This is a genomic window from Streptomyces sp. NPDC053665, assembly GCF_055585285.1.
In genome coordinates, this window is the sequence record NZ_JBVJKK010000004.1 from 349,458 (window position 1) to 464,800 (window position 115,343).

General features: G+C 73.8%; 74 protein-coding genes and 1 pseudogene (2 of these 75 cut by a window edge). 48 read left to right on the forward strand and 27 right to left on the reverse strand.

Going from position 1 to position 115,343, the window contains the following annotated elements:
* On the reverse strand, positions 1-566 hold the 5' portion of the coding sequence (locus ACZ6ZN_RS18700) for a PP2C family protein-serine/threonine phosphatase (RefSeq protein ID WP_469647522.1). It extends 562 nt beyond the left edge of the window; the window shows 566 of its 1,128 coding nt (coding positions 1-566); the start codon lies at positions 564-566; its stop codon lies off the left edge, out of view.
* A gap of 174 nt (positions 567-740) precedes the next feature.
* Between ACZ6ZN_RS18700 and ACZ6ZN_RS18705 the strand changes: the two genes are divergently transcribed.
* Positions 741-3,413 (forward strand): SpoIIE family protein phosphatase, encoded by a 2,673-nt coding sequence (locus tag ACZ6ZN_RS18705; RefSeq protein ID WP_469647524.1) that lies wholly within the window; start codon positions 741-743, stop codon positions 3,411-3,413.
* On the opposite strand, the gene ACZ6ZN_RS18710 is transcribed toward ACZ6ZN_RS18705, so the two are convergent.
* From ACZ6ZN_RS18710 to ACZ6ZN_RS18730, 5 genes are all read right to left on the reverse strand, one after another.
* Complete coding sequence (locus ACZ6ZN_RS18710; RefSeq protein WP_469647527.1) at positions 3,410-4,279, reverse strand: STM4011 family radical SAM protein; 870 nt, start codon at positions 4,277-4,279, stop codon at positions 3,410-3,412. The two genes, ACZ6ZN_RS18705 and ACZ6ZN_RS18710, sit on opposite strands and share 4 nt — an antisense overlap.
* Positions 4,280-4,288: 9 nt before the next feature.
* Positions 4,289-5,626, reverse strand: coding sequence for an STM4012 family radical SAM protein (locus tag ACZ6ZN_RS18715; protein WP_469647530.1), 1,338 nt, complete (start codon positions 5,624-5,626; stop codon positions 4,289-4,291).
* Complete coding sequence (locus ACZ6ZN_RS18720; protein ID WP_469648036.1) at positions 5,623-6,438, reverse strand: STM4013/SEN3800 family hydrolase; 816 nt, start codon at positions 6,436-6,438, stop codon at positions 5,623-5,625. The genes ACZ6ZN_RS18715 and ACZ6ZN_RS18720 overlap by 4 nt, the downstream gene beginning before the upstream one ends.
* A gap of 64 nt (positions 6,439-6,502) precedes the next feature.
* Complete coding sequence (locus tag ACZ6ZN_RS18725; protein WP_469647533.1) at positions 6,503-7,675, reverse strand: STM4014 family protein; 1,173 nt, start codon at positions 7,673-7,675, stop codon at positions 6,503-6,505.
* Positions 7,672-8,631, reverse strand: a complete 960-nt coding sequence (locus ACZ6ZN_RS18730; protein ID WP_469647536.1) for an STM4015 family protein — start codon at positions 8,629-8,631, stop codon at positions 7,672-7,674. The genes ACZ6ZN_RS18725 and ACZ6ZN_RS18730 overlap by 4 nt, the downstream gene beginning before the upstream one ends.
* Before the next feature lie 169 nt (positions 8,632-8,800).
* Here ACZ6ZN_RS18730 and ACZ6ZN_RS18735 point away from each other — a divergent pair, with 169 nt between their 5' ends.
* The 9 genes from ACZ6ZN_RS18735 to ACZ6ZN_RS18775 all read left to right on the forward strand — a co-directional run bounded on the left by ACZ6ZN_RS18735 (position 8,801) and on the right by ACZ6ZN_RS18775 (position 54,820).
* Positions 8,801-9,127 (forward strand): hypothetical protein, encoded by a 327-nt coding sequence (locus ACZ6ZN_RS18735; RefSeq protein WP_398111663.1) that lies wholly within the window; start codon positions 8,801-8,803, stop codon positions 9,125-9,127.
* Between the two features lie 230 nt (positions 9,128-9,357).
* The gene (locus ACZ6ZN_RS18740; protein WP_469648038.1) at positions 9,358-10,332 is read left to right on the forward strand and encodes a DUF6745 domain-containing protein; all 975 of its coding nucleotides are present in this window, start codon (positions 9,358-9,360) and stop codon (positions 10,330-10,332) included.
* A 653-nt stretch (positions 10,333-10,985) separates the two neighbouring features.
* Positions 10,986-11,345 carry a DUF805 domain-containing protein gene (locus ACZ6ZN_RS18745; protein ID WP_398111662.1) on the forward strand — a complete coding sequence of 120 codons (360 nt, stop codon included), beginning with the start codon at positions 10,986-10,988 and terminating at the stop codon, positions 11,343-11,345.
* Between the two features lie 1,097 nt (positions 11,346-12,442).
* On the forward strand, positions 12,443-13,567 hold the full coding sequence (locus ACZ6ZN_RS18750; RefSeq protein ID WP_398111661.1) for a cytochrome P450: 1,125 nt from the start codon (positions 12,443-12,445) through the stop codon (positions 13,565-13,567).
* A 90-nt stretch (positions 13,568-13,657) separates the two neighbouring features.
* A complete protein-coding gene (locus tag ACZ6ZN_RS18755) occupies positions 13,658-15,013 on the forward strand; it encodes a serine hydrolase domain-containing protein (protein ID WP_469647539.1) in 1,356 nt (451 codons plus the stop codon).
* 351 nt (positions 15,014-15,364) lie between these two features.
* Positions 15,365-33,970, forward strand: a complete 18,606-nt coding sequence (locus ACZ6ZN_RS18760) for a non-ribosomal peptide synthetase (RefSeq protein ID WP_469647541.1) — start codon at positions 15,365-15,367, stop codon at positions 33,968-33,970.
* Between the two features lie 13 nt (positions 33,971-33,983).
* Complete coding sequence (locus tag ACZ6ZN_RS18765) at positions 33,984-53,903, forward strand: non-ribosomal peptide synthase/polyketide synthase (RefSeq protein ID WP_469647543.1); 19,920 nt, start codon at positions 33,984-33,986, stop codon at positions 53,901-53,903.
* Positions 53,904-54,010: 107 nt separating this feature from the next.
* Positions 54,011-54,214, forward strand: coding sequence for an MbtH family protein (locus ACZ6ZN_RS18770; protein ID WP_086171982.1), 204 nt, complete (start codon positions 54,011-54,013; stop codon positions 54,212-54,214).
* 93 nt (positions 54,215-54,307) lie between these two features.
* Complete coding sequence (locus ACZ6ZN_RS18775; protein WP_398111657.1) at positions 54,308-54,820, forward strand: GNAT family N-acetyltransferase; 513 nt, start codon at positions 54,308-54,310, stop codon at positions 54,818-54,820.
* Positions 54,821-54,890: 70 nt separating this feature from the next.
* Here the strand turns inward: ACZ6ZN_RS18775 and ACZ6ZN_RS18780 are convergent, their stop codons facing one another.
* A complete protein-coding gene (locus tag ACZ6ZN_RS18780) occupies positions 54,891-55,544 on the reverse strand; it encodes a hypothetical protein (RefSeq protein WP_469648041.1) in 654 nt (217 codons plus the stop codon).
* A 579-nt stretch (positions 55,545-56,123) separates the two neighbouring features.
* Between ACZ6ZN_RS18780 and ACZ6ZN_RS18785 the strand changes: the two genes are divergently transcribed.
* From ACZ6ZN_RS18785 to ACZ6ZN_RS18845, 13 genes are all read left to right on the forward strand, one after another.
* Positions 56,124-56,852 (forward strand): TauD/TfdA family dioxygenase, encoded by a 729-nt coding sequence (locus ACZ6ZN_RS18785; protein WP_469647545.1) that lies wholly within the window; start codon positions 56,124-56,126, stop codon positions 56,850-56,852.
* Positions 56,853-56,931: 79 nt separating this feature from the next.
* Positions 56,932-57,969 carry an AurF N-oxygenase family protein gene (locus ACZ6ZN_RS18790; protein ID WP_451880158.1) on the forward strand — a complete coding sequence of 346 codons (1,038 nt, stop codon included), beginning with the start codon at positions 56,932-56,934 and terminating at the stop codon, positions 57,967-57,969.
* A 19-nt stretch (positions 57,970-57,988) separates the two neighbouring features.
* The gene (locus ACZ6ZN_RS18795; RefSeq protein ID WP_469647549.1) at positions 57,989-59,272 is read left to right on the forward strand and encodes a KamA family radical SAM protein; all 1,284 of its coding nucleotides are present in this window, start codon (positions 57,989-57,991) and stop codon (positions 59,270-59,272) included.
* Complete coding sequence (locus ACZ6ZN_RS18800) at positions 59,269-60,741, forward strand: dipeptide epimerase (protein WP_469647551.1); 1,473 nt, start codon at positions 59,269-59,271, stop codon at positions 60,739-60,741. The genes ACZ6ZN_RS18795 and ACZ6ZN_RS18800 overlap by 4 nt, the downstream gene beginning before the upstream one ends.
* The gene (locus ACZ6ZN_RS18805) at positions 60,738-61,883 is read left to right on the forward strand and encodes an Ldh family oxidoreductase (RefSeq protein ID WP_469647553.1); all 1,146 of its coding nucleotides are present in this window, start codon (positions 60,738-60,740) and stop codon (positions 61,881-61,883) included. Before ACZ6ZN_RS18800 ends, ACZ6ZN_RS18805 begins: the two co-directional genes overlap by 4 nt.
* A complete protein-coding gene (locus ACZ6ZN_RS18810) occupies positions 61,862-63,124 on the forward strand; it encodes an acetyl-CoA carboxylase biotin carboxylase subunit family protein (protein WP_398111649.1) in 1,263 nt (420 codons plus the stop codon). Before ACZ6ZN_RS18805 ends, ACZ6ZN_RS18810 begins: the two co-directional genes overlap by 22 nt.
* Positions 63,121-64,332 carry a GNAT family N-acetyltransferase gene (locus tag ACZ6ZN_RS18815; RefSeq protein ID WP_469647555.1) on the forward strand — a complete coding sequence of 404 codons (1,212 nt, stop codon included), beginning with the start codon at positions 63,121-63,123 and terminating at the stop codon, positions 64,330-64,332. Before ACZ6ZN_RS18810 ends, ACZ6ZN_RS18815 begins: the two co-directional genes overlap by 4 nt.
* Before the next feature lie 4 nt (positions 64,333-64,336).
* Positions 64,337-65,257, forward strand: coding sequence for a branched-chain amino acid transaminase (locus ACZ6ZN_RS18820; RefSeq protein ID WP_451880152.1), 921 nt, complete (start codon positions 64,337-64,339; stop codon positions 65,255-65,257).
* Complete coding sequence (locus ACZ6ZN_RS18825) at positions 65,254-66,117, forward strand: hypothetical protein (protein ID WP_469647557.1); 864 nt, start codon at positions 65,254-65,256, stop codon at positions 66,115-66,117. Before ACZ6ZN_RS18820 ends, ACZ6ZN_RS18825 begins: the two co-directional genes overlap by 4 nt.
* Before the next feature lie 16 nt (positions 66,118-66,133).
* A complete protein-coding gene (locus ACZ6ZN_RS18830; protein ID WP_469647559.1) occupies positions 66,134-67,495 on the forward strand; it encodes an MFS transporter in 1,362 nt (453 codons plus the stop codon).
* Positions 67,492-68,769 carry an ATP-grasp domain-containing protein gene (locus tag ACZ6ZN_RS18835; RefSeq protein ID WP_469647561.1) on the forward strand — a complete coding sequence of 426 codons (1,278 nt, stop codon included), beginning with the start codon at positions 67,492-67,494 and terminating at the stop codon, positions 68,767-68,769. Before ACZ6ZN_RS18830 ends, ACZ6ZN_RS18835 begins: the two co-directional genes overlap by 4 nt.
* Before the next feature lies 1 nt (position 68,770).
* Positions 68,771-69,841: an alpha-hydroxy acid oxidase gene (locus ACZ6ZN_RS18840; protein ID WP_469647564.1), complete on the forward strand. Its 1,071-nt coding sequence runs from the start codon at positions 68,771-68,773 to the stop codon at positions 69,839-69,841.
* Positions 69,842-70,097: 256 nt separating this feature from the next.
* Complete coding sequence (locus ACZ6ZN_RS18845; protein WP_469647567.1) at positions 70,098-70,952, forward strand: CAP domain-containing protein; 855 nt, start codon at positions 70,098-70,100, stop codon at positions 70,950-70,952.
* Between the two features lie 7 nt (positions 70,953-70,959).
* Here ACZ6ZN_RS18845 and ACZ6ZN_RS18850 read toward each other — a convergent pair whose 3' ends face one another.
* Together ACZ6ZN_RS18850 and ACZ6ZN_RS18855 are read right to left on the reverse strand one after the other, a co-directional pair.
* Complete coding sequence (locus ACZ6ZN_RS18850) at positions 70,960-72,288, reverse strand: sensor histidine kinase (RefSeq protein WP_451879890.1); 1,329 nt, start codon at positions 72,286-72,288, stop codon at positions 70,960-70,962.
* Positions 72,285-72,974, reverse strand: a complete 690-nt coding sequence (locus tag ACZ6ZN_RS18855; RefSeq protein WP_451879891.1) for a response regulator transcription factor — start codon at positions 72,972-72,974, stop codon at positions 72,285-72,287. The genes ACZ6ZN_RS18850 and ACZ6ZN_RS18855 overlap by 4 nt, the downstream gene beginning before the upstream one ends.
* Positions 72,975-73,010: 36 nt before the next feature.
* Here ACZ6ZN_RS18855 and ACZ6ZN_RS18860 point away from each other — a divergent pair, with 36 nt between their 5' ends.
* Complete coding sequence (locus ACZ6ZN_RS18860) at positions 73,011-73,586, forward strand: hypothetical protein (protein WP_469647571.1); 576 nt, start codon at positions 73,011-73,013, stop codon at positions 73,584-73,586.
* A gap of 107 nt (positions 73,587-73,693) precedes the next feature.
* On the opposite strand, the gene ACZ6ZN_RS18865 is transcribed toward ACZ6ZN_RS18860, so the two are convergent.
* Entirely contained in the window at positions 73,694-74,290 is a 597-nt protein-coding gene (locus tag ACZ6ZN_RS18865) for a TetR/AcrR family transcriptional regulator (RefSeq protein ID WP_451879894.1), read from the reverse strand.
* A 170-nt stretch (positions 74,291-74,460) separates the two neighbouring features.
* Here ACZ6ZN_RS18865 and ACZ6ZN_RS18870 point away from each other — a divergent pair, with 170 nt between their 5' ends.
* On the forward strand, positions 74,461-75,939 hold the full coding sequence (locus tag ACZ6ZN_RS18870) for an FAD-dependent monooxygenase (protein WP_469647574.1): 1,479 nt from the start codon (positions 74,461-74,463) through the stop codon (positions 75,937-75,939).
* 52 nt (positions 75,940-75,991) lie between these two features.
* Here the strand turns inward: ACZ6ZN_RS18870 and ACZ6ZN_RS18875 are convergent, their stop codons facing one another.
* Positions 75,992-77,197 carry a cysteine desulfurase-like protein gene (locus ACZ6ZN_RS18875; RefSeq protein WP_469647577.1) on the reverse strand — a complete coding sequence of 402 codons (1,206 nt, stop codon included), beginning with the start codon at positions 77,195-77,197 and terminating at the stop codon, positions 75,992-75,994.
* Between the two features lie 194 nt (positions 77,198-77,391).
* Here ACZ6ZN_RS18875 and ACZ6ZN_RS18880 point away from each other — a divergent pair, with 194 nt between their 5' ends.
* On the forward strand, positions 77,392-77,970 hold the full coding sequence (locus ACZ6ZN_RS18880; RefSeq protein ID WP_469647579.1) for a hypothetical protein: 579 nt from the start codon (positions 77,392-77,394) through the stop codon (positions 77,968-77,970).
* A 92-nt stretch (positions 77,971-78,062) separates the two neighbouring features.
* Here ACZ6ZN_RS18880 and ACZ6ZN_RS18885 read toward each other — a convergent pair whose 3' ends face one another.
* The 3 genes from ACZ6ZN_RS18885 to ACZ6ZN_RS18895 all read right to left on the reverse strand — a co-directional run bounded on the left by ACZ6ZN_RS18885 (position 78,063) and on the right by ACZ6ZN_RS18895 (position 80,875).
* Entirely contained in the window at positions 78,063-78,428 is a 366-nt protein-coding gene (locus tag ACZ6ZN_RS18885) for an STAS domain-containing protein (RefSeq protein ID WP_469647581.1), read from the reverse strand.
* Between the two features lie 111 nt (positions 78,429-78,539).
* Entirely contained in the window at positions 78,540-79,814 is a 1,275-nt protein-coding gene (locus ACZ6ZN_RS18890) for a DUF418 domain-containing protein (RefSeq protein WP_469647583.1), read from the reverse strand.
* Positions 79,811-80,875, reverse strand: coding sequence for an alpha/beta hydrolase family protein (locus ACZ6ZN_RS18895; protein ID WP_469647585.1), 1,065 nt, complete (start codon positions 80,873-80,875; stop codon positions 79,811-79,813). Before ACZ6ZN_RS18895 ends, ACZ6ZN_RS18890 begins: the two co-directional genes overlap by 4 nt.
* A 106-nt stretch (positions 80,876-80,981) precedes the next feature.
* Here ACZ6ZN_RS18895 and ACZ6ZN_RS18900 point away from each other — a divergent pair, with 106 nt between their 5' ends.
* The 3 genes from ACZ6ZN_RS18900 to ACZ6ZN_RS18910 all read left to right on the forward strand — a co-directional run bounded on the left by ACZ6ZN_RS18900 (position 80,982) and on the right by ACZ6ZN_RS18910 (position 84,047).
* The gene (locus tag ACZ6ZN_RS18900; RefSeq protein WP_469647587.1) at positions 80,982-81,659 is read left to right on the forward strand and encodes a GNAT family N-acetyltransferase; all 678 of its coding nucleotides are present in this window, start codon (positions 80,982-80,984) and stop codon (positions 81,657-81,659) included.
* Positions 81,656-82,585: a PaaX family transcriptional regulator C-terminal domain-containing protein gene (locus ACZ6ZN_RS18905; protein ID WP_469647589.1), complete on the forward strand. Its 930-nt coding sequence runs from the start codon at positions 81,656-81,658 to the stop codon at positions 82,583-82,585. Before ACZ6ZN_RS18900 ends, ACZ6ZN_RS18905 begins: the two co-directional genes overlap by 4 nt.
* A 259-nt stretch (positions 82,586-82,844) precedes the next feature.
* Positions 82,845-84,047, forward strand: a complete 1,203-nt coding sequence (locus ACZ6ZN_RS18910) for a heparin lyase I family protein (RefSeq protein ID WP_469647592.1) — start codon at positions 82,845-82,847, stop codon at positions 84,045-84,047.
* A 196-nt stretch (positions 84,048-84,243) separates the two neighbouring features.
* Here the strand turns inward: ACZ6ZN_RS18910 and ACZ6ZN_RS18915 are convergent, their stop codons facing one another.
* Positions 84,244-84,786, reverse strand: a complete 543-nt coding sequence (locus tag ACZ6ZN_RS18915; protein WP_469647594.1) for a TetR/AcrR family transcriptional regulator — start codon at positions 84,784-84,786, stop codon at positions 84,244-84,246.
* Positions 84,787-84,862: 76 nt separating this feature from the next.
* On the opposite strand from ACZ6ZN_RS18915, the gene ACZ6ZN_RS18920 reads away from it, so the two are divergent.
* The 3 genes from ACZ6ZN_RS18920 to ACZ6ZN_RS18930 are packed head-to-tail and all read left to right on the forward strand — an operon-like array spanning position 84,863 to position 87,661.
* Entirely contained in the window at positions 84,863-85,912 is a 1,050-nt protein-coding gene (locus ACZ6ZN_RS18920; RefSeq protein WP_469647596.1) for an aldo/keto reductase, read from the forward strand.
* Positions 85,909-86,628, forward strand: a complete 720-nt coding sequence (locus tag ACZ6ZN_RS18925; protein WP_469647598.1) for a DUF998 domain-containing protein — start codon at positions 85,909-85,911, stop codon at positions 86,626-86,628. Before ACZ6ZN_RS18920 ends, ACZ6ZN_RS18925 begins: the two co-directional genes overlap by 4 nt.
* 10 nt (positions 86,629-86,638) lie before the next feature.
* Positions 86,639-87,661, forward strand: a complete 1,023-nt coding sequence (locus tag ACZ6ZN_RS18930; protein WP_469647601.1) for an SDR family oxidoreductase — start codon at positions 86,639-86,641, stop codon at positions 87,659-87,661.
* 6 nt (positions 87,662-87,667) lie between these two features.
* Here the strand turns inward: ACZ6ZN_RS18930 and ACZ6ZN_RS18935 are convergent, their stop codons facing one another.
* Complete coding sequence (locus ACZ6ZN_RS18935; RefSeq protein ID WP_469647604.1) at positions 87,668-88,822, reverse strand: alkane 1-monooxygenase; 1,155 nt, start codon at positions 88,820-88,822, stop codon at positions 87,668-87,670.
* Positions 88,823-89,016: 194 nt separating this feature from the next.
* On the opposite strand from ACZ6ZN_RS18935, the gene ACZ6ZN_RS18940 reads away from it, so the two are divergent.
* From ACZ6ZN_RS18940 to ACZ6ZN_RS18955, 4 genes are all read left to right on the forward strand, one after another.
* Positions 89,017-89,649, forward strand: coding sequence for a TetR/AcrR family transcriptional regulator (locus ACZ6ZN_RS18940; protein ID WP_469647607.1), 633 nt, complete (start codon positions 89,017-89,019; stop codon positions 89,647-89,649).
* 31 nt (positions 89,650-89,680) lie between these two features.
* The gene (locus ACZ6ZN_RS18945) at positions 89,681-90,880 is read left to right on the forward strand and encodes a serpin family protein (RefSeq protein ID WP_469647609.1); all 1,200 of its coding nucleotides are present in this window, start codon (positions 89,681-89,683) and stop codon (positions 90,878-90,880) included.
* A 101-nt stretch (positions 90,881-90,981) separates the two neighbouring features.
* On the forward strand, positions 90,982-91,896 hold the full coding sequence (locus tag ACZ6ZN_RS18950; RefSeq protein WP_469647612.1) for an NADP-dependent oxidoreductase: 915 nt from the start codon (positions 90,982-90,984) through the stop codon (positions 91,894-91,896).
* 36 nt (positions 91,897-91,932) lie between these two features.
* Positions 91,933-92,412: a MarR family winged helix-turn-helix transcriptional regulator gene (locus tag ACZ6ZN_RS18955; protein ID WP_469647615.1), complete on the forward strand. Its 480-nt coding sequence runs from the start codon at positions 91,933-91,935 to the stop codon at positions 92,410-92,412.
* A gap of 73 nt (positions 92,413-92,485) precedes the next feature.
* On the opposite strand, the gene ACZ6ZN_RS18960 is transcribed toward ACZ6ZN_RS18955, so the two are convergent.
* Positions 92,486-93,565, reverse strand: coding sequence for an ABC-2 transporter permease (locus tag ACZ6ZN_RS18960; RefSeq protein WP_469648042.1), 1,080 nt, complete (start codon positions 93,563-93,565; stop codon positions 92,486-92,488).
* A gap of 323 nt (positions 93,566-93,888) precedes the next feature.
* On the opposite strand from ACZ6ZN_RS18960, the pseudogene ACZ6ZN_RS18965 reads away from it, so the two are divergent.
* Both ACZ6ZN_RS18965 and ACZ6ZN_RS18970 read left to right on the forward strand, forming a co-directional pair.
* Positions 93,889-94,748: pseudogene (locus ACZ6ZN_RS18965) on the forward strand (IS5 family transposase).
* A 71-nt stretch (positions 94,749-94,819) separates the two neighbouring features.
* The gene (locus ACZ6ZN_RS18970; RefSeq protein WP_469647617.1) at positions 94,820-95,077 is read left to right on the forward strand and encodes a DUF6221 family protein; all 258 of its coding nucleotides are present in this window, start codon (positions 94,820-94,822) and stop codon (positions 95,075-95,077) included.
* Positions 95,078-95,097: 20 nt separating this feature from the next.
* Here the strand turns inward: ACZ6ZN_RS18970 and ACZ6ZN_RS18975 are convergent, their stop codons facing one another.
* Positions 95,098-96,864: a 3-hydroxyacyl-CoA dehydrogenase family protein gene (locus ACZ6ZN_RS18975; protein WP_469647619.1), complete on the reverse strand. Its 1,767-nt coding sequence runs from the start codon at positions 96,862-96,864 to the stop codon at positions 95,098-95,100.
* Positions 96,861-98,216, reverse strand: coding sequence for a crotonyl-CoA carboxylase/reductase (ccrA, locus tag ACZ6ZN_RS18980; protein WP_469647622.1), 1,356 nt, complete (start codon positions 98,214-98,216; stop codon positions 96,861-96,863). The genes ACZ6ZN_RS18975 and ccrA overlap by 4 nt, the downstream gene beginning before the upstream one ends.
* 213 nt (positions 98,217-98,429) lie before the next feature.
* On the opposite strand from ccrA, the gene ACZ6ZN_RS18985 reads away from it, so the two are divergent.
* From ACZ6ZN_RS18985 to ACZ6ZN_RS18995, 3 genes are all read left to right on the forward strand, one after another.
* On the forward strand, positions 98,430-99,200 hold the full coding sequence (locus ACZ6ZN_RS18985; RefSeq protein WP_469647624.1) for a thioesterase II family protein: 771 nt from the start codon (positions 98,430-98,432) through the stop codon (positions 99,198-99,200).
* Positions 99,197-100,234 (forward strand): 3-oxoacyl-ACP synthase III family protein, encoded by a 1,038-nt coding sequence (locus ACZ6ZN_RS18990; RefSeq protein ID WP_469647627.1) that lies wholly within the window; start codon positions 99,197-99,199, stop codon positions 100,232-100,234. Before ACZ6ZN_RS18985 ends, ACZ6ZN_RS18990 begins: the two co-directional genes overlap by 4 nt.
* Positions 100,235-100,315: 81 nt before the next feature.
* Entirely contained in the window at positions 100,316-101,134 is an 819-nt protein-coding gene (locus tag ACZ6ZN_RS18995) for an SAM-dependent methyltransferase (RefSeq protein ID WP_451879917.1), read from the forward strand.
* Between the two features lie 70 nt (positions 101,135-101,204).
* Here ACZ6ZN_RS18995 and ACZ6ZN_RS19000 read toward each other — a convergent pair whose 3' ends face one another.
* From ACZ6ZN_RS19000 to ACZ6ZN_RS19025, 6 genes are all read right to left on the reverse strand, one after another.
* Entirely contained in the window at positions 101,205-101,852 is a 648-nt protein-coding gene (locus ACZ6ZN_RS19000; RefSeq protein ID WP_469647630.1) for a hypothetical protein, read from the reverse strand.
* Between the two features lie 137 nt (positions 101,853-101,989).
* Positions 101,990-103,642, reverse strand: a complete 1,653-nt coding sequence (locus ACZ6ZN_RS19005; protein ID WP_469647632.1) for a multicopper oxidase family protein — start codon at positions 103,640-103,642, stop codon at positions 101,990-101,992.
* A gap of 99 nt (positions 103,643-103,741) precedes the next feature.
* Positions 103,742-104,575, reverse strand: a complete 834-nt coding sequence (locus tag ACZ6ZN_RS19010; RefSeq protein WP_469647635.1) for a hypothetical protein — start codon at positions 104,573-104,575, stop codon at positions 103,742-103,744.
* A 134-nt stretch (positions 104,576-104,709) separates the two neighbouring features.
* Complete coding sequence (locus tag ACZ6ZN_RS19015) at positions 104,710-105,030, reverse strand: hypothetical protein (RefSeq protein ID WP_398111610.1); 321 nt, start codon at positions 105,028-105,030, stop codon at positions 104,710-104,712.
* Positions 105,031-105,092: 62 nt separating this feature from the next.
* Entirely contained in the window at positions 105,093-105,425 is a 333-nt protein-coding gene (locus ACZ6ZN_RS19020) for a hypothetical protein (protein WP_469647638.1), read from the reverse strand.
* Positions 105,426-105,531: 106 nt separating this feature from the next.
* Positions 105,532-106,329, reverse strand: a complete 798-nt coding sequence (locus tag ACZ6ZN_RS19025) for a DUF427 domain-containing protein (protein ID WP_469647641.1) — start codon at positions 106,327-106,329, stop codon at positions 105,532-105,534.
* A gap of 309 nt (positions 106,330-106,638) precedes the next feature.
* On the opposite strand from ACZ6ZN_RS19025, the gene ACZ6ZN_RS19030 reads away from it, so the two are divergent.
* A complete protein-coding gene (locus ACZ6ZN_RS19030) occupies positions 106,639-107,628 on the forward strand; it encodes an aldo/keto reductase (protein WP_451879981.1) in 990 nt (329 codons plus the stop codon).
* Positions 107,629-107,709: 81 nt separating this feature from the next.
* Here ACZ6ZN_RS19030 and ACZ6ZN_RS19035 read toward each other — a convergent pair whose 3' ends face one another.
* A complete protein-coding gene (locus ACZ6ZN_RS19035) occupies positions 107,710-108,315 on the reverse strand; it encodes a dihydrofolate reductase family protein (RefSeq protein ID WP_469647643.1) in 606 nt (201 codons plus the stop codon).
* A 111-nt stretch (positions 108,316-108,426) separates the two neighbouring features.
* The gene (locus tag ACZ6ZN_RS19040; RefSeq protein ID WP_469647646.1) at positions 108,427-109,713 is read right to left on the reverse strand and encodes an MFS transporter; all 1,287 of its coding nucleotides are present in this window, start codon (positions 109,711-109,713) and stop codon (positions 108,427-108,429) included.
* Between the two features lie 421 nt (positions 109,714-110,134).
* Here ACZ6ZN_RS19040 and ACZ6ZN_RS19045 point away from each other — a divergent pair, with 421 nt between their 5' ends.
* From ACZ6ZN_RS19045 to ACZ6ZN_RS19070, 6 genes are all read left to right on the forward strand, one after another.
* Complete coding sequence (locus ACZ6ZN_RS19045; protein ID WP_451879986.1) at positions 110,135-111,157, forward strand: FecCD family ABC transporter permease; 1,023 nt, start codon at positions 110,135-110,137, stop codon at positions 111,155-111,157.
* A 1-nt stretch (position 111,158) separates the two neighbouring features.
* Positions 111,159-111,932, forward strand: coding sequence for an ABC transporter ATP-binding protein (locus ACZ6ZN_RS19050; protein ID WP_469647649.1), 774 nt, complete (start codon positions 111,159-111,161; stop codon positions 111,930-111,932).
* Positions 111,933-111,947: 15 nt separating this feature from the next.
* Complete coding sequence (locus ACZ6ZN_RS19055) at positions 111,948-112,958, forward strand: ABC transporter substrate-binding protein (RefSeq protein ID WP_469647650.1); 1,011 nt, start codon at positions 111,948-111,950, stop codon at positions 112,956-112,958.
* Between the two features lie 110 nt (positions 112,959-113,068).
* Positions 113,069-113,815, forward strand: coding sequence for a class I SAM-dependent methyltransferase (locus ACZ6ZN_RS19060; RefSeq protein WP_469647653.1), 747 nt, complete (start codon positions 113,069-113,071; stop codon positions 113,813-113,815).
* Positions 113,812-114,621: a Rossmann-like domain-containing protein gene (locus tag ACZ6ZN_RS19065; protein ID WP_469647654.1), complete on the forward strand. Its 810-nt coding sequence runs from the start codon at positions 113,812-113,814 to the stop codon at positions 114,619-114,621. The genes ACZ6ZN_RS19060 and ACZ6ZN_RS19065 overlap by 4 nt, the downstream gene beginning before the upstream one ends.
* Positions 114,618-115,343: the 5' portion of a GHMP family kinase ATP-binding protein gene (locus ACZ6ZN_RS19070; RefSeq protein ID WP_469647656.1), read on the forward strand. It continues 279 nt past the right edge of the window; 726 of the gene's 1,005 nt are visible here — the first part of the coding sequence; the start codon lies at positions 114,618-114,620; its stop codon lies off the right edge, out of view. The genes ACZ6ZN_RS19065 and ACZ6ZN_RS19070 overlap by 4 nt, the downstream gene beginning before the upstream one ends.

The following is a 115,343-nucleotide window of genomic DNA, read 5'->3' on the forward strand; positions in this document are numbered from 1 at the left end:
GCGGCCGCTCCGACCGCGGACAGCCCCTTGCCCCGCACGTCGCCTATGAGGAGGCGCACTCCGTGCGGAGTGCCGATCGCCTCGTAGAAGTCGCCGCCGATCCGGGCCTGCTCCTGGGCCGCCAGGTACAGCGACTCGATCTCGATGTCCTCGATGCGGCGCGGCAGTGGGCGCAGCAGCACCTTCTGGGCCGCGTCGGCGACGAGCCGCACCTGGAACAGCGTCTCCTCCCGTTGCAGCCGGATGTGGCTGCCGTACGCGGCTGCCAGGGTGACCGCGACGATGGCGGCCGACGTGTACGGCGTCCCCAGGTCCGTGTGGAACAAGCTCAGAACGATCATGAGGACCAGGCACACCGCTCCCAGGAGGACCGTGGGGAGCACGGGCCACATCGCGGCCGCGAGGGCGGGCGCGGTGGGCAGGAGGCGGCTGAACGCGATCTCCCTGGGCGTGGAGAACGCCATGCCGGCGATGAGAAGCGTCAGGACCACGGGCGACAGCCGGGCGGCTTCCCATCGGCCGCTGTAGGCCGGGCGACGGCGCCACGGCCGTCCAGACATGATCACATAGGTATCTTATCCGGCATATCGGGCACGGGCTTCGGGTGTGGTTCGGCGGCGAACTGGCTGGTGGGCGCTGGGTGAGGTCGAGCGGTGGACGACCTCACCGGCACGCGCCACCCGCCGGCCGGGGGTCCGGCGCGCCTGGCCGGTCGGGATCACCAGTGCTAGAAAGGTCACATGGCGAGTCTTTTCGCCCGTTTGCGACGCCTATCGGTGAAGCGCCACATCGCGAAGAGTGTGCGGACAGTAGCCGGGCAGGTGCTCGTTTTCCAGGTCGCCCTCGTGGTGCTGCTCGTGGGCTGTGGAGTCTTCGCCCTGATCCTGCAGTCGGAGCGGGACGCCGGCGCCGAGGCCAGGCGTCGCTCCACGGCGGTGGCGCAGACCTTCGCGCACGCGCCGGGTGTCGTGGCGGCCCTCCAGGCCCCGGATCCGACGAGGATCCTGCAACCGCTCACCGAGGCGGCACGCCGCGCCGCCGATGTCGACTTCATCGTGGTGATGGACACGGCGGGCCTGCGCTACACGCATCCCCTGCCGGACCGGATCGGAAAACGATTCGTGGGGGAGATCGGACCGTCGCTGGAGGGCCGGCTCTACGTCGAGAGCGTCGACGGGCCGCTCGGCCGCGAGGTGCAGGCCACGACTCCCGTGAAGAAGGCCGACGGCACGGTGGTGGGTCTCGTCTCGGCCGGAATGAAGGTCAAGAACGTCGAGAGCCAGTTGTACCGGCAACTGCCGATCATCCTGGGCGCCGGGGCCGCGGCGCTCGTGCTGTCGGCCGGCGTGACGGCCCTGGTGGGCAGACGGCTGCGACGGCAGACGCACAGCCTCGCGCCGAGCGAGATGGCCCTGATGTACGAGCACCACGACACCGTGCTCCACTCGGTTCGCGAGGGCGTGCTGATCGTGGCCGCCGACGGGCGGCTGATGCTGGCGAACGACGAGGCCAGACGACTGCTGGAGCTGCCCCCGGACATCGAGGGACAGCCCGTCTCGAGCCTGACGCGCCTCGACCCCGGCCTGCGGGCGCTGCTCGCCTCCGGGCGTGAGGCGACCGACGAGGTCCACCTCGCGGGTGAGCGGCTCATCGCGGTCAACCAGCGGCCCACGGGGCGCGAGGGAGGTCGAGCCGGGCAGACGGTCGTGACGCTGCGCGACTCCACCGAGCTCCAGGCGGTGACGGGCCGGGCGGAGGTGGCCCGGGAGCGGCTCAGGCTGCTGTACGACGCCGGGCTGCGCATCGGCACCACCCTGGACGTGCTGCGCACCGCCGACGAACTGGCGCGGGTCCTCATCCCCCGCTTCGCCGACTTCGTCACCGTGGACCTGGCCGACGCCGTCCTGCACGGCGAGGAGCCGGCCCGTACGGGGACGGAGATGAGACGTGCCGCCGTGTCCGGCATCGCGGACGACCATCCGCTCACCGAGCAGGGCCGGCTCTTCGACTACCAGCCCGCCACCCCGCAGGCACGCGGCTACGGCAGCGGCCGCTCCCAGCTGGTGAGCGACCTGGCGACGGCCACGGGCTGGCGCGTGCAGGACCCGGAGCGGGCCCGGGCGATCATCGACTACGGCATCCACTCCCTGATCACCGCCCCCATCCAGGCCCGGGGCGTCGTGCTCGGCATGGCCAGTTTCTGGCGCTCGCGGCAGCACGAGCAGTTCAACGAGGAGGACGTGTCGCTGGCGGAGGAACTGGTGGCGCGTGCCGCCGTCAGCATCGACAACGCCCGCCGCTACACGCGTGAGCACGCCCTGGCCGTCACCCTCCAGCGCAGCCTCCTGCCGCGGGCCATGCCCGAGCAGAGCGCGCTGGACATCGCCTACCGCTACATCCCTGCCCAGTCGGGAGTGGGCGGGGACTGGTTCGACGTGATTCCCATGCCGGGCAGCCGGGTGGCGCTGGCCGTCGGCGACGTGGTCGGGCACGGCCTCCACGCGGCCGCCACCATGGGACGGCTGCGGACCGCGGTGCACAATTTCTCCGCTCTCGACCTGCCGCCCGACGAACTGCTGAACCACCTGGACGACCTGGTCGGGAGCATCGACCAGCGGGAGACGACGGAGAGCGCCGCGGGTGTCGTGGGCGCCACCTGCCTGTACGGCATCTACGACCCGGTGACGCGCACGTGCGTCATGGCGCGGGCCGGACATCTGGCGCCCGCCCTGGTCCGGCCCGACGGGACGGTCGACTTCCCCGACGTGCCCACCGGCCCGCCGCTGGGGCTGGGGGGCCTGCCGTTCCTGACCGCCGAGGTCTGCCTCGCCGAGGGAACCCAGCTCGTGCTGTACACCGACGGCCTCATCGAGGACCGCAGTCGCGACCTGGACGTGGGGCTGGAACTGCTGCGGGACGCCCTCGCCGGTCATCCCGGCCGGTCGCCCGAGCAGACCTGCCAGGACGTGCTGGACTCCGTACTCCCCGAACGCCCCAAGGACGACGTCGCCCTGCTCGTCGCCCGCACGCGGCAACTGCACCCCGACCGGATCGCCGACTGGGACGTGCCGGCGGACCCCGCCGCCGTCGCGGGCATGCGTGACGCCGTGTCGCGACGACTCGACGACTGGGGCCTGTCGGACCTCTGCTTCAGCATGGAACTCATCCTGAGCGAGCTGATCACCAACGCCATCCGCTACGGCTCCGAGCCGATCCACGTACGGCTGATCCGCGACCGCGCGCTGATCTGCGAGGTGGCGGACGGCAGCAGCACCTCACCGCATCTGCGCTACGCCGCGACGACGGACGAGGGCGGCCGGGGCCTGTTCCTCGTGTCGCAGTTGGCCGAGCGCTGGGGCACCCGGTACACGCCGCAGGGCAAGGTCATCTGGGCCGAGCAGGCCCTGCCCTAGATCCGGTGCCCGCGGACCGGCCGGGTGGCGGCCGGGACGCGCTCCAGCACCCCGCCGGCGAAGACGTCGTACAGCGGCAGGGTCTCCAGGTGGACGTAGCCGATGTGACAGTCGCAGACGCTCAAGGGGCAGGGGCGCGGGCCCAGCGCGGCCCGGTAGGAGCCGTCGTAGAGGTTGCCGAGTTCGGTGCGGACGAAGTGGCAGCGGCGCACCGTCCCGTCCCCGTCGACGGAGATCACGGACTCGCCCGTGCGGCAGGGCAGTCCGGCGCTGGCGTGCGGGGTGCGGCTGTACGGGAACAACGGGTCCAGCGCGGTCCAGTCCTCGGCCTCGGCGGCCTGGTAGGTGTGTCCCTCGGCCGCGTTGATCCACAGGTACACGTGTTCCGGCAGGTCGGTGCGCAACCGGCGGGCGTCCGCGAGGTGTTCGGGCAGGCCGACCACCCCGACGCTGTAGCGCACGCTGCGCCGGGCGAGGTCGCGGCACTTGGTGAGGAAGCGGTCGTAGGGGGTCTGGCCCGGGTGGTAGGTGCACCACAGGGCGAGGGTGCCGAGGTCGGCGGTGTCCAGCCAGTCGGTGCGGCAGCTGAGGTTGGTCTGGATGGCGACGCGGCGGATGTGCGGCAGGTGGGACAGCTCCGCGAGTGTGCTCCGGTACCAGGAGCGCACGAGGCCCTCGCCCCAGGGGGTGAACAGCAGCGAGAGGCGGTCGCCGGTCTGCGCGGCGGCCCACGCGGCGAAGCGGTCCAGGGCGTCCCGGTCCGCGCGGAGCCGGGCCGGGGAGTCGCGCCGCTTCGCGAAGGGGCAGTAGGGGCAGTCGTAGTCGCAGGAGGCGAGCGGCCCGCGGTAGAGGACGGTCAGATCCATGACCGGGTGTCACTTCCTCTCGTAGGCGGCCATGGCGGCGCGCACCGCCGGGGAGAACAGCCGCGGGCCGATGGCGTCCGAGTGCGCGAGCCCTTCGGGTGTCAACCGCAGACGGGTGGACGGGAGGTCGGCCAGCCAGCCCAGTGCGGCGAGGGAGTCGAGTTCGGCCCCGAAGTCGTCGGCGGGTGCGGAGCCGAAGCGGGCGCGGTAGTCGGCGGTGTCCAGGCCGTCGGCCTGGAGGAGCGACTGCAGCAGATGACGGCGGCGGGCCTCGTGGGCGTCGATCCGGTGACCGACCGCAGCCCGGGAGAAGTCGGTGGTGGCGACGTAGTCGTCGATGATCCCGCGGATCTCGTGCATGCCGACGGCGTAGTCGAACGAGTAGTGCAGGGCGGAGGTGTAGGAGCGGGCTCCGCAGCCGAGACCGATCATGCCGTCGGTCTGGCAGGCGTAGTCGTCGGCGCCCTGCGGTGGGGCGTCGGCCCGGCGGAACATCCGCATCGACTGCTGCACATAGCCCTGGGACAGCAGATGGTCGCGGCCCGCGCGGTACAGCCGCAGCCGCTGCTCGTCCCAGGCCGGGTCGGCGGCGGAGTCCGGGCGGTGGCGGTCCAGGCCGGTGAGGGGGCGGACGTAGAGCGGGTACAGGTAGAGCTCCTCCGGCCGCCAGGCGAGCGCGGCGTCCAGTGAGCGCAGCCAGGTCCGCTCGGTCTGGCCGTCGATGCCGTAGATGAGGTCGATGTTGAGGACCGGCAGGGCGGCGTCGCGGATGCGGCCGAGGGCCGCGTCGACGTCGCCGCGGCGCTGCGGACGGACGGCTGCCCGCGCCTCGGAGTCGACGAAGCTCTGCACGCCCAGACTCAGCCGGGTGGCGCCGCGTTCGGCCAGGACGGCCAGGCGGTCGGCGGTGGCCGTGGCGGGTGAGGCCTCCACCGACAGCGGCACCGCGCGCAGATCGGCACCCATGCGGTGTTCGGCGATGTCGCAGAGCCGCTCGAGTTCCCGCGCGGTGAGGAAGGTGGGGGTGCCGCCGCCGAAGGCGGCCGTGGCGAACCGGATGCCCTCGCTGTCGCCGAGTGCGTCGCGCACGGCCGTCGCCTGCCGCTCCAGGGCGTCCAGGTACGCACCGGTCAGGCCGTCGGGTGCGCCGATGCGGGTGAAGAGGTTGCAGAACCCGCAGCGCACCTCGCAGAACGGGATGTGCAGATACAGCGAGAGGGCGCTCTTGTCCTCCGCCGCCCACAGCGACCTCAGCGCCGGCCGGTCCGGCAGCGGCCGGTAGGCGGTCTTGTGGGGGTAGGCGTAGACGTAGTGCTGGTAGGGGCCGGTCGGCAGGGCGGTGGTCATCGGGCGGCCTCGGCGGGGTCCAGGAAGAAGTGGGCGTACGGCACGGTCCACACGCACTCGTGGCCCAGGCGGTGCCCGGTGTAGCCGTCGTCGCCGTAGGCGGTGCCGTGGTCGGAGCACACGATCGCGAAACAGCGGCGACGGGAGCTCGCGGCGGTGAACAACCGCCCGATGTGCCGGTCGACGTACTCCAGGGCGGCGGCGTGCGAGGCGCGGGTGTCACCGGCCGCGCGGGTGGCGCCCGGCAGGTGGAACCAGTTCGGCTGGTGCAGGGCGGAGACGTTGACGAAGAGGAACAGCCGCCGGTCCGCCGGGAGTCGGGCGACGATCTGCTCGGCTCGCTCGACCTGGTTCTCGAAGGAGTGGGGCGAGGTGACGCCGAACTCCGGTTCCCAGTGGGACTCCTGGAACAGGCCCGGCAGGACCGAGCCGAGCGGGCCCTGCTTGTTGAAGAAGCCCACGCCGCCGATGCACGCCGTGTGATAGCCGGCTTCCGCCAACCCGGTGACGAGGTCGGGTGTGTCGTAGACGAAGGTGCCGTCGGCGGTGGTCTCGCTGCCGGCGAAGCTCGCCGCGAACAGCCGGCGATGAGGCCCTGGGGAGGCCGGGGTGGGCAGGAAGCCGGCGAAGATGGCCTGGTGCGAGGCGTAGGTGAAACTGCCCGGCGCGTGCCGCATCTCCCAGCGGCCGCCGGGCAGATGACGCGCGAGGTGGGGTATGCGGCCCGCGGCCGCCAGCTCCTCGGCCACGTCGTGACGCAGGGTGTCGAGGGTGACGAGGAGGATGTCGTGCTCGCCGACGATGTCGTTCATGTCGGGCTCGGTCATGCGGTGTTCCTGTTCTGTACGGGTGCGGCGGCCGGCGGGGCCGGGTGGATCACGCCGCCGGGGCGGGCGCGCGCGGGGCGCCGGACCGCCGGTGAGGCCACCGGGCGGCGGGCAGGGCCGAGCCGCGCAGGACCGCCGCGACCTGCGCGCCGTAGGTGTCCAGGCCCTCCGCGCCGCTGCCGGGCAGGCCGGTGACGCCGGGCAGCAGATCACCGAAGGCGTTGACCTCGCCGACGAACATCCGGCGCCAGCCGACGGCCGGCAGCAGGTCCACGCCGACGCACAGGGTGCGGGAGAAGCACGCGGCCGCCCGCTCGCACACCTCCAGCACGTCGGTCCAGCGGGCGCCCGCCGCCGCCACGGCAGCGCGGGCGGCGTCCAGGTCGCCGCGGCGGCCGCCCAGGTGGAGGTTGGTCAGGGGGGAGCGGCTGGTGCGCACCACGACGTGCGTGGCCCGGCCGGCCACCACGACGACCCGGAAGTCGGTCGCGCGGCCCTGCTGGGACGCCTTGGGCACCCACCGTTCGAGATGCAGACCGTCCGGCGCGAGGGCGTCGACGACGGCGGCGACCTCCCGTTCGCTCTCGTAGCGGCGCAGCTTCAGGGAGTTGTGCAGACGGCCGTCCGCCGTCATCTCGACGGAGGTGGTCGCCCTGATCCGGCCGCCGCCCGCCTCCACGGCGAGGACTCCGGACGCCGACGACCCGTGGGCCGGCTTGACGAACAGCCGGGGCATCCGGTGCGTGCGCATCAGCGTCCGTACGTCGTCCCAGCCGCGCACCGGAGCGCCGTCCGTCCCCGAGGTCGGCGAGAGGGGAACGGGTACGCCGGCGGCGTCCAGAACGGCATGGCAGCGGCGCTTGTCGAACAGCACGGACAGCTCGTCCGGGTCGTCCAGCCGGACACCGCCGCGCAGGCCGCGCAGCGCGGCGGTGAAGCCGGCGTACCAGCGCGCCGAGCCCTCCACCCGGGTGGGCTCCAGATCACCCCGCAGCAGGCGGTCCACCTCGGGATGCTCGCCGGGGGAGTCGACGCGGACGATCTCCTCGGGCGTGAAGTCCGCCGCGCCCTGCCGCAGGACGTCCGCCCAGGGCACCACACGCGGGCCGGGCAGACCCGCCGCGCGCACCGCGTCGGCGAAGAGCGTCACCCGGCGGTTGCCGGGATTGCCGACCACCGCGAAGCGCACGCCCGCCGCGGCCACCACGCCGTCCGTGCTCACTCGCCGACGGAGACGTAGCGCCAGACCGTGCCGTCGTCCTCGGTCTCCTCCTCCGCGTCGCCGCGGTCGAGGTCGACCTCCACACCGGCCGGTTCCAGCACCTGGCGCACCCGCTCCTCGAAGGCCTTGCCCAGATAGTGGTGGTGCAGGTCGAGCTTCTTCAGATGGGTCAGCGGCTGCCCGCCCAGCAGCGCCTGCGCGCCCTCGTCGGTCAGCACCCCCATGGACAGGTCCAGCACCTCCAGGCGGGCGACGACCGGCGCGGAGGCCACGGCGGCCGCCACCGCGTCCTGCATCTCGCTGTTGCGCAGGGCCAGGTGGCGCAGGCGCGGCAGACGGGCGCCGGACAGGAGGGGCGCCAGGTCGGCGGCCTCGCTGTCACCGCCGTAGTCGGGCGTGCCCAGCCACAGGTCGAGGTGCTCCAGCGCGGGCAGGTCGCTGGCGCCGATGCCCCGCACGACCGCGGCGGGCAGCCCACCGGTCTCCACGACGAGGCGGCGCAGCGAGGAGTGCTGCACGGCCGGGAAAACCAGGCCGGAGCCGCCGCGCACGCCGAACTCCTCCAGGGCGGGGAAGCCGGCCAGCAGCGGCGAGACGTCGGTCTGGTTGATCCAGGAGATCTCGCACTCCTCCATCACCATGTCGCCCAGGAACAGCGCGCGCAGCGCGGGCAGCCGGTCCCGGGCGGCGAGGAGGGCCTCGATGACGTCGGAGGGGTCGGACTCGTAGGCCTCCTCCCAGGCGCCGACGATCAGGGCGCGCACCCGGGTGGTGTCGACGGCCTCGCAGAAGCGGGTGAAGGCCGCCGTCCAGCTCTCCTCCGTGTCGTACACGTCCGCGGAGACCCGCCAGGCGACGGAGTCCGGCTCGGGCAGGCGGCCGGCCGGGGCATCGGGGCCGGGGAAGGCGTGCGCGGGCAGCCGGTACAGCTCGTGCAGGTGGTCACCGATGGTCATGCGGCTGCTCCTGGGAGAAGGGGTGTGCGATGCGTGATGCCGCAGTTCTACCAACCGCCACCGACAGCGACCGACGGTGGGGCGGCTTACCGGGGCGTTGTCAGTGGCGGCGCCTACGGTCGTGGTCATGAGGCCGGTGCGCGGTGCACCCGGCGGTGAGGGGCGAGGTATGTACCGGCAGGGAGACGTGCTGATCGTGCCCGTGGCGCGGGAAGCGGTACCGGAGCACGTGACGCACGCGCCGAGGGAGCGACGGGACGGGCGCGGCCGGCTGGTGCTGGCTCTCGGGGAGGTGACCGGCCACGCCCACGCGGTGGTGGGGCCGGGGGAGTTGGTGCGCGAGCCCGGGCCTTACGGTCCGCTGCTGCTGCACCTGCCGCAGGGGGGCCGGGTCGTGCACGAGGAGCACGCGGCGATCGCCCTGCCCAAGGGCTGGTACCGGGTGGTCAGACAGCGGGAGTACGTGCCGGGGTCCGTCCGGATCGTCGCCGACTGACCATTGTGACGTACGAGTTGGGGGAGAGACACATGCCGACGACGGAGACGGGCGGCCGCACGGGCGTCCACGGGACGAGCGAACCGGCCGGCCGGACAGGACCGCACGACCGGAAGGGACCGGACGACCGGACAGGACCGGACGACCGGACAGGACCGGACGACCGGACCGGTGACGCCAGGCGGCCGGACACCGGGGCGGACGGGCTGGACGCATGGCGCGCCCGGGCCATGGCCACCGCCCGCGCCGACCGCCCCGCCGCCGAGGCCGCGGTCCGGCGCGCCTACCGGCTGGCGGGCCTGGCCGAACCGGAGGCGGTGGTGTGGGTGGACTCCCCACGCGCGGCCGTGACGGTGATCCGGCAGCTCACCGACCGGGGACCCAGCGTGCGCGAGGCGCTCCGCGACAGGCCGTGGGCAGGGGAAAGGCTGCGGCTGCGGGCCGAGTTGGGGGCCGCGGGCTGGTCCGCCCACTGGGCGGCGACCGGCGGACGGCTGTGGGAGTCCACCCAGGCGTTGGTGGACCGGATCCGGGCCGGTGTGCTGGAGGACCTGGTCGGACGGGACACGGGCCCGGAGGCCGCCCAGGTGCGGTTGTTCCTCCTGGACGCGGTGCTGGGGCAGCACGACGCGCCGTGGCTGGCCGCCTTCCCCACCCAGGACGGTCCGTTGGGCGCACTGGCCGAGGTCTGCCGCAGCGCGGGCTGGTGGTGGCCGTTCACCCGGGTCGCGGTGATGTCGGAACGCCCGGTGGCGCTGCACCGGGACGAGGCCGGCCGCCTCGACCGCGGGGACGGCCCCGCACTGGCCTACCGGGACGGGTTCGCCCTGCACGCCTGGCGCGGCATGCCGGTGCCCGCCGCGTTCCTCACGGAGCTGCCCTCGCTGACACCGAGCCGCATCCGGGACGAGGAGAACGCCGAACTGCGGCGCGTGATGCTGGAGTACTACGGTTACGACCGCTACCTCGCGGACTCCGGTGCGCGTCCCGTGCACCGCGACGAGACGGGCACGCTGTGGCGGATCGACCTGCCCGCCGATGAGCCGGTGGTGATGGTGGTGGTGCTCAACTCGACGCCGGAACCGGACGGGACCCGGCGCACCTACTGGCTTCGCGTCCCGCCGTCGACCAGAACGGCGAGGGAGGGCGTCGCCTGGACGTTCGGCCTGGGAGCGGAGGTCTACGCGCCCTTGCAGGAGACCTGAGGCCTTCACCGGGCCGGGAACGGAACGGGAACACGGCCGGGCCGGGCCGGGTCGGGCCGGGACCAGTGTGGGAGCACCGCCATCGAGAAGAGGTAGCCGCCGGAGCCGCCGTGATCACTCGGCCTCCCCTGAGCGAACGGCCTCGGCTCCACCATGAGTACGAGCTTCTGCGCGACCGCGTCCTGGGGAGACCCGGCCGAAACGGCGGCGAGGACCTCGGCGCCCGAGGCGGGTGGACCCGCCGAGCTGCCGTGTGCGAGCGGCCGGTCCTGACGGCGGGACAGCCGAGGGCTGGTGCGCGGGAGGCTCAGGAGGCGCGGGGGGCAACGTTCGGAGATCGTTTCGGCTTCGGAACCGTGTAGAAGAGGCAACGGATCGCACACAGATCGCATACGTTTCGGACGCCGTGAGATGTCGGGGAGGGCTCTGTGAGCCGATGTTGAGCGACTCGCCTTCCGTGACACCGGTGATCTTGGTGGGATGTGTCCGGAAACGCTGGCATAGCGGCCGCGCCGGCACACCTCGTGGACCGCGGGCGCCTCACTCCACTCCCGGCCGTAACAGCTTTGACGGAGCCCCGTCACCTCCGTACGGTCTGCGTCTGGCCGGATCCGAGCGGTGCGGCTTTCGCCAACGATCCCTGGGGGGACGCAATGAACTGGTTCATCGAAGTCGTGAAGAAGTACGCGGTATTCAGCGGGCGGGCGCGCCGCAAGGAGTACTGGATGTACGTGCTCTTCTACGCCATCCTCGCGATCGTGGCCTCGATCATCGACGCGGTGGTCTTCGGGTCGCAGATCCTCAGCCTCGTGCTGGCGCTCGGCCTCCTGCTGCCGAGCCTGGGCGTCACCGTCCGCCGGCTGCACGACACCAACCGCAGCGGCTGGTGGATCCTGATCGGCCTCGTCCCGCTCGTCGGCGGCATCGTCATGCTGGTCTTCCTCTGCATCGAGGGCGAGGCCGGCAGCAACCAGTACGGCCACAATCCCAAGTTCGCCGGTTCCCCCGCCTGACCCGTCCAGGCAACACGCAGAGGCCGCCCGTACTCACGGGCGGCCTCTGCTCGTTGACAGCCGCCGGCCCCCAGGCGATGCCGGTGCCCCCGAGTCGAACCGGCGCGGGCGCGCACGAGACGGGGAGGGCGCCGACCACGAGACGGGAGGGGGTCGCGCACGAGTGGTTTCGCGCCACCGCGGTCCTGCACGCGGCGCCGGAGCGCCCCGCGGCAGAGGCGGTCATCCCGGCCCGCTCGTGGGCCAGTCGTCCGGACAGCCGTCAACACCTGATTCGGCCGAATCGGTGGAGGGGTGGCCGTGTGGCCGGAACGGCCGGGGTGCTCGCAGGTGGTCCCAGGGTGTCCCGACTCGGCCCAACTTTTTCTCCACACCCCTGGTTTGAGGGTGAAGCGCCGGGATACACGCCCTCATTGGTGGGTGCTGAACGGCCATCTCCCCTTCGATTTCGGGGGGTTGCCATCCAGTGACCCAACGTGAAAACTGTGAGCGCACTCGGCCCGGGAGGATCGTGTCGAAGCGCGTTCTTGGCACGTGAATGAAGGGTCGGAGGAGTCCCGTGCAGGGCCACTGCGCGGGGGAAGTCACTGGGGGGACGTGGTGGTGTCTGCAAGGTGCCCTGGGCGCGTGTTGCCAGGCTGCGCACGTACGGGCCTGTCCGCTGCTCGGCGGGCGTCCGGCCCGCTCGGAACCGCCGCCCCGCCGCCCCTGTTCCGCCCTCAGGTCCGCTGACGCCCCGGCTCGACCTTCCCTGAGTGGCGGATCGCCGGCCGCCTCCAGCCGGTCGACCCGACCGACCCGACCGGCCGGGTCGCATCCGCCGAGCCGGTCGAATCGACTGATCAGGCCCGCCCGGCCGAGCCGCGCGCCGGCCGCCTGACGTCGAGCGAACATTCGCCCGCGTGCCACATCGATGGCCCGCGCCGGCACGGCCACCGCTGCCCGCGGCCGGCCACGGCGCGACGACGGTTGCCCACCGCACGGGCCCGTGCGTCCCCATCCAAGGAGAAACGGTGACAAGCACACAACTGACCGGTGCCGAATCGCCACTTGACGAGTTACCCGAGCGATGGCGGTCCTTACGCGACGCCGGCCCCGTGACGTACGACGAGGAGCGGCGGCAGTGGCACGTCGTGGACCACCAGGGCGTCTCGTCGATCCTGTCCGACCCGGCGACGTACTCCTCCGACATGACGCCGATCGCCCCCACCCAGGAGGACTTCGCGGCCTTCACGCAGGGCAACTTCGTGGGCATGGACCCACCGGAGCACCGCAAGCTGCGCACCCTGGTGAGCCAGGCCTTCACCCCGCGCGTGGTCCACGGACTCGCACCGCGCATCGAGGCCATCTGCGCGCGGCTGTTCGACGGAGTCGCCGACCGCGATCGTTTCGATGTCGTCGACACCCTCGCCTACCCCCTGCCGATCATCGTGATCGCCGAACTCCTCGGTATCCCCGCCGAGGACCACAGGCTGTTCCAGGAGTGGGCCGCCACCCTCTTCGGAGGCGACCAGCTCGGCGACAGCCTCGACATGGCCGATCTGGAACGGGCGCTGGAGGCCATCGCCCCGACCGTGCGCGAGATGAACGGCTACGTCCTGGACCACATCCGGCACCGCCGTGCGCATCCCGGGGACGACCTGACCAGCAGACTCCTCGGCGCCGAGGTCGACGGAACGCGGCTGGAGGACCAGGAGATCGTCGGGTTCGTCGCTCTGCTGCTGGTGGCGGGCCACATCACCACCACCGCTCTGCTCGGCAACGCCCTGGTCGCCTTCGACCGGCACCCCGGCACACTCACCGCTCTGCGCAAGGAGCCGGACCGGGTGCCGGACGCCGTGGAGGAAGTCCTGCGCTGGCTGCCGCCCTTCCCCGAGCTGGGCCGGCGCACCACCCGTCCGGTGACGCTCGGCGGCCACGAGATCCCGGCCGACACCTTGCTGATGGTGCACCTGGGGGCCGCCAACCGTGACCCCTCCCGCTTCACCGCGCCGGACGTCTTCGACCCGGCCCGTGACCCCAATCCCCATCTGACCTTCGGTCACGGCATTCACTTCTGTTTCGGCGCCCCGCTGGCCCGCCTGGAAGCCCGTATCGCGCTCCAGATGATGATGGAACGTTTCTCCTCCATCACGGTGCCCTCGTACGACGACGTGGCGTACCAGAACCCGGCCGTCATCGTCGGCGTGCGCCATCTGCCGATCGCCGTCACCAGGCCGTAGCGCCCGTCGACGCGCACGCCCGTACCGCTCACCCCACGGGCCGGACGCGTTCCCCTCCCCGCACCCGCTCACACCAGGAGTCGTCTCCCCATGCCATATCCGACCGCCGCCCCGGCCGCAGCCAGGCCATCGTCCCCCGTGCACCAGGAGTTGCGCGGCCACCTCGACGCCCTCGCACGCATCCACCGCGTGCCCGGCGCCCAGCTGGCCGTCCACACCGGCACCCACCTCCTCAGCGTGTCCACCGGCACGGCCGACGCCGTGGCCAACACGCCGTTCACCGCCGAGACGGCCGTCCCCCTCGGTTCCGTCACCAAGGCGGCCACGGCCGCCGCCGTCCTGCTCCTCGCGGACGACGGGGACCTGGACCTCGACGAGACCGTCGGCGAACTGCTGCCCGACTTATCAGGCGCGATAGCCGACGTGACGGTACGTCAGCTGCTGAGTCACACCTCCGGTCTGCCCACCGGTCCCGACTCGGACAGCGCCGTCGGCGCCACCGCCTCCCGGTACCTCTCGGCGGTCTGCACCGCGAGGAGCACCCTGTTCCCGCCGGGCACCGCCTTCTCCTACTCCAACGCCGGCTACGTCGCCGCCGGCCGCATCCTGTCCGACGTGACGGGCATGACGTGGCAGGAGGCCGTGGCGGCGCTCGTCCTGGAACCCCTCGGCATCGTCCCCGCGTTCCTCGGCGACTCCGCCCCCGCCCGGCCGATCGCCAGCGGTCACGCCCTCAACACGGCCACGGGCCTGGTACGTCCGGCCCACCAGAACCTCGCCCCGGTGGAGGCCCCGGCCGGTGCCCTGCTGGCGAGCGCCGAGGACCTGGTCGCCCTGGGCAGAGGCGTGATCGGCAGGGACGCCGCCCTCCCGGCCGGCGTCGCCGAGCTGATGCGGCGGCCCGAGCCGGCCGCCGACCCCGGCGCGCTGGCCGACGCCTGGGGCCTCGGCCTCGCCCTCTTCACGCAGGACGGCCGGGTGTGGTGCGGCCATGACGGCAACGCCCAGGGCACCTCCTGCCACCTGCGGGCCGACCCCGACAGCGGTGTCGTCGTCGCCTTCACGGGCAACGCCGGCGCCGCCACCGCCCTGTGGCGTGACATCGCCGCGGAACTCGCCCGGCTGACCGGCATCCGCGTGCCCACCGCCCGGGCCGCCGACACACCCCGCGGACCCGCCGTGGCGCTCCCGGAGTGCGCCGGGACGTACCGCAACGGGGGCACGGAGTACACGGTCAAGCTCGACGGGGACGGCAAGCCGACCCTCTCCGTCGACGGCGACTGCCCCATCCCGCTGGTGTGCTACCCGGACCTGTCCTGCGACCTGGTGGACCCGGCCACCGACCGGATCGAACCGGGCGGCCGATTCCACCGGGACCCCGCCACCGGGGTGATCGACCGGCTGCAGATCTCCGGACGCACCGCGCGCCGCACCGGCACGGACTGACAGCGCCGCACCGGCACGGACCGACCGCGCCGCACCGGCGTGGACCGACACCGCCGCACCGGCACCGTCCGGCCGCGCGCCGCACCGGCATCCTCCGCCTGCGCGCCGCCGCCCGGCGCCGGGCGACCCCGCGTCCCGCCGGCACCGCCCGGCCGCGTGCCGGACCGGACCGCACCGCACCGTTCGACGGCCGGACCGCACGGTCCGGCGGCGCGCGGTACCGGCACGGCCGACCACGCCCCGCACCCGCTCCGTACGCAAGGACCCCGCTCCGCTCCGGCGCGCCCCCGGGCCGCCCGCGAGCGGCGTGGTGTGCCCGCGCGCCGCCCCCGCCCGAAGGACTGCACCCCGATGACGGACCTGCACGCCCAGCGCCCCGCCACACCCGTCCCCCCGGGGGCCGGCACCCCGCCGCCCGCCCCGGTCGGCGACGCCACCCGGCACGTCCCGCTCGGTGAGCTCTTCACCGCGTGGGTGACGCGCGACCCGGACGCGCCCGCGGTCACCGACGGACGGCGCACCTGGTCGTACGGAGAACTCGCCCGGCGAGCCGGCCGGCTCGCCGCGCACCTGGCCGCAGGCGGCGCCGGACCGGAGCGGACGGTGGCGCTGGTCCTGCCGCGCTCGATCGAACTGATCGCCGCCGAGCTGGCGGTCACCCTCACCGGCGCGGCGTTCCTCCCGGTCGACCCCGGCTACCCGGCCGAACGACGGGCGCTGATGCTCGCCGACGCCGCGCCCGCCGTCGTCCTGGACGACCCGGCCCGGGTCCGCGCACTGCTGGACGGCGAGGGCGGGCGGACGGACCCGCCCCCGAGCCGGGTGCACCCCGACCACGCCGCGTACGTCATCTTCACCTCCGGCTCCACCGGCACACCCAAGGGCGTCACCGTCACCCACCGGGGCATCGCCGGGTTCGCCGCCGCGGCCGCCGAGCGCTACGCCGTCGGCCCGGGCGACCGCGTGCTGCAGTTCTCCTCGCCGAGCTTCGACGCCTCCGTACTGGAGCTGTTCATCTCCGTCCTGTCGGGGGCCGCGCTGGTCGTACCGCCGCACGGACCGTGGCTCGGCGACGAACTCGCCGCCGTCCTGGACGAGCACCGCATCACCCACGCCCTCATACCGCCGGCGGCCCTCGCCACCCTGCCCGACCCGGCGGACCTCGGCGGCCTGCCCTCCCTGCGCACCCTGATCGTCGGCGCCGAGGCGTGCCCGGCCGCACTCGTCGACCGGTGGGCCCCCGGCCGCCGCATGATCAACTCGTACGGGCCGACCGAGGCCACCATCGTCGCCACCTGGACCGGACCGCTGGCCGCCGGCACCGGGACACCCACCATCGGCGGCCCGCTGCCCGGCACCGAGGCACACGTCCTGGACGCGGCGCTGCACCCGGTACCGCCCGGCACCGAGGGCGAGCTGTACGTGGGCGGCGAGGGCCTGGCCCGCGGCTACCTCGGCCGGCCCGGGCTCACCGCCACGCGGTTCGTCGCTCACCCCTCCGGGCCGCCCGGCGCCCGCCTCTACCGCACCGGCGACCGGGTGCGCCGACGCGCCGACGGCGAGCTGGAGTTCCTCGGCCGCGCCGACCGGCAGGTCAAGGTGCGCGGCTTCCGCATCGAGCCCGGCGAGATCGAGGCCGCCCTGCTCCGCGACCCGCACGTCCGTGAGGCCGTCGTCGTGGTCCGCGACGAGGAACCCGCACGCGGCCGCCTCATCGGCTACGTCACTCCCGCCGACCCCGCTCACCGGCCCGAGCCGGCCCGGCTGCGCACCGCCCTCACCGCCGCCCTGCCCGCCCACATGGTGCCCTCGGCCGTCGTGGTGCTGGACGCGCTGCCGCTGACCCCGCAGCACAAGATCGACCTGAGGGCCCTGCCCGCCCCCGGCGGGGTGGCCGCCGAGCAGCACGTCGCACCCCGCACCGACACCGAGCGGACCCTGGCCGCGATCTGGGCCGACGTCCTCGGTGTCGACACCGTCGGCGTCACCGACGACTTCTTCGACCTGGGCGGCGACTCGATCCTCGCGGCCCGCACCCTGACCCGGGTCCGGGAGGCGTTCGGCACCCGGCTCTCCCTGCGCGACGTGTTCACCGCGCGGACCGTCGCCGCGCTCGCCCCGCTGACCGGCGAGCCGTCCACCGCGCCGCAGGAGCAGATCCCCGCCGTCGAGCGTTCGGGGCCCGTCCCGCTCTCCAGCGCCCAGCGCCGCCTGTGGTTCCTCGACGACCTCGCCGACGGCGGCACCGAGTACAACACCGGCGTCGCGCTGCGCCTGCACGGCCCCCTCGACACGGCCGCCCTGCAACGCGCCCTCCACCGGCTCGCCGCCCGCCACGAGTCCCTGCGCACCACCTTCGCCACCGTCGACGGGCAGGGCGTCCAACTCGTCGCCCCCGAGCCGGACCTGCCGCTGCGCACCGCCGACGCGGGCCAGGTGCCCGCCGACCGGCGCGACCAGGCCGTCGAACGCCTGCTCACCGAGGAACTGCGCCGCCCCCACGACCTGACGACCGGGCCCCTGACGCGGGCACTGCTCGTCCGCCGGGCGGCCGAGGACCACGTGCTGCTGCTGGCCCAGCACCACATCGTCACCGACGGCTGGTCGGTCGGGGTCCTGACCCGGGACCTGGCGGCGCTCTACCGCGCCGAGGCCGCGGGCGAACCCGACGGTCTGCCCCGGCAGGAGGTGCAGTACCCGGACTTCGCGCTGTGGGAGCGCGAGCGGCACAGCGCCGACGCCCACGCCGACGACCTCGCCTACTGGAAACGCCACCTCGCCGGACTCCAGCAACTCGACCTGCCCACCGACCGGCCGCGCCCCGCGGTGCGCACCACCGTTGGGGCGGCACACCGCCAGGACGTTCCGCGGTCCCTGGTGGACCGGCTGCGGCTGCTCGCGGCGGGCCGCGACACCACCGTCTTCACGGTGTTCGCCGCGGCGGCCGCCGTGCTGTTCGCCCGCTACTCCGGGCAGCGGGACGTGGCGTTCGGCACCGTCACCAACGGGCGGGACCGCCGCGAACTGGAGGACGTGACGGGCTTCTTCGCCAACACCGTCGTGCTGCGTGGCGAGGTCGACGACGCCGCCACGGTGGACCGGTTCGTGCAGACCATGCGCGCGACCGTGCTGGACGCGTTCGCCCACGACGGTGTGCCCTTCGACCGGGTGGTCGAGGAACTGGCCCCGCCGCGGGACCCCAGCCGCACCCCGCTGGTGCAGGCGCTGGTGGTGCAGCAGGCGGCCCCCGCCCGGCCGCCGGTCGCCGCCGGCGTACGGATCGACGACCATCCGCTGCCCCGCCCGGCAGCACGCTTCGACCTCGTGCTGGAGTTCGCGCCCCGCGCCGACGGCGGGCACGAGCTGACCGTCGAGTACAACACCGACCTCTTCGACGAGGCGACCGTGGCCCGGATGGGCCGGCAACTGCGGCACCTGCTCGAAGGCATGGCGGACGGCCCGCACCGGACGCTCGCCGAACTCCCGCTGCTGTCCGACGACGAGCGGCGCGTGCTCCTGGACTCCTGGAACCCGCCCGCCACGGCAGCGGACCGGGCCGACGGCGCCACCCTCCCCGCCCTGTTCGAGCAGCAGGTGGCCCGGACCCCCGACCGGACCGCGGTGACCTGCGGCACGACCCGGCTGGACTACGCCGGGCTGAACCGGCGTGCCAACCGTCTCGCCCGGCTGCTGGCGGCGCGGGGCGCGGGACCGGAGTCCCTGGTGGCGCTGTGCCTGCCGCGCACCGCCGACCTGCTGCCGGCGCTGTGGGCCGTCCTCAAGTCGGGCGCCGGCTACCTGCCCGTCGACCCCGCCTATCCGGCCGAGCGCATCCGCTTCATGCTGGCCGACGCGGCCCCCGCGCTCGTCCTGGCCACCCAGGAGACGGCGCACGCGCTCCCCGCGGACTGCGTGCCGCTGCTGCTGGAGGAGGTCGCACCCCTCGGCGCCGACGCCCCGGACCCGACCGGCGACCCCGCCGCAGCCGACCTGACCGACGCCGACCGGACGGCGCCGCTGCTCCCGTCCCACCCCGCGTACGTCATCTACACCTCCGGCTCCACCGGCCGGCCCAAGGGCGTGGTCGTCACCCACGGCAGCGTGGCCGCACTGGCCGCCTGGGCCGGGGACACGTTCGGGGCGCGCGGCTTCGCCCACGTCATCGCCTCCACCTCCCTCAACTTCGACGTGTCCGTCTTCGAGCTGCTGTGCCCCCTGCTGGCCGGCGGCGGTGTCGAGGTGATCGCCGACCTCACCGCGCTGGCCGACCTCACCGACGGCTCCCGGCCGCGCCGGGCCGGACTCCTCAGCGGCGTGCCCTCCGCGCTGTCCCGGGTGTTCGGCGGCGACGGCGCCCTGGAGGCGGACACCGTCGTCCTGGCCGGGGAGGCCCTGCCCGCCCGGACCGTCCGCGACATCAAGGACGCGATGCCCGCGGCGGAGGTGGCGAACATCTACGGCCCCACCGAGGCCACCGTCTACGCCACGGCCTGGTTCGCCGGCGGCACCGTCCCCGAGCAGGCCCCGCCCATCGGCCGTCCCATCGCCCGCACCCGCGCCTATGTGCTGGACCGTCTGCTGCGCCCCCAGCCGCCGGGCGTCACCGGTGAGCTCCACCTGGGCGGCGGCGGACTCGCACGCGGCTACCTGCACCGGCCCGGCCTGACCGCCGCCCGCTTCGTCGCCGACCCGTTCGGCGCCCCCGGGGACCGCATGTACCGCACGGGCGACCTGGTGCGCTGGAGCGCCGACGGCCGGCTGGAGTACCTCGGCCGCGTCGACCAGCAGGTCAAGGTGCGCGGCTTCCGCATCGAACTCGGCGAGATCGAGGAGGCCCTGCGCCGCTGCGCGGGTGTCACCGAGGCCGCTGCCACCGTCCGCGAGGGCGACGGTCACCGCCGCCTGGCCGGATACGTCGTCCCCGCCGCCGGTGCCACCGTGGAACCCGAGGCCGTACGCCGTGAACTGGGGCGCACCCTGCCCGACTACATGGTCCCCTCGGCCGTCGTGGTGCTGCCCGCCCTGCCGCTCAACCCCAACGGCAAACTGGACCGGAGCAGGCTCCCCGACCCGGCTCCCGCCGAACCTGCCGCCCGTCACGTCGCGCCCCGGACCCCCACCGAACGGACCCTGGCCGCCATCTGGGCCGGCGTCCTGCACGTGGAGCGCGTCGGAGCGGACGACAACTTCTTCGCGCTGGGCGGCGACTCCATCCTCAGCATCCAGGTCGTCGCCCAGGCTCGCCAAGCGGGCCTGACGATCAGCTCGCGCGACGTCTACCAGCACCAGACGCTCGCCGCCCTGGCCCGCCGCGCCGACGAGACGGGCAGCCGGCGCAGGCCCGCCCCGGCCGCCCCCGTCGAGGCCACCGGCACCGCGCCCCTGACCCCCATCCAGCACTGGCTGTTCGACAGCGCCGCCGAGCGGGCCGGGCACTTCGCCCAGACGCTGTCGCTGGACCTGCCCGCCGACGTCGACGAGGGCGCCCTCCAGGCCGCCCTGGACGACGTGGTCGCCCACCACGACGCGCTGCGGTCCCGGTTCCTCGCCGACGAGACGGGCGTACGGTGGCTGATCGACCGGCCGGCCGCGCGCTGCCGCCTGATCCGCCACACCGGCCCGGACACCGACACCCCGCACCTCGGCCCGTACGACCTGGACCACGGCCCGCTGCTGCGCGCCGTCCTGCACGACCGGGGCGACGGACGGCCGCCCGTCCTGCACCTGTCCGTGCACCACCTCGTCGTGGACGGCGTCTCCTGGCGCCTGCTCCTCGAAGACCTCGAACGCGCCTACCGCGCCCGCCGCGAGGGCCGGGACGGCGCGGCCGCGCTGCCCCGCAAGTCCTCCCCGCTGCGCCAGTGGGCCGAACGCCTCGCCGCGCACACCGCCGCCGGGGGCTTCGCCGCGGAGACGGCCTACTGGACCCGGGAGACCGAAGGCGCCCCGGCAGCCCTGCCCGCGGACCTGGAAGGCACCAACACCTACGCCTCCCAGCGCTCGGTGACGGTCCGGATCGGCCCCGAGGACACCGACCTGCTGCTGCGGACCCTGCCCGAGACCTACCGCACCCGGGCCAACGACGTCCTGCTCGCCGCGCTCGGCCGGGTGCTGTGCGGCTGGAGCGGCCACGAGCGGGTCCTGGTCGACGTCGAAGGGCACGGCCGCGAGGACCTGTTCGCCGACGTCGACACCAGCCGCACCGTCGGCTGGTTCACCACCCGCCACCCCGTCGCCCTGGCCGTCCCGCCCGAGGACGACTGGGACGGCGTGCTCAAGCAGGTCAAGGAACACCTGCGCGCCGTGCCCCGGCACGGCATCGGCCACGGCGCCCTGACCCTGCCCGGCCGCGACGACGCACCGCTCCCGGCGACCAACGCGCAGATCAGCTTCAACTACCTCGGCCGGTTCGGCCTGTCCGGGACCTCCGAGGGGGGCCTGTTCCGCGGGCTGGCCCGCCCGCTGGAGCTGGACGCCGATCCCGCCTCGACGCGCCCGCACCCCCTGGAGGTGGTGGGCCGGCTCGACGGCGACAGCCTGGAGTTCACCTGGTTCTACTCCGACCGGCTGCACCGCCCGGAGACCGTCGCGGACCTCGCGGAACGCTACGCCGACGCACTGGCCGGCCTCGCCCGGCACGCGGCCCGGCCCGGCGCCGCCGGACGCACCCCCTCGGACTTCCCGCTGGCCCGGCTCGACCAGCCCCACGTCGACCGGATCGCGGGGGAGGACCCGTCGGGCCTGGAGGACGTCCACCCGCTCACGCCCACCCAGGCCGGCATGCTCTTCCACCGGCTCTCCCAGGCCGACCGCGGCGTGTACTTCCAGCAGTTGACCTTCGTCCTCGACGGCGTGCCCGACCCGGCGGTGCTGGCCGACGCCTGGCAGCGGGTCACCGACCGCACCCCGGTGCTGCGCGCACGGGTGGTGTGGGAGGACGTGCCCGAGCCGCTGCTCGCGGTGCAGCGCCGGGCCGCCGTACCGGTGGAGTCCGCCGACTGGCGCGGCCTGACCTCCACCGAGCAGGACGAGCAGTTGCGCGACCTCCTCGACCGCGACCGCGCCCGGGGCGTCGATCTGACCCGCGCCCCGCTCCAGCGCCTGGTCCTGGCCAGGGTCTCCGACACCGCGGTGCGCGTCGTGTGGTCCTTCGACCACCTCATCCTGGACGGTTGGAGCCTGTTCCAGGTGCTGTCCGACGTGTTCGCCTGCCACGCGGGCCTGTCCGGCACCGCACCGTCGACGCTGCCCGAGCGCCGCCCGTTCCGCGACTACGTCGCCTGGCTGCGTGAGCACACCGACGGCACCGAGGGCGAACGGCACTGGCGGGCCCGCCTGGGCGGCCTGACCGAGACCACCGCGCTGCCCTTCGACCGCGAGCCCCGCGAGAACCACCGCGCCGAGTCCACGGCGGCGGTGCGCGTCACCCTGCCCGAGCCCGTCACCAAGTCCCTGCTCGACGTGGCGAGGACGGCGGGCCTGACGGTCAACACCCTCGTCCAGGGCGCCTGGGCGGTGCTGATGAGCCGTCAGGCGGGCCGCGACGAGGTGGTGTTCGGCTCCACCGTCTCCGGGCGGCCACCCGAGCTGCCCGGATCCGACGCCATCACCGGCCTGTTCATCGCCACTCTGCCCACCCGGGTGCGCGTGCCGCGCGACGAGCCGCTGCTCACCTGGCTGGCCCGGCTCCAGCAGGAGCAGAGCGAGGACCGGCGCCACGACCACGTGCCGCTGCACCGGATGACGGCGTACACCGACCTGCCCGAGCGGGCCGCCCTCTTCGACAGCATCGTCGTGTTCGAGAACTACCCGGTCGACGACGACCTCGCCGCCGCACACGGCCTCCGGCTGAGCGGCCTGGAGGGCATCGAGACCACCAACTACCCGCTCAGCCTGGTCGCCTACCCCGGCGCGGAGCTCGCCCTGCGCCTCGGCTACGACCCGGACCTGTTCGACGCCGCCACCGTCGAGCGGATGGCCGAGTACCTCACCGTCCTGCTGGAGGGCTTCGCCACCACCCCGCGGTCCACCCCCGCCCGGCTGTCCCTGCTGACGGCCGCCCGCCGCGAGCAGGTGCTGCACACCTGGAACGACACGGCCACCGACGCGCCCGTCACCACCACCGCGGACCTGTTCGCCGCCCAGGTGGAACGCACCCCGGACGCCGTGGCCCTGCTGGCCGGCGACGAGCGGCTGACCTACCGCGACCTCGACGCCCGGGCGCGTGCCCTGGCCGGCCGGCTGGCCGCGCTCGGGGTGCGCCCCGAGGTCGCCGTCGGCGTGCTCATGGACCGCTCGGCCGCCCTCGTCGTCGCCCAGCTCGCCCTGGCCCGCCTCGGCGGCGTGTACGTCCCGCTCGACGGCCGGGCCCCCACCGACCGGCTGCGCACCATGCTCACCGAGGCCGGCGCCGAGCTGCTCCTCACGGACGCCGAGTGGCACACGACGGCCGCGGACCTCCTCCCCGAAGGACACGTCCTGCGCCCGGACCTGGACACCGACGGGCCCACCGCGGACCTCGCCACCGTGCCGCGCGTGCACCCGGACCACGTCCAGTACCTCATGTTCACCTCCGGCTCCACCGGCAACCCCAAGGGCGTGGCCGTACGGCAGCGGGACGTCGCCGCGCTCGCCCTCGACCGTGCCTTCGCGAGCCACGACCGCGTCCTCGTGCACTCCCCGCACGCCTTCGACGCGTCCACCTACGAGCTGTGGGTGCCGCTGCTGCGCGGCGGCACGGCCGTCCTCGCCCCGCCCGGGGAGCTGGACGCCGCCGCCGTACGCCACGCCATCACCGAACAGGGCGTCAGCTGCGTGTTCCTGACGATCGGTCTGTTCCGCCTGTTCGCCCAGGAGGACCCCGCCTGCCTGCGTGGCGCCCGCGAGGTGTGGACCGGCGGCGAGGCCGTGCCCGGCGCCGCCGTGCGACGCGTGCTGGACGCCTGCCCCGACCTCACCGTCGTCGACGTCTACGGCCCCACCGAGACCACCACCTTCGCCACCCGCCGGCCCTTCCGCGCCGGTGACACCCTGCCCGCGGCGCTGCCCATCGGCCGCCCCCTGGACGACACCCGCGCCTACGTCCTGGACGGCGCCATCCAACCGCAACCACCGGGTGTGCCGGGTGAGTTGTACCTCGCGGGCGCCGGACTGGCCCGCGGCTACATCGGCCGCCCCGGCGCCACCGCCGCCCGCTACCTGCCCGACCCCTTCGGACCGCCCGGCGGCCGGATGTACCGCACCGGCGACATCGTGCGCTGGAGCGCCGACGGCGACCTGCACTTCGTGGGCCGCGCCGACGACCAGATCAAGATCCGCGGCTTCCGCGTCGAGCCCGCCGAGATCGAGGCCCGGCTCACCGCCCACCCCGCGATCGCCGAGGCGGTGGTGTCGGTGTCCCGGCACGAGGGACGCAAGCGCCTGGTCGCCCACCTGGTGCCGGCCCCCGGCGCCGCCGTGCCGCAGACGGCCGAGCTGCGCGCCCACGTGGCCGCCGAGCTGCCCGACTACATGGTCCCGGCCGCGTTCGTCCCGCTCGCCGAACTGCCCCTGACCACCAACGGCAAGGTCGACCGGCGCCGGCTGCCCGCCCCCGAGTGGTCGGCGGCCGCCGACACCGCCTACCGCGCACCGCGCACCGAGGCCGAGCAGGTGCTCGCCGGCATCTGGGCCGAGCTGCTGGGTGTCGAACGCGTCGGCCTCGACGACCACTTCTTCATGCTGGGCGGCGACTCGATCGTCAGCATCCAGGTCGTCTCCCGGGCCCGCACCGCCGGGCTCGCGCTGACCCCGAGGGACCTGTTCCGCCACCCCACGCTCGCCGACCTGGCCGCCGCCTCGACCGGCGCCGCCGCGACCGTCGCGGGCACCGGCACGGTCACGGGCGAGGTGCCCCTCACCCCGATCCAGCACTGGTTCCTCGGCGCCGAACCGCCGCGTCCGGAGTACTTCAACCAGTCGGTGGTCGTCGAGACCGGCGAGAACGTCGACCCCGCCGCCCTGCACACCGCCCTCGCCGCGCTGTGGACCCACCACGACGCCCTGCGCGCCCGCTTCACCCGCACCGCCGACGGCACCTGGCACCAGGAGTACGCCCCCGCGGACGCCGACGTACCGGAGCTGCTGCGCACGCACGACCTGAGCGGCCAGGAGACCGACGCCGCCGCAACCGCCGAGGCCCGCCTCACCCACGAGGCGCACACCGGCTTCCGCCTGGACACCGGGCCGCTGCTCGCCGCCCGCCTCTTCACCGGCGGCGGCCGGCCCCCGCGCCTGCTGCTGACGGCCCACCACCTGATCGTCGACGGCGTCTCCTGGCGCGTCCTGCTGGAGGACCTGGAGACCGCCTACCGGCAGGCCAGGAGCGGCGAGCCGGTCCGGCTGCCGCAGCGCACCACGTCCGTGCTGGAATGGGTGCGGCGCCTCACCGCCCGCACCGGCGACGCGGACCTCGCCGCGCAGCGCGCCCACTGGGCCGAGGTCTCCCGGCACTGTGCGACACCTCTGCCGGTCGACCTCGACGGCGGCAACACCGCCGCCGACCTGCGCGCCGTGACCGTACGCCTGGACCGGCGGCGCACCGAGGACCTCCTGCGCAAGGTCCCCGGCGTGTACCGCACCCGCGTCGACGACGTCCTGCTGACCGCCCTCGGCCGCGTCCTGGCCGACTGGACCGGCCGGAGCACCGTCGCCGTGGGGCTGGAGGGGCACGGCCGCGAGGACCAGCACTTCGACGACCTCGACCTGTCCCGCACCGTCGGCTGGTTCACCAGCCTCTTCCCGGTCGCCCTCGACCTGCCCGACGGCGACTGGGGCGCTGCGCTGAAGTCCGTGAAGGAACAGCTGCGGGCCGTGCCCGACCGCGGGATCGGCTACGGCGCCCTGCGCCACCTCGCGGGCGACGGACACCTCGTCGGGGCACCGCTGCCCGGCATCAGCTTCAACTACCTCGGCCGGTTCGACTGGTCCACCGCCGACGCCGAGCTGGTCCGGGCCGTGCCCGGCGGCCTGGACGGCGCGGAGGACCCCGGGGCGCCCCGTCCGCACCTGCTGGACGTGGTGGCCCGCGTCGAGGACGACGAGCTGGAGATCAGCTGGCACTACAGCGGCGGCCGCCACCGTGAGGAGACCGTCGCCTCCCTCGCCGAGGGCATGCTGCGGTCCCTGGAGGAGATCGTCGCGCACTGCGCCGCCCCGCAGGCCGGTGGCCGCACGCCCTCGGACTTCCCGCTGGCCCGGCTCGACCAGGCCGCCGTGGACCGGGTCGTGGGCGACGGCCGCGGCGTCGAGGACGTGTACCCGCTGACCCCGATGCAGGCGGGCATGCTGTTCCACAGCCTGATGGACCCGCAGGGCCGCACCTACGTCAACCAGGTGCAGGTCGTCCTGCACGGCGTCACCGACCCGCACGCCCTCGCCGCGGCCTGGCAGGAGACGGCGGACGCCAACGCGATCCTGCGCACCCGCCTGGTGTGGCAGGAGACGGCCGAACCCCTCCAGGTGGTGGAGAAGCGGGCCGCCGTGCCCGTCACCCACCACGACTGGACCGGCTGGGGCGCCGAGCGCCGCGCACGCGAGACGGACGCGCTGCTCGCCGCGGACCGCGAGGCGGGCATCGACCTCGGCGCGGCCCCGCTGATGCGGCTCGCCCTGATCCGGCTGGCATCGGACCGGGTGCGCATGGTGTGGACGTTCCACCATGTGCTGCTCGACGGGTGGAGCGCGGCCCAGGTGTTCGACGAGGTGTGCGAGCGGTACGCGGCCCGGACCGGTGGCCGCCGCCCGCAGGTGCCCGACCGGGCCCCCTTCGCCCGCTACCTGGAGTGGCTGGCCGGCCAGGACACCGCCCGCGCGGAGCGGCACTGGCGCGACACCCTCGCCGGATTCGCCGTGCCCACCGAGCTGCCCCGAGACCGGCGGGGCGCCGACACCCACGGCGCGTCCTCGTCGGGCACCGTGCGGGTCGCCCTCGGCAAGGAGGTGTCGGCCCGGCTCAGGGACACCGCCCAGCGGGCCGGCCTGACCGTCAACACCGTGCTCCAGGGCGCCTGGGGCCTGCTGTTGCACCACTACGGCGGCGGCGACGACGTCGTCTTCGGCACGACCGTGTCCGGCCGCCCGGCCGAACTGCCCGGCGTCACCTCGATGGTGGGCCTGTTCATCAACACCCTGCCCACCCGGCTGCGCGTCGACCGGCGCCGCCCGGTGCTGGACTGGCTGCGCGACCTGCAGGCCGCCCAGTCCGAGTCGCGCCGCCACGACTTCGTGTCCCTCGCCCAGCTCCAGTCTTGGAGCGAAGTACCCGGCGGCACCGGCCTGTTCGACAGCATCGTCGTCTTCGAGAACTACCCGTTCGACGCGGGCGCCCTGGCCCGGCACGGACTCGCCGTCGAGCAGGAACGCGACGTCGAGCCGACCAGCTACGCGCTCAGCGTGGTCGTCGCCCCCGGCGACGACGTCACCGTGAGCCTCGACTACGACCCGGCCGCCTTCGACGCGGCCACCGTCGAGGGGATCGGCGCGAGCCTGCGCACGCTCCTGACCCAGTTCGCCGCCGACCCCGACCGCAGCCTGGCCGACCTGGCCCCGCTCGAACCGGCCGACGGGCGCCGCCTGCTGGACCGTCTCGCCGGGCCGGGGGCGCGGCTGCCGCGGCGCACCCTCCCGGACGCGTTCGCGGCCCAGGTGGCCCGCACCCCCGACGCGCCCGCCGTCCTGCACGGCGCCGAGGAGTTGACGTACCGTCAACTCGACGAGCGCGCCAACCGGCTCGCGCGCCTGCTGATCGAGGCCGGCGCCGGACCGGAGCGGTTCGTCGCCCTGGCCCTGCCCCGCACCGGCGACCTGATCGTGGCGCTCCTCGCGGTCCTCAAGAGCGGCGCCGCCTACCTGCCCGTCGACCCCGGCTACCCGGCGGAGCGCATCGCGTTCCTCTTCGAGGACGTCCGCCCCGACGCGGTGATCACCTGCGCGGAGACCTCGTCGCGGCTGCCGGAGGGCCCGTACACGCGGATCGCCCTGGACGATCCGGACGCGGCCGCCCGGCTGGCCGCCGCGTCCGCCGCGCCCGTCGGCGACGGCGAGCGGCGCGGCCGGCTCCTGCCCGACCACCCGGCCTATGTCATCCACACCTCCGGCTCCACCGGCCGGCCCAAGGGCGTCGTCGTCCCGCACGCGTCCGTGGTGGCGCTGACCGACTGGGCCGCCGCCGAGTTCACCGGCCGCGGGCTCGCCCACGTCGTGGCGTCCACCTCGCTCAACTTCGACGTGTCGGTGTTCGAGATCTTCTCGCCGCTGCTGGCGGGCGGCCGGGTGGAGGTCGTCCGCGACCTGCTGGCCCTCGCCGAACGCTCCGAGCCGTGGCGGGCGGGGCTGCTCAGCGCCGTGCCGTCCGCCCTCGGCCGGCTGCTGGCCGAGGACACCGTGCACGTCGGCGCCGACACCGTCGTCCTGGCCGGCGAGGCGCTGCCCGCCCGCGCCGTCCAGCAGGTGCGGGCGGCGGTGCCCGGCTGCCGGGTGATGAACATCTACGGCCCCACCGAGGCCACCGTCTACGCCACCGCCTTCACCTGCGACCCGGTCGACCCCGACCGCGTCCCGCCCATCGGCCGCCCCGTCGGCGGCGCCCGCGCCTACGTCCTCGACGCCCGCATGCGGCCCGTGCCCGTCGGGGCGCCCGGCGAGCTGTACCTCGCCGGGACCGGCGTGGCCCGCGGCTACCTCAACCGGCCCGGCCTGACCGCCGGCCGCTTCCTCGCCGACCCCTTCGGCCCGCCCGGCAGCCGCATGTACCGCACCGGGGACCTGGTCCGCTGGAGTGCCGACGGCGATCTGCTGTACCTGGGCCGCACCGACGACCAGGTGAAGGTGCGCGGCTTCCGCATCGAACTCGGCGAGGTCGAGGCCGCGTTGGCCCGGCACCCGCAGGTCGCCGCGGCCGCCGCCCGCGTCGTCGAGCACGACGGCCACAAGCGCCTCGTCGGCTACGCCGTGCCCCGCGACGCCGACCTGCCCGCCCCGGCCGAGCTGCGGGAGTTCCTCGCCCGCACCCTGCCCGACCACCTGGTCCCGGCCACCGTGGTGCCCCTGGAACGGCTGCCGCTGGGCGCCACCGGCAAGCTGGACCGGCGCGCCCTGCCGGAGCCGGTGTGGTCCGCGGCCGTCACCGCGCAGGACACCCGGCCGCCGAGCACCGCCACCGAGAAGACCCTCGCAGCGATCTGGGCACAGGTGCTCGGCGTACCCGACGTGGGCGCCACGGACAACTACTTCGCGCTCGGCGGGGACTCCATCCTGGGCATCCAGATCGTCTCCGCGGCCCGCCGGGCGGGCTTGAGCCTGACACCCCGTCACCTCTTCGCGCACCAGACGGTGGCCGAACTGGCCGCCGCGGTCGACACCGCACCGGCCGACCCCGCCACCGCCCCGGCCGACCAGGGCCCGGTCGTCGGCGACGTCCCCCTCACCCCCGTGCAGCACTGGCTGTTCGACGTCCTCACCGGCGACCCGGCGCACTTCACCCAGGCCGTCTCCTTCGAGGTGGCGCCCGACACCGACGAGGCGCTGCTGCGCGGCGCCCTCGCCGCCGTCCTGGAGCAGCACGACGCGCTGCGCATGCGCTACGAGCCCTCGGGCGACGGCCGGTGGCGGCAGGTGGGCACCCCGCCCGGCGCCGCACCGCACCTGGAGGTGCACCGCGGCCCGGAGGAACCGGCCGACGTGGCCGCCCGGTTGTGCTCCGCGTTCGACCTGGCGGGCGGACCGCTGCTGAAGGCCGCCCTGTGCCACCGGGACGGGGACCGGCCGCCCGTGCTGCTGCTGGCCGCCCACCACCTGGTCGTCGACGCGGTGTCCTGGCGGGTGATCCTCGAAGACCTGGAGGCCGCCCACCGGGCGCTGCGCGCCGGGGGCACCCCCGACCTGGGTGCGAAGACGACCTCCTTCCGCGACTGGGCCCGGCGCCTGGCCGCGCACACCGCCGATGGCGGCTTCGACGACGAGGTCGCCCACTGGAGCGCCCTGCACCCCACCGGCCTGCCGGCCGACCTCCCCGGCGGCAACACCGCCGCCGACGAGGAGACCGTCACCGTCGGCCTCGGCGCCGAGGAGACCCGGCGCCTGCTGACGGAGGTCCCCGAGGCCTATCGCACCCGCGTCAACGACGTCCTGCTGTGCGCGCTGGGCCGGGTCCTCGCCCGCTGGACCGAGCAGGACCGGGTGGTGGTCGCCCTGGAGGGCCACGGCCGCGAGGACCTCTTCGATGGCGTCGACCTCTCCCGCACCGTCGGCTGGTTCACCACCATGTACCCCGTCGGCCTCGACGTGCCCCGCGGCGCCGACCTCGGCACCGCGCTCAAGACCGTCAAGGAGAACCTGCGGGCCGTACCGCGCGGGGGAGTGGGCTACGGCGCGCTGCGGCACCTGCACCCCGCCGGACCGCAGCTCCCCGCCCTGCCGCAGGTGGGCTTCAACTACCTCGGCCAGCAGGACCGGAGCGTGAGCGGCGACGGCCTGCTGCGGGAGCCCCACGAGGGCCTGACCGGCGGCATGGACCGCTCGGCGGAGCGGCCGCACCTCCTCGACGTGCTCGGCCGGGTCACCGACCGGTGCCTGGAGTTCACCTGGTCGTACTCCCGCGCGGTGCACCAGCGCGAAACCGTCGCCCGGCTCGCCGAGGAGACGGCGGAGGAGCTGCGGCGGATCGTCGCGCACTGCGCCGGGCCCGGCGCGGGCGGCCGCACCCCGTCCGACTTCCCGCTGGCCGCCCTGGACCAGGCCGCCGTGGACCGGCTCGTCGGCGACGGCCGGGACGTGACGGACGTCTACCCGCTCACCCCCACCCAGACCGGCATGGTCGTGCACGGCATGGACGAGCCCGGCGAGGGCCTCTACGTCGAGCAGATCACCTTCGTCGCCGACGGGGTGCGCGACCCCGCGCTGCTCGCGGACGCCTGGCAGCACGTCGTGGACGCCACGCCCGTCCTGCGCACCGCCGTCGCCCTGACCGGGGTCCCGGTGCCGCTGCAGACCGTGCACCGCCACGTGCCGCTGCCCGTCGCCCGGCTCGACTGGAGCGGCCTCGGCCCGGCGGAGCAGGAAAGCGCCCTGCGGCACCTGCTCGACGAGGACCGGGCCCGCGGCATCGACCTGGGCCGTCCCCCGCTGCTGCGCGTCACCCTGATCCGGCTCGGCCCGGACGAGGTGCGCGTGGTGTGGACCTTCCACCACGTCCTGCTGGACGGCTGGAGCGTCTTCCACGTGCTGTCGGACGTCCTGGAGGCGCACGCCGCGCTCGCCGCCGGGAACCGGCCCCGCCTCCCGGGACGGCGGCCCTTCGCGGACTACGCCGCCTGGCTGGCCGGCCGGGACGGCGCCGCCGCCGAGGACCACTGGAAGGCCGCCCTCGCCGGGTACGCGGCGCCCACCCCGCTGCCGTACGACCGCAGGCCCGCCCCGGGCGCCGCCGCCCGGTCGGGCACCTGGCTGTCGCAGCGGCTCGACGCGGCCGGCACCGCCCGGCTGACCGACTTCGCCCGCCGCCACCGGCTCACCCTCAACACCCTGGTCCAGGGCGCCTGGGCGCTGCTGCTGGCGCGCTCCGGCGGCGGGCGGGACGTGTGCTTCGGCACCACGGTCTCCGGGCGGCCCGCCGACCTGCCGGGCGCGGACACCATCACCGGCCTGTTCATCACCACCCTGCCCGCGCGGGTCACCGTGGACGAGTCCACGCCGTGCCCCGCCTGGCTGCGGGAGGTGCAGGCCGCCCGCGCCGAGGACCGACGCTTCGACCACGTGCCGCTGACCGACCTCCACCAGTGGAGCGAACTGCCCGCCGGCACAGCACTGTTCGACAGCCTGCTGGTGTTCGAGAACTACCCGGTCGGCGACGCCACCGCCGGCGCGCACGGCGTGCACGTGCACGGACTGGACGCCCGCGAGGCGACCAACTACCCCCTCACCGTGGTGATCTCGCCCGGCGACGAGCTGACCGTGGAACTCGGCTACGACCCGCGGTACTTCGACGAGGCCACCGCCGACGCCCTGGCCGCCCGGCTCATGCACACCCTGACCGCGCTGGCCGCCTCCGGGGACGAGGCGCCGCTGGGGGCGGTCGACGTGCTGCCGCCCGCCGAACGCCACCGGCTGCTGCACGGGCCCGCCCGCCCGCAGCAGGCGCCGCCGCCCCCGGCGACGCTGCCCGCGCTGATCGAGGCCGCCGTCGACCGGTGGCCCGGCGAACCCGCCCTGGACGCCGGGGAGTCCACGCTCACCTTCGCGCAGGCGGAGGCCCGCGCCAACCGGCTGGCGCACCGGCTGATCGCCCGCGGGGCGGGTCCCGGCGACATCGTCGCGCTGGTCCTGCCGCGCTCGGCGGACATGGTCCTCGCCCAGCTCGCCGTGGCCAAGGCGGGCGCCGCGTTCCTCCCGGTGGACCCCGGCTACCCGGCCGAGCGCGTGGAGTTGATGCTGCGCGACGCGCGGCCCGCCGTCACCCTGACCGCCGAGGAGGTCGCCGGCCTGCTCGCGGCGCCGCCCGAGGGCACGCCGGACCACCGGCCCGCCGACCGCGACCGCGTCCGCCCGCTGCACCTCGACGACCCGGCATACGTCATCTACACCTCCGGCTCCACCGGCACCCCCAAGGGCGTCGTCGTCACCCACCGGGGGCTGGCCGCGTTCGCCGCCGCCGAGGCCGCGCACTACCAGATCGGCGCCGGGGACCGCGTCCTGGCCTTCGCCACGCCCAGCTTCGACGCCTCCGTGCTGGAGCTGTGCATGTCCCTGCCGCACGGCGCGGCCCTCGTCGTACCGCAGCAGGGCCCGCTGCTCGGCGGCGAACTGGCCGGAGTGCTGCGGGACGGGCGCATCACGCACACCCTGCTGCCGCCCGCCGCGCTCGCCACCCTCCCGCCGGACACCCCCGGCACCCTGCCCGACCTGCACACCCTGATCGTCGGCGCGGACGCCTGCCGGGCCGAACTGGTCGCCCGCTGGGCACCGCACCACCGCATGGTCAACTCCTACGGGCCCACCGAGGCCACCGTCGTCGCCACCTGGTCCGACGCGCTGGCACCGGACGGCGAGGCGCCCCCCATCGGCCGCGCGCTGCCCGCCACCACCGCCTACGTCCTCGACGCCCGGCTGCGCCCGGTCCCGGACGGCGTGCCCGGTGAACTGTGGCTCGCGGGACCGGTCCTGGCCCGCGGCTACCTGCACCGCCCCGGTCTGACGGCGACCCGCTTCACCGCTGACCCGTTCGGACCGCCCGGCACCCGCATGTACCGCACCGGCGACCTGGTCCGCCGCGACGCCCGTGGCGAACTGCACTACCTGGGCCGCACCGACCACCAGCTCAAGTTGCGCGGCCACCGCATCGAGGCGGGCGAGGTGGAGGCGACCCTGGTGCGCCACCCGGCGGTCCTGGACGCGGTGGTGAGCGTGCGGGAGGACGAGCCCGGGCTGCCGCGCCTGGTGGCCCACGTGCTCGTCGCCCCCGGCGCCGAACCGCCCGCCGGCGCCGAACTGCGGGCCCTCGCCGCGCGCACCCTGCCCGGGCCCATGGTGCCCTCGGCGTTCGTGGCGATGGACCGCTTCCCGCTGACGGAGAACGGCAAGACCGACCGGGCCGCGCTGCCCGCCCCCGCCCCGGAGACCCGGGAGGCGGACGCCGGCCACGTGGTGCCCCGCACGCCCACCGAGGAGGCCGTCGCCGCCCTGTGGGAGGAGGCCCTGGAGACCACCGTGGGCGCCGAGGACGACTTCTTCGACCTCGGCGGCGACTCCCTGCGGGCCCTGCTCATCGCCTCCCGCGCCAACGACACCTTCGGCGTGACCCTCACGCCCCGCGACGTCCTGGTCCACCGCACCGTGGCCGCCCTGGCGGACCTGGTGGAGGAACAGGTGCTGAGCGAACTCGAAGACGCCGCACGCGGCGACAGCGACCACGATGAACGGTGAGGACCGGACGACCATGACGTCTTCGAAGCGAAACCGCGCCGAGGCCCTGCCGCAGGACCTCCAGGAAGCACTCCGCCGCCGGCTGGCCGGACGGACCGCCCCGGGCACCCCCGGCGCCGCCCGGCAGGCCATCCCGCGCGCCGACCGCACCCGCCCGCTGCCGCTGTCCTTCGCCCAGCAGCGCCTGTGGTTCCTGGACCGGCTGCGCCCCGGCGACCCGCGCTACAACAGCGCCGTGGCGCTGCGCCTGACCGGCGCCCTCGACCGCACCGCCCTGGCCGCCGCGCTGGAGCACGTGGTGGCGCGGCACGAGGCGCTGCGCACCACGTTCGAGGAGCACGACGGCACCCCCGCGCAGACCGTGCACCCCGCCGGGCCGCTCCCGCTGCCCGTGCACGACCTCTCCGAAGAGGCCGGCGCCGGCCTGGAGGCGGCCCTGCTCGCCGAGTACGAGCGGCCCTTCGACCTGGAGGCCGGGCCGCTGCTGCGCGCCCTGCTCCTGCGGGAGGCACCCGGCGCGCACGTCCTGTTGCTGACGGCCCATCACATCGTCATCGACGGTTGGTCCATGGGCGTCGTGCTCGACGAGCTGATCACCGCCTACGACGCCCTCGCCCGGGGCGCGAGCCCGGCCCTGGCGCCGGTCGCCACGCAGTATCCGGACTTCGCCGTCTGGCAGCGCGAGCAGCTGTCCGGCGCCCGGCTGGAACGGCACCTGGCGTACTGGAAGGAGCACCTGTCCGGGGCGGTCGCGCCCGAACTGCCGCTGGACCGGCCCCGCCGCGGCGAGGAGTCCGGCGCGGGCGCCGTGCACACCTTCACCGTCCCCGCCGCCACCACCGCCCGGCTCAGGCAGCTCGCGGCCGACCGGCACACCACCCTGTTCACCGCCCTGGTCGCCGCCTGCCAGACCCTGCTGGCCCGCTGGTCCGGGCAGGACGACATCACCGTCGGCTCGCTCACCCCGGGGCGCGGCCGCACCGACCTGGAACGGGCCGTCGGGTTCTTCGTCAACACCGTCGCGCTGCGCACCCGCGTCGAGACCGGCGGCACCTTCCGGGAGCTGCTCACCGCCGCCGCGGACACCGTCAACGACGCCTTCGCGCACGGCGACACGCCGTTCGAGCGGCTGGTCGAGGCCGTCGGGGCGACCCGAGAGGCGGGCCGCAACCCCCTGTTCGACGTGATGGTCCTCCTGCACCCGGAACCGCCCACCGCGCCCGACCCGCACGGCCTGGCCGCCTCCCCGGTCGCCCTGCCCCGGCGGGCCGCCACCTTCGACCTGAGCGTGGAGTTCGTGCCCGACGGCGACGGGCTGACCGGCCTGCTGGAGTACCGCACCGACCTCTTCGACGCCGCTACGGCCGCCCGCATGGCGGACCAGCTGCTGCGCACGCTCGACGGCGCCGCCGCCGACCCCGACCGTCCGCTCGGCGCCCTGCCCCTGCTCTCGCCCGAGCAGGAACGGCAGATGACCCACGACTGGAACGCCACCGCGCTCACGGTCCCCGAGGAGACCCTGCCCGAGCTGTTCGCCCGGCAGGCGGCGCGCACCCCGGACGCCCTCGCTCTCGTCGCCGGTGACGTACGCCTCGACCACGCGACGCTCGACGCGCGCGCCGACCGCCTGGCCCGTCACCTCGTGTCGCGGGGAGCAGGTCCGGAGCGCCTGGTCGCCCTCCGGCTGCCGCGCACCGCCGACATGATCGTGGCGATCCTCGCCGTCTGGAAGGCCGGCGCCGGCTACCTGCCGCTGGACCCGGCGCTGCCCGAGGACCGGGTGCGGTTCCTCCTCGACGACGCGCGCCCCGCACTCGTCCTCGACGAGACCGCGCTCCGGGAGGCGTACGACGCGCAAGACGCCATCGCCGACGCCCCGTTGCCGCCCCCGCACCCCGACACCACCGCCTACGTCATCTACACCTCCGGCTCCACCGGCCGCCCCAAGGGCGTGACCGTGACACACCGGTCCGCGGCGAACCTCCTCGCGGGGCACCGCGAAGGCTTCGTCGCCGAGGCGGGCGGCGGACCCCTGCGGGTGGCGCTCACGGCCTCGTTCTCCTTCGACACCTCCCTGGAGGGCATGCTGCTGATGGCCGACGGCCATCCGCTGCACCTGGTCGACGAGACGACCCGGCTGGACGCCACCGCCCTGGTCGAGTACGTCGTCGAGCACCGCATCGACTTCCTCGACCTCACCCCCACCTACCTGCGCCAGCTGCTTCCCGCCGGGCTGCTCACCGACCCGCGCCACCACCCGCGCGTCCTCATGCTCGGCGGCGAGGCCGTCGGCCCCGCCCTGTGGCGGGAGCTGGCGGCGCGGCGGGACGTGGCCGCGTACAACTTCTACGGCCCCACCGAGTGCACCGTCGACGCGCTGGCCTGCCGGATCACCGGCGACGGCCGGCCGACCGTGGGCCGGCCGCTGCCCAACGTGCGCGCCTACGTCCTCGACGAGCGGCTGCGGCCCGTCCCGCCCGGCGTCGGCGGCGAGCTGTACCTGGCCGGTGTGCAACTGGCCCGCGGCTACAGCGGCCGGCCCGGACTGACCGCCGCGCGCTTCCTGCCCGACCCGTTCGGCCCGCCCGGCACCCGCATGTACCGCACCGGCGACCTGGCCCGCTGGGGCGCCGACGGGCGCCTGGACTACCTGGGGCGCGCCGACGACCAGGTCAAGGTGCGCGGCCACCGCATCGAACCCGGCGAGGTCGAGGCGGCCCTGACCGACCTGCCCGGGATCGCCGCCGCCGCGGTCGTCGCCGTCACCGACCCGCACGGCCACGTCCGGCTCGCCGCCTATCTCGTCCCCGCGGACCCCGAGGCCCGGCCCGTCCCGGGCGAGGTGCGGACGGCCCTGAGGCGGACGCTGCCCGACCACATGGTGCCGTCCTCCTTCACCGTGCTCGACGCCCTGCCGATGACCGTCAGCGGCAAGGTCGACCGGCGCGCCCTGCCCGCACCCGACTTCGAAGGGGCCGAGCAGGAGCGGGAGTTCGTCGCCCCGCGCACCCCCGAGGAGGAGACCCTCGCGCGCATCTGGACCGAGGTGCTGGGTGCGCGCCGGGTCGGCGTCACGGACAACTTCTTCGAGCTGGGCGGCGACTCCATCCTCAGCATCCAGGCGGTCTCCCGCGCCCGCGCGGCCGGGCTGCACCTGACCTCACGGGACGTCTTCCGCCACCAGACCGTCGCCGACCTCGCCGCCGCCGCGTCGGTGCGCACCGCGCAGGTGCCCGCGCCCCGGCGCCCCGCCGAGGAGGGCCCGGCGCCGCTCACCCCGGTCCAGGAGTGGTTCTTCGCCACCCACGGTTCGCTCAAGCACTTCAGCATGTCGATGCTGCTGGACCTGCCGCACGACCTCGACACCCCGGCGCTGGAGCGCGCCCTGGAGGCACTCGCCGCCCACCACCCGGCGCTGCGCACCCGGTTCGCCCGCTCGGGCGGCACCTGGCGGCAACACCCCGGCGAGGGCCCGGCCACCGGTCTGCTCACCCACCACGACCTCTCCGGCGCCGCCGACCCGGCGGCGGAGCGCGAACGGGCCGCCACGGCCGCCCGCGCCGCCCTCGACCCGGAGACCGGCGCCCTGCTCCGCGCCGCCCTGTTCACCCGCTCCGGCGAGCGGCCGCAACTCTTCGTCACCGCACACCACTTGGCCGTGGACAGCGTCTCCTGGCGGATCCTGCTCGCCGACCTCGCCGCCGCCTACCGGCAGGCCGCCGGGGGAGAGGCGATCAGGCTGGAGCCCGTCGCCACACCCTTCACCGACTGGGCCGCGCACCTCGCGCGCCGGGTCCGCGACGGCGACCTCGACGCCGACCTGCCGCACTGGACGGCCGAGGCCGCCGAGCCCCGCACCCCGCTGCCCTTGGACCGCCCCGGCACCCCGCTGGCCGGCTCGGTCCGCACCCTCGACGCCCGCGTGGACCGCGCCACCACCGAGGCGCTGCTGCGCCGGGTGCCCGCCGTCTACCGCACCCAGGTCAACGACGTGCTGCTCGGCGCGCTGAGCCGGGTCCTCGCCGACTGGACGGGCGCCGAGCGGGTGACCGTCCTGCTGGAAGGCCACGGCCGCGAGGACGACACGCTGGACCTGGCCCGCACGGTGGGCTGGTTCACCGCCCAGTACCCCGTCACCCTCGCGCCCGCGGGACCGTCCACGGCGCCCGACTGGGGCGCCACCCTCAAGGCGGTCAAGGAGCGGCTGCGGTCCGTGCCCCGGCACGGCCTGACGTACGAGGCCCTGGCCCGCCTCGGCTCGCCCGACCCCGCCGCCGGCGCCCTGAAGGACGTGCCGCTGCCGCAGATCAGCTTCAACTACCACGGCCAGTGGGAGGCCGCCGACGGCGGCGACTTCGCCCCGGCGGGCGAGACACCCGGCCGCGACATCGCCCCGGACACACCCCTGGACCACCTGCTGGACGTGTCCGCCGTGGTCACCGACGGCGAACTCCGCCTCACCTGGCACTACAGCGACCAGGTGCACGACGAGGCCACCGTCCGCGCCCTCGCCGACGGCATGACCGACGCGCTCACCGCGATCAGCGAGCACTGCGCCCTGCCCGGCGCCGGCGGCCGCACCCCGTCCGACTTCCCGCTGGCCCGCCTCGACCAGGACCGCCTGGACCGCCTCGTCGGCGACGGCCGCGACGTCGAGGATCTGCTGCCGCTCACCCCTCTCCAGGAGGGCATGCTCTTCCACCGGCTGGTCGGCGGCCCCGACGACGTCTACGTCGACCAGGCCGGGCTGGTCCTGGACGGCGTCGCCGACCCGCACGCCTTCGCCGTCGCCTGGCAGCGCGTCACCGACCGCACCCCGGCCCTGCGCACCCGCGTCGTCTGGGAGGACGTCCCCGTACCTCTCCAGGTCGTGCACCGCGACGTCCGGATGCCGGTCACCCACCTCGACTGGCGCGATCTGGACGAGGAGGAACGCGCCGAGCGCCTGGCCGAGCTGCGCGCCGACGACCTGGCGCGGGGCATCGACCTCGCCGCGGCGCCGCTGATGCGGCTGACCCTGGTCCGGCTGCCCGACGCCCGGATGCACCTGCTGTGGACCTCCCACCACCTGATCCTGGACGGCTGGAGCCTCGCCCAGGTGCTGACCGAGGTGTGCGAGGAGTACGCCGCGCTCACCGCGGGCGCCGAGGCCCGGCCGCCGCTGCGCCGCCCCTTCGGCGACTACGTGCGCTGGCTCGCCGACCAGGACCCCGACACGGCCCGCGCCCACTGGCAGAACGTCCTCGCCGGGTTCGCCGAACCCACCCCGCTGCCCGCCGACCGCCCCCTGCGCGAGGCCCACCAGGCCCGCTCCGCCGCCCTGCACACGGCCGGCCTGGACGCGCAGGCGTCGGCCCGCCTCGCGCGCACCGCCCGCGAAGCGGGACTCACCCTCAACACGGTCGTCCAGGGCGCCTGGGCGCTGCTGCTGTCCCGCTACGCCGCCCAGGACGACGTGCTGTTCGGCACGACCGTCTCCGGACGGCCCGACGACCTGCCCGGCGTCGAGTCGATGGTCGGCATGTTCATCAACACCGTGCCCACCCGCGTCCGCGTCGACCCCGCCCGCCCCGCCGGGGCCTGGCTGCGCGAACTCCAGGACGTGCAGGCCGAGTCGAGACGGTTCGCGGCCGCCTCGCTCGCCGAGCTGACGCAGCTGAGCGACGTGCCGTCCGGCAGCCCGCTCTTCCACAGCATGGTCGCCTTCGAGAACTACCCCTTCGACGAGGCCCGCACGGCCGGGATCCGCCTGGCCGAGGTGACCTCCCGCGACGCCACCAACTACCCCCTCGTCCTGCGCGCCTACCACGGCGAACGCCTCGGCTTCGACCTCGCCTACGACCCGGACCTGTTCGACGCGGCCACCGTCCGCGCCCTCGCCGGCCGGCTCTGCCTACTCTTGACCGGGCTCGCCGACGGCACCGACAAGCCGCTGCGCACCCTGACCTGGACGACGGCCGAGGAACGCCACCGGATCCTCACCGACTGGAACGGCACCGCCTCCGGCCGCCCCGCCGAGACCCTGGTGGACCTGTTCGAGGCACAGGCCGCCCGCACCCCCTGCGCCGTCGCCGTCACGTGCGGGGCCGAGCACCTGGACTACGCGACCCTCGACGCCCGCGCCGGCCGCCTCGCCCACCGGCTCGCCGAACTCGGCGCCGGCCCCGAGCGGTTCGTCGCCCTCGCCCTGCCCCGCTCCACCGACCAGGTCGTCGCGGTCCTGGCCGTGCTGAAGACCGGCGCCGCCTACCTGCCGATCGATCCGAACTCGCCCGCCGAACGCATAGCCCACCTCCTCACCGACGCGTCTCCCGTCACCCTGGTGACCACCACCGGCACCGCAGCCCGCGTCGACGGCACCGGTGTGCCCGTCGTCCTCCTCGACGCCCCGGACGAGGAAGCCGACCTGGCCCGGCGCCCGGCCACCGGACCCGAGCCGGCCCGCCGCCCCCTGCCGGAGAGTCCCGCCTACGCCATCTACACCTCCGGCTCCACCGGCCGCCCCAAGGGCGTCGTGATCCCGCACGCCAACGTGGTGCGGCTGTTCACCCGCACCCACCCGTGGTTCGACTTCGGCCCGGACGACGTGTGGACGCTGTTCCACTCCTACGCGTTCGACTTCTCCGTGTGGGAGCTGTGGGGCCCGCTGCTGCACGGCGGCCGGCTCGTCGTGGTGCCCGACGAGACCGCCCGCTCCCCGGAGGACTTCCTGCGGCTGCTCGCCGACGAAGGGGTCACCGTCCTCAACCAGACGCCGTCCGCGTTCTACCCACTGGTGCGCGCCGACGCCGAACACCCCGACACCGGTGCCCGCCTCGCCCTGCGCACGGTGGTCTTCGGAGGCGAGGCCCTCGACGTCGGCCGGCTCACCGACTGGTGGGCCCGCCACCCGGCCGACACGCCGCGCCTGGTCAACATGTACGGCATCACCGAGACCACCGTGCACGTCACCCACGCCCCGCTGGACCCCGCCACCGCCGCGCACGGCCCCGCCAGCCCCATCGGCGTCGCGATACCCGACCTGCGGGTCTACGTGCTCGACGCGGACCTGGCCCCCCTGCCGCCGGGCGCGACCGGCGAGTTGTACGTCGCGGGGGAGGGCCTGGCCCGCGGCTACCTGGGCCGCCCCGGCCTGACCGCCACCCGGTTCCTCGCCGACCCGTTCGGCCCGGCAGGCAGCCGCATGTACCGCACCGGCGACCGCGCGAAGTGGCGGCCCGACGGCACCCTGGAGTACCTGGGCCGCGCGGACGCCCAGGTGAAGATCCGCGGCTACCGCATCGAGCCCGGCGAGATCGAGGCCGCCCTGCACGCCCACCCCGGTGTCGCCGACACCGCCGTCGGCGTGTTCGAGGACGCCTCCGGCACCCGCCGTCTGGTGGCGCACGTCGTCGGCACCGGTGGCGCGACACCCCCGGCGGCCGAGCTGCGCGCCCACCTGGAACGGCTGCTGCCCGCCCACATGGTGCCCGCCGCCTACGTCCCGATGGACGCCCTCCCGCTCACCGTCAACGGCAAGCTCGACCGGCGCGCCCTGCCCGCCCCGACGGCGGACGGCTACGCCGCCGGTACCGACCGGACCGCACCGCGCACCCCGGCCGAACGGGCCGTCGCCGCCGCCTGGTCCGATGTCCTCGGCGTCGAGGAGGTGCACGCCGGGGACGACTTCTTCGCGCTCGGCGGCGACTCCATCCTCGCCGTCCGCGTCACCGCCCGGCTGCGCGCCGCGTTCGGCCCCGACGTGTCCCCACGCGTGCTGTTCACCCACAGCACCGTGTCCGCGCTCGCCGCCGAACTGGGCGAGCCGGTGGGTGACGCCTCCGCCGCATCCGCCGACGCGATCCCGGCGACCGCACCGCAGACCCCGGCGCCGCTGTCGTACGCCCAGCAACGCCTGTGGTTCCTCGACCGGTTCGAGCCCGGCGGCACCGAGTACACGACGCTGTCCGTGCTGCGCCTGCGCGGCCCGCTCGACGAACGAGCCCTGCGCACCGCCCTGGACGGCCTCGTCGCCCGCCACGAGTCCCTGCGCACCACCTTCTCGGAGCAGGACGGACAGCCCCGGCAGGTGGTGCACCCGCCGCACCCGGCCGCCCTGACCGTGGACGACCTCGGCGCAGCCCCCGATCCGCAGACCGCGCTGGAGGCAGTGCTGGAGCATGAGGCCGCCACACCGTTCGACCTGGCGGCCGGGCCGCTGCTGCGCGCCCGCCTGGCCCGCATCGCGGACGACGAGCACGTCCTGGCCCTCGCCGTCCACCACATCGTCACCGACGGCTGGTCCCTCGGCGTCCTCGGCCGGGACCTCGGCGAGCTGTACGCGGCCGCCCACGAGGGCCGCGACCCCGAACTCCCCGGCCTGCCCGTGCGCTACGCCGACCACGCCACCTGGCAGCGCGCCCGCACCGACCAGGTCGAGCGGCAACTCGCCCACTGGCGCGAGCGGCTGGCCGGCGTGCCGCCGCTGGAGCTGCCGACCGACCGGCCGCGTCCCGCCGTCCGCAGCCGCGACGGCGCGCTCGTGACCTTCACGCTGCCCGCCGAGCTGACCGACCGGCTGCGCGAGCGGGGCCGGGAGGCCGACGCCACCCTCTACATGACCCTCCTCGCCGGCTGCACGGTCCTGCTGTCCCGCTGGGCCGACCAGGACGACTTCGCCCTCGGCACCGTCACCGCGGGCCGCGAGCGCCCCGAACTGCACGACGTCGTCGGCATGTTCGTCAACACCCTGGTGCTGCGCAACGAGGTCCGGCCCGGCACGTCGTTCCGCGCGCTGCTGGAGCAGGTGCGCGGCACCGTCCTGGACGCCTTCGCCCACCAGGACGTGCCCTTCGAACGACTGGTGGACGCCCTCCAGCCCGAACGCGACACCAGCCGCACCCCCCTGTTCCAAGTCATGGTCGCCCTGCACAACCTGGGCGCCGAGGCACCCGAACTGCCCGGCCTGGACGCCGAGCCGCTCCTGCCGCCGGTCCGGCACGCCACCTTCGACCTTGCCTTCGACTTCGTCGAGGGCGACGACGGCGTCACCGGGCACCTGGAGTACGACACCGGCCTGTTCGACGAGGACACCGTCCGCGGCCTGGCCGCCCGCCTGCGCCTGCTGCTGGAGGCGGCGGTGCGGGAACCGGACCGCGACGTACGGGCGCTGGAGCTGATGACCGCCGACGAACGGCGGCAGGTGCTCCACGACGGGCAGGGCGCCCACCTCGCCGTCCCGGACACCACCTTCCCCGCTTTGTTCGAGGCCCAGGCGGCCCGCACCCCGCACGCCACCGCGCTGGTCGCCCGCGACGCCACCCTCGACTTCGCCGCCCTCAACGACCGCGCGAACCGGCTCGCCCACCACCTGCTGGCCCTGGGCGCCGGACCCGAGCGGGTCGTCGCCGTCCGGCTGCCGCGCACCTCCGAGCTGGTGGTCGCGGTCCTCGCCGTCGCCAAGTCCGGCGGCACCCTGCTCCACCTCGACCCCGATCTGCCCGCCGAACGCGCCGCCGGGATCCTCCAGGACGCCGACCCGCGCGTCGTGCTCACCGCCGACACGCTGCGCGCCACCCCGTGGGACCGGCTGCCCGCCCACGACCCCACCGACCGCGACCGCCCGGCCCCCCTGCTCCCGCAGCACGCCGCGTACATGATCTACACCTCCGGCTCCACCGGCCGCCCCAAGGGCGTCGTCGTGGAACACCGCCACCTGGTCAACCTCTGCCACGACCACCGCGAGGGGCTCGTCGCCCCGCACACCGCGGACGGGCGGCGGCTGCGCGCCGCGCTCAGCGCCTCGTTCTCCTTCGACACCTCCTGGGAGGGCCCGCTGCTGCTCGCCCTCGGCCAGGAGGTGCACCTCATCGACGAGGACGTGCGCCTGGACCCCGAGGCGTTCTGCGCGCAGATCGCCGACCGGAACCTGGACCTGGTCAACGTCACCCCGTCCTTCCTGCGCGAACTCCTCGCAGCGGGCCTGCTGGCCCCCGGCCGCCATCACCCCCGCGTCCTGCTCGTCGGCGGCGAGGCGACCGGCCCCGAGACCTGGCGCGAGCTGTGCGCCGCCGCCGAACTCGGCGTCACCGCCTACAACATGTACGGCCCCACCGAGTGCACCGTCGACGCCACCTACGGCCGCGTCACCGACCGCCCCGACCGGCCGGTCATCGGACGGCCCGGCGCCAACCTGCGCGCCTACGTCCTCGATGGCGCCCTGCGCCCGGTGCCGCCCGGCACTCCCGGCGAGCTGTACCTCGCCGGCGCCCAGGTCGCCCGCGGCTACCTGAACCGCCCCGGCCTGACCGCCGCGCGGTTCCTCGCCGACCCGTTCGGCGCGCCGGGGGAGCGGATGTACCGCACCGGCGACCGCGCTCGCCGCGACGCCCGGGGACTGCTGGAGTTCCTGGGCCGCGCCGACGAACAGATCAAGATCCGCGGCTTCCGCATCGAACCCGGCGAGATCGAGGCCGCACTGCTCGCCCACCCGGGCGTCGCCGACGCCGTCGTCACGGCACGCGAGCACGCGGGCCGCCTGATGCTCGTGGCCTACCTCGTGCCCACCGGGGACACCGCCCCGGACGCCGACGAACTGCGCCTCGCCCTCCGCCGCACCCTGCCGGACCACATGGTCCCAGCGGCGTTCGTGCCGCTGACCCGGATCCCGCGCACCACCAGCGGCAAGACCGACCGGCGTGCCCTGCCCGCCCCGCCCGCGCAGCCCGACACCACCGCCGGCTACGTGGCGCCCCGCCCCGGCACCGAACAGACGCTGGCCACGATCTGGGCCGATGTCCTGCGCGTCGAACGGGTCGGCGCGCGCGACAACTTCTTCGCGCTCGGCGGCGACTCGATCCTCAGCATCCAGATCGTCTCCCGGGCCCGCCAGGCCGGTCTCGCGCTGACCACCAAGGACGTCTTCCGCCATCAGACCGTCGCCGAACTCGCCCTGCGCGTCACCGAGTTCGCGCCCGTCACCACCGACACCACCGCCCCCGCCGAGGCCCCGCTCACCCCCATCCAGCACTGGTACCTCGACGGCCGCGCCCCCGGCGACCCGCTGCGCTTCACCATGTCCCAGCGCCTCGAACTCGCCCCCGGCACCGACCTGTCCGCCCTGCGCACCGCCGTGGACGCCGTCGTGGGCCACCACCCCGCGCTGCGCACCCGCTTCCGCCGCACCGAGGACGGCTGGCGCCAGGAGGTCCTGCCCGGCGTCCCGGACGGCACCGTCACCCTGCACGACGTGACCGGCCTCGACGGCCCCGCCCTGGAGACCGAGGCGGCCCGCCTCGCGGACGAGGCCCGCGCCGCCCTCGACCCCACCGAGGGCCGGACGGCGCGCGTTCTCCTCCTCGACCGAGGTCCGCACGCCGCAGCCCAACTCCTATTCATCGTGCACCACTTGGCCGTCGACGGCGTCTCCTGGCGGATCCTCCTGGCCGACCTGGAGGCCGCCCACCGGCAGGCCGCCGCCGGACAGCCCGTCGAGCTGCCGCCGGCCACCACCGCCTACGGCCACTGGGCGGCGCGGCTGGAGGCCCACACCCGCTCCGGCGCCCTGGACGGCGACCTCGCCCACTGGCGGCGCACCGCCGAGGCCCCCGCCGACCTGCCCGCGGGCCGTCCCGGACCCAACACCCACGGCACCGCCGCCACGGTCACCGTGGAACTGGAGCCGGAGACCACCGACGCCCTGCTGCGCCAGGTCCCCGAGGTCTACCGCACCCAGGTCAACGACGTCCTGCTCAGCGCCCTCGGCCGCACCCTGGCCCGCTGGTGCGGACGCGACCGCGTGCTGGTCGGCGTGGAGGGCCACGGCCGCGAGGACCTCTTCGACGACCTGGACCTGTCCCGGACGGTCGGCTGGTTCACCGCCGAGTTCCCGCTCGCGCTGACCGTCGCCGCCGACGCCGGCTGGCACGACACCCTCCGCTCGGTCAAGGAGCAGCTGCGCGCCGTGCCCCTGCACGGCCTGAGCCACGGCGCCCTGCGCCACCTGCTGCCCGACAGCCCGCTGGTCGGCGCCCCGGCACCCCGGATCGGCTTCAACTACCACGGCCAGTGGGACGCCGACGCGGGCGGCAGCGGCCTGTACGCCGCCGCCCTGCCCCCGGCCGGCTCCGACACCGACCCCGACGCCCCCCGGCCCTACCTGCTGGACATCACCGGCGTGGTGCAGGACGGCCGGCTCGAACTCGGCTGGACCTACCCGCCGGCCGTCTACGACGAGGCCACCGTCCGCACCCTCGCCGAGGAGATGTGCGCGGCGCTGCGCGAGATAGCGGCCCACTGCGCCCGCCCCGACGCGGGCGGCCGCACCCCGTCCGACTTCCCGCTGGCCGGGCTCGGCCAACCGGAGCTGGACCGCCTCGTGGGCGACGGCCGGCACGTGGCCGACGTCCTGCCGCTCACCCCGTTGCAGGCCGGCATGCTCTTCCACGGCCTGGTGGACACGGCGGGCGCCTACTCCGACCGCGTGGCCGTCCGCCTGTCCGGCGTGAGTGACCCGCGGCGCTTCGCCGCCGCCTGGCAGCAGGTCGCCGACCGCACCGAGGCCCTGCGCACCAGCGTCCACTGGCAGGGCCTGCCGCACCCCGTGCAGGTCGTCCACCGGCAGGTCGAGCTGCCCGTCACCCACCTGGACTGGCGACACCTCACGTCCGAGGAGCGCGCGACGGCCACCGAGGACCTGCTGGCCGCCGACCGCGCCACCGGCATGGACCTGACCACCGCACCCCTCACCCGCATCACCCTGGCCGCGCTGCCCGGCGACGAGGTCCTGCTGCTGTGGTCCTCCCACCACCTGATCCTGGACGGCTGGAGCACCGGCCAGCTGCTCACCGAGGTGTGCGAGCGCTACGCCGCCCTCACCGGCGGCCGGGCGGCCCCCGCACCGGTCAGGCGCCCGTTCGCCGACTTCCTGCGCTGGCTGCACGACCAGGACGAGGCCGCCGCCGAGACCCACTGGACCGACACCCTCGCCGGCTTCACCGTCCGCACCCCGCTGCCCTACGACCGCACGCCGGCCGAGGAGCACCGCGCCCGCGCCGCCGCCCTCACCAGCCGGCGACTGGACGAGAGCCTGTCGGCGCGGCTGCGGCAGAGCGCCGCCCGGGCCGGACTCACGGTGAACACCGTCATCGAGGGCGCCTGGGCGCTGCTCCTGGCCCGCCACAGCGGACGCGACGACGTCGTGTTCGGCACCACCGTTTCCGGGCGCCCGGCCGAACTGCCCGGCGTGGAGTCGATGATCGGCATGTTCATCAACACCGTGCCCACCCGCGTCCGAGTCACGGGCAGGGGAGCGGCGTCCTGGCTGCGCGCGGTGCAGGAGCACCAGAGCGACACCCGCCGCTTCGACCACCTCGCCCTGCCCCGCATCCAGGCGCTGAGCGAGATCCCGGCCGGCGAGGCGCTGTTCGACAGCATGGTGGTGTTCGAGAACTACCCCGTCGACGAGTCCGCCACCGCCCGCACGGGCGTCCAGGTCGAGGAGGTGCGCGCCGAGGACGCGCCCACCTTCCCGCTGTGCCTGCGCGCCCACCTCGGCGACCGCCTCGGCCTCGACCTCGCCTACGACGACGGCCTGTTCGACACGGACACCGCCGAACGCCTCGCGGACCGCCTCACGGTCGTCCTGCGCGCCCTCGCCGACGCCCTGAAGACCGATACGGATGTGACCGGCCTGGAGGCGCTGACCGAGGACGACCGCGCCCTGCTGGACCGGTGGAACACCACCGCCCGCCGGGCCGAACCCAGCAGCCCCGTCGCCCTGTTCGCCGAGCAGGCCCGCCGCACCCCCGAAGCGCCCGCCCTGCGCGACGGCGACACACACCTGACGTACCGTCAACTCGACGAGTGGTCCGACGCGGTGGCTTCCCGGCTGCTCGCCGGTGGACTGCGCGCCGAGGACCGGGTGGCCCTGCTGATGGACCGCGGCGCCGAACTCGTCGTCGCCCAGCTCGCCGTCCTCAAGGCCGGCGGCGCCTACGTGCCCGTGGACGCCCGCGCCCCCGAGGACCGGCGCCGCACGCTGATCGAACGCGCGGGCGCGACCGTCCGGTTGTCCGCAGACGACGTCACCGCCGCCCGCACCCCCGTGCCGGACGCGCCCCCCGCCGTACCCGCGGACCCCGACCGGCTCGCCTACGTGATGTTCACCTCCGGATCGACGGGCGAGCCGAAGGCGGTCGCCGTACGCCATCGCGACGTGGCCGCCCTGGCCACCGACGGCCGCTTCACCGGCGGCGTGTGCGACCGGGTGCTGCTGCACTCCCCGGTGGCCTTCGACGCCGCCACCTTCGAGGTGTGGGCGCCGCTGCTCACCGGCGGGTGCGTCGTCGTCGCTCCCACGCGGCCGCTGGACGCCGCGCTGCTGCGGCAGCTGGTCCGCGACACCGGCCTGAGCGCGCTGTGGCTGACCGCCGGCCTGTTCCGGCTCCTCGCGCAGGACGCCCCGGACTGCTTCACCGGACTGCGCCAGGTCTGGACCGGCGGCGACGTCGTACCGGCCGCCGCCGTACGCCGCGTCCTGGCCGCCTGCCCGGACCTGACCGTCGTCGACGGCTACGGCCCCACCGAGACGACGACGTTCGCCACGTCGTTCGCCCTCACCGACGCGGCCGCCGTCCCGGACACCGTGCCCATCGGCCACCCGCTCGACGACATGCGCGTCCACGTCCTCGACGGCCGGCTGCGGCCCGTGCCTCCCGGCTGCGCCGGTGAGCTGTACCTCGCCGGCGAGGGTGTGGCTCGCGGTTACCTGGGCCGCCCCGGGGACACCGCGGCCCGCTTCCTCGCCGACCCGGCCGGCCCGGCCGGCAGCCGCATGTACCGCACCGGCGACCTGGTCCGCCGCCGCCCCGACGGCACCGTGGAGTTCCTCGGCCGCGCCGACGACCAGGTGAAGATCCGCGGCTTCCGCGTCGAGCCGGGTGAGGTCGAGGCGGTCCTCGCGGGCCACCCCGGCGTCACCGACGTGACGGTGCTGGCCCGCGAGGACCGGCCCGGCAGCCGCCGCCTGGTGGCCTACGTGGTCGGCACCGAAGACATCTCCGCCCTGCGGGAGTTCGCCCGGAGCTCCCTGCCGGACTACCTCGTGCCGTCGGCGTTCGTCGTCCTGCCCGCGCTGCCGCTCAGCCGCAACGGCAAGGTCGACCGGGCGGCCCTGCCCGTGCCGGAACCCGTGAGCGGCGCGTCGCAAGGCGAGCGGGCCGAGCCGCGCACCGACGCGGAGCGCCGCACGGTGGAGATCTTCGCCGACGTCCTGTCCGTGCCGCGCCCCGGCGTGCGGGACGACTTCTTCCAGCTGGGCGGTGACTCCATCCTCAGCATCCGGCTGGCCGTCCGCCTGGCCGAGGCGTTCGGCACCGAACTGTCCCCGCGCGCGGTGTTCACCCACCCGACCCCCGAGGCCCTCGCCGCCCTGCTCACCGAGGAACGCCCCGCCGACTCCGCCCCCGTCGCGATCCGCCCGGTCACCCGGGACACGCCCGCCCCGATGTCGTACGCCCAGCAACGCCTCTGGTTCCTGGAGGAGTTCGCGCCGGGATCCGGCGAGTACGTCACCGCGCTGGCCCTGCGGCTGCGCGGCCGGCTCGACGTGCCCGCCCTCACCGCGGCCCTGCGCGCCCTGATCGAGCGGCACGAGGCGCTGCGCACCACCTTCGACGCGGTCGACGGCCACGGTGTACAGATCGTCCACCCGGCCGGGGACGTGCCGCTGACCCTGCACGACCTCTCGCAGCTCACGGGCGGCGAACGCGACGCCCTGCTCGCGGAGCTGCTGGACGCCGAACGCGCCCGCACCTTCGACCTGCGGCGCGGCCCGCTCCTGCACACGGGCCTGATCAGGCTCGCGGACGACGAGCACGTCCTGACGCTGACCCTGCACCACATCGTCACCGACGGCTGGTCCACCGGCGTGCTCACGGGCGACCTCGCCCACTTCTACCGCACCGAACTGGGCGCGCAGACAGGCGCGTTGCCGCCGCTGCCGGTGCAGTACGCCGACTACGCGCACTGGCAGCGCGGACGCGGCACGGACGATCACCTCACGTACTGGAAGGAGCACCTGGCCGGGCTGGAGACGCTGGACCTGCCCACCGACCGGCCCCGTCCGGCCGTGCGCACCCATCACGGCGCCTCCGTACGGCTCTCCCTGCCCCGCGAGACGACCCGCCGCCTCGCCCGGGTGGGCCGCGACCGGCAGGCGACCCTGTTCACCACCCTCGTCGCCGCCGCCCAGGCCTACCTGGCCCGGCTGACCGGCGGTGAGGACATCACCGTCGGCACGGTCACCTCCGGCCGCGACCGCGCCGAGGTCCAGCACCTCGTCGGGTTCTTCGTGAACACGCTCGTGCTGCGCTCGCGCGTCAGGCCCGACCGCCCGTTCCTCGAGTTCCTCGACGAGGTCCGCGGCACCGTCCTGGACGCCTTCGCCCACCAGGAGGCGCAGTTCGAGCAGGTCGTGGACGAGGTCCAGCCGGTCCGCGACACCAGTCGCACCCCGCTGTTCCAGGTCATGGTCGTCCTCCAGAACGCCCCGGCCGCCGCCCTCGACCTGCCCGGCCTGGAGGTCACCGACGTCGACAGCGAGCTGCGGCACGCCGCGTTCGACCTCACCCTGGAGTTCGCCGAGACCGGCACCGGCGAACTGCACGGCGTCCTCACCTACAACACCGACCTGTTCGACACGGCCACCGTCGAACGCATGGCCGACCAGCTCGGCACCCTGCTGACCGCCGTCGCCGAGAACCCCGACCGGCCCCTGGGCGCCCTGCCCCTCGCCACCGACGAGACCCTCAAGGCCGTGCTCGACCAGGGCCGCGCCACCGCCCGGCCGATCCCGGCGGCGACCCTGCCCGAGCTGTTCGAACGACAGGCCGCCCACACCCCCGACGCCGTCGCCCTGGCCGACGCCGACGGCCGGGAGCTGACGTACGCGCACGTCGAACGCGCCGCCAACCGGCTGGCCCATCACCTCATCGCCCGGGGCGTGGGACCCGAGCGGATCGTGGCGCTGGCCCTGCCCCGCAGCGCGGAGACGGTCGTGGCGCAGCTCGCCGTCACCAAGGCCGGCGGCGCCTTCCTGCCCGTCGACCCCGACTACCCGCAGCAGCGCCGGGAGTTCATGCTCCGCGACGCCGGCGCCTGGCTCGTCCTGGACGACCCGGCCGCCGTGCGGGACGCCGACGGCCCGGACACCGCGCCCACGGACGCCGACCGCACCTCCCCGCTGACCGTCGACCACCCGGCCTACGTGATCTACACGTCCGGCTCCACCGGCACCCCCAAGGGCGTCACGGTGACGCACCGCGGCCTCGCCGCCTTCGCCGCGGGGGCCGCCGAGCGCTACGACGCGGGCCCCGGCGACCGGGTCCTGCAGTTCGCCTCACCCAGCTTCGACGCCTCGGTGCTGGAGCTGTGCGTGTCCCTGCTCAGCGGAGCCACCCTGCTCACCGGGGAGGAGGGCCCTCTCGTCGGCGAACGCCTCGCCGAGACCCTCGCGGGGCGGCGCGTCAGCCACACCCTCATCCCGCCGGCCGCCCTCGCGACGGTCGACCCGCAGGCCGCCGACACCATGCCGCACCTGCGCACCCTCATCGTCGGCGCCGAGGCCTGCCCCGCCCACCTCGTCGAACGGTGGGCCCCCGGCCGGCGGATGATCAACTCGTACGGTCCGACCGAGGCCACCGTCGTCGCCACCTGGACCGGCCCGCTCACCCCGGGCGCGGGCGCCCCGCCCATCGGGCGCCCGGCCGCCGCCACCCGCGTCCACGTCCTCGACGCCGCCCTGCGCCCCGTCCCGCCCGGCGTCACCGGCGACCTCTACGTGTCCGGACCCGGCCTGGCCCGCGGCTACCTCCACCGGCCCGGCCTGACCGCGTCCCGCTTCGTCGCCGACCCGTTCGGCGCCTCCGGCGAGCGCATGTACCGCACGGGTGACCGCGCCCGCTGGGACGCGAACGGCGACCTGCGCTTCGCCGGACGCGCCGACGCCCAGCTCAAACTGCGCGGCTTCCGCATCGAACCCGGCGAGATCGAGAGCGCGCTGCGCGGCAGCCCGCTGGTGCGCGACGCGGTGGTCACCGTCCGCGCCGGCGGCAGCGACCCGGACGGCCGCTCCGGCGCCCGGCTGGTCGCCTACCTCGTCCCCGCCGACGGCAGCCCGGACACCCTGCCGGTGCCCGAGCTGCGCGACCACCTCGCCGGACTGCTCCCGGCGCACATGATCCCCTCGGCGTTCGTGCCGCTGGAACGGCTGCCGCTCACCCCGAACGGCAAGACCGACCGCAACGCGCTCCCCGAACCCGGGCCCGCGCACACCGCCACCGGCCCGCACACGCCGCCGCGCACCGACACCGAACGCCGCATCGCCCGCATCTGGGCCGACGTCCTCGGCGTGGCCGACGTCGGGGCGCACGACAACTTCTTCCACCTCGGCGGCGACTCCATCCTCAGCATGCAGGTCGTCTCCCGGCTGCGGCGCGACGGGCTGCACCTGACGACCCGTGACCTCTTCACCCACCAGACCCTCGCCGAACTGGCCGGCGTGGTCACCGCCGCGCCCCTGCACGCCGGGGACGAAGCGGTGAGCGGGGAGGTGCCGCTCACCCCCATCCAGGACTGGTTCCTGAGCAGCCCGCGCGCCAGCCACGCCCACTTCAACCAGTCCCTGCTGGTGGAACTCGCCCCCGGCGTGGACGCCACCGCGCTGGAGACGGCACTGAACGCCCTGCTCGACCACCACGACGCCCTGCGCATGCGCTTCACCGCCGGCCAGGACGGCTGGCGCCAGTTCAACCCGCCGCCGGCCGACACCGACCGCGGCGGGCTCCTGATCCGTCACGACCTCGGCGGACGCACCTCCGCCGACGCCGACGCGGCGATGGAGAAGGCCGCCGACGCCCTGCACACCGGATTCGACCTCGCGCGCGGCCCACTGCTCCGTGCGGCCCTGTTCACCGGCGCCGCCGACCGGCCGGACCTCCTGCTCCTGGTCGGTCACCACCTGGTCGTGGACGCCGTGTCCTGGCGCATCCTGCGCGACGACCTGGAGGCCGCCTACCGGCAGGCCGTCCAGGGCGAAGCGGTCACACTGGGCGAACGCACCACGTCCTTCCGCGACTGGTCCCGCGGTCTCGCCGCACACGTCGCCTCCGGAGCCCTCGATCACGAACTGCCCTACTGGGAACGCGCGGTGGACACCGAGCCGCTCCCGTCCGAAACGCCGGAGGGACCCGGCACCGGCGCCGTCGACACCCTCACCGTCGAACTGGACGAGGCGGACACCGAGGCGCTGCTGCGCGCCGCGCCGACCGCCTACCGCACCCGTGTCAACGACGTGCTCCTCGCCGCCCTCGCCCTCGCCCTGGCCCGCTGGACCGGCCGCGAGGAGGTCCGCCTCGACATGGAGGGACACGGCCGCGAGGACGTCCTCGACGACGTCGACCTGACCCGCACGGTCGGCTGGTTCACCACCGTCCACCCGGTCGCCCTCCAGGTCCCCGACCCCGCCGACCCGGGTCCCGACCGCGACTGGCGCACCCTGGTGAAGTCGGTACGCCGCCAGCTGCGCGCCGTACCCGGCAACGGCCTCGGCTTCGGCGCGCTGCGCACCTTCGGCCCGCCCGAGGTGCGCGAGCGCCTGGGACGCGCCGGACAGGGGCAGGTCGTCTTCAACTACCTCGGACAGTGGGACTCCCGCCCGGAGAACCCCGGGGACGGCCTGGTCCGCGCCGAGCACGGCTCGTTCGGACGGCACCACGACCCACGCGACAGCGGCTCCCACCCGCTGGAGATCGTCGGCGCCGTCCAGCGCGGCCGGCTGTCCTTCACCTGGCACCACCGGCCCGCCCTGCACGCCACCGACACCGTGCGCCGGGTCGCCGAGGACTTCGCCCGGGCGCTGCGCCACATCGCCCACCACGCCCGCGAGCGCCGGTGACCCCCCGCCCCGTGGGCCGTGCCCCACCGCCGGCACCCCCGGACCGACCCGCCCCCGACCGCACCACCACCCACCCGTACCGGACCCAGAGAGCGAGACCGACAGACATGGACGAGAACACCCGCTACCAGGTGCTGCGCAACGACGAGGACCAGTACTCGCTGTGGCCCGTCGACATCGAGGTGCCCGCCGGCTGGCAGCCCGTCGGCAAGGAGGGCACCGAGGCCGAGTGCTCCGCCTACGTCGACGAGGTCTGGACCGACATGCGCCCGCGCAGTCTGCGGGAGCGCATGGAGAACGCCGAAGCCTGACGCACCAGCGCGGGACCGGGCCGGGGCGCGCCCTGCGGCGACACGCCCCGGCCCGGCCCCGCCCGCCCGGCCCGCAACTCCCGAGGAGCCCTCATGACGCCGGTCCTGCACACCGAACGACTCACCTTCCGCCCCTACCGACCCGAGGACGAGGACCACTTCGTGGAGCTGCTGCGCGACGAGGAGGTCTGCCGCTGGATGGGCCAGGACCGCGTGCCCGAGGCGGACATCCGCACGCTGTTCCGCGCCATCCTCACCGACGTCTACCCCAAGCGGATGTTCGACGTGTGGGGGATCTGGGAGTCGGAGACGTTCATCGGGCACGCGGAGGTGAAGAAGACGGGCAACGTCGACGGACACGAACTGATCGCCGCCCTGGCGCCCCCCTACTGGGGCCGGGGCCTGGGCACCGAGGTGGTCCGCGGACTGCTGCGTCACGCCGCCGACAACCTCGGCCTGAAGGAGGCCTACGGCATGGTCGGCGCCGACAACGCGGCCAGTCTCGCGATGTGCCGGCGCCTGGGCTTCCGGCATGTGCGCGACGTGACCGGCGACGACGGGAAGGTGACCCGGATGGTGGTGATCCCGACGACGGAACGGGACTGACCGGCGGCCCCGAGGGACCGCCGACCCCGGTGCCCCGCCGAGGCCGGCCGGGGTCCCCCGAGGTATCCGTTCAGGGTGTGAAGACCTGCTCCAGCCGGTCGATGGCCCCGTCCTCGCCGAGGTGGTACCGGAACACCAAGCCGCTGTCGGGGTGCGCCTCCAGCCAGTCGAGGAACTCCTGCACGCCGATGGGCTGGTTCTCGGTGCTCGCGACGATGGGGTCGGTGACGGTGACGTAGGCGGCCTGGTCCATGGGCAGGTAGGTCTCCTTGCCGACCGTCTCGAAGGGTGCGCCGTCCGAGTCCGGTGTGCCGCAACCCCAGTTGCCGTGCCGGAAGATCAGGCTCAGGGACCCGCCCTCCGGTGTGTAGCGGTACACGGCGATCTCGTCCGGCGAGATCGGCATCTTGTGGTCGCAGCCGTCGTCCTCACCCCCGGCACCGGAGGACGCCTTCGCGCCGGGGGTCGCGGGTGTACCCGCAGGCGCCGGGGGAGTGGTGGACTTGCCGCCCGCGGCGGGCGAGGCCTTCCCGGCGGCCTGCGAGGGCGAGGCCCCGGCGGTGGCCTGCTTGCTCCCCGCCGGCGAGGCCGTGGCGGCCGGCGTCGCCTTGCCGCCCGACGCGGGCACGTCGGGAGAGCAGCCGGTGAGCGTCACGACGCCGGCCACGCAGGCGGCCAGGGTGAGCGTCCGGAGCGCGATCGGTCTGGAGCGGCCTGCGGTCATCACGATGTGTCCCCCGATGCGGTGGCGGCGACTACTGCGTAGCCGCGTCAGCTTGAGGACTCATATTCAGCCACCCCCACCTCGTTCGACGCCGCCCGGCGGCATCTGTTGCGAATCGGTGACCGAATCCGGATGGTCGGCTCACCGTCCGCGACGGCGACGACCGGCCACGGCTCCGGTCTCTTTGCAGACGCTCATGTGCGGACCGGTGGGGCGCCGGGCGACCCGGGGCACCGCGGCCCGGCTCTGCGACGACGCGCTCGGGGCGGCGCGGGAGCCGCCCGGGGCGTTGCGGGACGGATGCCGATATTCGCCGTGCGGTGCACGCCAACCGGACGCAATGCCCCGGTCGGGAGATATCAACTCGGGTCCGCATACGCCTGTTTGACTCCCATTCACCTGCGGGAACGCCCAGCGACGAGAAACGTGGCACGTACATTTGGTTCCGTGAGTCATCTCACAATGTGGCCCGTTGCGGCTCCACCCACCGCTCACGGATGATCACTCCGGGTACGCCGACCGATGGGTCTCGACCGGTCGTCGGCCGACCCGTTTCGATCAAGGATGGGGGAGTCCTACATGTCTACGGCCCTTGATGTGCACACCCGGGAACTTGCAGAGCAGGGGTATACGCTGCTCGAGGGGATCGGCACGGACGAGGAGGCGGCTGCCGCCGTCGGCGCCTTCGGTGACCTGATTCCGCAGTACGACGGCTCGCTGCGCTACCAGGTGAAGGCCGCTCCGGGTTTCGAGGAGCGCCGCTACTCGAAGAGCGTCAACACGATCCTGGTGCACACCGAAGCACCGGGCTGGAACCCGCCGCCCACCTACCTGGCCCTGCACTGCCGGGTCCAGGCCACCTGCGGCAGCGGTCACACCGAACTCGCCGACATGCGGCAGTTCGTCGCCTCGCTGCCCGACCGCGACCGGGCCGCCCTGTACGAGCGCCACGTCGAGTGGGTCGGGCACAACACCGGAGGAGTCGGCACCGAAGGAGTCCGCCGCCCCGTCGTCGACGTCACCGACAGTGGCCAGGAGATCCTCCGCTTCAGCTACAACCTGCTGACCACCGGCCAGTACGACCCGCCGGTCGACGCCTCCGTCGACGCGGAGCGACTGCCGCTCGGCAGCTTCGGCATCCACCTCGCGGAACAGGCCGAAGCCTTCTTCCGGGAGCACCGCGTGTCGGTGCTCATCCCCGAGAACCACGTCCTGGTGTGGGACAACCAGCGCATGGTGCACGCCCGTTCGGCCTACACGGACAAGCGGCGCCACCTCACCCGCTACTGGATCGCCGCCCAGCGCTGACACCGCGCACCCGTCACCAGTCACCCCGTCACCGGTGGCACACGCACCGGGACAGCAACCGATCACGTGAGGCCCACGCATGACTGACGACCGGATCGCGCCGGTTCAGGACGAGCAGTTCCCCACCGGGCTGCCGGAAGAGCTCCGGGGACTGCCCGAGGGCGTACCCCGCCACGACCCCGACGACCAGATCGAGAGCGCCGTCATCCGCCGCCTGGTCGGGAACTGGCACCGGCGTGCCACCGTCAAGCGCGACGAGCCGAACCTCGACGACCTGTTCGAGCTCGACCGCCCCGACTACCCCGAGCGGATCCTGCCGTTCCACGACCACCCCACCTACCGGGCCCTCGACCCCGAGAAGCGGACCCAGCTGCTGAGCTGGGCCTGGATCGCCTACAACCGGCACACCATCATGGCCGAGCAGAAGGTGGCCAACCCCGCCTTCGCGCTGGTCATGGAGGGTGAGTACCCCGAGCTCCAGGACGAGGCGCTCAACATCTCGCTGGCCCAGGCGATGGTCGACGAGCAGTACCACACGCTGATGCACCTCAACGCCAGCGCCGTCACCCGGCGCAAGCGCGGCTGGGCGATGCCCGACCACCACCTGCCGATCTCCCACACGGCACGCGAGCACCAGCGGCTGCGCGACACCGCGGACGAGCGCTGGCAGCAGTCCCTGACCACCCTCGCGTTCGCGACGGTGTCGGAGATCTCCATCAACGCCTACCTGGACCTGCTCGCCGACGACCCGGACATCCAGCCGATCAACAGCAGCACCGCCAAGCTGCACAACCGCGACGAGTACTGCCACGCCTCGATCTCCGCCGTGCTCGCCGAGGTCGTCCACGACCGGCTCGACGAGAAGAAGCAGCGCTACTTCCGCGACATGCTCTTCGAGGGGCTGGAGGCCTTCGTGGCCACCGACTACACCACCTGGCACCGCATCATGGACCTGGTCGGCGTCGAGGGCGGTCACGAGATGCTGCACGACTGCCGGGCCGAGCAGAGCCGCAGCCGGCTGGTCCGCGACTACACGGGACTGCACACCCTGATCGAGCGGATGGGTGTCCAGGAACTCGTCGAGTTCGACTGGTCCAAGTCCTACGTGGCGCGCTGAGCGGAATCGAGACGAACCCGTGAAGCACTATGCGAACGAACGCCTCGCCCGACTCGCGCGCGACCGCGGCATGCCGGACGACTACGTCCGGGACCTGCGCGTGGTCTCCAGCGTCCTGCCCTTCAAGGTCAACGAGTACGTGGCCGACGAGCTGATCGACTGGTCGGCGGCGCCCAACGACCCGATCTTCCGCCTCACCTTCCCGCACCGGGACATGCTGCCCCCGGAGGTCTTCGACCGCATGGCGGCGCTGTCGGACGCGGGGGCCCCGCGCGCGGAACTGCGCGCAGCCGCCGTCGCCGCACAGCTGGAACTGAACCCGCACCCGGGCGGCCAGCTCGAGTCGAACGTGCCGACCCTCGACGGGCGCCGGCTCGACGGCCTCCAGCACAAGTACGCCGAAACGGTGCTGGTCTTCCCCTCACAGGGGCAGACCTGCCACTCGTACTGCGGCTACTGCTTCCGCTGGGCCCAGTTCGTCAGCCAGGAGGAACTGCGCCAGGCCCTGCGCGACCCGGCGGACCTGACGGGCTACCTGGCCCGCCACCCGGAGGTCACCGACGTCCTGTTCACCGGCGGCGACCCCATGATCATGCGGACCGAGGTGGTGCGCCGCTGGGTCGAGCCGCTGCTGGCGTCCGTCCCCACGGTGCGCACCCTGCGGTTCGGCACCAAAGCCCTGTCGTACTGGCCGGCCCGCTTCACCGAGGGCCCGGACGCGGACGACCTGCTGCGGCTGTTCGAGGAAAGCGTCGCCCGCGGCCGGCACGTCGCCGTCATGGCGCACTTCTCGCACCCGAGGGAGCTGGAGACCGACCAGGTGCGCGACGCGATCGCCCGCATCCGCGCCACCGGCGCCGAGGTGCGCGCCCAGGCCCCGCTCGTCGCGCACGTCAACGACGACCCCGACGCCTGGGCGCGGATGTGGCAACTGCAGGTCGAACTGGGCGTCGTCCCCTACTACATGTTCGTGGAGCGGGACACCGGGGCGAGCAGCTACTTCGGCATCCCCCTCGTCCGCGCCCTCGACATCTACCGCGAGGCCGTGCAGCGGGTGTCCGGCCTGGCCCGGACCGCCCGCGGACCGGTGATGTCCGCGGCGCCGGGCAAGGTGATGCTCCACGGCACGACGGAGGTGGCCGGGGAGAAGGCGTTCGTCCTCAGCTTCCTGCAGGCACGCCGACCCGACTGGGTGGGGCGGCCGTTCTTCGCCGCGTACGACGAGCACGCGCAGTGGTACGACGAGCTGAAGCCCGTGTCCTTCGGCACCACCCTGCCGACGTACGAGGGCGAACACGGATGAGGCTCCAGGTCCACGAGATCCGCCTCACCGACCACGACGTGTGGCGCAGCGCGCGCGAGGCGATCCCGGTGCAGCCCGGCCTGCTCGTCGAGCTGACGGCAGGCGGGCGCTCGGGGTTCGGCGAGGCCTCGGCCTTCATGACCGACCGCTACGACTCCTCCCTCGACGCCTTGCACGCGGCGCTGCGCCGCGTCGCGCCGACCCTGCGGGAACTGCCGGCCGACGACCCGGAGGGCGCGTTCGCTGCCCTGGCGCCGCAGCTGGCCGGGTCGCCGTTCGCGCTGGCCGCGCTGGACGTGGCCGCGCACGACCTGGCGGCCCGGCTGGCGGGCGTACCGCTGTGGCAGCGGCTGGGCGCGCGGAGTCCGGCCGCCCTGCACTCCAGTTACAGCATCGGCCTGGACGAGCCCGCGGTGATGGTGCGCAAGTTGCTGGAGCGGCCGGGCTGGCCCGCCTACAAGGTCAAGCTGGCCGCTCCCGGCGACCTGCACATCCTTCAGGCGCTGCGCGAGCACACCGACGCGCCGTTCTTCGTCGACGGCAACTGCGGATGGGAACCCGCCGCGACACGGGCCGCCCTGGGCGCCATGGCGGACCTCGGCGTGACGTTGCTGGAGCAGCCCTTCCCCCGGGACATGTGGGCGGAGGCCGGAGCGCTCAAGGACGTCTCCCCGATCCCCGTGTACGCGGACGAGTCCATCACAGGACCGCAGGACCTCGAAGCCTGCGCCGAGGCGTTCCACGGCGTGAACCTGAAACTCATGAAGGCCGGCGGCATCACGCCCGCCCTGCGGATGCTGCGCGCCGCGCGGGAGGCCGGGCTCGGCACGATGCTCGGCTGTATGCCGGAGTCCAGCGCCGGCGTGTCGGCCACAGCCCAACTGGGTCCCTTCGTCGACCACTTGGACGCCGACAGCATCGCGCTCCTCGCGGTCGACACGGGCACCGGCGTCGTCCTCGACGACACGGGCGGCATCACGCTGCCCGAGGCACCCGGTACGGGGTTCGAACCCGACTTCAAGGGGCCGGCGTTCACCGTGCGCCCGACCACTGCCGGAGAAGCCGGCTGGGACGGCGAGGAGCTGTCCGTCCACCGGGACGGCACGGCCCTGGCCTCCGTGCGGATCCGGCGCCGGCCCCTGCCCGGACAGGCACCCTCGGACGCCTTCCGCCGGCTCGACGGGCTCGACGGCCCCGCCGCCGACGGGGCCGGCCCGGAGGAACTGACCGCGCTGATCCGCGTCGCGATCACCCGCGCGGTCGCCGAGGGCGCGGGCACGGTCTGGCTGCGCACCGGCCACACCGGTGTCCGGCGGGCCTGCCGCACGGCCGGGTTCCGTCCCCTCGGCGGCACCCTCGGCGGCACCCCGGGCCCGGACGGTCACGGCGACGTCCCCGGCGACGACACCCCCGCGGGCGACGGTGACCCGTCGTCCCTCCTGGTCTGGAAGGCGAACCGATCCGCATGACCGATGTGCACGACGTGCAGGACACGACGTCCCCGGCCGGCGCAGCCGACACCTCCGGCGCAGCCGACCCCGCCGTCGCCGCGGCCGGGCACGGCCCCCTGCTCCCGGCCGCCACCGCCGAAACCCTCGCCGAGACGGCCCTGACCCGGGCGGGTCTCACCGCCGACGACGCCCGGAGCGTGGCGCAGGCCCTCACGGAGACCTCGCTGCGGGGCATCGACACCCACGGCCTGCGCCTGCTGCCGCAGTACCTGGACGAGCTGGCCGCCGGCATCGCCACCGCCCGCCCGGAGATCCGGACCGTCCGGGACACCGGGGCGGCCGTCATGCTCGACGCCGGGGGCGCGCTGGGGGTGGTGGCCGGCCTGACCGCCGCCCGGATCGCCGCCGAGCGGGCCCGCACGCACGGCGTCGCCGCCGTGGGGGTCCGCAACTCCAACCACTTCGGGGCGGCCTCCGTCTACAGCCGCCACCTCGCGCGGGAGGGCCTGGTCGGCATCGTGACCACCTCCGCCGCGTCCCGGGTCGCTCCGTTCTCCGGTACCGAGCCGCTGTTCGGCACCAATCCGCTGAGCTTCGCCGCGGCCGTCGAGGACGACGAGTTCGCCCTCGACATGGCCACGAGCCAGGTCTGCTTCGGCGAGATCAAGGAACGCCGCAAGCACGGCCGGGCGCTGGACGCCGGCTGGGCCACCGACACCGAGGGCAGGCCCGCCACCGACCCGGAGCAGGCGTACGCACTCTCACCGCTGGGCGGCTACAAGGGGCAGGGCCTGGCGATGGTGGCCACCCTGCTGGGTGCCGTGCTGACGGGCTCCCCGCCGGACTGGGAACTGGAGCACATCGGCTCCTCCACGCCCGGCCGCAGCCGCGGCATCGGGCACCTCGTGGTGTGCCTGGACCCGGCCGCCTTCGCCGGCGGCGCGCCGTTCGCCTCGGGGCTCAGGAACATGCTGGACACCACGCGCGGTGCCCGGCCCGGAGCCGACGCCGGGCAACCCGTGCAGGTGCCCGGTGACCCCCAGCGCCGCATCGCCGGCGAACGCGGCGAGCAGGGCATCCCGCTGGACCCGCACACCGCGCAGGCCTTCGCCGCCCTCGCGGCCGAGCAGGGCGTGGGATGGCCGGGGGTGCCGGCGTGATCCTCGTCCTGCTCAGCCCGCGCAACGCGGGCCTGCCCTTCGCCGCATGGCTGCCCGAGGAGTCGGGGCGGCTGCTGGCCGTCACCGCACAGCAGGTGACGGCCGGACCGGGCTTCGCCGAGGTCGAACGGGTGGCCGACTACACCGACGACGCCTCGGTCCTGGCGGCGGCCCGGCGGCTTGCGGCCCGCCACCCCGTGACCCGCGTGCTGGCCCTGGCCGAGGTCGACGTCGAGCGCGCGGCGCTGCTGCGCGACGAACTCGGCCTTCCCGGTCAACGACCCGCCAGTGCCCGCGCGTACCGCGACAAGGTGCTGATGAAGGAGCTGGCGGCGGCCGGCGGGGTGACGGTGCCGCCCTTCGCGGCGGTGGCCACCGCCGCGGACGTGGCGGCCTTCATGGCGGACCACCCCGGCCCGGTGGTGGTCAAACCGCGAGGCGGCTCCGGTTCGACCGGCGTCGCGGTCCTGGACGACCCGTCCCAGATCCCGCAGGTGGCCGACCGGGTGACCGGCGGCGGCCACGAGGTCGAGGGCTTCGTCAGCGGCCGGATGTGCCACGTGGACGCCCTGCACGTCGACGGGCGGCCCGTGGTGTGCGTGCCGTCCGTGTACACCGACGGCGGCTGTCTGTCGCACTGGACGGACTCCGGCAACGGCAGCTGGACACTGCCGGACTCCGATCCGCTGCACGCGCGGCTGGTGGCGGAGACGTGGCGGCTGGTGGAGGCACTGCCCGCGGCGCCGGCGCTGTTCGTGCACGCCGAGTTCTTCGTGACGGACACCGGCGAGACCGTGCTGTGCGAGATCGCCGGCCGGGTCGGCGGCACCCCCATCCCCGCCATGCTGCACGCCGTGCTGGGGATGGACCCGCGGCACCTGTGGGCCAGGATCGAGTGCGGACTGCCCGTGGATCTGGACGCCGTACGGGCGCACGCCGAGGCGGCACCGCTGGTGGCCAACTTCGGCCTGCCGCCGCGCGACGGGCGCATCGTCCGGGTGCCGGCCGGGGCCCCTGACGGGGCGCGTGACTTCACCGTCCACGCCCGGGTCGGCGAGGACTGGGGCGGCGCCCGGTACGCGGGCCGCAAGTCCGGCGACTTCGTCGCCACCTGGCTGGTGACGGCGGACGACGCCGAGGAACTGCTCGCACTGCTCGACAAGACCGGCGCGCAGGCGGAGGCCGGCTTCGGCTGGGAGCCCTCCGGCCGGCCGGCGGACCACGAGGAGGCGGCCCGGTGAGCGACCTGACCGCCGAGATCCTCGACCCCGGCGCCCGCCCGACGGCGGCGACCTTCCCGGCCCTCGCCGATCCGGCCGTGATCTGGGAGGACGACCGCTGGTGGCGCTTCACCGAGCGCACCGACCTGCACGAGGTGCGCTACCTCGCCGTGCGCGAGGACGGCGCCCTCGTGGCCCTGGCGCCCCTGCTCCTCACCCGGGACGCCGGAGGGCTGCTCTTCTACGACACGCCGAAGATGACCGGCGACACCAGCGCCTTCGGCGCCCCCGAGCTGCTGGACGCCGACCGGCGCTCACGCTGGGAGGACCTGACCGCGCGCCTGGCCGACGCCCGCCGGGACCAGTACCCCTCGGTCGCCCTCTCCGTGTTCGGCTCCCACCACGGCATCGTCCACGCCGAGGGGCGTGACGCGGCCGGCCGGGAGCGCGTGCTGGCCGAGCTGCCGCGCCTGCTGGACGAGACCGCGGAACGACTCGGCTGCCGCAGCAGCTCCCTGCTGTACGCCACCGACGAGCAGGCCGCCGTCCTCGGCCCGGCAGCCGAGGCACGCGGGCACGTCCCGGCGGTGCTCGGCGCCGAGTCCGTCATGCGGCTCGACGCCCCGGACTGGGACACGTACCTGGCCGGACTGACGAGCCGCAAGCGCACCCGCCTGCTCAAGGAACTGCGCGACTACTCCGCGGCCGGCTTCACCACCGTGGTCCGCGAGGGCCCCGGGGCGCTGTCCGAACCGATCGTGGACCTCCAGGTCAAGCTGCGGGCCAAGTACGGGCTGCCCGGCGGACACGCCCGCGTCCAGCGGGACTTCGACGCCCTGCGCGAGACCGTCGGCGACAGCTGCATGGTGATCAGTGCCGAACGCGACGGCGAGACGCTCGGGTTCGTGCTCTACCTGCGCTCCGGGCACGCCATGTACGGCCGCACGGCCGGCTTCCACGAGGACGCCAAAGGCGTCTACTTCGCCCTGACCTACCACGAGACGTACCGCTGGGCACTGGCCCACGGCGTGCGCGAGATCTGGTACGGCCTCGCCGCCTACGACGCCAAGAAGCTGCGCGGCTGCGACCTGGCGGCACGCCACGGCTGGTTCCGCTTCACCGGCACCGGCGCCACCGAGCTGGAGGAGGTCCTGCGGATGCAGGGCACCAGCGAAGGCGACCGGCTCCGAGGCCTCGGGTACGACAGCACGACCTCACAAGGAGACTGAGCACATGCCACTGACCCCGACCCCGCTCATCTGGATGGACGGCGAGCTGGTCCCCTGGGACGACGCGAAGGTCCATGTGCTGACTCCGAGCCTGCACTACGGATGGGGCGTCTACGAAGGCATCCGCGCCTACGCCACCGACTCCGGACCCGCCGTGTTCCGGCTGCGTGAGCACATGGCCCGGCTGCGCGACTCCGCCCGGGTCTACATGATGGAACTGCGCTGGACCGACGAGGAGTTGGTCGCCGCGGTGCTCGACCTGGTCCGGAACAGCGGCCACGACTCCTGCTACATCCGGCCCCTGGCCTACCTCGGCTACGGCGAGATGGGCGTCGCACCCCAACTGGACGCGGTGCGCATGTCGATCGCGGTGTGGCCGTGGGGCTCGTACCTGGGGGACAAGGCGGAGGCGGAGGGCTGCCGCCTCATCGTCAGCAATTGGCAGCGCAACTCGCACCAGACCGTTCCGCCGCTGGCCAAGGCCACCGGCGCCTACGTCAACAGCGCCCTCGCCAAGGTCGGGGCGCAGCGCGCCGGTTACGACGACGCGCTGATGCTGACGGCGACCGGCCACATCGCGGAGGCCTCCGCCGCCAACCTGTTCCTGGTGCGGGACGGCGCTCTCATCACCCCTCCCGTCAGCGACGGCATCCTGCCCGGCATCACCCGCGACAGCGTCATCACCATGGCCCGCGACCTCGGACTCGACGTGACGGAGCGCAGCATCCCGCGCAGCGAGGTCTACATCGCGGACGAGGCGTTCCTGACCGGCACCGCCGCCGAGGTCGTGCCGGTGGCCTCGGTGGACGAGCGGCCGATGGGCGCCCGGGGCGTCGGGCCGGTCACCAAGCAGCTCCGCGAACTGTTCCGGGACGTGGTCGCCGGCCGGCACGAGCGGTACGCGCGCTGGCTGGAGCGGGTGTGAGCCGCACCGGACCGACGACCGGCACGGCGGGCGTGCGCGCCTGCACCACACCGGCCCACCAGGACACCGGTGGGGACGCGGTCCGCACGGCGGTCGCCCGTCTGGAGAGCGCCGCGATCGCCCTCCGGGCGGTGCTGGCCGCACCGGATGCCGACGCGGCGGCCCGCGCGGCCGGTGCTCCGGCACCCGCGGGGCGGGCCGCCCTGGACGAGGAACTGTGCGACCGCCTGGTTGAGTTGGTGGCGGCCCGGGCCTGGGCCGAGCGGGAGGCGGCCTCGGCTCCCGCCGCCGGACCCGGCGAGGACGCCGCCGCGGCCGTGCTGCGGGGATGCGCGCTGTGGGCCGTCCGGGCCGACACCCTGCGCGCCTCGACCATGACGGGCACCGCCGGGGAGGCCGACGGGGCGGCGGCTGCCGTCGCGGCGCACGGCCGGGCGGCAGCCCTCGTCACCGCACTGGTCCGCGCCGAGGTGTACGACGCGGTGTGCGCCGGACTGCGTGCCGCCCTGGGCGGCCGCCCGGCCGGCCGGGCGGCCGCAGCCTGGGAGACGGCCGACGCGGCCCTGGCCGGGCTCGGCACCACACGGGGGGAGTGGGTGGACGCCGACCCGGCGCACACCGCCGCGGGCGGCTGGGTCCTGGTGGACCGCGTCGGCCGGCTGGCGCTGGCCGCCGCACTGCTGTCGTCCGCCCGCGCCCTGCCGGCCGACGCGGCGGAGCTCTGCGTCAACGCCGCCCGCCGCTACGCCTGGAACCACCTGCGCCAGCCGCCGCCCGAGGCGGCCACCGCCCTCCACCTGCGGCGTACCGCGGAACTCGTGGACTGGATCGCCGGCACCGCAGCGCGGAACGGCACATGAAGGGGGAGGAGACCCCATGACGGGGGAACCTGACAAGCACGCGACCGGGAAGGCCGCACGTCTGCTGCTGTCGATCCTGCCGAGGACACCGGCCGGACGCCGGCTGGCGGCGGGCGCCGCCGTCGACTCGGTGGGCTCGGGCATGTTCCTGGCCGCGTCCACCCTGTACTTCGTCACGGTCGTCGGCCTGCCCGCCGGCCGGGTCGGTCTGGTGCTGTCGGTGGCCGCCGTGGCCGGGCTCCTCAGCCCGATGCCGCTGGGCCGGCTCGCCGACCGGATCGGCCCGACGCGGGTGTACGTGGCGCTGCTGGCCCTGCGCGGACTCGGATACGCCGGTTTCGCCCTCGTGGAGAGCTTCTGGCCGTACGCGGTGCTGACGTGTGTGCTCACCGCGCTGGACCGGGGCTGCTCACCGTTGCAGCAGGTCGTCGTGGGCATCATCGAGGGGAGCGAGAACCAGACCCGCACGATGGCGTCCATCCGCTCCGTGCGCAACATCGGCCTGACGGGCGGCTTCCTGCTCGCGGGTGCCGTCCTCGCGATCGAGGAGCGGGCGGCCTTCGTCGCCCTGTTCCTCGGCAACGCCCTGACCTTCTGGGTGATCGCCGCCGTCGTGGAGCAGCTGCGCCGCCGGGCGGCCGTCCCCGCGCCCCAGAGCGTGCCCACCGAGCCCGCGGTGCCGCAGCCGCTCGCGCCGGACGGCGACGAACCGGCCCCCGCAGCGATCCGGACCCCCTTCCGGGACGTGAGGTTCCTGCTCTTCACCCTCTCCAACGGCGTGCTGTCACTGCACGACTCGGTGCTGTTCGTTCTGCTGCCGCTGTGGCTGACCACGGCCACCGACGCGCCCTCCTCGGCGGTCTCGGTGCTGCTCGCCGTCAACACCGTGCTCACCGTGCTGCTCCAGGTGTACGTGTCCCGCTTCGCGGAGACCACGGCCGGGGCGCTGCGCCTGGTTCCGCTGGCCCTGCTTCCGCTGCTCGTGTCGTGCGTGGCGTTCGCGGGCGCCGAACACGTGCCGGTGTGGCCCGCGGCGGCCTGTGCCGTCATCGCCGTGGTGCTGCTGACGGTGGGCGAGAACCTGCACTCCGTCGCCGTGTGGAACCTGTCCTACGAACTGTCACCGGCCCCGGCCCGCGCCCGGTACCTCGGCGCGTTCAGCCTGGGCATGACGGGCCAGCAGATCGTCGGCCCCGCGCTGATGACGGGGGTGCTCCTGCCCCTGGGCACCGCCGGCTGGGCCGTGCTCGCCGTCGTGTACGCCCTGGCGGCCGCGGTCCTGCGGATCACCGGTGCGCCCCGCAGCGCCCCGGCCTCGTCCGTGTCCGCCAAGGCCTCCACCCCCGCAACCAGCTCTCCCACCGAGGTGACCCCATGACCGAACACGTGCTCATCGTCGGCGGTGGCCGCGAGATCCCCGGTCTCATCCGGGAGGTGGGCGGCCCCGGGACCGCTACGACGATCCTGTGCCGGATGGACTTCGTCCCCAAGATCCGCAAGCCCGGACAGCACGACCGGGTGCTGGCGCTGCGCAGCGACGCCCCCGACGAGGAGTGGATCGCCCTGGCGGCGGCCGTGCACGCCCGGCATCCCTTCACCCGCGTGGGCACGTTCGGTGAGCGGGACCAGGACCGCGCCGCCGCGGTCGCCGCCGCGCTGGGCCTGCCCTGCCACTCGCCCCGGACCATCGCCTGGGTGCACGACAAGGACGCCATGCGGCGACGCCTGGCGGAACTGGGCGTGGACGACACCCCGGGCGGACGGGTCGCCGACGTGGCCGAGTTGCGGGCGTTCCTGGCCGAGCACGGCACGCCCTGCGTGGTCAAGCCGGTCCAGGGGGCCGGCAGTTTCGGCGTCTCCGTCGTACGGTCCGCCGAGGAGGCGGAGGAGGCCTTCGCGCGCGCCGCCCGCGAATTCGACCTCATCCCGGACGCGGGCGTGCTCGTCGAACGCTTCCACGAGGGCCCCCAGTTCAGCGTGGAGGCCTTCTCCGAGGACGGCGAGCACGAGATCCTCGCCGTGACGCGCAAGTTCTCCGACCCCGTCGGCTTCGTCGAACTCGGCCACGTCGTGCCCGCCGGGCTGCCCGCCGAGCAGACCGACGCGGTGCACACCTATGTGCGGCGGCTGCTGGACGCCCTGGACATCGCGAACGGCGTCACCCACACCGAGGTGGTGCTGACGCGGTCGGGGCCGCGGGTCATCGAGACGCATGTCCGGCTCGCCGGCGACGAGATCCCGTATCTGGTGCAGGACGTCACCGGTGTCGACCTGGTGGACTGCGTCGTGCGGCAGACGCTGGGGCAGTCCGTGCTCCCCGGCATCCGCAACACCCTGGCGGACCCGTCGGCGGGCACCGGCCCGGAGGCGATCTGGTTCGCGGTGCCCCGCGCCCGCGGCACGCTCACCCGCATCGACGGCCTGGACGAGGTCGCCGCCCGGCCGGGCGTGGTGGCCGCCGAGGCCCTGCTGGGCGCCGGCGACGCACTGGGGGACCTCGACAGCTCCGAGTCGCGCGCGGCCTTCGTCCGGGCGCGCGGCGCGGACGCCGACGAGGCCGTGACCCGGGCCCGGCAGGCCGCCGCGGCACTCAGGTTCGAGGTCACGGTGTGCGGCGACGACCCGGCCCGTGATGTGCAGGACTGGGTCTGAGATGGGGCGACCTGCGGCGGGACCCGAGGCGCAGGACCTCGGCATCGGGGCGGCGCCGGACCTGGCCGCGCGGGCGAAGGCGGTGCTGCCGGCCGCGGCGTACGACTTCTACGCCGCGGGATCCGACGAGGAGATCAGCGCCCACGAGGCGGCAGCCGCCTGGCGCGGCCGGCGGTTCCTGCCCCGGGTCCTGCGCGACGTCTCGTCCGTCGACACGAGCGTCGAGCTGCTGGGCACCCGGCTGACGGCCCCCGTGCTCGCGGGGCCCACCGCCTTCCACCGCATGGCGCACGACGAGGGTGAGACGGCCACGGCGGCCGGTGTCGCCGCAGCCGGTTCCCTGCTCGTGCTCTCCTCCCGCGCCACCCGCCACCCGGAGGAGGTCGCCGCGGCGGCGGGCCCCTGGTGGTTCCAGGTGTACTGGCTGCGGGACGCTGAAGTCACCCGCAGCCAGGTGGACCGGGCCGTCGCGGCCGGGGCCCGTGCGCTGGTGCTGACGGTGGACGCCCCGTACGTACCGCCCCGGGCGACGGCGGGGCTGCCGCTGCCGCTGCCCGAGGACGACCCCCTGTGCCGCGCGGTGGGGGTGGGGACCCGGCTGCCCGGCTGGGAGCAGGACCCGTCGCTCGGACTGGACGCCATCGGGCGGCTGCACCGGATGTCGGGTCTGCCCGTGCTGGTCAAGGGCGTGCTGCGGGCCGACGACGCGAAGGCCTGCGTCGCCGCGGGAGCGGCCGGGGTGATCGTCTCCAACCACGGCGGCCGGCAACTGGACCGTGCGGCGAGCACTGCCGACGCCCTGCCCGCCGTCGCGGCGGCCGTGGGCGCCGAGGTACCGGTCCTGGTCGACGGCGGGGTGCGCACGGGCACCGACGTCCTCATGGCCCTGGCCCTGGGCGCACGCGCCGTGCTCCTGGGCCGCCCGGTGGTGTGGGCCCTGGCGCTCGGCGGGGCGGCGGGGGTGACCGCACTGCTGGACTCGTACCGTACGCAGTTGTCGACGGCCATGGCGCTCGCGGGCTGCGCGCGCCCGGCGGACATCGACGCGGACCTGCTCCACGGCGGATCCTGAGGCGTCGAGGCGACGGCTGCCGTACCGTCCGGCCCCTGCCGTACCGTTCGGCCCCTGCCGGTCGGGACGGCACCGGCCGCTTCCTCAGGGGACTTTGGCGGCTCTCTTAAGGCTTCTTGAAGATGACCTTCGAACCGCGGTTCCCGCCCCGGCCGGGTCTTAGGCTCTCGAACACCCCCCACAGGTCCGGTGGCCGCGATCGCGGCCACCGGGCTCGGGGGCCGAGTCAGCCGACCGACAGACCGAGGTGTCCTGCATGGGTTCCCGTCGAGCCGCCCGCCCGTCCCGCTTCCACGCCCGTCCCCGCAGTGGGCTGAAGGCCCGCGGTCCCGCGCTGGCCATCGGGGCCGTCGCCGCGATCGCCGGCGTGGGGATCACGGTGGCCGTCGCGGGCGGCCAGGACGGCGGCGGATCGGACCGGGTGGTCGCCGACAGCACCGCGAAGAGGCCGGGCGCCGCGGACACGACCGTCGGCGCGACGCCGCTCGCGTCCGCCTCCGCGAGCCCGAGCGCCGAGGCGAGCAGCTCACCGAGCGCGAAGCCGAAGGAGAAGCGCAAGACGCCGGCGAGCCCCACCCCGCACCGGCGCAGGGCGACCGAGGCCGCGCCCGAGGCGCTCGCCGGCACGGCCGCCAAGAGCAGCCGCGGGGGGTCGGCGGGTGGCACCGGCCGCACGAACTCCGGCGGCACGGGATCGGGCTCCGGATCCGACTCCGCTCCCGTTTCCGGCGGGCCCGAGGCCCAGGTGCTGGCGCTGGTCAACAAGGAACGGGCCACCGCGGGTTGCTCACCCGTCACGGCGAACGACCGGCTCACCCGCGCCGCCGACGACTACAGCGACGTCATGGCGAGCAGCGGCGTCATGTCCCACACCGGGCCCGACGGCTCGACGATGACGACCCGGGTCGAGGCCGCGGGATACCAGTGGTCGACCCTGGGCGAGAACATAGCCCGCGGCCAGGCGGACGCCGCGTCGGTGATGAAGTCCTGGATGAACAGCCCCGGTCACCGCGCGAACATACTCAACTGCTCCTTCAAGGAGCTGGGCGTGGGCGTCCACTTCGGCGACGGCGGCCCCTGGTGGACGCAGAACTTCGGCGCCGGACGCTGACCCCGCCTCACCGCTGACCGCCCCCGGCGCCGCTCGCGTCGGCCAGGACGAACGACACCCGCACCCGCGCGCCGCCCAGCGGCGCGCGGGTGATCGTCAGCTCACCGTCCGCCGCGCCGGCCGCCCGGGCCACGATGTCCAGGCCCAGCCCTGTCGACCCGCCGACGCTCACCCCCCGCGTGAGCGCCGCGTCCGGGTCCGCGACGCCCGGCCCCGCGTCGTCGACCGTGAGGATCACATGCCGGTCGACCCGCTCCACGCGGACCGCGAAGGCGGTGCCCTGCGGGGTGTGCCGGAAGACGTTGCCGATCAGGGCGTCGACGACGGCCGCGAGATCGTCCTCCGGGTAGGCGACGGGCGCCGGGCGCGGCGTGAGGGAGCGCTCGTAGGGGCGCTCCTGCTGGGCGGCGAGGACCGACCAGAAGTCCAGGCGCATGGCGACCACCTCGGCGACGTCGCACGGTTTCGCCCCGCCCGTCGCCGCACGGGCCGGCTGCGCCGACGCCAGCGGAGTACGGGCCGCGGCGATGATGGCGTCCAGTTCGCTCTCCAGCTGGCCCGCCGCCTCCGCGACCCGCCGCGCGCTGGGCGTCGAGCCCATCCGGTCGGCCTCCAGATAGAGGGCGGTCAACGGGGTGCGCAGCCGGTGCGACAGGTCGGCGACCAGTTCGCGCTCCACCGCGAGCAGATCGAGGAACCGGTCGGCCATCGTGTTGAACGCGGCACCGGCCTCCTGCAGCTCGGGCGGGCCGTCGGGCTCGACCCGCACGTCCAGGTCACCGGAGCCCAGCGCCAGTGACGCCCGCTCGAGACCGCGTGAGGAACGGACGACGCGGGCGCCGAGCCGGTCCGCGACGAGCACCGAGCCGCCGACCAGACCCAGCGCCAGAAGCGCCATGACACCCCACGACGCCGCCACACCCCGCGTGAGGTCCGCGGCGGGCACGAAGGCTTCCACGACCGCGACCCGGTCGCCCTGCAGGACGACCGGCTGGAGGTAGACCCACCCTCCGGCGGTGTCCACGGCCAGCGTCTCGCGCCCCCGCACGGCCCGGTCGAGCGCCGCCCGGGGCGCGTGCGGGGTGCCGACGAAGCCGCCGTCGGGCAGCCGTACGACGAGCTGGTCCGACGAGCCGAGCTCGGCGACGGCCTGCTGCACGTCCGCGCGCCGGGTGGTGAGGGCCAGCACCGGCGACAGCGCGGAAGCCCGCTGCTCGGCGGCCGTGGTGGCCCGGTCCCGGGCCTGTTCGCGCACGAGGAGGGCGAGGGGGATCAGGAAGGACAGGGCCACCATCGAGGTGACGGCGAGGGCGATCCCGGCGAGGGCACGTCTCATGGCGAACTGACCAGCTTGATGCCCAGCCCGCGAACCGTGCGCAGATAGCGGGGCTTGCGCGCCTTCTCGCCCATCTTGCGGCGCAGCGCGGAGAGGTGGACGTCGACCGTCTGGTCCTCGACGTACGGCTGCTGCCACACCTCGGCGAGTATGCGCTGCCGGGAGACGACCTGGTCGGCGTGGGCGGCGAGATAGGCGAGCAGGTCGAACTCGCGCCGGGTGAGGGGCAGTTCCCGGCCGGCCAGGTGCGCGGTGCGCGCCGTCGGGTCGATGCGCAGGTCGGCGACCTGGAGGACGGACCGCCGGGCCGCCTCGACGTCCGCGGGCACGGACCGCCGCAGCACCGCAGCGAGCCGGGCGGCGAGCTGACCGCCGGAGAACGGCTTGACCAGGTAGTCGTCGGCGCCCGCGTTGAGCAGCCGGATGATCTCGGCCTCGTCGTCGCGGGCGGTGGCGACCAGGACCGGAACGCGGGAGATGCCCCGGATCATGCGCAGCACGTCGAGACCGTCGAGGTCGGGCAGACCCAGGTCCAGCACGACGATGTCCGGCGGGCTCTGGGTGATCTCGCGCAGCGCCTCGAAACCCTGGTGGGTGGTCCGGACCGCATAGCCGTGCCCGGTCAGGACCTCGATCAACGCGGCCCGGATGACGGGGTCGTCCTCGACGACAAGTACGGAGGCCATGAGCAGGCACGTTAGCCGGTCCGTCACTATGGTGTCGTGTCCCGCCTCCTGCGCTACCTGATCATATGGCTGGCCTGCACGGCGGCCAGTGTCACGGCTGTCATCCTCACGATCCACTTCGTCGTGGGGTCGACGCGGCCGACCGCGCCGGTCGCCCAGTCGGCGCCGAGTGAGCCGGTGAGGTCCCCGCGGCCCGGCCCCACCACCGCGAAGCCCTCCCCGAGCCCCTCCGCGAGCAGCCGCACACCCAGCCCGCCCTCCCGGCGCAGCGAGACGGCGACCGCCCCCACCCCGACGCCCAGGCAGACCGCGGCACCCACGGCCCGCACCACTGCCTCCGAGGCGCCGGCCGGCGGGGGCGGCGCGGGGTGCGAGGACGGCGGCGCCGGCGTCTACACGGTGCCCTCCGAGGGCGGCAAGGCCACCGTGCGGTTCGGTGCGGACGCGGTCTGCCTGATCTCGGCGGTGCCGAACCGGGGCTTCACGGTGAGCACGAGCAGGACCGGGGCGCAGACGCTGACGGTGACGTTCTCGGCGAACCGCCACCGCTCGGAGGTCACCGCGACGGTCGTGCCGCAGAGCGGGGCGAAGGTGCGCGAGGTGTCGTGGTGACCGTGTGCGCCGCGCTGCTCACCTCGGCCGGGGGAGACGAGCGGGGATCACGGTCGGGGGCACGGCCGGGACCAGGGCCGGGGGCACGGCCGGGATCAGGGCCAAGGTCACGGACTGGGGGCGCTCAGGTACCGCTGGATCGTCGGTGCCAGCCACGCCACGACCTCCGCCCGCGCCAGCCCCACCGCGGGCGGCATCCGCAGCACGTATCGCGTGAGCGCCAGCCCCAGTAGCTGCGACGCCATCAGCGCCGCCCGTGCCGGTACCTGCTCGGGGTCGGGGCACACCTGCCGGGTGACGGGCAGCAGTTGGTCCCGCAGGATCGCCTGCATGCGTTCGGCCCCTGCCTGATTGGTCACGCCGACCCGCAGCAGGGCGGTGAGGACCTCGTTGTCCTCCCACATGTCGAGGAAGTGCTCCACGAGGACGCGCCCGGCCTCCTGCCGGCGGTCCGCCCCGCTCACGTCCGGCAGTCGCAGGTCGATGGCGACGGCCGCGGCGAACAGCCCTTCCTTGTTGCCGTAGTACCGCATCACCATCGACGGATCGATGGCGGCGTCCCTGGCGATGGCGCGGATGGTGGCGCGCTCGTACCCGTCGGTCGCGAAGCGCTCACGGGCGGCCGTGAGGATGGCGCCACGGGTCGCGTCGGAGCGGCGGGGAGTGTCGGAGCCGTGGGCCGGGGTGATGTCGCTGCCGTTCATGCCAACAAGCGTAGGCCAACGTCTGTAGGTCAACAACCGTGTGCCCACGGCTGTAGGCCAACAAGCGTTGACATCGGTCGCGGCCCCTCGGTACCGTCGTCAACGAGCGTTGGCCAACAACCGTTGGCAAGCCGTCGAGGACGCGCAGGCGTCGGCATCAGGAGGCCACCATGGACGGAACCGGCACAGGACCCGGAACCGGAACCGGCAACCGCAAGGGCACCGCCACCCACCCCGCTGTGATCGTCGTCGGCTCCGGCCCCACCGGCCTGCTCCTGGCCGGTGACCTCGCCACCGCCGGCGTCGCCGTCACCCTCGTCGAGAAGCGGCCGCGCAGGATCAGCAACCTCTCCCGCGCCTTCGGGGTGCACGCCCGCACCCTGGAGCAGCTCGACGCCCGCGGGCTCGCCGACGACCTGGTCGCCCGCGGCGACACCCTCACCGGCCTCCGGCTCTTCCGCCGGCTCTCCCTGGACCTGAGCACGCTGCCGTCCCGCTTCCCGTTCCTGCTCATCACCCCGCAGTACGAGGTCGAGCGGCTCCTGGAGCGGCGCGCCGCGAAATCCGGGGTCGAGTTCGCGTACGAGAGCGAGGTCGTCGGGCTGCGGCAGGACGAGGAGGGCGTCGACCTCGACGTGCGCGGCCCCGACGGGACGGTCGTCACCCGCCGAGCGGCCTACGTCGTCGGCGCCGACGGTCACCGCAGCTCCGTACGGCAGGCGATCGGCCTGGACTTCCCCGGCGTGTCCGTCATCAAGTCGCTGATCCTGGCCGACGTGCGGCTGGCCGAGAAGCCCGAGAGCGTCCTCACCGTGAACGGCGGCGGCGACGCCTTCGCGATGGTCGCCTCGTTCGGCGACGGCTGGTACCGGGTCATGGGCTGGAACCGTCGTAACGAGGTCCCCGACGACGCGCCGCTCGACCTCGACGAGGTCAAGGAGATCACCCGCCGTGCCCTGGGCACCGACTACGGCATGCACGACGCCCGCTGGCTCTCCCGCTTCCACAGCGACGAGCGCCAGGCGCCGCACTACCGGGTGGGGCGGGTCTTCCTCGCCGGGGACGCCGCGCACATCCACTCCCCGGCCGGCGGGCAGGGCATGAACACCGGACTCCAGGACGCCGCCAACCTGAGCTGGAAGCTCGCCGCGACCCTCCAGGGCCGGGCGCCCGCCGGGCTCCTCGACAGCTACGAGGCCGAGCGCCACCCGGTCGGCCGGGCGGTGCTGCGCAGCAGCGGCGGACTGGTCCGGCTGGCCCGCGCGCGCAACCCGCTGCTGCGCGCCGTGCGCGCCCTGGTCTCCGCGTTCGTCGACCACGCCCCGCCCGTCCAGCGCAAGGCCCTGGGGCAGATCACCGGCATCGGCTACGCCTACCCCGCCCCGCGCGGCGCCCATCGCCTCACGGGCACCCGGGCCCCCGACGTCGCCCTCGAGGACGGCCGGCTCTACGAGGCGCTGCGCGGCGGCCGGTTCGTGCTCATCACGCCCGGGACGTACGAGGGTCCCGGCGTGCGTGAGGGATGGCTGACCGTGGGGCACTGGGCGAGCGACCGCCGCACGACCGTCCTGGTGCGGCCCGACGGATACGTCGCCTGGGCGGCGGAGACCGCGGACGCCGCCGACATCGAGAGGGCGTTGGCCCGGTGACCGCGACCGGGGAGTGGCACGCGGGCGCCGGGCAGCGGACGGCGTCTCGCGCTCACCCCGCCAGGAACTCGTTCAGCGCCGCCAGCAACCGGTCGACGTCCTGCGGGCTGTTGTAGGGGGCGAGCCCGATGCGCAGACCGCCGGTGTCGCCCAGACCCAGATGCCGTGACGTCTCGATGGCGTAGAAGTGGCTGGAGGGGGCGTGGATGTCGCGGGCGGCGAGGAAGCGGTACGCGTCGGCGGTGTCGTGCTGCTCGAAGGTCAGCAGGAGGGTGGGCGTGCGGTCGGCGGCCCGGGAATGCAGGGTGGCGCCGGGGAGCGCGGCGAGCTGCTTCTCGAGCTGGGTGCGCAGGGTGCCCTCGTGTCCTTCCAGCGCCGCGAACGAGGCGGTCAGGCGCTCACGCCGGGTGCCCGTGGCGTCCGGGTCCAGGCCGGCCAGGAAGTCGACGGCGGCACGCGTACCGGCGAGCAACTCGTACGGCAGGGTGCCCAGTTCGAACCGCTCGGGGACCGTGTCACTGGAGGGCAGCAGCTTGTCGGGCCGCAGGGTCTCCAGCAGCGCGGGCCGGGCGGCCAGGACGCCGTGGTGGGGGCCGAGGAACTTGTACGGGGAGCACACGAAGAAGTCGGCGCCCAGCGCCGGCAGGTCGACCAGCGTGTGCGCCGTGTAGTGGACGCCGTCGACATGGGCGAGGGCCCCGGCCTCGTGGGCCAGGCGGCAGATCTCCGCGACCGGAGGACGGGTGCCGATCAGGTTGGAGGCGGCCGTGACGGCGACGAGCCGGGTGCGCTCGGACAGGACGGCCCGGATGTCGTCGGCCATCAACTCCCCGGTGACGGGGTCGAATCCGGCCCAGCGCACGGTGGCGCCGGCCCGCTGTGCGGCCTGCACCCAGGGGCGGATGTTGGCGTCGTGGTCGAGCCGGGTGACGACGACCTCGTCGCCGGGCCCCCACGAGGCGGCGAGGGTGCGGGCGAGGTCGTAGGTGAGCTGGGTGGCGCTGCGCCCGAAGACGATCCCCGCCGGATCCGTGCCCAGCAGGTCCGCCACGGCCTGGCGTGCTCCGGTGACGATGGCCTCGGCGTTGCGCTCGCCCAGCGAGTACTGCCCGCGGTTGGACAGGGGCCGCGCCAGCGCGTCGGCGACGGCGTCGATGACGGGCTGCGGCGTCTGCGTGCCCCCGGGCCCGTCGAAGTGGACGGTCCCGGCGGCCAGAGCGGGAAAGCACGAGCGCAGGGCGGCGATGTCGTACGTCACTGGCGTAGCTCCTGTCGTGGTCCGGGCCAGGAGCACGAGTCAACATCATCGGCGGGACGGAGGCGAGATCGCGTCCCCGGGCGGCCCCGCCGACGGGCCTCGGAACGTGCCCGGCGATTCCCTACATCCTCATCCGCCCTATGTGAGTCCAACTGGCACGGAGTTCACCGGCACACGACGGACGGGAGTACGGCATGCAGGTAGGGAAGCGAGCAGCGATCACCGGTGCGCTCGCTGCGACACTGCTGGCGGCGGCGCTGGCGGCGCCGGCGGCAGCGGCCGACGGCCGAGACACGTGGCTCAGGGTGACCTTGGAGAAGGGGCACGCCGTCGCGTGTCAGGCGGAGCGGGACGGAATGGAGGTGTCGCTCGACCTGTACGAGAACTCCACCTTCGGCACGCACGTCAGCCTGTCCGTCGAAGCCGACGGGCAGCGGTACGGGGGCGGCGGGCCCGTCGAGCCCGGCCTGTTCGACCGGGGCGTCATCTCCGGCCGGGTGGCGTACAGCCGGCTCGAAGAGGCCGCGGCCGACCCGCAGTTCGCCCGCGTGGAGGGCTCGTACGAGGCGTCCGGGCCGCGCGTGCGGGTGCGGGAGGTGCACCCGGAACCCTGGGGCAAGGTGGTGACCAACGGCTGGCGCACCCCGCTCGCCGCCGAGGCGACCGTGCACGTGCTGGGCCGGCAGGTGCGACTCACCTGCGGTGAAGCGTTCGCCTTCGACCTGCGGGCCACACGTGTCGGGGATCCGGGCGGCAGCCGGCGGACGCGCTAGGACCAGCCGTGCAGGCGGGTGTGGGGTCTGCATCGCCGATGCGGACCCGCACCCTGCGGTGGTCCACCCTGCGGTGGTCCACCCTGCGGTGGTCAGGCGGTCAGGGCCTGCTCGATGGTCGGGTGGCACGTGATCAGGGTGTCGACGCTGGTCATCTGCAGCACGCGCAGCACGGGTCGCCGGGCGCCGGCGATGCGTACCCACCCCTGTGCGGCCTTGGTCTGCAAGTGGGCGGCGAGGAGGATGTTGATGCCGCTGGAGTCCATGAACGTGACGCCGGCGAGATCGGCGACGATCCGCTCCGGCGCCGCACCGGTACCGCCCAGCAGGGCCTCGCGGAGCACGTCCTGGACGTCGAGGTCGATCTCACCCCGCAGGGTCACGACACGCATTCCGTCGATCTCGTGGTGCTCGGCGGAGAGGTGGTGCGGCCGGTCGGGACGCTGAGTGGGGGGCACGGTCTCCTCGACTGCGGATCCGGGCCCACCCTGCCGGGCGGACCGCGCGAGACGCTTGTCCCCCACCGTATGCCCCGACAGGGGCGGCCGACACGGTCCGGCCCGCCGGCCTCAGCCGTTCGTGCTCCGCCCCGGCAGCACCCGGCGGCCGGCTGGGGCGGCGCCGGACGTGCGCGTCCACGGCGGGAGCGCGAGGTGGGTCACGGCCCGGAGCAGCCATTCGGCCGGCCCGTAGAGATGCCGCCTCAGCCACCACCGGCACCAGGCAGCCTGGAGCCCGAACAGCGTCACGGCGACGACGGCGACCCCAGCCGGCGGCACCCTGCCGACGAGTGCGGCGCCATAGCCTGTGAACAGCAGCGCGCACACCAGTGACTGGGCCAGGTAGTTGGTCAGCGCCATGCGCCCGGCCGGGGCCAGCACCGCGGCCAGGGCCGGTCCGCGCCGACCGCTGCTCACGCGCAGAAGGGTCGCGGCGTAGGCGGCGGCGAGCAGAGGGGCTGTGATCACGTCCACGCCGAGAGCCAGGACCTCGTACTCCCCACCCGGCCGGGTCAGACCCGCGTGGGCGTAGACCAGGCCACCCGCCGCGCCCACGGTGAAACCCACCCACTGCAGTCGTCGCAGGGTGCGGTCGTGGCGGGCGAGGTCGTGCAGGACGCGGGCCCGGCCCGCGGCGAGTCCGAGCAGGAAGGCGGCCAGGGCGGCCGGCGCCTGGAAGAACACCAACAGCATGACCACGTCCGTCAGTTGCTCCAGATGCGCCGTGAGGACCGAGACGGCGTCACCGCGCAGCGCGTCGGTGGCCCGGGCCGCCCCGGCCGCCGCCGCTTCCTCGTCGACACCCGCTCCGCCCGCCGACCGTACGAGCGCCGCGAGGACCCCGTACGCGGCCGCCGTGCCGCCGAGCAGGGCCACGGCGGTCCACGCGGCGGTGCGAGGGCGCAGCCGGCGGGCCGCCAGGAGGAGGAGGCCGAGCACGGCGTACGTGGTGAGGATGTCGCCGGGGAACAGCAGCACGGCGTGCGCCGCGCCGAGCACGAACAACGCGGCCAGGCGTCTGAGGAAGCGCGGGACGAAGCGCGCGCCCGCGTGGTCGGCGGAGGTCAGCTGGAGGGTGAAGCTGTAGCCGAAGAGAAAGGAGAACAGCAGGAAGAACTTGGCCTCGAACAGCACGGTCACCAGCCAGCGGACCGTGGTGTTCAGCGGGCCGCCGGAGCCCGGGTCCTCCACACCGGTGCCGTGGTAGGCGGAGGCCAGATAGGTGATGTTCACCATCAGAATGCCGAACAGGGCGAAGCCGCGCAGCGTGTCGACCGTGGTCAGACGCGAGGGGCCCGGCCCCGGCTGCCCGGCACGACTGCCGGTGCCGAAAATGGCGTTCACGCCGCTCCCTCTCCCGCGCCGAGCCGCCGCAGGAAGCGGGTCTGACGGTCGAGGAACCCTGCCGCGTAGAGCTTCCGTGGAGCGAACACGGCGGTCGCGGTCAGCCGCAGCGACGAGCTCTCGATGTCGTGGTCGACCAGCGCGTGCGTGGCGTCGGGGTAGTGCGCGACGCGCAGCGTGGAGGCGGGAAGGATCTCGCGGTAGACGGCCTCGGTCTCCGCGACGTCCACGTTCACGTCGTGGCCGGCCAGGGCGAGCAGGACGGGGGTTCCCCTCATGGCGCGCAGGTCGGCGACCGCGTCGGAGGTGTGGTTCGCCGTGATGAAGCGCCACCGGCCGGGTGAGATGTCGGCGGAGTCACCGACCTCCGCGCGGTACTCCTCGTAGGACGCGCCCCGGCGCAGCAGGCGCAGAGTCGTCTCGCGGCGGCGCATCGCCTTCTCGACCTGGTGCCGGTCGGCACCGTCCCGGCGGAGTTCGGCGAGCAGGTTGTAGCGGCCCTGCCGGAGCCAGTTGACGGCAGGGGAGACGGCGATGACGAACCGTATGCCCCGGTCCCGTGCGGCGACCTTCGGCAGCACCCACCCGGCCTGGCTCGCTCCCCACAGCCCGATGCGGCGGCCGTCGACGTCGGGACGCTTGCGGGCCCAGGCGACCGCCGCGAGGGCCTCTTCGGCGCGGTCGTCCATGCTCTGTGCGAGCCAGTCGCCCTCCGACCCCGCCACGCCGGGTTTGCTGAACGACAGTGAGGCGTACCCCGCCCGTGCGAACGACTCCCACAAGGGCCGGTAGAAGGTGTCGTGCGTCGCGTCCACGGGGCCGTCCCCGTGCACGAACACCACCAGTCCGAACGGCCCGTCGCCTGCGGGCGGTCGAGCCAGCACCCCCTCCAGGCGGTGGCCGTCGTGCCGCAGCGTCACGTGTTCCTCGCGGAGGTCGTAGGTGTTCTGCCATATCGCGATCCCGCCCAGACCGCCTGCCACCAGCACGGCCCCCACCAGCACCCACCACAGGCCCCGCCGCCCGCGCCCCGCGCGGACCCCTCCCCGTCGCCTCAGCACCGACCCCACCACCAATCTATCGTTTGAGAAACGCTCGTATCGAGAATGAACGTACTACACTCGATAGAGTCAGGGTGCCGAGGACGACAGAGGGGAGCAGCCGCGCATGGAGCCGGTGAACCCGCAGGACCGCACGGCGGAGGACGGACGAGGCGGTGAGCGGCCGACCCCGCGGGTCGCGTGCCGACGCCAGGTGCCCGAAGGGGCCGAGAAGCAGGTGGCCGCGCTGTACTGGGAGGCGTTCGGCCGTAAACTCGGCTCGGCGCTCAACCCGCCCGACACCGGGCGGGCCTTCATCGCCGCACACCTGAACCGCGACCGGGGCGTGACCGCGCTCGCCGACGGCAAGGTGGTCGGGGTGGCCGGATACCAGCTCGGCGGGCGCGCGCTGACCGGCGGCGGTGTGCGGGACGTGGTGTCCACCTACGGCCTCTTCCGCGGCCTGCCCCGGGTCGCGGTGCTCGCCCTGTTCGAGCGCACGCCCCAGCAGGGCGAACTGGTCATGGACGGCATCGCGGTGGACGCGCGCCACCGGGGCGGCGGGATCGGCAGCCTGCTGCTGAAGGAGGTCGCCGCCGTCGCGGCGGACCACGGCTGCCGCCGCATCCGTCTGGACGTCATCGACACCAACCCCCGTGCCCGGGCCCTGTACGAACGGCACGGCTTCGTCGCCGGGCGCACCGAGCACACGCCCTATCTGCGCCGCCTGATGGGGTTCGGCGCCGTGACGACCATGTACCGCCCCGTCACCCGGGCCGACCGGACCGGCGGAGGTGCGCGATGACGGCCGCCGGCACCCCCGCCGCCGGTGCCCGCGACGACGGCCCTGCCCGGCCCGAGGTCCCCACCCGGCTGCTCGTGCACGCACTCGTGCGGGAGGACGGCACCGTCGACGCCGGCGAGCTGTACGACGTCGCGGGCCTGCTGGGCATGACCGACCAGCAGGTGCGGCTGTGCGTCAAACGCCTGGTCGCCGACGGCCGGTTCACCCAGGACGGGCGCGGACGCAAAGCCGTGCTGCGGGCCGTGGCCGACCCCACCGGCGCCCTCGCCCCGGACGCGGAGTACGTGCGGCACGCCTACCGGCAGGACGCCGGGCAAGCCCCCTGGGACGGTGTGTGGCACCTGTTCGCCTTCGCCATCCCCGAATCGCGGCGCACCACCCGGGACGCCCTGCGCGACACGCTCCTCCACCTCGGCGCGGCCCCCCTCCAGGGCGGCCTCTACGTCACCGCCAACCCGGTTGCCGACATCGTCGAGGCCCACGCCCGCCACCTGGGCGTCCTGGACTCCTTGACCTTCCTCACGAGTACCGACCTGCGCATCGGCACCCTCACCGATCCGGCATCCCTGGCCGCCGGGCTGTGGCCCCTGGAGGAGATCGCCGCCCGCTACGAACGGCTCGGCGCCTTCGCGCGGCACTGTCTGGCCGGACTGGACGCGCCGCAACCGGCCGACGCTGCCGGGCGCGTGTCCGCCGGACGCCTGGCCATGGCCGTGGAACTCGCGGCCGAGTTCACCGCGGCCGTGCGCCCCGACCCGCTGCTCCCCCCGGAGCTGCTGCCCCAGCCGTGGCCCGGCACCCAGGCACGCCGCCTCACCGCCGACTGCTGGCAACGCCTGTCCCGGCCCGGTCCCGACGGACCGGAGGGACTGCGCCTGTTCCGGCTCTACGGCGACACCCTCGGCGCCGCGCCCGAGGCGTCCTGACGGCGAGACGCATGGAACGCGAGTGGGCGGTCCGGGCACACCGCACCACCGGCTGTCCACACGGCAGCGCGCACTGCGTACGGCCATCGGTGTCGGCGGTGTCGGCCATCCGTCGGTGGTGCGCGTCGAGGTCCGGATGCTCCGCGCGCCCCGGGGCCGGCCCTTGCCCGCGTCTCCGGCCGGGGGAAGAGTCGGGGGCCGTCATCGGACGGCGCGCATCCGCGGCCGTCCGCTCAGCGTCCCCGAGAGGAGTCGCACCATGCAACGATCACGCCCGAGAGCCTGGCTCCTGGCCGTCGTCATGTCCGTGCTGACCGCGACACTGGCGTTGTCGCCCGCGCAGCCCGCGGCGGCCGACCCCGCGGGAGTCCTGCGCACCCTCGACTGGGAACAGGCGGCCGACCGCACGCTCCCCACCACCGCGCCGCCCAACTTTCTGAAGCAGTGGGGCACTTCGTACGGCGCCACCAACGTCACCGGCCCTACACGCGACGGCTCCCACGGTGCCCGTTTCGAGCTGCGCAAGACCGACCCGGTCGTCTCCGGCAGCAAACGCGCGGAGATATCGCAGCGCGACGAGCAGCCGGCGAACGCCGAGCGCTGGTACGGCTTCAGCATCAACCTGGCGTCGAGCTGGGCCTATGACACCTCGGCCGAGATCGTGAGCCAGTGGCACCAGTGCGACGTCGGCTGCCCGGGCGGCTCGCCGCCCCTGGCGCTCCTGACCGACGAAGGGCGCTGGAAGATCGACTTCCGCGGCCAGTTCCTCGATCTGGGGGCGTACAGCACCGGAGTCTGGGTGGACTGGGTCTTCCACGTCACCTGGCGCACCGACAGCAGCGGCGTGCTCCAGGTCTGGAAGAACGGCGAACGGGTCGTGAACCGCACCGGCGCCACCCACGACGGCGGCCCGCGCTCGCCCTACTTCAAGTTCGGCATCTACAAGTGGGACTGGAACACCGGAGCCCCGTCCAGCACCACCCAGCGCGTGCTGCACTACGACGCCCTGCGCCTGGGCGACGAGCGGGCCGTGCACAAGGACGTCGCACCGCAGCGGACCTGCGCCCGGGCCGTACCGGTGACGGCGGCGACCGCCACCACCCACGAACCGGCGAACCCGCCCGCCCAGGCCGTCGACGGTGACCTGACGACCCGCTGGTCCGGCCAGGGCTTCGGCGCGGCACTGATCCTGGACACCGGCACGCAACGCCACCTGTGCGGCGCGACGGTGGCCTGGCACCGCGGCGACCTGCGGTGGAACGACTACACCATCCACGCCTCGCAGGACGGCGTCTCGTACACCAAGGTGTGGGAAGGCCGCAGTTCGGGGACGACCACCGCGCCCGAGACCGTCCTGTTCACCACCGGACCTCTGGACGTCCGCTATCTGAAGATCTCCTTCTGGGCGAACCCGGAGAACGACTGGGCGAGCATCACGGAGACGGGCCCTCTGGGTCTCTGACCGGCCCGCCCGCGTCCCCATGGTGCGCGACCGGCCCCGCCCCGCACCCCCCGCCCCCGCACGGCACCTGCCCCGCACGGCACCCGCCCCGCACGGCTCCCGTCCCGTGCGGGGCGCTGCCGCGGGAACTTCTCGCCCGGACTCGCCGAGCACCCCCGCGCCGTCGGCGCCGACCGGCCGCTGCCGGAACCGCTCGTCAGTGCTGCGACTCTGCTCGCAGGCCGTCGAGGATGAGCGCGAGCATGCGGGGAGCCCGGTCCTCGGGGGCGGAGGCGGCGCGCCACAGAGCGCCGGTGAGCTGGAGGAAGTCACCGGGGTCGGCGTCGGTCCGGATGCTCGCGTCCTTCTTCCCGGCGTCGAGGAGCTCGGAGATCGCGGCGATCACCGGGCCGTAGCTCTGCTCGCTGATCGCCTGGTGCGCGCCCGGCCCGAGGGCATCGCCGAGGCCGTGCTTCCTGCGCATGGCCTCGACCAGGTCGAGCGTCCAGGTGCGCAGCGCGTCCAGCGGCGGCATCTGCGCCAGGAGATCGGGCACGGCGCCGACGATGCGGGTGACCTCGTCCTGGTAGACGGCCAGCACCAGCGCCTCGCGGGTGGGGAAGTTGCGGTACAGGGTGCCCGGGCCGACCCCGGCCCGCTGGGCGATCTGGTTCATCGACGTGCTGCCGTCCTCGGACAGCGCCTCGCGTGCGGCAGCGAGGATGCGCGCCCTGTTCTCACGGGCGTCCGAACGGACCACGAGACCTCCCCTTGCTAAGTGGAGAGCTCTCCACTACGGTATTCGGAGAGCTCTCCACTTACTTTAGAGGGGCGTCATGCACTACATCAAGCTCGGCACCACCGGCCTCGACGTGTCACCCATCGCCATCGGCGCCATGACCTACGGCGACCCCGACCGCGGGCACCCCGTCTGGTCGAAGGGCGAGGAAGAGGCCCGGCCGCTCATCAGGCACGCGCTCGAGGCGGGGATCAACTTCTTCGACACCGCGAACATGTACTCCAACGGCTCCAGCGAGGAGATCCTCGGCCGCGCGCTCGGCGCGTACGCCGACCGCGACGCCGTGGTGATCGCCACCAAGCTGCGTCACCCGATACGGCTCGGGCCGAACGGACGAGGCCTGTCGCGCAAGGCGATCATGACCGAGGTCGAGCACTCCCTGCGCCGACTCGGCACGGACTACATCGACCTCTACCAGATCCACCGCAACGACCACTCCACCCCGTGGGAGGAGACACTCGAGGCTCTGAGCGACCTGGTGAAGGCGGGCAAGGTCCGCTACCTGGGCGCCTCGTCCATGCACGCATGGGAGTTCGCCAAGGCCCTCCACCTGCAGAGGCAGAACGGCTGGGCGCGGTTCGTGTCGATGCAGGACCACTACAACCTCCTCGCCCGCGAGGAGGAGCGGGAGATGATCCCCCTCTGCCTGGACGAAGGCGTCGGCACCCTCGTCTGGTCCCCGCTGGCCCGCGGCCGCCTCGCCCGTGCCTGGGACGACGCCCGCTCGACCAGCCGCTCCGAGACGGACGGCGCCTACGCCGACCTGCTCTACTCGCCCGCGCAGGAGGCATCCAACAAGGCGATCATCGACGCGGTCGGTCAGGTGGCACAGGCGCACGGCGTGAGCCGCGCACAGATCGCGCTCGCCTGGCTGCGCAGCCGGCCCGTCGTCACCGCACCCCTGGTCGGCGCGGGCTCCGTCCGGCAGATCGACGAGGCCGTCGCCTCCCTCGACATCGCACTCACCGACGACGAGGTCCGCGCCCTGGAAGCTCCGTACACCCCGCGCCACGACTGGCAGGGCGTCTCGGACGAAGCCGAACTCGAGGCCATCCGCCGGCGCGTACCCGGCATGTCCCTGCGATGAACCCCGTCGTCCGCTCCGGGCCGTCCGCCCGGGCCGGCGGCCTGCTCATCCTGCTGGGCCCGCTGGTGTCCTGGTCGGCCGAGTTCGCCACCGCCGCCGCATGGCGGGACCCGCCGTACTCGCCGTTCCGCAACTGGGTCAGCCACCTCGGCCTCACCGGACCGCCGCAGACCGCCTTCGGGCAACGCGCCCACTCGCCGCTCGGCGCCCTCATGGACACCGGCTGGCTCGTCTACGGCATCCTCCTGATCGCCGGCGCGTTCCTCGTCTTCGACCTGCGCAGGGGCGCCCGTCCGATCGCCCTCGTGGCGCTCGCCGTCCTCGCCGGCGCGGGGGTCTGCCTCGTCGGCGTCTTCCAGGGCTCCGACGCCAACGTCGACAACGGCCTGATCGTCTTCCACACCCTCGGGGCGCAGACGGTCATGCTCGCCGGCAACGTCATGGCGATCGTCGCCGGAGCCGGCGGCGCGCGCATCGGGCTGAGCAGGCGCCGGTCGCTCGCGAGCATCGCCCTCGGCGCCGCCGGGCTGATCGCCTTCCCGCTCTTCATGGCCGACGCCCTCACCGGCTGGATGTGGAACATCGGCATGCTCGAACGCGCCGTCATCTACCCGATCATGATCGGCCACGCCCTCCTTGGAAGCGCCGTGGCCGCCGCCCCACCCCACCCCGTCGCACCCCCACCCACCATCCGCCGCGCACGCACCACCAGTTGAGGAGAGACACATGACACGGGTACTGGTCACGGGAGGAACCGGCTTCATCGGCAGCTGGTGCATCCTGGCCCTGCTCGACGCCGGCCACACCGTCCGCACCACCGTCCGTGACCTACGCCGCGAGCCGGCCCTGCGCTCCTGGCTGCACGGAGCGGCCCCCTTCGACGACGACCGCCTCACCGCCGTACGCGCCGACCTCCAGCAGGCCGACGGGTGGGACGCCGCCGTCGCCGACTGCGAGCACGTCCTCCACGTCGCCTCACCCACCCTGCGCCACACCCCCGCCACCGACGACGACCTGGTCGTCCCGGCCCGGGAGGGGGTTCTGCGGGTCCTGCGTGCCGCACGCGACGCCGGCGTCCGCCGCACCGTTCTGACCAGCGCCTTCGGCGCCGTCGGTATCGGGCACCCGCCGCGCTCGACCCCGTTCACGGAGGAGGACTGGACCGACGTCGACGCCGACATCCCGCCCTACCAGCGGTCCAAGACCCTCGCCGAGCGGGCCGCCTGGCAGTTCATCGCCGAGGAGGGCGGAGGCATGGAGCTGGCCGCCGTACACCCCGTGGGCGTCTTCGGGCCCCTCCTCGGCTCGGACGACCCGCCCTCCCTGCGTCTGGTGCGCCGGATGCTCGAAGGGAAGATGCCCGCCTGCCCGCCCTTCGGCATGGGCTACGTCGACGTCCGCGACGTCGCCGACCTGCATCTGCGCGCCATGACCGACCCGGCCGCCGCCGGTGAACGCTTCCTCGCGGTCGCGGGACCGAGCCTTCGCGTGGTCGACATCGCCCGCATCCTGCACGAGCGCCTCGGCGAACGCGCCGCACACGTGCCCAGGCGCGAGCTGCCCGTCTGGCTCACCCGGGGCCTCGCCGCCGTGAACCCCGAACTGCGCCTGCTCAGGCACCAACTCGGCCGCGACCTCGACGCCTCCGGCGCCAAGGCGGAGAAGCTCCTCGGCTGGAGCGCGCGCCCCATCGAGGACACGATCGCGGACACCGCCGAAAGCCTCCTCGCCCACGGCATCGGCAACTGACCGCCCCTAGGCGGTCCGGGCCGTGTTCGGCAGGCCGGGGGAGGGGCGGACGTTCGCCTTGGACAGGTCGCCGGCGTAGTGCCGGTGCAGCCGGGGGTCCATGATGCGGCGCCACAGCGGTGGGAACCACGCCACGACGATCATCGTCGTGTAGCCGGAGGGCAGTTGGGGCGCCTCCTCGAAGTGCCTCAGCGTCTGGTAGCGCCGCAACGGATTGGCGTGGTGGTCGGAGTGGCGCTGCAACTGGAAGAGGAACAGGTTGCTCACCGTGTTGTTGCTGTTCCAGCTGTGACGGGGCGAGACGCGTTCGTAGCGGCCGTCCGGGCGGCGTTGGCGCAACAGCCCGTAGTGCTCCAGGTAGTTGACGGTCTCCAGGAGGCCGAAGCCGAGTACCGCCTGGAGAAGCAGGTACGGCAGGACGGTCCAGCCGAAGGACATGGTCAGCCCGGCGAACAGCGCCACGGTCAGCGCCCAGGACGTGAGGACGTCGTTGTGGAGGCTCCAGCGTCGTCGGTTGCGGCGCTGGAGCCGTCGGCTCTCCAGGATCCAGGCCGAACGCAGGCTTCCCGCCACCGCCCGCGGCAGGAAGCGCCAGAAGCTCTCGCCCATCCTCGAACTCGCCGGGTCCTCGGGCGTGGCGACCCGGATGTGATGGCCGTGGTTGTGTTCGACGTAGAAGTGCCCGTAGCCGCTCTGCGCCAACGCCATGCGGCTCAGCCGCCGTTCCAGCCGCTCCCGCTTGTGGCCCAGCTCGTGGGCGGTGTTGATCGCCACCCCGGCCACGACCCCGGTGGTCGCGGCCAGCCCGAGGCACTCCGCCACCGACAGTCCACCCCCGGCCCACCGCCCGCAGGCCCAGACGAGGGCACCGAACTGCAACGGCAGATAGAGGAACGTGCACCAGCGGTAGTACCGGTCGGCCTCCAGAGCCTTCATGACCTCCTCGGGCGGATTGGCGCTGTCCCTGCCCGTGAGGTGGTCGATCACCGGCAGCAGGACGAAGGCGAAGACCGGCCCCCACCACCACAGCGCCCCGACGCCGGTCAGGGCGACCAGACCGCCCGCCTGGAACGGCAACGTGGGCACGGCAAGGGCGAGCAGCCACAGATACCGCTTCGGATCACGCCACCGCTGGACCTCTTGTCCCCGACGATGCGGCACGACACCTCCTGGTGAGCACGGTGCGCCCCCGCCTTCCCGCGGGCCGGCGGGGGCGCACCTCCTTGGGGGGAGCACCGAGCGTGCCAAGCGGCCGGACCACTGACAAGGGAGGTCACGGTGTCAACGTTCTGACTGCCCGTCAGATGCCCGGCGCCGCGCCGCACCCGCCCCGGCGGCCCTGACAGACTCGGGCCATGGCGGCACACGGACACGCGACGACACCCCACGACAGCGGAACGCCGGCGCCCGATCCGCCGCGGGTCGCCTGGCGCAAGGAGATGAGGCAACGGGTCCTGGACGCCGCACGCGACCTGACGTGCGACTCGGGCTGGGACGGGGTGAGCCTGTCGGCTGTCGCCGCCGCGGCGGAGGTGTCCCGTCCGTCCGTCTACAAGGAGTTCGGCAACAGGGCCGGTCTCGGTCGTGCCCTCGTCGTCAGGGAGACCCAGGCGTTCCTGGACAGCGTGGCAGCGGTCCTCCGGCCGGGGCTCCCGGACACCCGCGCCGCGCTGGAAGCGGCGATCCGCTTCGTCCTCACCGAGGCCCACCGCAACCCCCTGGTGCGGGCCGTCGTCCTGGCCGCGCGGGAGGGCTCCGACAGCCTGCTGCCGTACCTCACCGCACGCGCCGACCCGGTCTTCGACGTGGCGCAGGACCTGCTGCGCGCCTGGCTCAGGGAGCGTTTCCCCGTACAGGACGAGGCGCTCGTCGGCGTCGCCGCGGACATCGCGGTGCGGATGACCCTCAGCCACCTCGTCCTACCGGGCGGAGACGTCCAGGAGACGGCGGAGCGCCTCGCCCTGGCGATACTGAAGGTGCTGCGCTGAACGTCGTGGGCGCAGGGATGAGGGGGGTGGCATGGGACTCGCGACCACGGTCCGCGCGGTGAACGGGCTGACCGCGCGGTGGGCCGATGTCTCGGACGGCGGCACGGTGTTCTCGGCGGCGGGGGTGTGGCCGCTGCTGGCTCACCTGGCCGACGGGGCGGAGGGCCGGGCACGGGCGGAGCTGTCCGAGGCGCTGGGACTGGACGCCGGACAGGCCCCGGCCGCCGCACGCGAGTTGCTGGCGGCGATGGGCGCCATACGGGGGCTGGAGACGGCTGTGGGGCTGTGGACGCGGCGCACGCTGGAGTTGAAGGCCCCCTGGGAGGACAGCCTTCCGGCCGACGCTCACGGGGTGCTCACCGGCGACCTCGGCGTCGATCGACTGGCTCTGGACGCCTGGACGGTGAAGCGGACCGGTGGCCTGATCGACCGCATGCCGGTCGGGTTGACCGAAGACACACAGCTGGTGCTGGCGAGCGCACTGACCCTGCGTACGCGGTGGCTGAGCCCGTTCGACGAAACGGAACTGGAAACGGCGTACGAGCCCTGGGCCACCACGCCGCGGCTGGCGCTGCGGCGCACCAGCGCCGTGCTCGACCGGGTCGGAGTGGCGGACACACCCGGCGGGCACGTCACCGAGCTGAGGGTGCTGGGGAACAACGCCCTGGACGTGCATCTGCTGCTCGGTGAAGAGGCCATGCGGCCGGGGCAGGTGCTGCGCGCCGGGGTCGACATGCTCGCCCGCCGGTACGCGGTCGTGCGGGGGCCGCAGTTGCCCCTGGGGTCCGTGGGTCCGGGCCTGACGGTCGAGAAGGTGCGCTGCGCGCGGCCGGAGCCGCCGTCGCTGGAGGTGACGACCGTGGCGTACGACATGAGTGCGCGCCACGACCTGCTGGAGCTGCACCGGTTGTTCGGGCTCACGACGGCGCGGGACACCTCGCGCGGGCACTTCCCCGGCATCAGCGACTTCCCGCTCGCCGTGGAGTCGGCCCAGCAGAGCACGATGGCGAGGTTCAACGCGTCGGGCTTCGAGGCCGCGGCGGTGACGGCGTTCGGCGAGGCCGGCGGGGGCCTTCCCGCCCTTCGCTACGTCACCACCCGGATCCTCGCCGCCTTCGACCGGCCCTTCGGCTTCCTCGCCGTGCATCGTCACACGGGACTGGTGCTGACGGCGGGCTGGGTCACCGATCCCCTGCCGTCGCCGGAGTGGGACGGCGAGACCGGCTGGTGAGCCCTCGCGGAAAATACTTGGCTGGCCACATAAACGGTGCTACGTTTATGTGGTCGGCCACAGAATGTGGCCGGCGCGGCTTCCCGTGAAGGAGAGCAGTCATGAAGGCCATCGTTTTCGACACGTTCGGCGGCACCGAGGTCCTGCACGAGGCGGAGATCGACACCCCCCGGCCCGGCCCCGGCCAGGTCCGCGTGCGGGTGCGCGCTGTCGGGGTCAACCCGGTGGACGGCAAGATCCGCTCCGGCGGCATGGAGGCCATCTTCCCGACCACGCTGCCCGCCGTGCCCGGCGGGGAGATCGCCGGTGTGGTCGACGCGGTGGGCGAGGGCGTCGAGCACCTGAAGGCGGGGGACGAGTTGCTGGGCTGGTCCGACACGGGCTCCTACGCGGAGTACGCCCTGGCGTCCGCCGCCGTCCTGGCGCCCAAGCCGGCCGGTCTGGACTGGAAGCACGCCGCCGCCCTGCCGGTGGCCAGTGACGGCGCGGAACGGGTGCTGGACCTGCTCGACGTCGGTTCCGGTGAGACGCTGCTGATCCATGGCGCATCCGGCGCGCTCGGCACCATCGCCGTCCAGCTGGCCGTCGCCCGCGGCGCCCGTGTCATCGGCACCGCCGGACCCGCCAACCAGGAGTACGTCGCCTCGCTCGGCGCGACCGCGCTGGTCTACGGCGACCACCTGGTCGAGCGGGTCCGTGACATCGCCCCCGAAGGGGTGGACGCGGTGTTCGACGCCGCCGGCAAGGGCGCGCTGGAGGACTCCATCACCCTGCGCGGTGGCACCGACCGGATCGTCACCACCGCCGACTTCCGCGCCGCCGAACTCGGCATCGTCTTCGCCGTGGGCCCCCAGCGCCGCTCCGCCGCCCGTCTCGCCGAACTCGCCCGGCAGGCCGCGGACGGCACACTGGTCACCACGATCAGCGCCGCCTACCCGCTCGCGGAGGCGGCCAAGGCCCAGCAGGCCAGCGACGCGGGCCACAGCCGAGGCAAGATCGTCCTCACCGTCGACTGAACCGTCACCCCACCCCCGTGTCATGAGGGAGCAGCCATGTCAGACACCACGTCACCGCGATTGCCCCACGCGGCGGCCGACGGGCCACTGAGCTACGCCATCTTCCAACTCGCCCGCACGCACCGCGCCCACGCCGCCGCCATGCTGCGCACCATGGGCCTGCACCCGGGGCAGGAGCTGCTGCTGATGCAGCTCTTCGACCACGACGGCCTGACACAGGCGGAACTGCTGGAACGGGTCGGCCTCGACCACTCCACCGTCTCCAAGTCGCTGCGGCGCATGCAGGAGGCGGGGTTGCTCACCCGTGAGCCCGCTCCCCATGACCGGCGGGTCATGGTGGTCCGCCTCACCGACACCGGCCGCGCCCTGCAGAAGCCCATCGCCGACATGTGGCGCTCCCTCGAGCGGATCTCCGTACGCGACCTGACACCTGACCAGGTCGAAGAGTTCACCACGTGTGCGCACCTCATCGAGCAGGCGGTCAAGGACCGGAGCCGGCAGCCCCCGGGCGAGTAGGCAGGCAGCGCGGGTGGTGCGTCGCGGCAGCGGGAAGGTGGCGCCGCCCCCCTCCGACGTCCCTGTACGGGCGTCAGGTTCCGCCGCCGTCGGGTGCCGTGTCCTCGGCAGGCTCCCGGTCCCGTCCGCCCGGGTGGCGGTGCCGCCAGGTCCAGAACACCGCGCAGGACACCAGCGCCCAGCCCGTCAGCACCAGGAACGGGAAGGCGTGCTGGTGCCGCGCGAAGTACACCGCCGTGTGCTGCGCGTTGACCGACGCGCCCGGCGGCAGCCAGCGCCCGATGACGCCCAGCGCGGACGGCAGCAGCGGCCACGAGACAGCACCGCCCGAGGAGGGGTTGCCCAGCAGGACCATGACGCCCCAGGTCGGGAGCATCGCCCAGCGGCCCACCAGGGTGTTGAACATGGTGAACGTCATGCCGCTGGCGAACATGGTCAGGGCCAGGATCAGCCACGACTCCACGAACGGCAGATCGAGCGCGCCGAGCAGCCAGTCCACGGCCGCCGCGATGGCGAAACCGCCGAGCAGTGCGTAGGCGGCGGTGAAGGCGATCCGCTCGACAGGGGTGAGCGCGCGGGCGTGCACGCTGAGCTGGATCGCACCGACGAAACCGATGATCACGGCGGCCAGGGAGACGTAGAAGATGGCCAGACCGCGCGGGTCGCCGTCCTGGAGCGGGTTGACGTCCCGGACGGTCACCGACACCCCGGTCGCCCGCCCCACCTTCGGTGCCGCCTGCGCCAGCAGCTCCGCCACGGAGGCACCGGAGGCGGAGGACACGTCCAGCAGGACGTGCCGCCCGCCCCTGCCCAGTTCGAAGATCGCGAAGACCCGCTGCTCCTCGACGGCTTCCAGGGCCGCCGCCCGGGAGTCGTAGGTCCGGGTGCGCATGGACGAGTTGAGTGCCGTGCCCAGCCCTGTCAGGAACGCCCGGCCGCGCTCCTGCTGATACGGCCCGACGACGGCCGTGGGGAGCTGGTGCGGGGTCGGATTGGCCATGGCGTACGTGTACGACCAGGCGAACAGCCCGGCCGCCGCGGCCAGGATGAACACCAGCACGGTCGCGGGCCACCACGGCGTCCCGCGGAAGTGGCCCCAGCGGCCCCAGCGGCCCCCGTGTCCCGGGAGCGCCTCCCGGCCGTCGCCGGCCACCTCGGGATTGTCGTGCACGTTCGCCCGTCCTTGGTCGTGCGGATCCGGCCGCCGGTGCACGTGCACAACGCCGCTGGTCCGGAGCAGCACCGGCGGCCCGGTCGGCGCGGTACGGCGTCGTGAGCTCCGGCCCCATCGTCACGCCCGAGGCGGCACTGTCCCTCCACCAACACACGGTCTCACCTGCGCGGACCAGTGACACCGCACGTCCGGCCGCCCCACCTCCTGCCGCCGAAGCCGCCACGTGCCGCGCCACCGGCACCTCGTCCCTCCGGTGGGAGGGCTAGAGCGTGTCTCTTTGAGAGCTGATCAGTTGATCGGATATGCCTGTCCGGTTAGTGATCACTGATGCGATGTGGGACCGGATCGAGCCGCTGATGCTGGCCGATCCGGTCCGTGGGCGGCGATGGGCCGACCACCGCCGCACGCTGGAGGCCATCGCGTGAAAGTACCGCACCTGCTCGCCCTGGCGCGACCTGTCGGACGAGCTCGGTTCGTTCCAGACCGCTCACAAACGGCTGATCAGGTGGGCCGTGGACGGCACCTGGGAACGGATCCTCGCCGCAGTCCTGGTAGCGGCCGATGACAGCGACGACATCGGCTGGACCGTGTCAGTGGACTCCACCGTCTGCCGAGCCCATCAACATGCCGCCGGAGCCAGGAAAAGGGGGCTGCGGACCGTTCCGAACCAGACGATCACGGTCTCGGACGCTCCCGCGGCGGCCTGAGCACGAAAGTCCATCTCGCCAGCGACAGCTATGCACGACCCCTGGCCCTCCGCGTCACCGCAGGCCAGGCGGGTGACGCACCGGCCTTCGAGGCCGTCATGGCTGGCATCCGCGTTCCGCGGAGCGGACGTGGCAGACCGAGGGCGCGCCCGGAGGCCGTCCTGGCGGATCGCGCGTATTCGTCGCGTGCGATCCGTGGGCAGCTGCGCCGACGAGAGATCCGTGCTGTCATTTCACAGCCGTCCGATCAGGTTGGTCACCGTCTGCGGCGAGGTAGCGCAGGCGGTCGCCCGCCGGCCTTCGACGCTGAGGCGTACAAGCAGCGCAACGCGGTCGAACAGTGCATCAACCGGCTCAAGCAGTGGCGCGGTCTGGCCCTGCGGACGGACAAGCTCGCCATCGCTTACCAGGCCGCACTCCACCTCGCTGCCGTCCTTATCTGGGCCCGTAGATGACCCAGCTTGGCAGCTGAACTGATCACGGTGAACCCACCCGATGGCCCTTGCTTCTGCGCGAAGATCAACCCATGGACGACCTCGTGAAGTTCCTTCGGGACCGCAACATGGAGGACAACCACGCCTATGCCGAGGTGGCTCACCGCTTCGGCGCCGACGCCCTCCTCGACAGCCACCTGCCGATGCTCGACCTGGTCGACATGCTGGCCAGGGACTACCAGGCGATGGACTCGGCGGATTCACGTCACGCAGGGCTCGCGTATGCGCTGAAAGTGCTGGCACAGTCCTACGCCGAGCACTCTCAGTACCGACAGGAGTGGCGTCCATAAGCCGACCAAGGAGACATCCCCTAGGGCACGCGATGCGTGGTGGTGCGGAGACCGTCGCGGTTCTTGCGGCCGAGCAGGCCGGCGGTGACGAGTTCGGCCAGGGCCTTCGAGGACTGGTGGGTGGCGGGGAACCGGTCGTGGAGACGGTGCTGGATGGCCAGACTGACGTCCAGACCGATGGTGTCGAGCAGGGCGAAGGGACCCATGGGGTAGCCGTAGGCGCGTTGGACGGCAGTGTCGGTGTTCTCGATGACATGGTCGTCGGCGCCCCGCCGGTCGAGCAGGTCCAGGGCGGCGCCGAGGTAGCCGAAGAGCAGGCTGTTGACGATGAAGCCGGTCCGGTCGGGGCAGTGCACGGGGGTCTTGCCGAGCGCGTCGCACCAGGTGTGAGCCGTGGCGAGGGTGGCGGGGGAGGTGTGGGGGGTGTGCGCGATCTCCACCAGCCGCATGACGGGCGCGGGGTTGAAAAAGTGCAGGCCGATGACGTCGGCGGGACGGCCCGAGGCGTCGGCGCAGGCGGCGACGGACAGGCTGGACGTGGTGGTCGCCAGAAGAGTGCCGGGGGCACTCGTCTCCCCGAGGGCGGTGAAGATGTCCCGCTTGACGTGGGGGTCCTCGGCGGCGGCCTCGACGATCAGGTCGCAGGCGGCCAGTGCGGCGATGTCCGTGCCGGTGTGCAGGGAGGCCAGGGCCTGATCGCGGGTGGCGGGTGTGATTCTGCCGCGGCGTACGGCGCGGACGAGGGAGTCGGCGATGCCGTCCAGGGCGGCCCGGGCCTTGTCCTCACTGCGGGCGACGAGCACGGTGGGGTGGCCGGCCGTGGCGGTGACCTCGGCGATGCCGCGGGCCATGGCGCCGGAGCCGACGACACCGACCCGGTGGACGGTGCGGGCGGCACGCGTGTCGGGGGTGGCGGTGTGTTCGGGCAGGGGTGCCCCGGTGTCGTCGTACGTGTAGAAGCCGCGACCTGACGTGCGGCCGAGGCGGCCGTCGTCGATCAGGCGGGTGAGGACGGGCGCGGGGGCGTATGAGGAGTCGCCGGTGTGTCGGTGCAGGTCCGTCAGGGCGGCACGGACGGTGTCCAGGCCCATCGCGTCCAGGGTCTCCAGAGGGCCCGCGGGCAGTGCGCAGCCCAGGCGCATCGCGGTGTCGATGGCGTGGTGGGAGACGTAGCCGGTGTCGTGGAGCGCGGCGGCGCGGTTGAGCAGGTTCAGCACGAGGGCGGTGGCGTCGACGGCGGCCTGGGTGCCCACCTGGACGGCTGTGAGCCGGGCGGCCTCGACGACCTGATGCGCGGCGCGAGCGGCTTCGGGGGAGGTGAGCGCGGTGTGGACGGGCTCGGCGGGGGAGCCGGCCGCGGGTGGGGTGAACAGGCGCAGTGCTGCGAGGTCGGCGGGGCGGCCCGAGGCGATGGCGAGCCGGGCCAGGGGGAGCGTGGCGGTGGTGGTGACCAGGGGGGTGCCGGGCGGGCAGACCTCGTGGACGCGGCCGAGAGCCTTCGTCTTCGCGTCCCAGTCCTCGGGGACGGCTTCGACGACCAGGTCGCTCCCGCGCAGCAGGCCGTAGTCGTCGCCCAGGACGGGCTCGGGTCCGCCGGCGGTGACGGCCGCTTTCAGGCGCCGGGTCAGCCGGGTGAGGACGTCCAGGTCGGTGTCGACGCCGATGACCCGGTGGCCGGTGGCGTGCAGTGCGCGCAGCAGCGCTTCGCCGATCGAGCCGAGGCCGACGACGCCGATCACCGGCGCGGTCGCGGAGGGGGGCGCAGGGGTGGGTGTGGGTGTCGTCATGGCGTGGGTTCCTGATCCTGGTCCTGGCGGAAGCGGTTGATGGCCGTCAGGTGGCGGGCGCGCAGTGCGGGATCGCTCACGCCGAGGCCTTCCCGGGGGGCGAGGCAGAGCACGCCGACCTTGCCCTGGTGCAGGTTGCGGTGCACGTCGTAGGCGGCCTGGCCGGTGTCCTCAAGGGGGTACACCTTGGACAGCGTGGGGTGGATCTTGCCCTTCGCGATGAGCCGGTTGGCCTCCCAGGCCTCGCGGTAGTTGGCGAAGTGCGAGCCGATGATGCGCTTCAGCGACATCCACAGGTAGCGGTTGTCGTACTCGTGCATGTAGCCCGAGGTCGAGGCGCAGGTGGTGATGGTGCCGCCCTTGCGCGTGACGTAGACGGACGCGCCGAAGGTCTCCCGGCCCGGGTGCTCGAAGACGATGTCCACGTCCTCGCCGCCGGTCAGTTCGCGGATGCGCTTGCCGAAGCGCTTCCACTCCCTGGGGTCCTGGGTGTCCTCGTCCTTCCAGAACGTGTAGCCCTCGGCGGTGCGGTCGATGACGGCCTCGGCGCCCATCGAGCGGCAGATGTCCGCCTTCTGCTCACTGGAGACGACACAGATCGGGTTGGCGCCCCCGGCCAGAGCCAACTGCGTTGCGTAGGAGCCCAGTCCGCCGCTCGCGCCCCAGATCAGGACGTTGTCGCCCTGCTTCATGCCGGCGCCGTTGCGCGAGACCAGCTGCCGGTAGGCGGTGGAGTTGACCAGGCCGGGGGCGGCGGCCTCCTCCCAGGTCAGATGGGCGGGTTTGGGCATCAGCTGGTTGGACTTCACCAGGGCGATCTCCGCGAGGCCGCCGAAGTTGGTCTCGAAGCCCCAGATGCGCTGCTCGGGGTCGAGCATCGTGTCGTTGTGGCCGTCGGCCGACTCCAGTTCCACGGACAGGCAGTGGGCCACCACCCGGTCGCCCACCCTCCACCGGTTCACGCCCGGACCGGTGCGCAGGACGACGCCGGACAGGTCGGAGCCGATGACGTGGTAGGGCAGGTCGTGCCGGGCGGTGTCCTCGGACAGTCGGGCGTAGCGCTGGAGGAAGCCGAAGGTCGCCACGGGTTCGAAGAGGGACGACCAGACGGTGTTGTAGTTCACCGACGAGGCCATGACCGCGATGAGCGCCTCGCCGGCAGCCGGCTGGGGCACCGGCACGTGCTCGATGTGCAGGGACTTGCGGGGGTCCTTGTCACGGGAGGCCAGCCCGTCGAACATGGCGGTGTCCTCGCGGCGCACCACGGCGCCCCGGTAGGACTCGGGCAGGCGCAGCGCGGCGATGTCCTGCGGCGATGCCTCACCGGTCACAGCTTGGATGATCTCGTCCACGGTGTTTCCCGATTCCTTCCGCCACGGCGAACAACTGCTGCGTCACCCGCCAGCGTGCGGGCCCCCGGCCGGACGGGACCACCCCGGACCACCCCCTGACTTTCCGCCCGGCGATCGAGGGGGCGATTCAGGGGGGTGTCAGGGGAGGTGCGCGGGGGCGAGGGCGGCACATGCTCTCGGTGACGCACGCCCGGGAGACGTCGAGGAGACGCCATGACCGCACACCACGGTGACAGTCCGTGGCTCAGGAACTTCTTCCCCGCCCCCCAGGCGCCCGTGCGGCTGGTGTGCCTGGCGCACGCGGGCGGTTCGGCGAGTTTCTACTTCCCCGTGGCCCGTGCGCTGTCCCCGAGGATCGAGGTGCTGGCAGTGCAGTACCCGGGGCGTCAGGACCGGCGCGGCGAGAGCCCGCTCGGTGATCTCGACGTCCTGTCCGAGCGGATCGCGCACGCCCTGGAGCCGTGGACGGACAAACCGTACGCGCTGTTCGGGCACAGCATGGGCGCGCTCGTCGGCTTCGAGACCGCGCGCCGGCTGCGGACGGCCGGGCGGGGGCCGTCGCGGCTGTTCGTCTCCGGGCGCCGCGCGCCGTCGCTGGACACCGCCGGCGAGTACCAGCCCGTCACCGACGAAGAGGTCCTGACGGAGATAGCCCGACTCGACGGCACGGGCCCGCAGTTGCTGGAGGACGAGGAGACGCTGCGGATGATCCTGCCCGCGCTGCGCGCCGACTACGGAGCGGTGCGCCGCTACCGCTACCGGCCCGGGCCGGCGCTCACCTGCCCCATCACCGCCTTCACCGGCGACCGTGATCCCAAGGCGACGCCGGAGCAGGTGCGGGCGTGGCGGGCGCACACGACGTCCTCCTTCGAGCTGAACGTGCTGCCCGGCGGACACTTCTTCCTCGTCGGGGAGCAGCACCGAGTGCTGTCCACCATCCGGAGGCAGTTGGGGTCCGCGGTGCGTCCGGCGGTGGTGTCATGACGGCGCGTGCGGTGGGCCCGATCGGGGTGTGGGGCACCGGCGCGTATCTGCCCGAGCGGGTCGTCACCAACGCCGAGGTGGGCCGCCGCGCAGGGGTGAGCGCGGAGTGGATCGCACGCAAGACCGGCATCGTGGAACGGCGTTACGCCGCTGATCACGAGGCCGCCTCGGACCTGGCCGCGCACGCAGGAGCCCGGGCACTGGCGGATGCCGGGGTACGGGCCGACGAACTCGCCTGGATCATCGTCGCGACGTCGACGCCGGACCATCCGCAGCCGGCCACCGCCGCGCTGGTGCAGCACAGGCTGGCCGCCTTCGGGGCCGCCGCGTTCGACGTCAACGCGGTGTGCGCCGGCTTTGTGGCCGCCCTGCACACGGCTGCCCGGCTGCTGGCCGTCGACGACGGCGAGTCCGGCGGGACCGGCGGCGGACGGCGGCGCTGTGCGCTGGTGATCGGTGCGGAGGTGTACTCACGGATCATCGATCCGGCCGACCGCAGGACGGCGCCGCTGTTCGGTGACGGGGCCGGTGCGGTGGTGATCGGGCCGGTGGGCGAGGGCCGGGGCCTGGTGGGGACGGCGATGCGCACCGACGGGCATCTGCACGGGCTGATCGGAGTGCAGGCGGGCGGGAGCAGGCAGCCGGCGTCGGAGAAGTCCGTGGCGCGCGGCGAGCACTACTTCCGCATGCAGGGCCGCCTGGTGCGTGAGTTCGTCGAACGGGAGTTGCCGGCCGCGGTCACGGCCACACTGGAGCGGTTCTCCGTCCGGCCCGGCGAGGTCGACCACTTCGTGCCGCACCAGGCCAACGGGGAGATGCTCCAGTCGGTGACCGCCCTCCTGGGACTGACCGCGGCGCGGGTGCATCTGCCGGTGGACCGGCACGGCAACACCGGCGCGGCGTCGATCCCGCTCGCCCTTCACCACGCGGCCCGCGCCGACGGAAAGGGCCTGGAAGACGGGCAGTTGGTGCTGCTGGCCGGGTTCGGCGGGGGGATGACGCTGGGCACGACGCTGCTGCGCTGGGGGCGCTGAGCCGACGCTTCACCCGCGCCCGGGCCGCCGAGAGGTGGGAGTGGCGAAAGCGCGGGTGCGCGGGCCCGGTTGCCGGGGAGAATGGCCCCCATGACGTACGAAGGCTCCTACATCGACCCGACCAGGCCGAGCATCGCCCGCGTCTACGACTACCTGCTCGGCGGCAAGGACAACTACGCCGTGGACCGGGAGATCGGCGACGTGTTCAAGCGCGATCTGCCCGGGTCGGTCGCCATCGCCTTCGCCAACCGGGCGGCCCTGGTCCGGGCGGTCGCGGACATCGCGAGGACCACCGGCATCCGGCAGTTCATCGACCTGGGCAGCGGGCTGCCGACCGCGGACAACGTCCACCAGGTCGCGCAGCGTCACGCGCCCGAGTCCCGGGTCGTCTATGTCGACATCGACGGCCAAGTACTGGTCCACGGCCGTGCACTGCTGGAGAACAACGACCGGACCCGCGTCGTCGCGGTCGACGTGCGCGACCCCGAGGGCGTGCACTCCCACCCGGCCACCCGGGAGATCATCGACTTCTCCCGCCCCGTAGCCGTCATCCTCAGCGCCATCCTCCACCATGTGAACGACGACGAGGACCCGGCAGGCATCGTCCGCTACTGGCGCGACCACGTCCCGAGCGGCAGCCACTTCTTCATCAGCCACTTCCGCTCCGGCGACAACCCGGAGACGACGCAGGCCGAGAAGGTGCTGCAGCAGACGTTCGGTCGCGGCCGGTGGCGCACGGACGCGGAGATCGCCTCCCTGCTGGACGGCCTGGAGATCCTCGACCCGGGCATAGTCCCCGCGTCGCTGTGGCGTCCCGACGAGACCGACGGCCCGTGGGGCGGACGAGAGCTCACGGTCTGGGAACACCTCATCGCCGCGGGAATGGCCCGCAAACCCTGACGAGCGACGAGCGACGAGCGACGAGCGCCAAGCGCCGCGCGCCAGGCGCCGAGCACCGAGCGCCGAGCGCCTACCGCGTCCGGTTGCGGGGCATCAGGCCCGCGCGGCGCGCCAGTTCGTCCTCCGCTCCAGTACCGCGGCGCCGTCCCGGCGTGGCACGGACGACGTAGCGGAAGGGCAGCCCGCCCGGTTCGGCCACCATGCCGCCGAACCGGGTGTCCCCGGCGAACCACACCCGGTCCGCCGGGCCGGACCCCCGCGGACGCGGGCCGTCCCAGCCGTCCGCGGGGACGGGGAAGGAGCAGTGGCTCTGACCGTCCGGCTGGAGCAGCACCACCCGCCCGTCCGTCCCCCAGCGGCGGCCCCCGGCCCGCTCACCCTCGGCGGCGACCACGCGGACCTCCTGCGTCCGCACGGGCCAGACCTGCCAGCCGTAGGTGGACATCACCAGCCGCTCCCGGCGTCGCGCCCGGCGCCACAGCAGCGTCAGACCGCCCGTGACCGCGATGACGGGGACCACGCACGCGGCGGTGACCGAACCGGCGGCGGACCCGGGACCGGCCAAGGACAGCACGGCCACCAGCAGCAGCACCTCGGCGATCAGCGCCAGGACGCCCCACCGCAGGCCTCGCTCACGACGCCGCAGCACGTCCTCGACGCCCGGCGTGTCCATCGCCACTCCGGGCAGCACCTCGTAACCGTACTCAGCAGCGATCATCGCGCTTCCCCTCCCCGACGGACCGCGGTGCGGTGCTTCACCGACCGCCGCCCAAGCCCCCGGCGGCGGCTCGCGGGCCTCCGCCACGACCAGAGCCTACTGGCCCCAGCGCGGTCGCCGTCCGGGCGGCGCGGCTCTCACCTGCGGTAGCCGAGCACTGTCATCATCCCGCTCTCCGAGTGGTACAGGTTGTGGCAATGCAGCATCCACAGCCCGGGGTTGTCCGCGTCCAGGTCGACCACCAGCTTCCGGTGCGGCAGCACGATCGCGGTGTCCTTCCTGGCGCCGGCCCCGTCCAGGCCGGTGAGGGCGAAGGTGTGCCCGTGCAGGTGCATCGGATGCCACATGTCGGTGGCGTTGATGAGGGTGAGGCGCACCCGTTCACCGGCCCGCACGGCATGGCGCCGCTGCGGCGAGTAGGCCCGGTGGTCGAAGCCCCAGTCGTACCTCTCCATGCCGCCGGTGATGCGGATGCGCAGCTCGCGGTCGGGCTCCCGGTGCTCCAGGGCCACCGACTCGTCCGGCACCAGGCGCCGCGCGGCCACGGTCCGTCCGTCCAGTTCGTCCGGGCGGGCGGTGACCGGTGGAAGCGTCCGCGCTCCCTTGCCCGTACGCAGCACGGCAAGGGCCCGCCCCCTCTTCCCCTCGGCCAGCGCCACCAGGGGAAAGACGCCGTCCCGGGCGGTGACGAGGACGTCGTAGCGCTCCGCCATACCGACGAGCAGGGCGTCGGTCCTCCTGTGCTGCACGGGATAGCCGTCGGTGTGCGTCACCGTCATGGTGTGGCCGCCCAGGACGACCCGGAAGGCCGTCTCGGCGCCGGCGTTGATGATGCGCACCCGGATGCGGTCGCCGGGGCGGCAGCGGAACACCGACGGGCTCTCGGGCAGGCGGCCGTTGACCAGATAGTGGGGATAGGCGACGTGGCCGGCCGGTCCGTGCAGCATCCGGCTGCGTGCCCGGTGCAGCACCCGGGAGGGACCCGCGGCCTTCCGGCCGGGTGTCGGACGCGTCGAGCCGCCTCGGCCCGAGCCCGAGCCCGAGCCCGAGTCCGAGTCCGAGCCCGAGTGGCCCGCACCCATCCCCGCGTGCCCCGAGCCCCTCGCGTCACCCGGCCTGAGCTGGTCCAGCACCTCCTCGGGGGTGGAGCCCTGCACTCCGTCGAGCCAGTCGTCCAGCACGACGATCCACTCCGCGTCGTAGGCCAGGGGCTCCCGCGGGTCGTCGACGATCAGCGGCGCGTACAGGGCGCGGTCCGACTGCATCCCGACGTGGGAGTGCATCAGGTACGTCCCGGGGTGGGGGACCGTGAAGCGGTAGCGGAAGTCGGTCCCGGGCCGGACGGGCGGCTGGGTGAGGTCGGCGACCCCGTCCATGTCGCAGCGCAGCCGGACCCCGTGGGAATGCAGTGCCGTGACGGCCGGGAGCCGGTTGGCGAGGGTCACGTCGAGCACCTCGCCGGCGCTCGCGCGCACCAGCGGCCCCGGAAGCGCCTCGTCGTAGGCCCACGTCCGGACGGTACGCCCGCCCAGGTCCAGTGACGCCTCGGCCGCCGTGATGCGGTACGTGCGGACCGGCCCGGAACCGCGGGCGCGCTCGGCCGCGAGGACCTCCGGGTCGGACGGGTTGACGTACCCCCGTGGGCCGTCCGGGACGAACGCGTTCCTGCCGCCGTACCCCTGGGGGCCGGAGCGCGGCACACGGTCCGAGCCGGTGCAGGAGGACAGCAGGCCCCCGCCGGACGCGGCGAGCGAGGCGCGCAGCAGGGTGCGCCGAGAAGGATTGGGCATGCCTCCATGAGACAGCCGAGGTGATCATGCAGCCCGTCGACGCCGCCGAATGCCCGCGGTGCCGGTGCGAATTCCACCGGCAGGCGGAACACCCGCGGGTCAGGGGCGTTCGAACAGCTGGAGGAGGCCGCCCGCGGAGAAGCATCCGGCGCCGAGGAGGGTGCCCCAGTTGGCGATGTCGGCGTTGATCAGGCTGCCGGTGGCGGGGCGGGTGTAGGCGGCCAGCGCCGAGATCATGAAGAGGATCGAGCCGAGCTGGTTCACCGCGACGATCCACCAGCCGAGGCTGCGCCGGCGCAGACACGGCCACCCCCGGTGGCAGATCTCGACGAAGGCGAGGTGGCCGGAGATCAGGAACAGCAGGCAGCCGATCACGTCCGGGGCCCAGACGAGCCGGTTGATCTGCCGCACGCTCAGCCCTTGCAGGAACGAGTCGAGCAGGTCGACGGCGAACACCAGCGTGCCCGCGAAGAGGACGAACGTGCTCAGCCAGTCCACCCGCGCGGGTTCGTAGCTCCACCAGCGCCAGTCCCGTGTGAACAGGCGCCCGTCGCCGCCGGGTTGATGACGCGGGGCGTTGACGACCTGGAGCAGGCTGACGTATCCGCCGGTGGTGAAGAACACGCCGCCGGCGAAGTAGACGGAGGCGCAGGTGGTGGCGTCCCCGGAGCCGAACTGGGCGATGGCGGCACCGGCGGTGAACAGGGCGCCGCCGATCACGAAGGCCGTCGCCGCGATGGCGTTGAGTCTGCGCATCCCGGCGAGCGCGCGCTCGCCGACACCGGTGTGCCGGCCGGCCGGCCGGGCCGCGATGATGCCGCGGCGCCGGGCAGGCCTCGACTCCCACACGGCGGTGCCACCGCCGGGCGGCTGCCAGGTGAGCCGGGTGGTGAACGGTCCCGCGCCTTCGGCGCGCTGCTCGGCAGGGGTCATGCGGACGGGAGGGCGGCAGTGCTGAACACGCCTCGACTCTGCCAGAGCCACTGCCGCGACACGGTCATTTGCCGGTGTCCATGCGCATGTCGGTGGTGCCGGGGCATTCCTCGCGCGACCGGTGACCGGGCCGGTCAGGGGTCCACCGCCGGACCGTGGGTACGCACCGAGGCATCCGGCGCCAACGCCAGGCCCGCCGCCGCGAGGAAGTCCTCGAGTTCGATGACACCTCCGCCGGTGCCGTCGTCCCACTCGGTCAGGACCCCTGAGCGGCCCTCCTCCCAGGACTCCGGCGTGTCGGCGTCGTCGCCGGGGCCGGAATGCCACTCGACGGAACCCTCACCGTGCCGGTACCGGAGATACAGGTACTGTCCGTCCGCCGTCCAGGCATCCCACTGCGACGGGTGCCCGGCACACGTCTGCACGACCCGGGTCAGTGTCCGAACCTCAGCCATGGCGGTACTCAGTGCTCCTTCGCCTCCGGTCGAGACCGACCTGGGTCGTAACCGGCCGAGGGTTACGCCCGCGGCGGGCCAGGCCGGCGGTGACGATTGAGCTCGACCCCGCAGGCGACCGCCAGACACACAGCTCCGGCAGCCATGGAGCCGAAGAAGAGCCCCTCGAACAGCAGGCTGTTCGCGCCCTCGACGGTGCCGTCCTCCCGCGTGCACGACTTCTCGAAGGGGAAGCGGGCCGTGTGCAGATCCCCGCAGATATTCTGCAGGTCCTCATGGAGCACGCTCGCGTTGACCCAGGACATCGCCCACAGGAGGAAGAAGACCCCGGCAAAGGCGCAGACGGCCCCCCACAGCCGGTTCAACTGCGCATCATCCATACCGGTGTTCGTCACCTGCCGGAGCGTACCCTGCCGTACGGGCGTCAGGACCCCGCACTCCTGTCCCGGGTGGTCGTGACGCTCACCGCCCGCGTCCCCGACACCCCCACGCGTCGCCGCGTCACCACAGCCGGGTGCCCGGGGCGCCCTTGAACGGTCCCCGCACCTCCGCGGTGATCCAGCCGCCGTAGAAGTCACCCTCCTGCGCCGTGACCTCCTCCTCGTCGACCGTGCAGCGGTCCATGCGGCTCGGGTAGAAGGCGAAGAAGTCGGCAAGGAGCGCGTAGCCGGGCTCGGGACGGGGGTAGCTCCAGGCGGCACGAGCGCGTACGGCGTCCCCGACGACGACGTCCCAGTAGCGGGCGGAGCCCTTCCACTCGCACCAGGTCCGCTCCGCCATCGCCGGGAAGAGCAGCTCCCTCCGTACGTCCTCCGGAGGGATGTAGAACACAGGGGGATGGCTGGTCTCCAGTACCCGGACGGCCCTGCGGGTCTCGGCCAGCACCTGGCCGGCCCACTCCACGCGTACCTCGCGGTCGTCCTCCCGCAGGACGGGCGGCCGCGGGTAGTCCCACACCGACTCGGGCGGCCGCGGCGCGGGAGGCGGCTCCGGCCGTTCCGGCGGGTCCAGGTACGTCTCGTCCTCGTAGCACCAGGCCCATGGCCGGTCACCTGCCAGGGTGCGTGCCACGGGGTGAGCGCTGGAGTCGAAGTGGGCCGTGGCGTGAGCGCCGGGAGAACTGTCGTCACAGCCCACATGGCCGCAGGTCAGGCACAGCAGCAGGCCGGCCGGTGCGCGTCCGCGCGCCGCGCAGGGCGGGCACGCCCGAGTCAGCGGGGGCGGATCCGCCGTCCAGGTGTGGGAGCAGGATCTACCCGCGGGCCATCCGCCGTCGGGCCGGGGTGTCCATCTCGTCATCGGTGACCACCGGCCCGTGCGGTCGGTTTCACGCTTCCCGGCGGCACTGCGCCCCGGCCCACGCCCGTGTCGATCACGATCTCTCCTCTGCGGTTCCCGTATTCACCCCTGCTTCGCCCCGGCACCGCGCCGGGGATGCAGTCACCGGCGACGGGAGGAGCGGGCGCGCGGTACCGCGCACGGGCGGCCCCGCCCGTCCGTCGCCTGTCACTTGCCCTGGAGTGCGCTCGAAGTCGTAGCGTCGAGAACACGACGGAGCGCGAGCCGCCCCCGAGGACGATCAAACGTGCAGGAAGGCTGGGACACGACATGCAGAAGCGCAGTCTGCGGGAATTGCAGGTATCGGCCGTCGGCCTGGGGTGCATGGGCATGTCGGCCTTCTACGGGACCACCGACCAGGACGAGGCCGTCGCGACGATCCGGCACGCCCTCGACCTCGGGGTGAACTTCCTCGACACCGCGCAGGTGTACGGACCGCTCACCAACGAGTCCCTCGTCGGAGAGGCGATCCGGGGGCGCCGCGACGACTATGTGATCGCCACGAAGTTCAACTACCGGATGGACGACGCCGTACCGGGCGACGGCAGCACGGTCGGCCCGCAGGACGGCTCGGCCGCACATGTCCGCAGCTCCGTCCACGGCTCCCTGAAGCGTCTGGGAACCGACCACATCGACCTCTACTACCAGCACCGGGTCGACCCGAACGTGCCGATCGAGGAGACGGTCGGCGCGCTGGGCGAACTGGTCGCCGAGGGGAAGGTGCGCGGCATCGGACTGAGTGAGGCGAGCGCACGGACGATCCGGCGCGCGCACGCCGTGCACCCGGTCACGGCGGTGCAGAGCGAGTACTCGCTGTGGTCGCGGGACGTGGAGGCCGAGGTGCTGCCCGCCTGCAGGGAGCTGGGCATCGGCTTCGTGCCGTACTCACCTCTCGGCCGGGGCTTCCTCGCCGGACGGTTCACCTCGCCGGACGACCTGGACGTCGACGACTGGCGCCGCCAGAACCCGCGCTTCCAGGACGCCAACCTGGAGGCGAACCTGCGGCTGGCGGCGAAGGTGAAGGAGATCGCCGCCGAGAAGGACGTCACCCCGGCCCAGCTCGCCCTCGCGTGGGTGCTGGCCCAGGGCGAGGACCTGGTGCCGATCCCGGGCACCAAGCGCCGCACCTACCTGGAGCAGAACGCCGCCGCCGTCGACGTCGACCTGACGAAGGACGACCTGGCCCGCATCGACGCGGAGCTCCCCGAGGCGGCCGGTGAGCGCTACGACGAGGCAGGCATGCGGTCCGTCAACCGTTAGGCACTGATCTGTCCAGGTCACCCCTCACGCGCCAGGTGGCGGCGCGCGCGACTGCCGTCCCCATGCCCTGATCGACGGCGTTCACGCGGGGACGTCGAGCGGGGGACGCTCGAGCACGCGCGGCTTGTACTCGACCAGCTGGATGCGGCCGTCGAAGGTGCGGTGCTCGGTCATCTCGAGGGCGACGTCGGGGTAGCCGTCGTAGATGCGTTCCTCGCCCGTGGCCCCGGTGATCACCGGGAACATGACGACCCGGAAGCGGTCGACGAGTCCGGCCCGGAGCAGGGACCGGCACAGGCTGAGGCTGCCGATCGTGGTGAGGAGCCCGGAGCCGCTGGACTTCAGGCTGCGGACCGTCTCGACGGCGTCACCGCGGACGAGTGTGCAGTTGGCCCACGTGAGTGGCTCCTGGAGTGTGGAGGAGAACACCACCTTGGACGCCTGCGTGAGCTCGTCGACGGACGCTTCTTCCTCGGGCCGGAACTCGCCCTGCCCCTCCGGGACCTGCCCTGCGGCGAAGCCCGACATGAGGCGGTAGGTGTTCGCTCCCATCAGGTAGGTGGCCTCGGGCTGCTCGCCGAGCCAGGCGAGGTACTCCGGGCCCTCCAGACCCCAGAACCCGGGCCATCCCTTTCCCGAGGCGTGACCGTCGAGGGAGGTGATGAAGTCGATGAGAAGCTCGGACATGTCGGGGTCCTTTCCTGAGGTGTCACGAGCTTGGACCGCCCGCGCGCCGCAAACTCATCGGCCGCGCCGTGAGGTGACCGGAAAGGCCCGGGACAGCGGTGGCCGGTCACCTCACCCGGGCCCGCGGCGGGCGTCGCCGGACCCTCGTTCGGTCGAGAAGGTACGGGCGCTGGGCACCAAGGCGGCGGTGGCCGGTGCCGCGAAGCAGACGAGTGCGCAGGCCGCGAGGACCGCTGTGGCGCCGAACGCGTCGATGGCGGGGGCGATGACGGCCAGTCCGACCGGGGCGAGGCCGTAGGAGAGCAGGAAGTCCAGGGACGAGACGCGGGCCAGTCTGTCCGGGGCGACCTCGCGCTGGGCGGCGGTGAACCACGGCACGTTGAACAGTTCGATGCCGATGCCGGCGACCGCGTACGCGGCCATCACGACGACCGGGTGCACGGGGAACACCAGACTGAGCGGGGCGAAGCCGTAGCAGGCCAGGCCGGCGAGGGCGGCCCGGCCGGGGGAGCGCGGACGCCAGCGGGCGATCAGCAGCGCACCGCCGAGCGCTCCGGCGGTGTAGGCCGTCATCGCACCCGCGAGAACGACCTCGGTCCCGTACTCGTCCCTGCTGACCATGGGCAGGGCGACGCCGGTCGCGGAGTAGCCGGTGGCTATGACGGCCGTCAGCGCCCCCAGACCGGCCAGGAACCAGGGGTGCCTGCGCGCCTCGCGGACACCTTCCGCGAACTCGGCCAGGAAGGACGCCCTGCCCGTCCCGGGCGAAGGCCGCGGCGCGTCGTCCGCAGCCACGGGTCGTGCACCGGGTCCGGGGACGCAGGCCGCGACGAGCCAGAGCAGCCCGATGCCCCACAGCAGCGCCCACGTGTCGAGGAACACGGCGAGCAGCGCGGCCAGGGAAGGGCCCACCAGCGTGGTGACCCGCACCGCCAGGGTCATCGCGGCATTGGCCTGCTGCCGGCGACCGGCGTCGACCACCTCGGCGGTGAGGGCCTGGTAGGCGGGTCGGCAGGCGCCTTGGCCGGCTCCCGCCACCGCGGCAGCCGCCGTCATCAGCAGCACCGAGCGTCCCAGCCCGGCGGCGAGCACGGGGGCCGCGGCTCCGGCGGCGAGACCCGCCCACAGCACCACGCCCCGGCGGGAGTGCCGGTCGGCCAGCACTCCGGCCACGGGCACCGCGGCGAGGAATCCGACGGTGCGCGCGGCGAGCAGCAGGCCGAGGTCCGTGGCGGAAAGGGTCCGGTCGAAGACCGCGAGGCCGAGGACGAAGGGCAGGGCCCAGGTGGCCAGGCCCGAGGCGGTGGCGCCCGTCCAGAGGCGGAGGAAGGCCACGTCGAGAAGGATCGAGCGCTGCTCGGCGGGATGCGACTCGGCGGCGGGGGCGGGGGTGGACACGGGGGAGTGCTCCTGTCCTGTCGGTGACGGGGGATGGGGCGCGGTCGGCTGCAACGTCCCTGCCGGGCGGCGAAGTTGCGCGACGGGACCGGCTGTGGCGGACGCCGGGCAGCGCGGCGCGGACGACACACTATCGCAGTGATAATCATTTCCATTAGAGTGCCACCGGCCGCTCGCTCACCCCGAGGGGCGTCGATCGATCCGCACTTGCCTGCCGGGCTGGACGGCGTGCTAGGTTCTTGCTTGTGAACATGATTTTCATTAACGAGAGTGATGAGGGGACGTGAAGGTGCCGCACCAACCTCCGCTCGCGCGCTCCGCGTCCTCGCCCGGCGTGAGCGCGGAGGAGGTCGCCCCCGCCGAGGCGTGGGAGCCCCGGTCCGGGAAGGCCGCGCGCGCTCGACTCGCGTCCCGCCAGGCGCTGGTCCTCGGTTGCGCCGTGCTGGCCGCCGTCCTGCTCGTGTCCGTCGTCGTCGCCATCGGGCTCGGGCCGGCCGTCGTCACCCCCGGTGAGACCGCTCGCCACCTGTGGGCGGCTCTCAGCGGGGGGCGCATCGGCGCCGACGAGGTGACGACCTATCAGATCATCTGGCAGATCCGTACACCGCGGGTGCTGCTCGCGGCACTGGTGGGGGCCGGGCTGAGCGCGGTGGGAGTCGCCATCCAGGCCATGGTGCGCAACGCCCTGGCCGACCCCTTCGTCCTCGGGGTCTCCTCGGGCGCCTCCGTGGGCGCGGTCGGGGTCACGGTCACCGGTGGCCTCGCGGTGCTCGGCATCCACGCCGTCTCCGTCGGCGCCTTCGTCGGCGCGCTTGCCGCCTCGCTCCTGGTCTACGCCGCCTCGGCCGGCCGCGGTGCGCTGTCCCCGCTGCGCCTCGTGCTGACGGGCGTGGCCATGTCGCTGGGATTCCAGGCTGTCATGAGCCTGATCATCTACCTCGCGCCGGACAGCGAGGCGACGAGCATGGTCCTGTACTGGACCATGGGCAGCTTCGGTGCCGCGACCTGGGGCGCGCTGCCCGTCGTCGCCGCCGTCGTGTCGGCCGGCCTCGCGGTGCTGTACCGCCACGGGCGGGCCCTGGACGTGCTGTCGCTCGGGGACGAGACCGCCGCGAGCCTCGGCTTCGATCCCGACCGGCACCGCAAGGTGCTGCTGGTGCTCGTCTCGCTGGTGACGGGCGTCATGGTCGCCGTCAGCGGCGCCATCGCCTTCGTCGGTCTGGTGATGCCGCACGTGGTGCGGATGGTCGTCGGTGCCACGCACGCCCGCGTCCTCGCCGTGGCCCCCCTGGTCGGGGCGATCTTCATGGTGTGGGCCGACCTGGCGGCACGCACCCTGGTGGCCCCGCGCGAGCTGCCGCTGGGAGTCATCACCGCGCTCGTGGGGGTGCCGGTCTTCATCGCCCTGATGCGACGCCGGGGCTACACCTTCGGAGGGCGCTGACATGGACCTGGAACTCGATGAGCTCTCCGTGGTGACGGACGGCAGGAGTCTCGTGCACGCGCTGTCCCTGACGGTGCCGGACGGTCAGGTCGTGGGGCTCGTGGGGCCCAACGGAAGCGGCAAGTCCACGGCGCTGCGGTGCGTGTACCGGGCACTGCGTCCGAGCTCCGGAACCGTCTGGGTGGGTGAGCAGGACCTGACACGACTGCCCCTGCGCTACAGCGCCCGGACCATCGCGGCCATGACCCAGGACGGCGGCGTCGACTTCGACTTCACGGTCGAGGAGGTCGTCGCGCTCGGACGCGCGCCCCATCTGCGCGGCAACCAGGCGCTCAGCCGCCGGGAACGCGAGCTGTGCGAGCGGGCGATGGAACGACTCGACATCGCCCACCTCGCCCACCGGGGCGTCCTGACGCTGTCGGGCGGCGAGCGGCAGCGCGTCCTGCTGGCCCGCGCCCTCGTGCAGGAGCCGGAGATCCTCGTCCTGGACGAGCCGACCAACCACCTGGACGTCCGCCACCAGGTCGACCTGCTGACGATGCTGCGCGCCTCCGGGCTCACCGTCCTGGTCGTCCTGCACGACCTCAACCTCGCCGCGGCGGCCTGCGACCGGCTCGGCGTGCTCGCCCGAGGCCGCCTGGTGGCCTCCGGCGCGCCCGCGGACGTGCTGACGACCGACCTCGTCGGTGACGTCTTCGGCGTCCGGGCCAGCGTCGTCCCCCACCCGCTGACCGGCGCTCCCCAGCTGCTGTATGCGCTCAACTCCACTTGCTGAAAGGCTGTTCCACGCATGCGTACAACCCGCAACCTCGCCGCGGTCCGAAGGCCCGCCGCTCTCGGCTCCGCGCTGGCCGCGGTCCTGGTGCTCACCGGATGTGGTGCCGAGGTCACCTCGGACGCCAAGGAGTCCCGCAAGGTCACCGTCAAGCGGTGCGGTGAACCGGTGGAGTACACGGTGCCCGAGCGGGCCGTCGCCTACGAAGGCGGCAGCGCGGACAAGCTGTTCGCCCTCGGCCTCGCCGAGCACGTGTACGGCTACGTGATGCCGCCCGCCAACCCGCCGGTGAGTGAGTCCCCATGGGCGTCCGACTATGCCAAGGTGAAAATGCTCAGCGATGACCTCCTGAACAAGGAGGTCGTGGTCGAGGCGAAGTCCGACTTCGTGGTGGCCGGCTGGAACTCCGGTTTCAAGGACGAGCGGGGCATCACACCCGAGATCCTGGACAAGCTCGGCATCCAGAGCTTCATGCACACCGAGAGCTGCTTCAACTACCCCGGCCACCCCGAGCGGATGAGCCCCTTCGACGCTCTCTACACCGACCTCGAACGGCTGGGCAAGATCTTCCGGGTCGAGAAGAAGGCCACGGAGGTCGTGGACGCGATGAAGAAGCGCGTGGCGAAGGTCGAGGCCAAGGCCCCCGACGGCGATCCCGTGCCCGTCTTCCTCTACGACTCCGGCACCGACCAGCCGTTCACCGCGGGCAACCAGGTACCGCCCAACGACATCATCAAGACGGCAGGCGGCAGGAACGTCTTCGACGGCCTCGACGAGCGCTGGACCCAGGTCAACTGGGAATCCGTGGCCGAGGCGGAGCCCGAAGTCGTCGTCATCCTCGACTACGGCGACCTGCCCGCCGAGAAGAAGATCGACTTCCTGCGGAAGTCCCCGCACACCAGGGAACTCCCGGCCGTGAAGAAGGGCAACTTCTTCGTCCTCGACTACAACGAGGGCATCAGCGGCCCCCGCAACATCGACGGCCTGGAGAAGTTCGCCGCCTACCTGCGCGAACTCAAGGGCTGAGTCCCCGCACGCCACGGCCTGTCCGGCAGCCACCGACGCCCGCCGGACAGGCCGTCCTTCGGCGTGGCCGCGCGCCACCCCGCCAGGTGACAAGGAAAGGACCCTTGGACATGACCCCCGACGCGACCGGCCGGGCTCTTCTCGAGCAGCTGCCGCCGCCCCTGCCCGCCGACCGGATCATCTCGCTCAACCAGCCCAAGGCGGATCTGCACACCACACGCACCTACGCATGGAACGGCTGGACGTTCGACGTCCCGCCCGGCGTCTTTTTGCCCGGCTGGACCAGCCGCCTGATCCACGAACGCGTGCTCGACGGCCGTATCGAGACCCGCGGCCTGCGGTACGCCGCCATGGGTGTCGGCTTGGGCGTCGAGGCCGTCGCGGCCGGTGTCCGGGGCGCCCGGGAAATTCACGCGCTCGACGTCCACCCCCAGAGCGTGGCCGCCGCCACCCGCCACTACCGGCGCCTGGTCGGCGAGCGCCCCGCGTTCCACCCCGCGGTGAGTGACGTCTTCGACGCTCTGCCCGAAGGCGTCCAGTTGGACGTCGTCACCTTCAACCCGCCTGCCGTCAGCCAGACCGTCAGTGACGACCCCGACGTCGTCCGCAACGTGTGCGTGGGCGCACCCCTGTTGGCGACGTTCTTCGCCCAGATCACGGAGAAGGACCTGCTGGCCCCCGGCGGCGAGATCCACGTCATCGCCTCCAACACCGCGGACCTGCGCGCCCTTGTCCAGCACGCCCTGGACCACGGGCTCCGTCCCCGGATCGACCATCTCCACGACTGGCAGGACGGCGTGCTCACCTACCTCTTCCGCATCACCCACGACACCCCCCGTCCCGGAGGACAGCGATGAAGAACACCGAGGAACTCCTGGCCGCCGTCCTCGCCGGCGAGCACGGCCCCCGCCCCGCCGACCTCGTCGCCACCAGCGTCTTCTGGGTGCACCACGGCACCCGCCTGGCCGGCGGCAACACCACCTACCTCAACCAGTACGTCCTCGTCCGGCTGGGCGACTCCTTCGGCGGCTGCGCCTTCGAGGCGGGCGAGGTCGACCCCTCCATCTGCCGCGACGCCTCCGGCACTTCCGTCGACACGCTGCTGCGCGAGGCGCCGAAGCCGCTGAAGGTCGCCGCGCTCGACGCCTACCTCAGCTCGGTCCGCCCGCACCGGGAGGCGCAGGAGGCGAAACCGGTCACCTTGCCCGCCGGGACACCCGAGACCCGGGCGCTGGCCCGGGACGCGGCCATCGCCGGGCTCCTCGACATCGACGCCGGGGCCAGGGTCGCCCTGATCGGGGTGGTCAACCCGCTCGTCGCGGCCATCCGCGAACGCGGCGGTGATCCCCTGCTCTGCGACTTCAACCTCCGCGCCACCCAGTGGGGCGACCCGGTCACCGACGACATGCACGAGGTCCTCGACACCGCCGACGCCGTCGTGGCCACGGGCATGACGCTCAGCAACGGAAGCTTCGACACCGTCCTGACCCGCTGCCGCGAACGCGGCGTGCCCCTGGTGGTCTACGCCCAGACCGGCAGCGCCGTGGCGCGCGCCTTCCTCGGGCGGGGCGTGACCGCCCTGTCCGCGGAGCCCTTCCCCTTCTCCCAGTTCAGCGCCGAACCCACCACCCTGTACCGCTACCGGGCGGCGGCCGGCACATGACGGCCGCCACCCGCCGGCCGGGAGCCCCTGCCCGTGACACGGAAGGCGTCGGACGCGCCGCCTGCCACCACGGCGAGATCCTGCAAGGTGTCTTCCTCGACCAGCGGCGTCGCCCCGTCCACGCACTGGTCACGCTGCCCATGCACGGACCGGGCACCACCGCCCGCTTCGCGCGCCGGCCAGGCACGCCACCAAAGGAGGTGACGGTGACGCCCGCCGGCCGGACCAAGGCGCGGGCGGCCGCCGTCCTGGCGGTACGGGAGTGCGCGGCGCGCCGCGACGCGGAGCCCTGCGGCGGGGAGCTGACCCTCGCCGGGGACCTCCCCGTCGGGCTCGGCATGGGATCCTCCACCAGCGACGTCATCGCCACCGTACGGGCGGTCGCCGACTCCTGGGGCGTGCTGCTGCCCGCGGAGACGATCGCCCGCCTCGCGGTGCGCGCCGAAGGGGCCAGCGACCCCCTGATGCACGGGTCACGTCCGCTGCTCTTCGCGCAGCGCGAGGGCCGCGTCCTCGAAGTGATGGGCTCCGCGCTGCCGCCCGCCGTGGTCGTCGGGTGCGCGCTCGCCGGCGGCGCGCCGGTCGACACCCTCTCCCTCCCCGCGCTCCACCACCACGACGACGACCTCGCCGCCTACGGGCACCTGCGCCGGATGCTCAGACGCGCGGTGACCGACGCCGACACCGCCCTGCTCGGCCGGGTCAGCACCGCCAGCGCCCGA

Excerpts from the sequence above, each read along its gene's own strand:
- ACZ6ZN_RS18705 (WP_469647524.1), top strand. The coding sequence starts at position 741 with ATGGCGAGTCTTTTCGCCCGTTTGCGACGCCTATCGGTGAAGCGCCAC.
- ACZ6ZN_RS18710 (WP_469647527.1), bottom strand. The coding sequence starts at position 4,279 with ATGGATCTGACCGTCCTCTACCGCGGGCCGCTCGCCTCCTGCGACTAC.
- ACZ6ZN_RS18715 (WP_469647530.1), bottom strand. The coding sequence starts at position 5,626 with ATGACCACCGCCCTGCCGACCGGCCCCTACCAGCACTACGTCTACGCC.
- ACZ6ZN_RS18720 (WP_469648036.1), bottom strand. The coding sequence starts at position 6,438 with ATGAACGACATCGTCGGCGAGCACGACATCCTCCTCGTCACCCTCGAC.
- ACZ6ZN_RS18730 (WP_469647536.1), bottom strand. The coding sequence starts at position 8,631 with ATGACCATCGGTGACCACCTGCACGAGCTGTACCGGCTGCCCGCGCAC.
- ACZ6ZN_RS18735 (WP_398111663.1), top strand. The coding sequence starts at position 8,801 with ATGTACCGGCAGGGAGACGTGCTGATCGTGCCCGTGGCGCGGGAAGCG.
- ACZ6ZN_RS18740 (WP_469648038.1), top strand. The coding sequence starts at position 9,358 with ATGGCCACCGCCCGCGCCGACCGCCCCGCCGCCGAGGCCGCGGTCCGG.
- ACZ6ZN_RS18745 (WP_398111662.1), top strand. The coding sequence starts at position 10,986 with ATGAACTGGTTCATCGAAGTCGTGAAGAAGTACGCGGTATTCAGCGGG.
- ACZ6ZN_RS18755 (WP_469647539.1), top strand. The coding sequence starts at position 13,658 with ATGCCATATCCGACCGCCGCCCCGGCCGCAGCCAGGCCATCGTCCCCC.
- ACZ6ZN_RS18760 (WP_469647541.1), top strand. The coding sequence starts at position 15,365 with ATGACGGACCTGCACGCCCAGCGCCCCGCCACACCCGTCCCCCCGGGG.
- ACZ6ZN_RS18765 (WP_469647543.1), top strand. The coding sequence starts at position 33,984 with ATGACGTCTTCGAAGCGAAACCGCGCCGAGGCCCTGCCGCAGGACCTC.
- ACZ6ZN_RS18770 (WP_086171982.1), top strand. The coding sequence starts at position 54,011 with ATGGACGAGAACACCCGCTACCAGGTGCTGCGCAACGACGAGGACCAG.
- ACZ6ZN_RS18775 (WP_398111657.1), top strand. The coding sequence starts at position 54,308 with ATGACGCCGGTCCTGCACACCGAACGACTCACCTTCCGCCCCTACCGA.
- ACZ6ZN_RS18780 (WP_469648041.1), bottom strand. The coding sequence starts at position 55,544 with ATGACCGCAGGCCGCTCCAGACCGATCGCGCTCCGGACGCTCACCCTG.
- ACZ6ZN_RS18785 (WP_469647545.1), top strand. The coding sequence starts at position 56,124 with ATGTCTACGGCCCTTGATGTGCACACCCGGGAACTTGCAGAGCAGGGG.
- ACZ6ZN_RS18790 (WP_451880158.1), top strand. The coding sequence starts at position 56,932 with ATGACTGACGACCGGATCGCGCCGGTTCAGGACGAGCAGTTCCCCACC.
- ACZ6ZN_RS18800 (WP_469647551.1), top strand. The coding sequence starts at position 59,269 with ATGAGGCTCCAGGTCCACGAGATCCGCCTCACCGACCACGACGTGTGG.
- ACZ6ZN_RS18805 (WP_469647553.1), top strand. The coding sequence starts at position 60,738 with ATGACCGATGTGCACGACGTGCAGGACACGACGTCCCCGGCCGGCGCA.
- ACZ6ZN_RS18810 (WP_398111649.1), top strand. The coding sequence starts at position 61,862 with ATGGCCGGGGGTGCCGGCGTGATCCTCGTCCTGCTCAGCCCGCGCAAC.
- ACZ6ZN_RS18820 (WP_451880152.1), top strand. The coding sequence starts at position 64,337 with ATGCCACTGACCCCGACCCCGCTCATCTGGATGGACGGCGAGCTGGTC.
- ACZ6ZN_RS18830 (WP_469647559.1), top strand. The coding sequence starts at position 66,134 with ATGACGGGGGAACCTGACAAGCACGCGACCGGGAAGGCCGCACGTCTG.
- ACZ6ZN_RS18835 (WP_469647561.1), top strand. The coding sequence starts at position 67,492 with ATGACCGAACACGTGCTCATCGTCGGCGGTGGCCGCGAGATCCCCGGT.
- ACZ6ZN_RS18840 (WP_469647564.1), top strand. The coding sequence starts at position 68,771 with ATGGGGCGACCTGCGGCGGGACCCGAGGCGCAGGACCTCGGCATCGGG.
- ACZ6ZN_RS18845 (WP_469647567.1), top strand. The coding sequence starts at position 70,098 with ATGGGTTCCCGTCGAGCCGCCCGCCCGTCCCGCTTCCACGCCCGTCCC.
- ACZ6ZN_RS18850 (WP_451879890.1), bottom strand. The coding sequence starts at position 72,288 with ATGAGACGTGCCCTCGCCGGGATCGCCCTCGCCGTCACCTCGATGGTG.
- ACZ6ZN_RS18855 (WP_451879891.1), bottom strand. The coding sequence starts at position 72,974 with ATGGCCTCCGTACTTGTCGTCGAGGACGACCCCGTCATCCGGGCCGCG.
- ACZ6ZN_RS18865 (WP_451879894.1), bottom strand. The coding sequence starts at position 74,290 with ATGAACGGCAGCGACATCACCCCGGCCCACGGCTCCGACACTCCCCGC.
- ACZ6ZN_RS18870 (WP_469647574.1), top strand. The coding sequence starts at position 74,461 with ATGGACGGAACCGGCACAGGACCCGGAACCGGAACCGGCAACCGCAAG.
- ACZ6ZN_RS18880 (WP_469647579.1), top strand. The coding sequence starts at position 77,392 with ATGCAGGTAGGGAAGCGAGCAGCGATCACCGGTGCGCTCGCTGCGACA.
- ACZ6ZN_RS18900 (WP_469647587.1), top strand. The coding sequence starts at position 80,982 with ATGGAGCCGGTGAACCCGCAGGACCGCACGGCGGAGGACGGACGAGGC.
- ACZ6ZN_RS18905 (WP_469647589.1), top strand. The coding sequence starts at position 81,656 with ATGACGGCCGCCGGCACCCCCGCCGCCGGTGCCCGCGACGACGGCCCT.
- ACZ6ZN_RS18910 (WP_469647592.1), top strand. The coding sequence starts at position 82,845 with ATGCAACGATCACGCCCGAGAGCCTGGCTCCTGGCCGTCGTCATGTCC.
- ACZ6ZN_RS18920 (WP_469647596.1), top strand. The coding sequence starts at position 84,863 with ATGCACTACATCAAGCTCGGCACCACCGGCCTCGACGTGTCACCCATC.
- ACZ6ZN_RS18925 (WP_469647598.1), top strand. The coding sequence starts at position 85,909 with ATGAACCCCGTCGTCCGCTCCGGGCCGTCCGCCCGGGCCGGCGGCCTG.
- ACZ6ZN_RS18930 (WP_469647601.1), top strand. The coding sequence starts at position 86,639 with ATGACACGGGTACTGGTCACGGGAGGAACCGGCTTCATCGGCAGCTGG.
- ACZ6ZN_RS18940 (WP_469647607.1), top strand. The coding sequence starts at position 89,017 with ATGGCGGCACACGGACACGCGACGACACCCCACGACAGCGGAACGCCG.
- ACZ6ZN_RS18945 (WP_469647609.1), top strand. The coding sequence starts at position 89,681 with ATGGGACTCGCGACCACGGTCCGCGCGGTGAACGGGCTGACCGCGCGG.
- ACZ6ZN_RS18950 (WP_469647612.1), top strand. The coding sequence starts at position 90,982 with ATGAAGGCCATCGTTTTCGACACGTTCGGCGGCACCGAGGTCCTGCAC.
- ACZ6ZN_RS18955 (WP_469647615.1), top strand. The coding sequence starts at position 91,933 with ATGTCAGACACCACGTCACCGCGATTGCCCCACGCGGCGGCCGACGGG.
- ACZ6ZN_RS18970 (WP_469647617.1), top strand. The coding sequence starts at position 94,820 with ATGGACGACCTCGTGAAGTTCCTTCGGGACCGCAACATGGAGGACAAC.
- ACZ6ZN_RS18975 (WP_469647619.1), bottom strand. The coding sequence starts at position 96,864 with ATGACGACACCCACACCCACCCCTGCGCCCCCCTCCGCGACCGCGCCG.
- ACZ6ZN_RS18985 (WP_469647624.1), top strand. The coding sequence starts at position 98,430 with ATGACCGCACACCACGGTGACAGTCCGTGGCTCAGGAACTTCTTCCCC.
- ACZ6ZN_RS18990 (WP_469647627.1), top strand. The coding sequence starts at position 99,197 with ATGACGGCGCGTGCGGTGGGCCCGATCGGGGTGTGGGGCACCGGCGCG.
- ACZ6ZN_RS18995 (WP_451879917.1), top strand. The coding sequence starts at position 100,316 with ATGGCCCCCATGACGTACGAAGGCTCCTACATCGACCCGACCAGGCCG.
- ACZ6ZN_RS19000 (WP_469647630.1), bottom strand. The coding sequence starts at position 101,852 with ATGATCGCTGCTGAGTACGGTTACGAGGTGCTGCCCGGAGTGGCGATG.
- ACZ6ZN_RS19005 (WP_469647632.1), bottom strand. The coding sequence starts at position 103,642 with ATGCCCAATCCTTCTCGGCGCACCCTGCTGCGCGCCTCGCTCGCCGCG.
- ACZ6ZN_RS19010 (WP_469647635.1), bottom strand. The coding sequence starts at position 104,575 with ATGACCCCTGCCGAGCAGCGCGCCGAAGGCGCGGGACCGTTCACCACC.
- ACZ6ZN_RS19015 (WP_398111610.1), bottom strand. The coding sequence starts at position 105,030 with ATGGCTGAGGTTCGGACACTGACCCGGGTCGTGCAGACGTGTGCCGGG.
- ACZ6ZN_RS19025 (WP_469647641.1), bottom strand. The coding sequence starts at position 106,329 with ATGACGAGATGGACACCCCGGCCCGACGGCGGATGGCCCGCGGGTAGA.
- ACZ6ZN_RS19030 (WP_451879981.1), top strand. The coding sequence starts at position 106,639 with ATGCAGAAGCGCAGTCTGCGGGAATTGCAGGTATCGGCCGTCGGCCTG.
- ACZ6ZN_RS19035 (WP_469647643.1), bottom strand. The coding sequence starts at position 108,315 with ATGTCCGAGCTTCTCATCGACTTCATCACCTCCCTCGACGGTCACGCC.
- ACZ6ZN_RS19050 (WP_469647649.1), top strand. The coding sequence starts at position 111,159 with ATGGACCTGGAACTCGATGAGCTCTCCGTGGTGACGGACGGCAGGAGT.
- ACZ6ZN_RS19055 (WP_469647650.1), top strand. The coding sequence starts at position 111,948 with ATGCGTACAACCCGCAACCTCGCCGCGGTCCGAAGGCCCGCCGCTCTC.
- ACZ6ZN_RS19060 (WP_469647653.1), top strand. The coding sequence starts at position 113,069 with ATGACCCCCGACGCGACCGGCCGGGCTCTTCTCGAGCAGCTGCCGCCG.
- ACZ6ZN_RS19065 (WP_469647654.1), top strand. The coding sequence starts at position 113,812 with ATGAAGAACACCGAGGAACTCCTGGCCGCCGTCCTCGCCGGCGAGCAC.